The sequence below is a fragment of the Microbulbifer discodermiae genome, from assembly GCF_040742695.1.
Classification (GTDB): Bacteria; Pseudomonadota; Gammaproteobacteria; order Pseudomonadales; family Cellvibrionaceae; genus Microbulbifer.
This window is the reverse complement of the sequence record NZ_JBFLAB010000010.1, coordinates 1-97,209: the sequence shown is the minus strand read 5'-3', so window position 1 is coordinate 97,209 and position 97,209 is coordinate 1. Positions and strand designations below refer to the sequence as shown.

Sequence of the window (97,209 nt, the reverse complement as noted above, 5' to 3'; positions counted from 1 at the left end):
AGGTTGGCGTTAATACCGTGCCGGAGGGCAACGCTGGCGACGGAAGAGCCAGGTTCTAGGCACTCTTTGAGAATCTTGACCTTAAGCTCCGGGGAATGCCGGCGACGCTTCACGGGTTTCTTAGCAGGGATAATTTCACTCATACCGGCTCAGTGGCCGGTTTGGGTGGTTGGGTACTTGATACGAGGGTTTACGCCTCACTAGTTAAGTGCCATGCCTGGCACACACGCACATATAGGCTGCGACTATGGAGTAGCCGCCCTAAGAATACCCGAAGGGCCTAAGCCTTCTTGGTGTTCTTATTGAGTATCAGGTAAAGAACCATATTTATAGAACGCACCTTTCAGTAAAAGACCCTGTTTATGCACGATAATCGCGTCACCCGACTTCACCATTACATTCCTCGGTAGCGTAATATCCACTTCTTTACCTGAGGCTAAGTTTACCCGCACACTTGCATAAGACGCACTGTTCGTTGAACTATGGGTGAGCCCAACCTTTTCCACTATGCCTTGAATTTCTTCTGGCTCTCCAACGGGCACATTAAAGTTGAAGGAAAACACAAAAGCCAGCATAAACAACAGCAGGAAGAGTACACCAAAATTCCATCCCGAGAAGAAGAACTTGATTTCGTGAACTATGCGCATATCCAATAAAACTCCCCGTACAGGCGAACAATTTATTGCAAGTCCAGCACTAAAGATGCGTACTGCTGGGCCTTGTTGCGTAGTTTTATAGCTGCCAAATTAAAAGTGCCAAGAGCACCAGCGCTATGGTTCCAACGGCCTGTACTCCTCCACTAGAGACATACTTTATACCGTCGTGGGTATAGATCAGTCGACCACGATCCGAAAGCTTTCGCAGATATTCTTTCTTGATGGGAGCCGGTCGATACCGACCAAAGGAAAGAACAAAGATTAAAAGCGCCCCAACACCATAAAGAACGGTCTCGAATACGAAGCTTAGTATACTATCCATAAATTATTTCACGTAACGTAGCCATAACCGGCATCCACAACGCAGTGTACCCTTTCCAGAGCAGGCCGTGCTTTTTGCAGCCGGGGTGAACTTGAACAACTTGCTAAGATTCACTTTTTTCGGATAGTTCAAATTGAACACCGCCGGTAAATCTTGAGGTAAAATTATAGATGAGTGCTCCGACAGCAGTCATTACATAACCGAGCACTAAATACATAATAGGCAAGGCGAACATTAAGCCCATAGGCACAGAAGCATCAACTGGGTTGCCGTCAGGATCAGTCATCGGCGCGTTGAATAATACTAAACTCATAGGAATCAAAAATATAAGTGAACTTAAAGCCATCACGCAGGCAAGTTAATGAAGTTCTATGCACCGCAAACTTAGAAATCGCTTTCAATTGAATAACCCTTATTTAGACTTCTGGTATGTTCATATAGTGATCAATATTATCCTGATTCTTATCGCAGAAGCAATTCTGCGCCAGCTTTCTGGTGACTCTATTAAAGTTGATCGATTGAACAAATTTTATACCATCAATCCAGGTGCAAGGTGCGCTCGCCTGGGCTCTGTTCAAGGTCATCTACACGATTGCCCCTATATAGTGAGTCATTGGCCAAAACGGAAAGTATGGAACCAGAGCAAGGAGCATATAGCGAGAATAATGCCAGGGCGCCTCAGTAATCTGTTTGCGGAGGCTCGGGATGCTACCGGGCTCTTTTCAAACCTGGATGAAGTGAGACCGCCCTCTTTTCATGAGGTGCGTGGACTGGCATCAACACTTTATCGAATCGCTGGCTATAGGGTAGAAGACATCCAATATCTAATGGCACACGAGAACAAAGGAACGACTCTGGACTATCAGGATGAGGAAGCATTGCCGTATACGGCGATGGACTTTCAGCTGCCAGATGATGTGCTTGGAGGGGAGTTTTAGGGTTTTTGTGCACTTTTTTGTGCAGTCGAATCTTACGCCCTGCACTTTTCTGAAACTCTATATAAAACAATAAGTTAAATGGTCGGAGTGGCCGGATTTGAACCGACGACCACCACACCCCCAGAACCAATGATACAAAAATGTAACTTATTGATTTATATGCGAATTAGGCCACAAGCGGAGCTATAGAGCACCAGCCCCAAAAGTAAAGGCAAAACTGTATAAATAACCAGGATCTTCCGCCTCAATATAGGTGGTTGATCGAAATTTATCCAAATTCCATGCATTTGACTCTAAGTAATTGATTTTATTGAACTTTTTATTTCATTAAAGATCAGCAACACTTGGCTCATCAGAGTAACACTTTAATGCACAAAAAATGACCTATTTAGTTGAAAGAAAGGAATCAAAGAAATTGCTTCAAGGCTCATCAAAAAAACACCAGGCATTTCTTCCTTCTTTTATATAGCTTCGGCTGCGATGAGACTCACAGACAGGGCCAGGTTCTGGAAAGTATCCTTAACCCATGAGAACACTGATCCCAGCCCTCCTCTTCCTCCCTACTCTGGTCCTCGCTCGACCCGTAGAAGTAGTCTCCATCTATGACGGTGACTCCTTCACCGCCAATGTCCCAGGATGGCCCGATATAGTCGGCAAGCGCATCGGCGTCAGAGTCAAAGGGGTAGACACCCCGGAGTTGCGGGGCAAGTGCCAAGCTGAAAAGGAACTGGCACGAAAAGCCAAACAATTCGCTGTCACCCTGCTCCGTGATGCCCAGGAAGTTCGCCTTGAGGAGATAGAGCGGGACAAGTATTTCAGGTTATTAGCTGAAGTATGGGTAGATGGAAAGCGGCTAGATCAGCTACTCATAGGCGCTAACCTTGGGTATGAGTATCATGGGGGCAAGAGGCGGAATTGGTGCGCGGGCTGATCTCACTTTATCGAAATCAGCCACCCGCTTCTAATGGAAGAAATACATAAGACCACACGAAAAAAGTGTCAAAATCCTACTACGATCTGAATGGCATTTACTTAATACAGGCTCAGGAAAGTGCCAAGCGTCCGGCGAGCTGCCGGAGTGAGCAGCTTTCTCACTCCGGCCCTAATCTTTAGTTCTGTCGATATTTTTCATTTTCACCACAAAAAAAGCGAGGCTAACGATTACCCAAACCACCAATATCGCAATTGTCACCCAGCCAAACTTTCCCGTATCTACTCGAAAAAAGAAGACTGAGCCGGCTATCAACCCATAAAAACCACAAGTGAAATACGGATAAGAAAAAAGATTTTTTAAGTAAAAGAGCGCTAATTTCATAACTTTAAAACCCTGGCGGACCTTGTTTCCTACTCAATATAATTCCCCCGCTGTTAACTATAGTTTGCGTTATAATAATATTCGCAAGGCCGCTATCATTGTGAAATCCCGTTACAAGATCTGCACTAACCTCTTGGTAGATTGTATCTCCAATCTGTGGAGCATAATTCACCTGGGTATCCACAACTACTCCTTTGCCTGAAACACTTCCTGCTAAAATAATACCTAGTGAGCCATTTGCCTGGCTACCCAGCATACCCAGAAAGATACTTTTTATCTGAGTACGGATATTGTTTTGTGTCTGATAACTAGCGATTTGCTCTCTTGTACTGAATGTCTCTGAGCGCATTGCACATACGCCGGAATTACACGCTAATGGCTCGAAAAAGCCACCAACTGTATTCTTTTGTGCATTCGGATCACCACTAACTACCACTTCTTCATCATAAGGCGTCCCCGCGGGGGACACTTTACTATCCTCGGTATCCTCTTCACTTCCCGCGTCATCAGAAGACGAATTCGAACTACCCGAAGAGGAAGTTTGTGAGACGTAAAAGTAACCTCCACCTCCGCCTGACCGCCCACCACCTGTCAAAGTCCTGAGGTTTCTCCATGAAATTGATTTCCACCTACCACCACCTCGCGAAGTAAATGGACTTCTGAATTTCTTTGGCTTTTTCCCCCTGACGGGTACCGTAACTATTGGCCGCTTTTCTTCCGGTACAATTTGACCACCACCTTCACCGCCATCGCCACCGCCACCGCCACCGCCACCGCCACCGCCACCGCCATCGCCACCGCCACCGCCATCCATGTGTTTTTCATCATCATCTTCAGTTACAAAGCCCGTAGGATCTGTAAAACCCACCGGGTTGTTGAAAGCGTAACTGTAACGATTCCAGCTCTGACTGAAGGTCGGTGCCTGCACTAAGGGATCCGGACTCAGGAATCTCCCCAAGGTCGGATCATATATCCGCCCATTCATATGGATCAAGCCGGTCCTGTCCAGGTGCTCGTGGCCGGTGAAGCCCCGGTTGGTGACCAGGCTCTGGGAGGCCAGCAGAACTTCCAGACCTTGCGGGTCCATCTCCTGGCTCCAGTCGGCTTTTCTGCGTTTGCCGCTGGGGTCGAAAGCGGTGTCGAGAATCAGATTTCCACTTTCATCCGTGACTTTTTCAATGGAACCCAGGTGATCCCGGTGCAGGTACTGGAATTCGCCAGTGCTGCCCATGGTATCGGTAATACCGATATGCACCACATTGTTGTCCAGCTTGGTTCTTTCCACCTTGGTGATGGTTGCATCGCCGGGGATCAGCTCCTCGTAGCTGCCCACGTAGAAGGCCTTCTCCGTTTGCAGGTGGCCGTCCTCCATCCAGCTGGATTCCCGGTAGAAGCGCTGGCCGTTGGGGCCGTAGTGGAATTTGTCTCTGGCAGTGGGGGTTGCGGTGCTCTGACTGTCACCAACAGTGACTTCGGTGGCCATTTGCCGGGCATTCCAGCGAATCCACTTGTCTTCGCTGACCGCCGCATCGTAGTGGGTGATGGCCCCGTTTTGGTCGTAGTTCAGGCTATAGCTTTCCCCTCCGATGGTGACACTGCTCACCGCATTGGGACCGGCATTGCCAGACCCGCCGTACTGGTAGCCGGTGACATTGGTATCGGCCCCGTGGCTGCTGGTCTTGCTGGTGATATTGCCCAGCTTATTGTACAGCGTAGTGAGTGTGCGCTGGCTGCTGCCGCCGAGCAGGGTTTCTGCGCTGGTGAGGCGGTTGAGGCCATCGTAGGTGAATCGCTCTTGTTTCTCACTACTGCTACCAATATCCGCCAGGCGGCTTTCCAGGGTGCCGTTGGAGCGCCATTGGTACTGGCTGTTTTGGAACTGGCTGGAGCCAGCTGTTGAGAGGCTTTCCAACCGGCCCGTATCCGGGTTGTAAGTGCGGGTGGTGGTCACGTTGTTGCCATACAGCTCACCGTCCACCTGGCCAAAGGCGTTGACGCTGGTAAAGGTTTTGAGCGGGTTGCCGGAGCCGTCGGTAATGCCCGACAGGTAGCCACCGGTATATTGATATCTGGCTGTGATGCCGCTGGGATAGGTCATGCTGTCCAGGCGGCCGTCTCCGCTGCCCTTGTAGGCATAGCTATGGGCAAAGGCGCGTGTCTCACCGCCGGCGGTCAGGGCTGTATCGATGCGATCCAGCTTGCTCTCACCGTTGTAGACATAGGTTTCCTCAAAAACGGTGGTGCCGCCGGTGGTGTAGCTGCGCCTATCGATTCCACCGATGCCATTGACCGGGTCATAGAACCAGTGGCCCACCCCTTCCGCATCTGTCTGGACTTCCAGGCGGCCCAGCAGATCGTACTGGTAGTCGATACTTTGGTTTTTGTTGTCGGTTTGTTTCACCAACTGCCCCAGGGCGTTGTATTCAGCAGTCAGACTGCCGACGTTGGGGCCGGTCAGTGTGGTGCGGTAGCCGGCGTGGTCGTAGATAAACTGGGATTCCGTGGTGAGATCTTCCACGTAGATGGATTCGGGCAGACCGCTGCCATCGTAGTTGTAGTGGGTGGTGACACTCTCTCCGGTTTGATCGTCGATGGTTTTGACCAGGTCACCGGCCAGGCTGTAGTAGCTTTCCCTGACTTGGGTTTCCTGCAGGGTGCCGAGGGAATCCAGGACATCCTATTCCACCTGGACCAACACCTGGCGCTGTGCCAGTTGCGGCTGGTAGTTGATACGCAGGGTACCGCCACCGGGTTTAAAGGTGGTTTCCAGTCGATTGCGCAGGTCGTATTCGTAACTTGCACTGGCAAACACGGATTCGCTGCTAAAGTGCGGCACCGATTCTTCGACCAGCAGACCTTTGTTGTCGAAGAAACGGTCCTGTACCACCGTTGCGCCGGATTCGAAGGCCTCGTACCGGGTCTGGACCAGGCGGTTCAGTGCATCATAGTAGCGGTAACTGGTTGGCGTGATCGCGGAGCTGGTGGTAACCCGATAACTCACCAGCTGATTGCCGCGCAGGGGACAGGGATAGCTGTCGAAGATATTGTTGCAGTCTTCATAAACGGAGTTAATCGCTACATTGTCAGCATTGGTGCGCTGCAGCTCGCGGCCAAACGGGTCGTATTCAGTCAGGGTGGTGCGGCTGTTGGCGTCAGTGACTGACTCCGGCAAGCCAAATCGCTGGTCGTAGGCCACAGTCACCGACTGGGAGAGTGCATTGGTCAGTATTCCCGGGTAACGCTTGTCAAGGAAGTTACTGGCGGAGCTGCTGCGCTGATCTATCTCGGCGCCGGGCACCGCCGACGCGTGACCACTGACGGTTTCGCTGCTGAGATTGCCATCGCCGCTGTAGCCGTATTGGATATTCAGCTCGTAGCGGGTATCGCCCGGAAAGCGCGTCAGGCTACCGATACGATTCGTATTGCCAAAGGGCGATGCCATTGCGGTAACGGTGCGTTCGGCGGTGCCACCCGTATCCCCGTCAAAGTACTCTTCGCTTTCCCCTTCGACAAACCCGACCAACCAGGGATTGGTACGGTTTTGGAAGCTGGTAACGACTCTGCGGCTGCGCTCAACGGAGCCGTCCACACTGACGGCGGGTACCTGGCCCCAATAGGTTTCAGTACCCGGTGTGCTGGCATTTGTGACTACGCGTTGTATATGGGTGGCGCTGTCCAACAGCTCGCCATTCGTTCCATAACCGGCTTTGCCGTAGCTGTTCCAGTTGTAATTGAAGCCCAGTTCCTGACCGCCCTCCAGAATAGCATCGAGGCTGGCACGCAGGAATGGGAAATAGGTAGGGCTCCCGTTATGTGTCAGCACCAGCTTGTCATAGCGGTAGCGCTGTTTCGACAGCAGCTCACTGTGGGAACCAAAGATATGGTCGTACTGGTCGAGCCTGGCCACCCGGCCGAAGTGGGGGAAGTCCAGACGGAACTGGCGATAAGTCGTAATGCCCGTAGCGGCATCCTGTACGCCCTGGGCATAGTAACCGAGAAAGCCCCAGTGTTTTTTGCTGCGGAAGCCGGTGCCCTGATAGCGATAGTTGGTGATGTGATTGCCGCCGATACCATTGCTGCGGGAGACGGAGGTCACTATGTGCCTGTACTCACCGTTGACGGCCTGCAGGGGTTCCACTTCACTATTGGCAGGCAGAATACCTGCACCAAACGGTGCTTCCGGCATATCCCCTTCAAATCCGCCTTCGGTCATCAACTCGTGGGTGAAGGTAGTCGATCTGGTGCCATCATCGACGGTTTGTACTGCGGTGAGAAATTCATCCGGATTGGCACTTGCCGAAGTCATCCAGCCGAAGGACAGAGGCGCCAGGCACTTGTAGGTGGGATCCTGCGGCTGGCTGTTTTTTTCGTAGGCGCAGTGCTGGATTTTATCCAGGCGTTTCCAACCCTCTGGGGCGGTTTCCGGGATCAGGCGGTACTCCCGCAGAATATTGCCATCCAGCAACACATTGATATGGTGTAGCAGTACCAGTTGACCCTGCTGGAACCCGGTGTCGCCGATTGCCATGGGCGCTGCGTCGTCCCGTGTGGCATATTTAAACTCGATTCTGGCGTCGTTGTTGTTGCCGTAAAGGATACTCAACGGATAGTTAATGCCGCTGACCGAGTCGCGGTAATAGTTGTAAGTGATGGTGTTGCCGAAGGCATCGGTAACTTTGTTTAAGGTCCAGGCATAGTAAGGTGTCTTGCCTTCGTCGTTGTCGATCAGGATACGGCTGTCGTTGGTAGCGCCGAACTGCCGCACACTGCCACTGGGCTGCTTGACTTCGAACCAGGGCTCTTCGGCGGTGCCTTTGATCTCCACCAGTACGAAACGGTCCCGTAGCGTGCGATATACCGCCCCGGTCTGCCAGTGATTACCGCTGATCAGCACTAGCGGGCTGCCAGATAGGCAGATGGAATCGGTATCGTTCAACTGGAGTTTGTCTTCCATGGGACGGTTGGTGACACAGCGACGGATTTCCGGGATGCCGCTGAGATGCCAGCCGTAACCCAAAATATCTTCCGGCAGGTCATTGACCTTGTGGCGACGGTGGTGGCCGCTGGAGTAGCTGAGGTTGAGGCTGGGGGCCAGACCATTGACTCCGGGAGCGCTCTGAATGGGCACGGAGATGGTGGCGTCGCCGCGGAAATTGACATCGGTGCTGTAACGCATGGCGCCTGTGGCCATGTACTGTGGCTGCTGTTCGGCGGACACTACCGGCGCAATACCTTGCAGGTTGTGTACATCGATGGGATCGCTGTACACCCAGCTTTCCGTGCAGGACGCTTCAGTATTACAGGCCTTTAGTCGGAATTGGTAGACACCCTCCGTCTCGCCATTGGCTTCATAGGTGGTCTCAGTGCCCAGGCCCAAATCTATATCGTTGCCGGGATTGTCCACTGGCCAGGGCTGACTGTTGACCTTTTGCTGCAGGCGATAGTGGGTGATATTGCCACCATTGGCTTGCCAGTTGATTGCAAAATCACCGTAGTCACTGGATGTGGGGACGGAAGTAAATGCAGGGTCACCTGGGACTGGCGGCGCTACATTAACTGAAACCTGCTTGGGCGGTGAGGAGGCTTCCCCGCACTCTCCCAGAGTGTTACACGCGCGCACCTGGAAATAGTAGGTGCCATTTGCCAAATCCACATTGGGATTGCTGGGACTGGTATGGCCGGATGAGTATTCCGTGAAATCGACACCATTTGTGCCGTATTCCAGCTTATAAGTCACATCGCCGGGAACTGCATCCCAGGATACGGTGAAAGGTGTGGTGGTTACCGAACCGGATGGCTGGTTGATCTGCTCCGGTGCGCCCGGTACTTGCAGGACTTGTATGGGCGTCGAGTAAGTCGCATTACTCTCGCGGGTATAGTTGCCAACCGTAACAAAGGTGGTCGCGTGATAAGTGTAGTCACCATCGAGCAAACCTGGCGGACAGCTAACTGGGAAATTCGTGCAATTGTCCGGTCGTTCCGCTTCCTGAACCGACGTGTTGGTTGACTCGTAAACCTTGACCGGACTGGCGGTACCCTTTTGTTGATAGAGTCGGTAACCCGTGAAAGGGTTTCCGGACGCAGCGCCCCATGTGACTTTGAATATACCTTCTTTGTCATAAGTGGGCGTAGTGTTGTCGGCAAAACTCAAGGCACCAGTGGGAGGGGGCTCGAAAGCAACATCCACTACCGGGGATTCTTTCCAGGTGCCACAGCGGCTATAACTCCCCGCTTGGGCACAAGCCCTCACCCGATATTGATAGCTACCATTATTGAGGTCGACAGGATGGGTTCTGGCAGTGTTATCGTGAATATCACCGCTGTAACTACCACTGTTCTTTTTTTGATGAAGCTCGTAGCGGGATATGGTCCCAGTGGCTGCGCCCCACTTGACGGTAAATACGCCGTCGTCATCCTGACTGGGAAAGTTCTCGAAATTACCGGCAATGCCGGGCTTGCGGGCTACGTTTACTGTGGCTGAATCGCTATCGGTGTAAGTTTGGCAATCGAGGGCTTCACCCGGGGGTGTAAAGCAATAGGTTTTCTCCCAATAGATACTATACTTGTACACCCCGGTTGATCTGTTGGAATAGGTTTTGGTACGGTTCGTGGAGTCAGAAATTACAAACGAATTGATAACAGTACCATTTTTCCGTTCAGAAAAAGTACCCGGGCCTCTGTACGATACGGTATAGGAACCGTCCGGGCTGTTGGATTCCGATACCGATACATTCACATCGACTTGTGCAACAGCAACGGGCAAAAGGCACCAAGTTGAAACAAAGAAAAGAAGGTATTTAGAAAGGTTGAACCTAACGGATGAACAGATAACACCCGCTAGTGCCTGATAATTGCGCAGACCCATCGAAGACCCCAAGAAGCTTTTATTTTATGGCGGGAGATTCTCCACAGACAAAGCTAATGGTCAATTACACGCCATTACACCCAGAAATATTGCGGAATTCATCACACTTAAAGCCTGACCTAATTCACGCTTAGTACCATGAACGGCACCAATAATGATGGACAGCACCCGAAAATCGGAATGATCAACCTCTAAAAAGCGGCTTCGGTGCCCTGCGATGCCTTTGCTGATACCGCATTAATCCGCTTTTGAATCGCATCCAGTTTTAGCTGCTTGGCCTTACGTGGAATATCTTCGACTAAAATACGCTCGCGTCGCTTGCGTAATTCACTCAGGCGCTGGCTGGCTTGGTTCACTGGTCGGCTCCGGTTTCATTCTCCTGGACGCATTCCTGCCAGATTTAAGCTTGTGTCATGGGCCACTAGCAGAATCTGCTAGAGCGCACTTGATAAAATACATGCAAATCAGTTTTAAACTTTAGTCATAAAATGTGCAAAAGTCGCAAAGCCTACAAGTGCGTATTTCCCTACCCTTGCAACTAAGATACTGTTACTCCTCGTAATTATGCGACGTTTTTAGTATTAAAGATTATATTTTCTTAGAAAATTCAATAGATATCACTAAAATTTTTTATCTATGCTTTCTAATTGATGTACTTCGAGGTATATATGAGATTTAAAATTGTAAGTTTAATATTGCTCTTTTCTCTATCCACAGTTGGACTTGCAAAAGATTACTACGTTTCTGATTCTTTAACACTGCAGAATTCAATTACCAGCTTAGCTTGCGGTGATAATGTAATTTTGCAGAATGGGAATTATATTAACACCAAACTTAGTTTAGAAATGAACTGTAGCGCTAGCTTACCTATAGTAATTAAAGCAGAAAACCCTGGCATGGCTTTTTTCTCAGGTGATATGGCTATTGCAATTCCTGGAAAGTACTACACATTATCAGGCTTATCTTTCATTCGAAATCCAGGCGGTATTACTCGCACTGCGTCTAAAGCACATTTAATTACCGTCACTGGCCGATTCAATCGTATTACCAATACAAAATTCGATGATATAGATGATGTAGAAGGGGTTTGGGTCCTGCTAAATGGTAAAAACAATCGGGTGGACCACAGCTATTTTGCCAACAAAAGCAGTGTTCATAGCTATATCAATATGGATATTGATCCCGCAGTTATTTCATATCATCTCGTAGACCACAACTACTTTTCCAGACCACTGTTAGGGAGCAATGGAGGATCAGCTTCCCGTGTTGGGCATGGCTCCATGCACAACTATCGTGCACGCATTATATTTGAATATAATTTATTCGAAAATGAAGATGGTGAATCAGAAATTGTCTCCGTAAAAAGTAGTGAAAATATTTTTCGCTATAATACTTTTAAAAATTCACGGGGTCATTTAAGTTTACGTCAAGGTCAACGCAGTTTAGTATATGACAATTATTTTTTAGGCAATAGCGTGGCAAAAGAGCGCGGCATTTTTATTCGCGGAGAAGATCATGTGATCTTTAATAACTACTTTTCCGATTTGCGCCCCACTGCATCAGAAACTGATTACGGTAGCGTTTGCTTTGGCGCCTCAAGTACAACTCCAGACCCAGCGCGGGCAGCCATAGGCTTAAATCCATACCATTACCCCTTAACCAAAAATGTACTATTTGCCAATAATACTTTGATCAATGGCTACTACTCCAACATTTCTATTGGTTGTCAGTGGGATTTGACCGACCCGAAAAATCGCACTACGCTACCAGAATCATTGCGCTTTGCCAATAATTTAATTATTAACAATTCAAGACAGGTAGACGCCAGTGCAGTAGCGGTGAATCAACACTCTAGTGCTATTGATATTTTATGGTCGAATAATTATTTTGATACTGCCAATGCTGGCATTACTGACGGGGGATTAATGCGGACTACGCTGCCACTTTACAACGATGCTACTGCTAATATCCTAATGCCCTCTGTGCCTACCACTGCATCATCAACTGAGTTAAGTACTTGGATTGATAATATTCCGCTTGATACTCGCTGGGTAGAAAACAACAATTTAATCAGTCGTATTAAAAATACCACTGCAGTTGGTTTTGAAATACCTATCGACCCTCGCAGCATGCAAAGAGTTTTACCATTAAGCAGAACTGAGGTAGGCACTAATTTCTAGTGGTGTGGCGGTCTTGTCCTCACCCAATAGGGTGAGGACAAGAAAATCATTTGCCTTATATGTAAAACGTATTGCAGTTTCAATTAATAACTACAGATCCATTATGCAGCACACCTAATAGAAGGCCCCGGGGTATTTTGCGCCTCGTAAACCGGTGGTGTTCAGAATTCTGTGTCATTTCTTTATCATTAGCAAAAAGGAGATGACCCATGACCAAACCTACTTTCGATATGGATGTCGCTGTCACGGTACTGCGTGAGGGCAAAGACCTCAGCGGCAAAGACGGCATCCTCACCCCACTGATCAAACAGCTCACCGAAACTGCCATGAAGGCGGAGCTGGAGGAGCACCTCACGAGCGAGGACAAGCCCAATCGCAAGAATGGCACCACGCCCAAAACCGTGAAAAGTCCCGCTGGCAGCCTCGAGCTGCAGGCGCCGCGAGACCGCGCCGGCACCTTTGAGCCACAGATCGTCAAGAAGCATCAGACCCAGCTTACCGACGAACTCGAGCGCAAGGTCATTGTAGTGGCTTACTAAACCCAGGCACCATCGAAAGCCAAGCCCACTTCCCTTAACCATACCCCCCCAGAAGCGACCCTAAACCCCTGAACACAGGCCAGCCGCCCCGGCTCACCCGACAGCAAGATTCGCAAAGAAATGAACAGGGTACTTTAACCCACCCCATTGCCCATCCCTGCTCCTGTCCTTTTTAGCCTTCCTGGTTCTCACTGGGGCCGCCCTTTACATTTGGCAGCCCGCCAACTATGATTCGCGCCTGTCCTTATCCATCAATGGAAATTTTTTGCTAGATCATCAGGTATTCGCACGTTCCTAATCCTGCTCGGGATTAAGGAGCGCTCTTAACACTTAAGGCCCCTCACGCGAGATGCTGGGGAGACTTATGTCCGCGATTCCTGAAGATTGAGGCATTCCATTGAACATTTCAAAGCACGAGCAGCGCGTGCTGCACGTTCTCGCACTTGGCGGCGAGATTCACTACCTTCGTCACGAAAGTGGCAAAGTCCATGAAGTCATCTGCTACACACGGGATGGATACGTCCTTCCCAGTTGCACGCTTGACGTTTTCAAACGCCTGAAAAGTAAGAAGTTTGTCAGCTCGAAAAAGGGCCAGCCCTATCGCATCACGCAATTGGGGGCCAGCTCCGTTCGATCACAAATGAACCAGCGATAACTTTTTTTACAACTTGAAAGGAGGATATTTTCCTATGAAAACACCTTACCAAATACAATACGAAGCCTTCGCTGCCGCCGGCGGTCTCTACGATGAGCGGCACGCGAAGCTCTATGCGGACTTCGCAGACGCTTTGATTGAGGACGGTAGCTTCTCCATCGTGTATGAGGGCGTGGCACACGCATGCTACACCCCTATTACCGTGGACGCGGCACCACACCTCAAGTGTTACGTGTTGGCCCCTCTGGCAGTGCTGCCTGAGTACCAACGAAAAGGGTACGCCACCAGGCTGATGGAGGAGGCGGAAAAGCAGCTGGACGCCGACGTGATCTTTGTTATGGGTGAGCCGTTTCACTACGGCAAACGCTACTGTACCCCCCACAAGGTCCTGCCTCCCGTGAGAACCAAAGCCCCGCTAGAGTGTTGGTTCGCCCGCGAGCTGACCCCGGGGGCACTGGACGGCGTGGGTGAATCCACCTCCAGCTTGACCGGACCCTACGCCGATCCACGTATGTGGGGGCACCCGAGTGAACAAGTGTAAAACGTGGGCGCAAGGCAGCGCCCCTTTGGGGGTACGAATATCATGGAGACAACAGGCGGGGCTGGCACAGAGGCTACGCCCTGCTTTATTCAAATCAGTCCGCCCGCTTCTACTGGAAGCAATACCTGAGGCCGAAAGGGACATAACGTCCAAACTTTTTCTCCGACCCCATTGTTACAATCGTACCAGAATCAGACCACTGAGCGGGGGTATCTCTATCTTGCCACGCCGCTGGTCGAGAGTGTCTTTTTGACCATTCAGTACATCGATCCAGGTTGAGTCACCAAGTACCTCGGCCGAAATAGTGCTCGCCTGAGAGGCGTTGTTCAATATGACCAACACCTTGTTGTCCCCATACACCCGGTGATAGCCGTAAAGCCGGCGCTCATTGTCAATCAATACAGGTTGGAAATCGCCCAGTTGCAGTGCCGGGTTTTGGTTGCGGATATGAATCAGGTTGCGATAGTGTCTTAGCAGTTCCGTATTGACACCAACCTTGTCGGGGGAACGCTTGCCGCCATCGGGCAGGTAGACTTCATCTTCATATTCAATGTCCGGCCAGATCATCGGCTTGCGTGTATCCGGATCGTTTGCGCCCCACATGCCCACTTCATCCCCATAGTAGATCATCGGCGCGCCCACATAGGTCATCTGGAAGAGGGCGAAAAGTTTTTGCAGCTGAATTTCGTGCTCGTTGGGCTTCCTGACGGCATAGTCGGGGTTACTGGCAACCTGCGATCTATTGAAGTAGTTACCCCAATCCCGGAAGTTACCAACCCCCCGGTTCACTATATGTGAACCTATGCGGTTGGAATCGTGACTGCCAAACAGGTTTTGCACCACATAGGCGACGCCCTCAGGGTAGAGGTCCCTCAGGTCCGCCAGTTTGCGGTCAAATGCACTGACACTGATATTCATGCCCGGGGGGTTGAAAAAGAACTCTGCCGCGGTGAAGGCAAAGTTGTAGTTCATCTCACCATCGAATTCATCGCCCTGAAAATAGGGCTTTACCTTTTCCGGCACATCGACAATTTCGGCCGTCAGGTAGGCCTCGGGATTGATCGATTTGACATGGCCGCGCCACGCCTTCCAGAAATTGTGATGGACCTCGAATGCCACGTCCAGCCGCCAGCCATCGATGCCGTGTTCTATGCCTTTGCCTTTCGGGTTCATCCAGCGCTCGGTAGCGGCGAATACATAGTCTCTCGGGCCTTTGACCAGCCCCTGTTCATCCTCCCGGAATTCCGGGAGAGACTCCACTCCGAACCAGCCGGAATACTTGAATTCGCTCCCCTTTTTATCATCCCGGTAAGATTCGACGATAAACCAGTCCCTGTAGGGGGACGCCTGCTGGTGTTGCCGCAGGTGTTGAAATGCGAAACTGTTGACACCCATGTGGTTGAAAACGCCATCGAATATAATTCGGATGTCCCGTTTGTGCGCCTCATCAATCAGGTTCAATGCCAGCTCATCGGCGCTGGTCCAGACCCAGGTCGATGGGTCAAGAGGGTCTTCCGTGGCCATCAATTTGCGATCGCCCTCGGGGTCAGGGCCGAAAGTGGGGTCGATATGGTGGTAGCTGGCCCCGTCGTATTTGTGCAGGGACGGGGCGTCGAATACAGGGTTGAGGTAGATGGCGCTTATACCGAGCCCTTCCAGATAATCAAGTTTATCGATAACCCCCTGCAGGTCGCCCCCATAGCGACGCCGCAACAGGTGTTTCCACAATTCCGGCTCACCATTGGCTTTTTCGTAGGTCTGCAACTTGTACCAGTCACTGCCCCAGGGGTGAACCTGCCATTTTTTAGGCGCTTCCTGGGGATCTGCGCCGAGTATGTCCTTCATTTCGGGATCGTTGCTGCTGTCGCCATTGCGGAAGCGTTCCGGGAAAATCTGATACCAGACGACTTTTTTAGCCCATTGCGGGACGAATTCTTGACCCTCGCTGGCACTGGATGCCATTGGAATGGCGAGCATAAGCGAGATAAGGGTCCGCACCGCAAGCTGGATAGTGTTATTCATAAAAAATGTTATTTAATTCTCTGACGTCAATGTACCAAATGGAGAGTCTGCAATCGATTATCAAAATGGGCGGCTAGCAAATCAAGCATATAACTGCTTGATTTGTCGTGGAGGATTTACGGACATGCGCCGCAAACCCGGGTTGAGTAAAGCCAGGAAGGGCTTTTTCAACAACCTGCCAGTGCCCCTCCGTCCACTGCAATGGGCGTTGTGGCAGACTCAAGTTATACGTTAATCCATGCTGAAAATAGCGTCAAATATTATTCCTTCTCACACATGAAGAAGCCCGGAAACCCCTGATTAAATGGGTGCAATCTCAGGCTTTGCAGCCAGTTCGCCAGTACGACCTAGTCGCGCAGGGATGCTGGTTGCCTTTTGGCGGCGAGCGCACTCGGCGCAAAACCCCGGAGGGCCGGCTATGGCGCCACAGATTCTGCTGAGGCATTACTGAATTATCCAGAGGTTCCCCAGGTAATAAATAGCCGGTCCATACCCCCCAACTGTCATCAGCAACCGCTAACAGGCTCGCCTTCTATAGTGAACCAATCCGCCAATCATCTTGCTGCTTCAGCATATCAATAAATTTCCTGATCTTGGGCATATTGATCATATCCCGATGGACCAATGCCCAGACTGACAGTTGCCAGCTTTCCCCCACAGGAATTTCAACCAGGTCTTTGTCCACCGCTACGATAGCCTTTGGCATACCGCCAATACCAATGCCAGAAAAAAGCGCATGGCGCAATATCTGTATAGTAGAAGCTGTTAAAATGATGCGTTCTTCCTCTATGTTTTTGTAAATCCAGTCATTCCATTGCAAGTGAACTTGCTTCTCATTCAAAGCGACAAACCTATGCTTCTGCAGATTACTTTTTGTAGGTTGGCCGTACTTTTTTATATAGCTTTTGTGGGCGCATAACACTATCTCTGAAGTGACTAATGGCAAAACAACATTGTCCGGGGTTTCCGGCTTGGGGCCTCCCCGAATCGCAATGTCTGCCTCACCATATTCAAGCTTGAAGTTGCGCAAATCCCCAATAATGTCAATACGCATACCCGGATGTTGCGCCTGGTATTGATTGATGGTGGGCATCAATAAACTGGCCATTTCGTTGACCATGGTAATGGTCAATGTGCCCTGCAGGGGTTTGTCTTTGCTTTGCAGCCGGTCAGATAGATTGTTGAATTGGTTATCGGTCACCTCCCCCAGGCGCATAATCTCCAGGCCCGCTTCAGTTGGAATGTAACCCTTGTCGTTGCGTTGAAAAAGGACGATACCAAGGCTCTCTTCCAGGGCGTCAATATGGCGCATCACCGTTGACCTGTGCACACCGATTGCCTGGGCGGTAGCACTCAAGGTACCGAGTTTGGCCAGTTTGTAGGCCGTGCGCAATTCAGTCCACTTCTCCATATTCCACCTGGCTCGCCATTCCTTTAACACCCGTGCCGCCTGGCACTAACTGTGCATATATGCACACAACTGTCTTATATTTGCTCATTTACCACATTAATGCAACAACCTATTCTAGGGCCTCCAGAGAAAGATTGCAGGGGCAAGCGTAAACAATGACGATTCAAACCGATGTATTGATTGTGGGTGGTGGCTTTGCCGGGGTCTCTGTGGCCCAGGCATTGGAGAAACAGGGCATTCGCACCACCCTGGTGGACCAAAAAGAGTACTTTGAGGTGACCTTCGCCACCCTCAGGAATCTGGCTGATCCCGGTGCAACCGGTAATCGGGCCCGCAAGCATTACCAGGACTTCCTAAAGGGGCGTTTTATTCAGAGCCGCGTTCAAACCCTCGGTCCCCAGCGTGCGGTCTTGTCCGATGGCGCAGAAATCCAGTTTAAGCATGGCGTCATCGCCTCGGGCACCCGTTACCCCGGTTTGCCCATTGCCAAAACAGACAAATCCATGGGTTTTGAGGCGCGCAATAATGAACTGATGGCGGCCCATACCCAGCTTAAAAAAGCGCGAAAAGTGATGGTCATTGGCGGTGGCGTTGTGGGTGTCGAACTGGCCGGGGAAATTGCCCATGCGCACCCTCATATCCAACTCGTCCTGGCGCACAACAGCGATGTGTTGTTGAATGGCTTCAAACAAAAGGCACAAGCCAGGGCACAACAGCAACTGGAAAGCCTGGGGGTAGAGATAGAATTCAATCGCCGTTACCAGAAGCAGAATGACCGGTACCTTGACCAGAATACCGGTGACATCAGTGATGCCGACCTGGTGTATGAAGCAACCGGCGTATTACCCAATAATGAGTTCCTTAAAGGGGAACTTGCCCATATCCTGACTGCAAAAGGCTTTGTAAAAATAGACAAACAGCTACAGGTTGAAGGCACCAGTAATCTATATGCACTGGGTGATATTGCCGAGGTCGGCGAGGCCAGGCTGGGCTATCTTGCCGTAGAGCAGGGTAAATACCTGGCAGGGATGATCGCCAGCAAGCTCCAAGGCAAGGCCGTAAAAGCCTACAAGCGCAATCCGCTGATGGCGCTGATTCCCGTGGGCCAAAGGCAGGGGGTGGTACAGCTCCCCTTTGCTGTCACTACCGCAAGATTTTTGGTGGGGTTAAAGCAAAAAGACCTGTTTATCAACAAGATCTACAAGGGGTTTGGCACAACCCCCAATGCCGGCTAACAATCCGCTGCTGTTTAGGAGCAGTCGGCGGCCAAGCCGAATGCACTCTTGCGAAATCCTCGTCATCAAGCTCCGGGCCTTCCTAATTGTTGGCGGTTGGATTCCATCAGGAATGGTGGCGAAGCGGGCCAAGGGAACCTGCCCGTTTAAATGGGTACTCGCACTTTTTCTATGCATACCTACATAGAAATATTGGCGCCAAAATGCTCTTATCGAGTTGCATTCCGTTTTCTTTAGTGACCAAGCGGCGTAAGATTGGCCAGTATTTATCGGTACTTGGGCCGTGATTGTGCCGGTTTTTTCGAGCCAACCGCCCAAGAGGTCCAAAAAGCCCAGGTGTTTTCCAGCCCGGGCATTTTCTCAAAGAGCCATTCCTTCAACGGGAGAACGATAAGGTGCCCTAAGCGTAAGTAAAAGGCGCTGACCCAAGGTGCAGCAACACCAGGGGCCAGCTAACCAAATTGATAACAGCACTATCAAAATGGCTATATGGATAATACGCTAGATGTCCGCTCGTCTTCAATAAACCGGTACAAACGTAGTGGTTTGGAGCGATTTCCCAGGCTCTGGGAGCGTTGCGTCCGCCTTTTCTGCTTTATTGCCTACCGTTCCCGTGCACCGCCCCACAGTTCCCCGCAGCTCCCCCTAACCTTAATTTCCCAGCTCTCCCACCGCGGAAGCTCACCCCATGGTTTGCAGCCCACAAGGAAAGGTCTATGTTGATTTTAACCCGCCGGATTGGCGAGAATCTCAGAATCGGGACAAATGTTTCAGTGACGGTATTGGGTATTACGCGCAACCAGGTAAAGATGGGTGTGAATGCCCCCAAGTCCCTGCCCGTCCACCGCGAAGAAGTCTATCTGCGCATCCAAAAAGAAAAAGCATCGAGCATTGAAGAAACTTGAAAAATGGATTTTTTCACCAGGGAGGGTTTGCTGTATTTCGCAATTGCCCTATGGGGCAAAAGCCGTGATTTATTGTCTTCTCTGCCTTCGCTTTTTTCTTCTTTTAACGCGATGCTGTTCTCCTGGCACCCAAGCGCTTATTCGCCCAATCAATCCCTCCATCTGTTTTATCGCGGGTAATATTTTTGATAGCAGCGGTGCCCAGGCATTGCCGCATAGTTGCTCGTAGTTTCATAGTCAAAAGCGCGCAACCGGGTTCAACCTTTCGCAGTGCACAAAGTTGTACCTGGTCTGACTTCCGTCTCGTCGCATTTTTATCGCAAAAGCACCAAAGCTTGACGCCGGTTGCCCACCCCCCTGGCTAGGGTGGCTCCGGATGTAACACGATAGTTCCCATTGCAATAACACCTGAGAGGACATTATGACGCCGATCAAGAGAGCGAGCGCGCTGTGTGCGGTGTGTGTCAGCGGGGTAATGCTGGCGGGCGATGCACTGGCAGTCAATTATGGCGAAGCGCTGCAAAAGTCGATTTACTTTTACGAGGCACAACAGTCCGGGCCTATCCCTGCCTGGAACCGCAACGAGTGGCGCGGCGATTCCGGCATGACCGACGGAGCCGACAACAATGTCGATCTGCTCGGCGGCTGGTACGATGCCGGCGACCATGTGAAATTCGGTTTCCCTATGGCCGCGTCAACCACGCTGCTGGCCTGGGGCGCGATAGAAAACCGCGACGCCTATGTGCAAACCGGACAGCTGCAGCACCTGCAAAACAATTTGCGCTTTGTGGCGGATTACATGGTCAAGGCGCACACCGCCCCCAATGAATTCTGGGGGCAGGTGGGCAGCGGATCTGTGGACCACGCCTGGTGGGGTTCCGCCGAAGTTATGCCGATGGCGCGGCCGTCGTACAAGGTCGATGCCAGCTGCCCCGGTTCCGAGCTGGCCGGCGAGGCGGCCGCAGCACTGGCGGCGGTGTCGATGGTATTCGAGTCCAGCGACCCAGGTTACGCATCCAGCCTGCTGGACCACGCCGTGCAGCTGTACAACTTCGCCGATAATTACCGCGGTGTTTACAGTGACTGCATTACCGACGCGGCTGCTTTTTACCGCTCGTGGAGCGGCTACAACGATGAGCTGGTATGGGGTGCCGCCTGGCTCTACCGAGCCACCGGCGACCAGGCCTACCTAGACAAGGCCACAGCCTACTACGACAACCTGGGCACGGAGCAGGGGGAAACCGTCAAGGCCTATGGCTGGACCCACGCCTGGGACGACAAGGGCTACGGGAGTTATGTCTTGATGTCGCTGCTCACCGACAGTGCCGAATACCGCGCCGATGCGGAACGCTGGCTGGATTACTGGACCACCGGCTACCAGGGCAGGCGTGTGCGCTACACCCCCGGCGGCCTGGCGCACCTGGATCAGTGGGGCGCGGCCCGCTACACGTCCAACACCGCATTCCTGGCGCTGGTCTATTCCGACTACCTCAAGCAAGTGGACCCGGATAACAGCAGGGCGCAGATCTATTACGATTTTGCCGTGAGCCAAATGGAATACATTCTCGGCGACAACCCGATGAATATGAGCTACCAGATTGGTTACGGCAGCGTCTTCCCCACCTCTCCCCACCACCGTACCGCGCACGGTTCCTGGAATAACAGCCTCAGCGACCCGGTCGCCAACCGCCACATCTTAATAGGCGCATTGGTAGGCGGGCCCGATAGCAGTGACGGTTTCCAGAACGACCGCGGTGATTTCATCCTCAACGAGGTGGCCACCGACTATAACGCCGGGTTTACCTCAACCCTGGCGCGGCTGTGGCTCGACTTTGGCGGATCGCCAATTCCGGAAGCGCAGTTTCCCGCGCCGGAACAGCGCGACCTGGAATTGTTTGTGGAGGCAAAACTCAATTCCAGCGGCAACCGTTATACCGAGATCAGCGCCCTGGTGCACAACCGCACCGCCTGGCCGGCGCGCAGCACCGACAACCTGAGCCTGCGCTACTGGGTGGACCTGAGTGAACTGGTCGACGCCGGTTACGGCCCGGAGGATTTACAGCTGTCCTCTGCCTACAACCAGGGCTCCGGTTACACAGGTCCGCATCCCTGGGGCGACCCCGCCGACAATATTTACTATGTGGAAGTGTCGTTTGCGGGCGTGGATATTTATCCCGGCGGCCAGTCTGTGTCGAAAAAGGAATCCCAGTTCCGCGTGGCGGTTTCCGAGGGCGTGCCCTGGGACCCGACCAACGACCCCTCCTGGGATAATTACGGCCACAGCCGCGAGCCGGCAGAGCTGATCGCCCTGTACGACGATGGCGAACTGGTTTGGGGACAGGAGCCCGGCGGTGGTTGCGGTGGCGATACGGGTATCAACTGCGCACCGGTGGCCAATCCCCAGTCCCTTTCCACACCCTTTGAGACCATGCTCAATATCACTCTGAGCGGCAGCGACAGTGACGGCAGCCTGGTTGACTTTACTGTGGTCAGCGGTCCGTCCCATGGCTCCCTGAATGGCAGTGGCACGGCGAGAAACTATACCCCTGACAACGGCTTCTCCGGTAACGACAGCTTTACCTTCACTACCACCGATGACCAGGCTGCGGTCTCTTCACCGGCCACAGTTTCCATTACCGTCGAAGCGCCGCTGGTGCCGGCCGTGCAGATCAATCACCCCGGTGACGGTGAGCAGCTATTGCTGGGGCAGGACATTGTGGTGTCCTACACAACGCAGTTTGCCAACGGTGCCAACGTCTACCTGGACGGCGCGCTGGTGGGCAGCGACAGCGATAGCGTCGTGGTCCCGGCTCCGGCAGCGGAAGGTATCTACCGGATTGAAGTGATCGCCACCCAGGATGGCGAAGAGCTGGCGGCGAGTGACAGCGTCACCGTGGAGGTGTTGGAGCAGCTACCCGGCGGTGCGGACTGCGCACTGGGCACTACGGATGTATGGGACACCGGCTTTGTACTCAACAATATCTCGGTGACCAACAAGGGGGACACCCCGCTGGAAAGCTGGCAGGTAACACTTGGCTTCAACCAGCCGATCAGCCTGGTCAACGGCTGGAGTGGCGTGTTCACCCTGTCCTCGGATGGCCTCAGCATGACGGTATCCAATGTCGACTACAACGGCAACCTGCAGCCCGGCGCCAGCGCCAGCTTCGGTTTCCAGGGTGGTCACAACGGCAACTTTGCGCCGCCCACCTGCACGGTCAACTGAAGCGCGCGGGCGTTTTAAATCTGCCTGATTCCACTTTTCCATTCACCCGCGGGCGGCGGTCGCCGCCCGCACTTCTCAGGAGTGAATAGCATGAAACTGAATTCCAAGCTTTTACCCTACTTTGCGGCGGGGCTGATGGTCGCGGCCACCTGTTTAACAGCAGTGCAGGCCAATGACGCACTGCCGGACGACGACTGGCTGCATGTGGAGGGCAACCGGATTGTCGATAGGCTGGGCAATCCAGTGTGGCTCACCGGCGCCAACTGGTTCGGGTTCAATACCACCGAGCAGGTTTTTCACGGGCTGTGGTCCGCCAACCTGGCCGACCGTATGCGCGATTTGGCCGAACACGGTATCAATATTCTGCGCGTGCCCATTTCCACCGAATTGATCTGGGAGTGGCAAAACGGCATGGCTGCAATACCGGCGATCAATACCCACGCCAACCCCGAACTGGCAGGCATGAACGGGCTGCAGATTTTCGACGAGACCATTCGCCTGGCGAAGCAGTACGGCGTCAAGCTGATGATCGACGCGCACAGCGCCGAAGCGGACAACTCCGCCCACATTTACCCCATGTGGTACAAAGGCAGCCTCGACAGCGAGATTTTTTACCGCACCTGGGAGTGGCTGGCGGAGCGTTACAAGGACGACGACACTGTGATTGCGTTTGATATCGAGAACGAGCCCCACGGCAAGCCCTGGGCCGACAACCCCTACGCCAAGTGGGACAGTTCCACCGACGTCAACAACTGGAAGCACGCCTGCGAAACCGCGTCCAAACGGGTGCTAGCCATCAACCCCAATTTGCTGGTGTTGTGTGAGGGCATCGAGTCCTACCCCATCGACGGTGTCAGCTGGGGCGGGGGCGACGGAAACAGTTATCACAACTACTGGTGGGGCGGGAACCTGCGCGGTGTGGCGGACCATCCTATTGACCTGGGAGCCAACCAGGACCAGCTGGTGTACTCCCCGCATATCTACGGCCCGTCGGTTTTCCGGCAGCCTTGGTTCGAGCCGGACTTTACCTATCAATCGCTGATGGAGGACGCCTGGCGCGATAACTGGTTTTACCTGTACGAACAGGGAATCTCGCCGCTGTTGCTGGGCGAGTGGGGCGGCCTGCTCGACGGCGCGGAAAACGAAAAGTGGATGGGCTATGCCCGCGACCTGATTGTCGAGCACCAGCTGCACCACACCTTCTGGTGCCTCAACCCCAACTCCGGTGATACCGGCGGACTCTGGCTCAACGACTGGACCACCTGGGACGCCGCCAAGTACGCACTGTTAAAACCCGCGCTGTGGAGCGACGGCAGCGGTAAATTTGTCGGGCTCGACCACCGGGTGCACCTGGGTAACAGCAGTGTGGGAACACACCTGGGCGAATTCTATGGTTCCACTGAGCCCACCGTGCAGATCAGTAGCCCGGTTGACGGCGCCGAGTTTGTGGCCGGTTACCCGATCCCCCTGAGTTATTCCCTGCGCAACGCCACCGGCGTTAACGCCTATCTGGATGGTGTCTTCCAGGTCGGCGACAGGGATGGCAGTGTGACAGTCACCGCGCCGGACCAGCTGGGTGCACACGAGATCAGCCTGATCGCGCTGGACGATGCCAACCAGGAGCTTCCCGCCAGTGACACTGTCACTATCGAGGTGGTGGAAGAGCCGGTCGCAACGCCGAGTGTGGCAATCACCGCACCCGCCGAGGGCAGTAGTTTCGCACCGGGTGCCAGTTTCACGCTCGAATACACCCTTGAAAATGCCCACGGCGTAGAGGTAACGCTGGATGGCAATTCGGTAACGGCCACCGGTGGCGACAGCGTGGCGCTCACCGCGCCTGTCGTCGACGGCAGCTACACCGTGGACGTAGAGGCCCGGGACAGCAACGGTCAGCCACTGGCAGCCAGCGACAGCGTCACCATCGCAGTGGAGACACCCGCGCCCAGCGGCATTGTCTGTGCGCTCGATGTGGTAGATGTGTGGAGCGACGGTTTTGTACTGAACAATGTCAACGTAACCAACCAGGGCAGCGCCGTGAGCGGGTGGACGGTAACGCTGCAGTTCAGCGGACCTGTGACCTTTACCAATGGCTGGAACGGCGTGTTTTCCGTAGCTGCCAGCGGTCAGACCGTGACTGTCTCCAACCTGGAGTGGAACGGCAACCTGCAAACCGGGCAGAGCGCCAGCTTTGGATTCCAGGGCGGTCACGACGGCAGCTTCGTGCCACCTGGCTGTACCGCTAACTGAGTTTGAACGAAACAGCGGGCCCTCTGGGCCCGCCTCTTTGTCTGATTTTTCCCGGCTTTTCCCGCAGATCTCCCTGCCGGTTATCCCGCCTATTCCATAATTTATTTTATCGTTATATTTCCGGTAGCGTCGCCGGTTGCATCCTGGACTTCCGGAAATTGTGTACCCATTCATAGGTTTGTGTCCGTGAACGGGCCAGCCCATACCCGCCTCTCCGCCAATTCAACCGGACACCAACTGAATTGGCAGCAAGAGACTGTGTAATCGCGCGATTGATATATCCGCTGCTTAAAGCAGTTTACCGAAGCATTTTCCGGTTTTTCGAGGACGCACCTTGCTTCGGCTTCGCCGAATACTTCTCTCGATGGCACCAGACAATGAAAAAAATGCCAAAATTTTCAAGTAGGCCTTTTGTTCCAATTTTTTCGCCCGGCAGGATAAAATCCTGCCTCAGTGGAGTGGCCAATCCAACCTCAACAGAAAATAAAAATAACCTTCAGGGGACTGGGCGATGGACCTTTTGCTATTTAACTTACATGATGTCGTTCTCATCATGACAGCCTTTCAGTGCACACTGTTTGCATTCTTCCTACTGGTGGTCAGGGGCGAGCGGCGTATCAGCAATGCCCTGCTCGCACTGTTTCTGTTGAGCCAGGCCGCCATTCCCCTGGATATCCTTATCAGTTTTGGTGCGGGCTTTCGCGCGTGGGCTATCCAGGTCTCGCCCAATCTCTTCTATATATTCGGTTTCGCCTACTGGCTGGAAGGGCCACTGCTGCTCTGGTACACCCGCTCGCTGGTCTATAAAGACTACCTGCCGAAACACCGCGAACTGGTATACCTGTTGCCACTGCTTGGCTATGTCATTTACCAATACTTCGTTTACTTCCGCTTTGATTCCCTGGCAAAGGGAGAAATGTTGCAGGACTACGACCTGTTTGCCGAATCGCTGCTGACCCACGGCATCGGTACCTTGCGGGAGCTATTGCGCTGGGTATTTGGTATCGCCTGCCTGGTGGAACTCAGGCGTTATCATACGAGAATCCGCGATTCCTACTCCACTATCGAGATGATGGATCTCCGCTGGCTGTGGATTCTAGTGGCCGGCTTCCTGGTAATTCGCAGCTGGGCGGTGCTGGTTAATATCGCAATCATATCTTCCGCCCATCTGGATACGCTTCTCAATTACCGGGTCATGGGGCTCGCCAGTAATTACACCGTGTTGATACTGGTTAGCGCACTGATTTTCATGAGCCTGCATGGCGCGTCAGTATTTGACGGACTGGAACCCGAAGAGGAATCCGGTCCAGGCCCACTGGAAAAAAAACGTGGCGGCGTACAGAAAAGTGCCAACCCGGGTAAACCACCGATAGATCCGGAGCTGGTGGAAAAAGTGGAACGGAGTATGACCCGGGAGCATCTGTTCCTGAACCCAACCCTGACGCTGGCCGACCTCGCCCAACATCTGGGCACCGCCAAACGCACGGTATCCACCATCATCAACCGCCACTTTGGCTGCAATTTTTTCGAGTTCGTCAATCAGTACCGCATAGAAGAAGCCAAAGCCCGCCTGGCAGACCCCACCCGTGAAGAGCAGACAATTCTGGAAATAATGCTCGCTGTTGGGTTTAACACCAAGGGGACATTCAACACCCTGTTCAAAAACCGGGTGGGAATGACACCAACAGAATTCCGCTATCGCAGTCGCGCGCCGGCGCCCTTGCCGGAGAATGCGGTCTGATGGTATCGACCAACATCGCTCGGCATACCAGCCGCTGCGAGCGTGGCTTTTATGGGATTTAGTGCACTTCTGGCAAACCATGATTGGGAATAGCACTGGCAGGCTGGGGGAGGCGCCGAAATTCTTCAAATTTCAACAGCCTGCCAGTGATAAAAGCTATTCCCAGGAGCACAATCCAGTGGTTATTGGTTTTCGTTAGCCGGCCCCGGTTTACTTTCGCCTGTGAATGCCCCCAATGCCTCTCCATGGCGCCCGCCGGTTTTGGCAAACATGCTCTGCGGCGTGAAATCCCGATTTTCCGGATCGAAAAAGCGCGGATCATCAAACTCAGAAAACTGGTCCGGGTCAGCTCGCAAGTGTGCGTGAAGCGTGTCAGTGAAGGCACTCTTCCAGTCTCCAAAGCTGCTGAAACTCTGGGGGTTGGTGCCCCCAAGGTCCAGCAGCCACTCGGGGCCTGTTGCTGCACTGTAGTCTGTGTGCCAGAAGAGGTTGTAATCCATCTCACTTATGGCGGTTGAAACGTCAAGCTGTCTGGAAGGACGGGTAATCAGCAGGTCTCTTTCGATTTGGCTAAAAATATTATTGTAGATGTCGATCCCGACAATACCGGAGAGGTTTATTGCAACACGTTCGATATCATAAAAAGTATTGTTGACGATATCGAGACCTGCTGACTGCTCGCTCACATTTCCCATATCCAAATCAATAGCGCTGGCTGCCTCAAGGAATAAATTATCCCGGATTTGCAATTCGCCCAGCTTGCTGTCTGCGGGGGCGCTGCCATCCAGTGAATTGCTTGTTGCTACAATAGCCTTGTCGAGCAACTCAAATTGATTGCCCAGAATACTGACGTCCGATAAATATTTGTCATTTTGTACCTGGAGTCGAACACCAGTATCGGAATTGTAAAAATGGTTTTGGCTGATGGCGATCTCCGTGATTTCACCGCTATCTGCCGTGATGATGGGATAGCTGCCTTCCCTATCACTCTGATAAATATCGTGAATAGTATTGTTGCTGATATCCACCTGGCTGGTGCGCGACAGTCTTATGCCGCCGACATTTCTATAGCCATATACATGATGGATATAGGTATCGCTGACCTTGATGCCCCGGGATTCACAGTCGCCCAGCGAGGAAGATATACCGGCCGAATGTGTATTCCTGACTTCAATATTTTCAATCACAATATGACTGGCACACAAAAGGTAGATGCCAACGATGGTGTCTTCATCCTTGGTCTCTATACCCTGGTCAATGACCGGCTTAGGGGCGTCGTCACTTGTATCACCAGTGATACGGATCGGGGCCTCTGCTGTTCCACTGTTGGCCAGTGTGAATCCCCGTATGGTTTCACCGGGGAAGCGGTAATTGCTTGTATATTGGTGGCCGCCTTTGATAAGGATTGTATCGCCCGCCTGCACCGCATCCAGCGCATCCTGCAGTTCCTGGCTGCTTTCCACTTCGTAGGTTTTTGTGCTTGGGGGCGGTGGTGGTGTTGGCGGGTCATCTGAGGTCACAACGGAGACTTCCCCACCGGACCCGGATCCGCTGCAGGCAGTAATCCATATAGCTGTAAATGCTGCAATCGGCAGGTCGAACGAGAATTTTTTGGATTTTTCAGTGGCAAGGGGCATTTTGTCAGTGCTCAAATTAAAAGTTGTAAAATGTGACTGGTCATCATTCAAGGCAAAACAGCATTTACAGAGGTTTACCTGGTCACAGCCCTATGGCATGACTTAGCAGGCTGTTGAAATTCGCAGAATTTCGACGCCTGGTACCGGAATATGGATGTTCCGGCAAAATCGACGACGCCTAAGTCGTTGATTTTGGGAGAAAAGTGAAAATCACATTTTTCGCTTTTCGTGTTTTGAAACAGGCAGGATGCCTTTTTCAACAACCTGTTAGGTCCGTTAGCTTAGCCGCCAAAGCAGGCCCATCTATTTCGACGCGGCCGGACAACCTGTATTGCTGCACCCGTAATTGCATCACCTACACTGGCTTCTGCTGCATCTATCAGTCAGCACTCCTGTAGATACCCGAGTGGCGAACCCGGGCAATATAAGAGAGCCACCTCCTGCCTCTGGGTAATGAGAAATGCGTCACTCTTTGTTGCTCGTGCCTCGATTGGCACCTTTTCTGTGACAACAGTGCCAACTCAGTCAGCGTCAACAGACCCTAAGACTCTACCTGGCTGTGATCCCTGCCGAAATTCTTCGCAAGTCAATTAGATGCCGGTGTTTACATTTTCAATTAAATGTAACTCAACAAGGATGGCATCCGCTAAATGCTATGATATAGTATAACAGCTTTGGCACTTGGACAAACCTGCCAGCCTAGCCCCAGATTGTATCTGGCCAGTGTTGTCCGGGTAATCGTTTACGGCAATACGCTTTTTTTGCTGAAATAATTCATAAATTATCGAATAACTCATCAATAACAGATAAGGAGATCTTTCATGCAGACCATTTTGAAATGGATTGTCGCGGTTGCGCTGGGCGCCCTCGCAGTTCAGTCCCACGCGCAACACAGCGATGTTACGTTTGACATTGTCGCAGGCCAGATTGTTATCGAGGCTGACGGCCATATGCATAGAGCGGGTGCCCTTAGCGGAAACACACAGAAATTGGTGTTTGAAGCGGATTTCGGCGATTTCAACCAGGGGCCCTATGCCACAGACGATCCGGGCTACGTTTCCCACGAAGTTAGTGGCGTATTGACCCCTGGTGACATCATCGGCTTCTCCGGCGTCGGCACCTTGCAGTTCTGGGACGGCACTGCCTGGACGGCGATGACACTTGATCAGGTGACTTTGACAGACGCCCTTGGCGCGCAGTCCACCTTCAGTTCCGCAGGCACATTTGCTGGCAGCTCCAGTTTTATTGGTGCTGCGGATTCCATGGGTGGTTTCCATTCGCATATCGATTATGAGATCAATCCAGATGCAGCGGTTGGTGCTTACCTGATCGAAATGCAACTACTGGGCTTTGACAGCACGGGCAGCAGCCAAATCTACGTTGCATCTGAGAGCTACTACATTGCCATCAATTTTGGTTTGAGCGAGGCGGCCTTTGAAGCGAGTATCACCGCTTTGCCCTAGCGTTTTGATAATGATATCCGGGGACTTGGTGGGCCTGGACGCGGCTCTAAATAACCATCCCTCTGTTTCCCTCCGTGTTTGACACGCGCTTGGCCCGCTCTGCGGGCCCTTTTAACAATTCACACAACTAAAAATATGAGGTAGGGATGCCAACGCGACTTATGCAGCTAGCAGGTTGGTTCTTCGTCCTGGCTATCCCCCAGTCCGGGCTGGCAGAGGATTCCAGGGACAAAGGACACGAGGGGATCGAGGAGATCGTTGTTTCTGGCGAGAAAGAGGAGGGGAAGCATGACCAGTTTCGCACCGGCCAGTCTGGCGCCAGCTTGACTGGCGATAAGCTTCGCCTCGAAATCGGCAATACCCTTGGGGAGACACTGGCGGGCCAGGCGGGGGTTCACAACGCTACTTTTGGACCCAGCGTTGGTTTACCAGTATTGCGTGGTTTGTCCGGAGTACGTGTCAGAATCATAGAAGATAGCATTGGAAGTTGGGACGCCTCATCACTCAGTCCCGATCACGCTGTGGCCATAGAGCCAGTACTGGCAGAACGCATAGAGGTGCTTCAAGGTGCCTCCACCATAGAATTTGGCAATGCCGCAGTGGGCGGCGTTGTGCACGTCGATACACAGAGAATCCCCTCCACAAAAAAAGAACAACCCCATTCCGGGGTTATCGAGTGGAGAAACGAATTAATAAACGATCATGCCCAAATGACAACCGTAACAAAGCTCAATACCGAAAATGAGCGCTTCGGGTTTCATATTGATGCCTACGACCGAAGTCACGGCCATGTGGAAATCCCCGGCTGTGCCATTGATGTGGCAGGGGTCAACCGTCAGTTTGGTTTTGACGCGAGTCAGTCCAATACCTGTGGCTATATTGCCAACAGCGATGCTGAGGCGCAGGGCTATTCTATCGGTGCGGCTTTGACAGAGGAACAGTGGTATATCGGCGTCTCAGCCCGCAATATGGACTACAACTACGGGATACCACCGGGCAGTCACACAGAACCCCGGGATAGTGGCCACAGCCACGGCGGTGACGAAGACGGTGATCCGCTGATCCGTATTGACCTCGCGCAACAGCGTTACGACTTTAGGACGGAATACCGGTTTCGGCAAAGCGCTTTGCAGCAACTGGAGCTGCAGATAGCAACTGTAGACTATCAGCATCTTGAAGCCGAGAGAGGGGTGCCGGGTACCCATTTTGTCAATGATGTTACCGAGGCAAAACTGGGTCTCGTGCACAGCCTTGCGGCAAACCTGGAGGGTGTCATCGGCCTACAGGCCATTGACCGCTACTTTGCCGCCACAGGCAGTGAAAGCTTTGTGCCACCTTCGGATGTGACCAGTTTTGGTATTTACCTGGTGGAAAAATGGCAGCGCGGGGCCTGGAGCTTCCAGGCGGGTGGACGTCTCGATGCCACGGAGATTCGGCAGCTGGAACCGACAGCTCCCCTTCGCCCAAATAATCACCAACTCATGCACCAGCCCATTGAATATAAAACCAGTAATTTCCAACTGGGAGTTGCCTATGCGCCGGGGGATCATCAATGGTCCGCAGCACTGGGCAGGCACCAGCGCGTCCCGGATGCCCACGAATTCCTGTCACTGGGGCCACACCTGGCGACCCGCAGCTTCGACCTCGGACTACTGCTGCGGTCTGATGGTGTCATTCCAGACGCAGAGCTGTTTAACAGTGTGGAACTGGGCTGGAATTGGTCACACAGGCTGGGCAATACCAACCTCAGGATGTTCCGCAGTGAAGTGGACGGCTTTATCTATCAGGATAATATCGGCATCTTTTTCGACCTCGCCGAACAACTTTTTCGCGTCAACTGCGTCAGGCTCGCCGAGTGCCTGCCTGTTTATGAATACCGGCAGCGCGATACCGTGATACAGGGTGGCGAATTTGAATGGCTTTGGCCCGGGATTTCGATCGCCGCCGGGGCCCTGCAAATCAACTGGTTTGCAGACTACGTGGAAGGACGTCTGCAAGGTGCGGTTGACAACGGCACGGGCAATAGGGACATTCCCAGAATGCCACCCTGGCGACTTGGCGCAGGCGCTGAGTGGTCCTCGACGTCATGGCTGCTAGATGTCACAGCTACTTACGTGGCGGAGCAAAACAAGCCCGGCGCCTTCGAGACAAAAACCGACAGTTATCTCGAAGTGAACGCAAGTCTGCACTACAGATTAGCTGGATGGCTGGACAACGCCAGTGTATTTCTCAAAGGCCGCAATCTGGGTGACCAGGACATCCAAAATGCCACATCATTTATTCGAAATTTCGCCCCTGAGCCAGGCCGCTCCCTGGAGTTGGGGATACGGTGGGAATGGTAAGGTGGGAGCCTCGATGAAACACATGCTTTGTTGCTACGGGTATTTACGAAATTTAACAGCGGCGGTATTGCTGATTGCCACAAGCCTGGAAGCGAGAGCCCAGTACAGCAGCTGCAATAACTTTGGTCACTTCGATCTTTTCATTGATATCCTCCCGCCGGCTGCTGTGGGGGCTAAAATCCTGGTCGACTCCGCAGGCACTTTTCCTCTCAGTGTGGATACCGGCAACATCGTGGTTCCGGCAGATTTTGGTGACTTTGCCGGTGGACCACACAAAACGGATGACCCTGGATGGGTGGTGAATGCCGGCGACCTTACACCCGGCGAGAACCTTTGGTTTCGCGCTTTGGGTGCGCTTCGATACTGGGATCCAAAGCTCGAAGCATGGGGCAGCCCTGCCAACGGTGAGCGCGTAAGGTATTTCGGTGCCATTCCAATTGAAGTGCTATTGGGCAATGACCCGGATGAATTGGCATTCTATGAACAAGGAACTATCTGGTCCAACGCCGGTATCGAAGGCCCCATCGAATCACCAATCGACCAGGCTGCGCCGGATGGCAGCATTCATACGCATCTGGATTTCTGTGTCGAAGCCGCCGATGGCGATTGTTCACTCAGCGGGATTGGTCATACCGGCAACCCGTCAACAGGTGCTTACCTGATTGAGCTGCAACTATTTTCTGATGCAGGAGCAGGTGAAAAATACAGAAGCTCACGGCCTATACAGGTCTTACTGAACAACGGCTTGGCCGGGGGCCAGTGTGGGACAGCTATCAGTGCGTTGATTCAGCCCACCAATGTCGATTCCTCTAAAGCCCTGCCTGGAGCAGGAGTGCTTATTATGACGGGCTACTAGCAGGCGGTTGATTCTCTTCCAGTCTTGAACACATTGGTCGCCTGAATCTGCGATAAAATCAATAGCGTGCCAAAAAAATGCCAATTAGTTTGACCAACTAATTGGCACTATGGACTGGATCGCTCAATTTAGCAGATCCAATATTTTAGGTATTCCTATTGACGCAGGTTACCAATACATTTCCTGTATTCATGCATATATATTTTACCACCCATAGATGGGTTGGCATTAGCCTTATCCGCAGCAGCGTTCTGACAACCTTCTACCTGGCTCCGCGTCAATCCCATTTCACTGTGTGACATACCGCGGACAGACATGTCCCTCGGCTGCTCGTATCTACGAATTGCGGTAGGTGGCTGAACTTGGTAGAAATACCGGCCTTCTTCATTAAAACGATAGAAATTGCTACCAGTCTGATAGTAGGTCTTACCAAGAATCTGAACAGTGGTAGCATCAGACGGAAGCTGTGTAAGTCGCTCCTGCGCATAGGTAAAACCTGCAACAGAAAGCAACAGTACAAAAGAAAATAGATAACGCATGATATCTTCCTCTTCCACTAACCTGGCCATAATTCTATTCAGTTGGGAAGCGCCTCCCAACTTCCACTCTCCATAATATTTCCCGTTTTCAAATCCACTTTGATTCGCCTATATGAATAAGCAGCAAACTGAATTCTCAACTTTTACGGTGATAATTTATACTTCAATAAATCTAGCAATAATTTCTAAATATTTATTTGAATTAGCACATATACCTATAATGAAACATATTGACATCCTTTTTCCATTCCAATAAAACTGGCCGGTCATATTTGGAAAAATATATCAATCCCAAATTTTCCTACTAATGAATTGTTCAGTACACAACTGAATTACCGGACAACTTCTCTGACGGTCTGGGAGTAGAAAATTCCTAGGAGCAGATTAAAAGGAAAAAATCTTTATGGGTGAACTGGTTTTTCCACTTAAGATTTTTTCTGTATTTGAGATATTTGGACGGAATAGTTGGTCTCGATACCGACGTCCTAGAATTGACCTGTGCCACCAAATGAACTCTGCGCTCGTTTACTCGGCGCAATCAATCTCGTCCTTAGCAGTGTACCACTGAGGCGGTTCTGAGCTGATCTAAAGACTATCCGATAGGGAAACGGGTGGTCACATTTTTCCGTGGCCTGCCCCAATTTAGATGAAGGGGTTTTGGGGCTCCACTAAATGCGTCACGATAATTATTGAGTAGCCGACTCCAGCTATGGGAATCAGCTACTCGTTTCACAAGGAGAAACATCTTAACCCTTGTGGGGGAAGGAATTAAAATTTTCATACCATTCCAAATCAGTTTATTATTATAGAATACATCTCAGTCAAATGTCACATCTATACAGCTAAAAAATCTCTCAAAAGTCCATTCATTCCTACCCCACTCTGCGAATATAACGTGGCGACCGGAGCGAACGGGAATATTGCAATTCACACTGATGTGGTTAGCAATTAAATCCGCACTGATATTGGGATTGCTGCTAAAGTCTCCTGGAACCATCTGTTCATCACAAAAAGGCACTGCTTCAAAGTCATTCCAATCAAGATCCCGATTCGCGTCGAAGGTAAATTCAGGCCTGGTAATATAAAATACGAATTCTTCTGTATCAGAGAAGTGGGGTCCGTAAGTTATATCCCATACAAAGGTTTCCGGTCCTGAGGTTATAGATGTGGTCGGCCAATCAGCCGGCGTATCCCAAGGCGTAGGCAAAGGATCAGGCGTGGGCATGGGATTCCAGGTCTCACTATCGAAGCCACAGACATGTTTCGTAGTTTTTACAACTTTGCGCCCCTGATTATGGACAAGAACACTCATAAAGTTGTACCAGTGTGAGTTTTGGCCTCCGATAGTTAAATAGTTGGCAAAAGGCTCATTACATTTTGTACCGGATGGATTGTCAGGCTTTATATCCACGCCGCAATGCTGCTGCCGTGAAGGCGGGCTTTCTACATAGCCATGGCTAAATGCATGAGTTGCAAAAAATATGAAAACCAGACTAGTTACACTCTTATATAGATTTTTGGTGAGCATCCTATTCTCCCTTGGTAAAAACTGTAAGATATTTATAAAGTGAAACGCAAACAGCTGCTGTGGCGGAAGCTTATAAGAAGTCAAGAATTCCACGACATTTCCGTAGACACTACACAGCCTCCTGACAGCCCAGAAACCTTATTCGATATATTTTGAAAAAACAATGGGAGATACTGAACTGTAAACGAAACAAATGCCATACGCTGAATTTGATGTATAAGTAGACGTCAGCTCCCTCTATATTTTCCATGCCGTGGTGTTTTATTACAGTCAATCAATTTCGAGATTCGATTTCTGTAGAAATCTGTAATTTGCCACACCTGTAGATGTATTTGGTCTTTACACTATCCATTCAATTGCCTGCGGCTTATAATTTTTTATTGGAAAGCATACAACAGCGCTTAATGGCGGGGTAAGGTAGTGACCAGAGGCATATCTGATTGTTATCCTTGGTATAAGTCGATGAACAAGATTGGATCATAAAAGCAATACTACGGATGTTGAGAGACAAATGTCATCGAAGCATACACCAGGCCCAGTACAAAAGCTGAATTCACTTTACCGAATTCAGCCATTCGCTCCAAGAAGTTCTAGTTTAGTCGTGGATAAGATCAATCATTTCGGCGGTAAGTTTTTACTCCGAGAAAAGCTTCAACCCAAATCGTTATTTTTAGCAGTTGTTAATTGATCACGGGAGTGATGATAGCTGCAGCGGAGTCTAAGATATCATTACCTTCTGCATAAATTGTGCAGGCATCTCTCACCGAATAGTTTGCCCGCCGCTCTTCACAAGCCTTGAGAGCAAAGTTTTTTGCCTCAGCTTGACTGTAACTTTTCCCAACATACCCTACTGCATAGGCCCCGCTATAGTCTATAGCCAGGGCTAACGCCTTGTTTCCAGATAATTGATGATACTCTGCAAGCATCTCACCCAAGCCTCCTGCGGTCAACTCAGAAGTTACATTCAACTCTTGCTCCTGTTCCATCTCCCTGATCATGGATTTCAGATAGGCCCGCGACTTCTTATTGTATATCTGCATCAATAGTGGATGAGCAACATAAGGAAATAATTTCTTATCACGGCTGACATAAAGCTCGCGGACAAACCACCAGGCTATATTTATATCCCGTGGTGCACGCCAATAGGCTTGTTCAAGCATTTCCAGATACTGTTCTCGCGGATATCCTAGTAGTTGCATGGTAATCGCCAATTCATGCCAGTAAGCGGGTATATGTTCTTGAGTATTAACAAGATGAACATATTGGTCACGAAGAGAAGCGATTTCGTTAACATCTAGCTCTCCATTTTTCGCGAGTGCTTCAGTTAGAGAAATTTTCGCATCCGCCTCAAGGTACCAACTTTCCCGCCGGTATTTCTTCTCTACTTCCTTAAGGATCTCCTTTGCCAGGAAAAAATTACCTGCCTGTGATTCTGAGATCGCCAACGCTGCCTGCAGAGGTGGACTGACGACCCCTTTCTGTTTTGCACTTTTAAAAAAATCTTGAAGAACTGACGGCTTCTGCCTTGTAATAGCCATGAAGTGAGCGATCTCAGCAATAGCAGTTTCACGCATCATCGGCTTTATCAAAGCGGAGCTAATATTCCTACTTTCACTTATTTGCCCACTAAAATATACGAAGTCCGATTTGGAAAGAAGTTGGTATTGTGCTTCCAATTCATCAAATGTCATATCGAGGGCATTTGGGAGTGCCGTAACCGAATCAGCACCTGTCTGATACGCTTTGAGATATCGTTCCAAGGCAAGTTTTCGTTCTGGATCAAATAGCAACCAATGAGTAAGCATCCAACCAGAGGCATAGAGAGCTTCAGCCTCTTGCTCATCCAAGGAACCTCGCGTTGCCTCAAGAAGCCGTTTGAGGGGGAGTTGTTTGAGTTGGCTGAGACTAATCGCGCGATCCACCGGCATTCTTCCAACCTCAAATACATTTTTTCCGTTAAATCGGACTGTGGAAAAACTCTCGGCAAGTCCTTCACTATACCAGTAAGGATAATTATAAGAGCTGCGGGAATAAGTAAGAAAGTGAGTATATTCGTGAAAAAGAATCTTGCGAGCGGGATTATCAGGAAAATATCTATTCCCACGAATATTCACTAAAGCGAAACTTCCATATGAAGTATTTCTAAAGCTACCTATAACATTCCGCTCGTTTTTGCTACCATTAACTCTCGCAAAACTTAATTGATCTGCGAGGGCGTATATTGTTAATGACTGCTGGTCCGATTGAAATGCTATATATTTCTGAGAAAAAATCCGAAACTGCTCGAGATCTTCTGCTAGTTTCTGTACTTTTTTTGGATTACCATTTGTCACTATACGAAAATGTTGCGATTTTATTTCATACCAATCGGAGCTGACTAGTTTTTCTGTACTGGTACAAGCAGATAACAGAAATACGAAACCTAACCCGACGAGAATGCATTTTTTAACCCAATAACTTTCACGGTTTTTTTGATTATTCATCTCATACTTACTTAATACTAACAATTGCAATTTCTTACCATATTAATTTTGAGAGTAATGACACCACTATTAATTCTATCCAAATTCACCTCCTTTCGACTCCTATGTGGGCAAGCTCCGCTAATGGCACTAACGTAAAAGCAATCGAAAATAATCTGCCACAGCACTGATTGGAGTGACAATCAAAATAGCCAAACTTTACTTGTAGCCAAAGTCATCGCCCCAACAATACGAGACGGGCAAGATAACCCACCACTCTTCTGAAATTATTCATCTACCACCACGCCAATGCAGCTGGTGGTCTTTTAAACTACTAGAAATCCTTAATTTCGGAAGGCAATGTTATGCCTACATGGCACTTAAGTCTACATAATCTTTACGTGACATTGGTTTCTATGGTTATCTTTTCGCCAAATATATATTTTGTAATTAGTACAATTTTACCAAGACAAAGAAAGTCTTCACTTAGCAGCTGATATATCTATGAGCGTTTTCTGGTTGTCACAGAGTATAATGGGACATCCTCCTCCCACTGATTGCAGGTAAACATAAGAGTTTTATCTTGTAATGGAGAGCCTATTGTCGTTGATCAAGCGGTTATCGGAATTTAATTAGCCTGAAAATGTTAGCCTATTTTTTAACCAATGGTATCGCGAAAGCTCTATAGGAGCGCAGAGTCTCATTTAATGCCAAATTTTTGAGAAGTCCCGTTATCATTTCTTTAGACTTCTCGCGGATATTTGACAAGGCTTTCTCTCACATCAAAGTGAAGGGTTGGCTCAAACATATTGGATACTTGTGAAATACGTTAGAGAGATACGAAGCTGGCTGTGGATCTGGCAGCGGTGCGTAAATAATCACACAGCTCCCAGGGTGCGTTGCTCAGACAAGGAGAGTAAATTCGGCCCTCCCGAACATTAAAGCCCGGGAGGTCTACTACTGATTACACATCCATGGGGGTAGCCCATACAGGAGGCATAAGCACTTGTGCCCCCTTTACACTATGGTTTATCAAAGTCCGCGATAGAAGCTGCTCTGCTGCTGGGCACGCGTGGACTGGCCCGGAGTGAACTCGAACATACAGGCGTTATCGGTATAGTCCATATAGTTGTGAATCGGATCAAATCCAGGGAGAGTCGGACAGGAGTCGCGGCCCACCGGGCAATCCCGCGCCGGCGTAGCCTCCGCCGGGGTATCACTGACAAAGTCCCCACCAGTAGCGTTACAGCCGCCCTGGAAGGTGTGGAACAGCCCCACCCAGTGACCCACTTCATGAACCAATATATCCCCCTGGTTGTAAGGCACTAGGTTTCCCCCTGGCAGGGTTTCGGTGTATAGCACTACACCGTCGTTGATGGGATTGGAGGCATAGCTGCTGGGGAAGGCAGCCCAACCCAACAGACCGGCAGTAAGAATATTTGCCGTGTAAATATTCAGATCGGCGGCACCCCCTACCCGAAGCGCGGATTTCATCTGGGATTCTGCTAGGGTTCCCGGCGCCACTGTATACCAGCTGTTATTTGCTGTATTAGTTACCGAAACCAAATTAAAACTGAAACCCGTACCGGAAAAAGCTGAATTTAATACGCTCATCTGGTTATTAATTTCCAACAAGGTGAGCGAGCCATTGCCGGCAGTATCAGTGATCACGTGGAAATACACATTCACTGTGGCGAGAGCCCGATTTTGCTCCACATAGTTATCCAACGGGCTCAGCATGGTGCGAAGATAGCTTTCCTGCAGGGCAGCCTCTTGCTGGGTCGGATGTTCGGTGCCGCAGTAGGATAGGTGGTCATCAAATGCCGGGACAGCGAAAGCCCCGGAAGAAAAAACAAAGATGGGCGAAAGCAACAGCGCCATGGTACAATTTTTAAACCATAGTGTCTTACTTGTGAGTATTTGCATTGGAAAGTCCCTCATGTGTTATTTTTTAACGGGGCCTATCCACACTGAGTGAGCCGCACAGAAATGTACGGTTCCTTACCGGGCAAGAAACCACTTCCATAAGATCTAGCACATAAAATAATCGTGCGTATTAATCAGGAAAAATATTCTTATAGTTTCGGATCAGATTCACAAATCGTAACACCCTATTATTCATGACCGCTTACGGTGGAACCTACAGTTACACCTAGTTTTTTAAGGGATGACTACGCGATTATTGGATCCAGTGTGTACCAGCCCCAAGTCACTTCCATATAATTTTAGATTATACTGCACAGCCCTGGTTTATTGGCAAGACATTACGAGCAAAAATGTGGCTAACCAAAAAACAATTACAGAGCTGGAGGCAATATATAGTGACCACCCACGGCCACAATGTAATTTCAGAAATAAAATGTGAATCAGTTCACAACTGTGTTATTTCTGGTTAGCTCAGCCGTCAAAATGATAAATTTACGTCAGCTAAGTAGAGCAAAAAATTAAATTAATTTAATATCCATTCCAGTTCATAACTCCTCGTCTATCTGGCAGATAACTGTAAAGCCTTCCATGGCTCTCCTGCAGCCGGAACCAGGCGGGTCTTAAATACATTTTAAGTCCAAGTAAGTAGGCGCTTGATTAATGGCCCGAATATTACTGAGCTGTATTAATCCCCATTGATATTTTTTTGGCAGGCAATTCACTAACAATGACTTCTTTCCCCTCGCCCCATGTCATTCTCATACGGTTACCAAGCCTTAGAGTCCGCGGTAAAAACCGCTCTGCTGCTGCGCTCGAATTGCCTGGCCCAGGGTAAAACGAAACATACACTGATCGTCACCGACATTCATATAATTGTTAACCGGATCCAAGCCTTCAAATCCTGGGCCCTGACACGAATCCATTCCCACGGGACAGCCAAACGCCGGAGTTGTGTGTGCCGGAGTATCGTCGACATAATCTCCGGGATCACTACAGCCTCCCGAAAAAGTATGAAACAGGCCCAACCAATGACCGACTTCATGCACCAGGGTATCGCCTTCATTGTATGGCACCGCACTGCCGCCCGGCAGGGATTCTGTCAATAGCACCACACCGTCATTGATTGGGTTGGAACCATAGCTGCTGGGAAAAGTAGCCCAACCCAGCAATCCCCCCCCCAAGCCACCGGTATAAATATTCAGGTCAGCGGCACCACCGACCCTCAGGGTCGATTTCATTTGAAATTCGGCGATACTGCCGGGTGTCACACTGTACCACCTGTCATTTACAGTAGTTGTAATAGATGCCAGATTGAAGATAAATGAAGTCCCCAGATAAGCGTCATTCAATACACTTATTTGATTGCTAATCTCCGCAAATGTAAGGGAGCCATTGCCGTTGCTGTCGGTGATTACATGGAAATAGATATTCACATTTGCAGTACCCACCCTGGCTGGACTGTAGCTACTTAGTGCCGCGCTCATATCCCTTACATAGCTTTCCTGCAAACCGGCCACCCTAAAGGTTGGATGTTCAGTTCCGCAGCGTAAAGCAGAGGTTGGTTCTGCAGCTGAGTCAGCAGCAAAGACAGCCGTTGAAATAGCGATGAGTACAACAACCAGAAACAATAAAAACCAATATTTTTCTTTTATAGGGACTGCCAATGAAATAGTCATGGAAAATGCCTCTGTTATTTTAATAGGTGTTCATTTCCCTCTGTCAGGTTGCCAGTTTCCGACCGCGAAGGCCAAGCGCTTTTCGGCCAGGTACTGGCAATTTCCCGGACCTAATCCGTGCGCTATAAACAGATGAGTGCGTCAGGAAGCTTTGGTAAAGCCCGCCAACAGTTGCCATTTACAAAACTATCCGGATTATCCGCAGCCCTTCCCCTCGATTATCAACGTCGGTGTAACCGCATTTAGACCACCTAACGCCTTCCGACCAGCAGGCTCTTTCCCTCTCTCTCAAACCTGTACCGTGGATCGACATAGTTGCCCGCCCAAGACTTGAGCGGGCTATCAAGTGACAAGCAGTGACAACTATTATTTAGTTACAATCTCACCCTTTTTACCAGCGGCGATGGATACGACAGTCCTTTTACATCCTGTGCGTGGGTTGAATTCGATATTCCGTTGTTGAGCCGGGGCATCCGCTGCCGGTCAGCTGGCTTCGCGAACAAACACCCCCAGCGACGTTAATCCGGCAGCCTGTACGGCTGCCGAATTACTACCAACCAAGGGACAGTGTTGATATTGGTTCTATTTAGCCGGCAACTTATTGAGTTACCGGAATGATACCAGTCTGCCAATATCCGTTGGCCGAGATTCGTCCCCGGAAATGGAGCATTACAAGCCCCGATAGAAACTGCTCTGCTGCTGGGCGCGGGTTGACTGACCTGCGGTAAATTCAAACATACAGAAGTCGTCAACATAGTCCATATAGTTGCGGATCGGATCCAAGCCGGCCAGACCCGGGCAGGAATCACGGCCTACCGGGCAGCCGAATGCAGGAGAAGCTTCCGCCGGGGTATCACTGACAAAATCGCCGCCGGTGGCGTTACAGCCGCCCTGGAAGGTGTGGAACAGGCCCACCCAGTGACCAACTTCATGCACCAGAGTGTCGCCCTCGTTGTAGGGGGCCGCCGAACCACCCGGGCGGGACTCCGTCAAAATCACAACGCCATCATTGACGGGGTTGGAGGAATAGCTGCTGGGGAAAGTGGCCCAGCCCAGTAAACCGCCACCTGGATTGGCCGAATAGACATTCAGATCCGCAGCCCCTCCGACCCGCAGGGCCGATTTCATCTGGGACTCCGCAGAGCTGCCGGGGGACACTGTGTACCAGCTGTTGTTGTTGCTTCTGGTAATCCCTGCCAGATTGAAGCTGAAAGGCGTGCCGACGAAAGCGGCATTCAATACACTGATCTGGTTGGCGATATCCGCATCGGTTACATTCCCACTGCCCGCATTATTTCTGATAACATGGAAATAGACGTTTACGACCGACGCAACTGGCAGGATTGGTGCTGGCGCAGGTACAGCCTGCTGAAGGGTACTGCGCATGCTTTGAAAATAATTCTCCTGCAACACGGCTTCCTGCACCGTTGGGTGGTCGGTGCCACAACGCAGTAACTGACCATCCTCGGATGCCTCAAGGGCTGAAAGATTGAGTGACAAAGCAGCCAGCGGTAAAACCAACAACCCCAATAACCGACCTTTTAGTGAAGAATTACCTCTTGTTGGAAATCTCATTATAAAATCCTTCTGTTGTTAATTATTTTATTACAAACTCCTTATTACAAAAAAAACGTAAATCAACCCCTAGTTGCTTTCTTCAAGTTATAACGAAAAATCTTATATCAACGGAATAGGCATCGAAGGGCCAGTGCAATATATATTGTTCGATCTTTTCTGTAATTTTAATTCGGCGACTTTTTGTGAACCGGTGCACAAACACAATTTTACTGGTTCTCTTATCTGCCACTAACGGCAATTATTATTTCGGATGATAGATGGGGTAAAATAATTGTTAGGATATATCCTAACAATTATTTTATACTAGCTCTGTATATCGAAGTGGTTATTCTGGGCAGTGCTTTTCATACGTCGCCCAGACACTGCTGAAGTAAAGCAAAAAGCCCGCAACAGCTAATAATTTCCAGTCGCGGACATTCGGGCTCATACAGTGTTAGCGGTTAGGTGTTTCATGGGATGGGGATATAAACTCACGCATGAAAATCTGCCAAAAAGCCATAAAGAGAGCTGCCAGTAATGGGCCAATCGCAAAGCCACTAATGCCGAACATGAGCAAACCGCCAATTGTAGAAAACAGCACTATATAGTCTGGCAATTTGGTGTCACGCCCCACCAGAATCGGGCGCAGCAGATTGTCCACCAGGCTGATGACCAGCATACCGAACAGCATCAGTACCGAAGCCTTGACGATTTCACCAACGGCATAGAGGTAAACTGCAGCGGGAAACCAGATAAGTGCAGCACCAATCGCAGGCAGTAGTGACAGTAATGTCATTATCACACCCCACAACAGTGGAGCCGGCAGTCCCAGCGCCCAGAAAATCAACCCACCCAATGTACCCTGGGTAATTGCGACCACCAAGTTACCCTTGATGGTTGCGCGGGTAACCTCGGCGAATTTTGCCAGCAACAGGTATTCGCGCTCGTCGCCCAGCGGCAGGGCGCGAATCAGGAGATCAACCAGCCGCTCACCGTCCCGCAACAGGAAAAAGGTCAAATACAACATCAGGCCCAGCATCAGGAAAAAGTTGGCCGTATTCTGGCCCAGCGCCAGGGCATTTTTCGCCACGAAGCTACCGGCACCCACCAGCCCGCCCAGCAGGCGCTGTTTAAATTGGTCCAGATCCATACCAAATCGGTCGAATAAGGCACCGATTCCGGGAAAGGCCGACCGCACCTGTTCCACCGGCTTGGATAAATCGATTTCTCCACTCTGTACCCGCTGGATAAAATTCACCGCCTCGTCCACAAACGAAGTTGCGACCAAAAGCACGGGGATTACCACCAGTATCATGCACATCAACAGGGTGAGCAGGGCTGTCAGATTGGGCCAGTTGGGCATGCGCGTGAGCAGGCGGCGGTGCGCCGGAAAAAAAATCACCGCTATGGCACAGGCCCAGAAAATGGGGGTAAAAAAAGGTCTAAGCAGAAAGGCAAATGCCACCGTCACCAGAATCAGTGACAGAAGAAAGGAATTGCGCTCTAGTTTTTCGCTCACATTGCCCCCTTGAAATGCCGCCCGTTTCGGCATGCAAAAAAATCAGTTTCTCTCTGTTGCAGCCGGCCCCCGCAGCAGAGCCACAACTATATAAATGCCGGGTGCACAGCGATGACCCGCACACAAAGCCGGCGATACTCATTGTTAACCTGGCAATTTACTTTGTTGCCGGGTTAATAACACACAGCCCAACGTCTCGCCGCCGGGGCCCAGCTTAACCACAAAGCGGGCCCGCTTACCAGCGCCGATAACCACAGGTGTCGATATGAAAGCGCACACCCCTATAGAGCCCTATCCCCAGATCGCTGCCGGGACCCAGCCGCGCATGGAGGCTGCGCAGTTCATCCGCCAGTTCCGCGCGGCTGATGTTGGAGCGGGGTACGAGGTCCAGGCCGCAAAAGTTGCGGTGCTTACTGGCCGGCGCGCCGCCGGCCTTGCGGTTGTAGCTATCGGTACGATAGGCGGAGAGTACACCCACAGGACCCACCACCGGTACCAGTTCATCCCGCATGAGCACCAGTGTGGGGATGATGTTGCGCCACAGTTCCCGCGGAGGAAACGCGAACGCCGGCTCCCCCACTTCGAGCCAGTCGGAGCCCTGGCGAAGCAGGTTGGACACTTCGGTGACATCCGCCACCCCGTTGAGGCGCAGGAACTGTTCCATTTCCCGATACTGGGCGCGGTGGTCCCTGTTGCGCAAAAACTGATCGAAGCTGCTCTGGGTGGCAACGCGGTAACCCTGCAGTTCGTAGTAGGGTTTTTCGAGGGTACCGAGATACAGATACAGCCACAGGCCGGTGACTAGCAGCAGCAGGACCGCGGCAATTACGGCCACTACCACCCGGTTGATCCGCTGCCCCGGAGGCCGCTGGCCGCGGGGCGATGGAGGACTGCTTGCGAACATAACGGCGTTCAATCGCTATTGATCACACCCCCGGCGCCGCCATTGCCAGCGGCGTCTCTTTATGCACTATAGACTAGGGCCCAGCCTCAGACTGCGGGGCCCGCCGCCTTGACGGCATCGCTGACCTGGAATTTCTCGATATTGTCGGCGAACAGTCTAGCCAGTTTCTCCGCCTCTGCGTCGTAGGCCGCCTTGTCGGTCCAGGCCTCGCGCGGGTTGAGATAAGCCTTGTCCACGCCCGGTACCTGCATCGGAATATCCAGGTTGAGCCGTTCCAGCCGCTCGGTGGCGACGCCGTTCAGGGCTCCGCTCTGGATGGCGGCAACCACGGCGCGGGTGACCGGTATCGGAAAGCGCTTGCCCTTGTCACCGGAACCGCCGGTCCAGCCGGTGTTCACCAGGTAGACCCTGGAGCCGAAGTCGTCGATACGCTTCATCAGCAGATCGGCGTATTCCCGCGGGGCCCGGGGCATAAAGGGCGCACCGAAACAGGTGGAGAAAGTGGGGTGCACGCCCGCCTGGGCGCCCAGCTCGGTGGAGCCGACACGGGCGGTGTAGCCGGACAGGAAATGGTAGGCGGCGGCTTCCTTGGACAGGATGGACACCGGCGGCAACACGCCGGAAACGTCACAGGTGAGGAAGATGACATTCTTCGGTTCACCGGCGCGGTTTTCCATCTGGCGCATGGCCACATGCTCCAGCGGATAGGAGCAGCGGCCATTTTCGGTCAGGCTGGTATCGGCGTAATCGGGGATACCCGATTCGTCGGTGACCACATTCTCGACGATGGCACCAAAGCGGATGGCGTGCCAGATCACCGGCTCGTTGTCGCGGCTGAGATTAATGGTCTTGGCGTAGCAGCCACCCTCCATGTTGAATACGCCACCCTTGGCCCAACCGTGTTCGTCGTCGCCGATCAGATAGCGCTCGGGGTCCGCCGAAAGGGTGGTCTTGCCGGTGCCGGACAACCCGAAGAACAGACAGACATCGCCGCCACTGCCCACGTTGGCAGCGCAGTGCATGGGCATCACGTCTTTTTCCGGCAGCAGGAAATTCTGTACCGAGAACATGGCTTTCTTCATCTCACCGGCGTAGCGCATGCCCGCCAGCAGCACCTTGCGGGCGCCAAAGTTGATGATCACGCAGCCCTCGGAGTTGGTGCCGTCGCGCTCCGGGTCACAGACAAAGTGCGGCGCGTGCAGGATATGCCACTCTTCCTTGCCCTTGGGATTGTACTTGTCGGCGCGGATGAACATGTTGCGCCCAAACAGGTTGTGCCAGGCGGTCTGGGTGGTGACCACCAGCGGCAGATAGTGGTCCTCGTCCTGCCCCACATGCAGCTGCTGCACGAAGCGGTCGGAGGCCGCGATAAAGTCCTCCACCCGATCCCACAACTGATCGAACCTGTCCTCCGGGAAGGCACGGTTAACGCCACCCCAGTCAATGCTGTCACTGGTGGACGGCTCTTCCACTACAAAGCGATCCGCCGGGGAGCGGCCGGTGCGCGCCCCTGTCTCGGTCACCAGGGCGCCGGTATCGGACAGCTTGCCCTCACCGCGCTTGAGCGCTTCCTCAGCCAGTTGCGCCGACGATAGATTCCTGAGGATCTGAGCCGCGTCGTCGATGTGTGCCATGCGTCGAATACCCATAGATTAAGTGGAATAAAAAGTGTGACAGCCGCTGCAGGGGGCAGCCGGCGAAATTCGGGGGCGCATTATTGCAAACTTCAAATTGGCGGGACAGCAAGAATGACCACTTTTTAAGCAATGACAACGTTGTCAGTTAAATTTTTGCGTTAAATTATTTGACCTGCAAATGGCGTAATTTTACTACATAGATTTGATGAATTTTTATGGGAAAAGCACCCAGCCCATGGGGACCGGGGTGCCGCGGACACATGCCGGCGCACGGACGCGGGAAATCAATGCAGCGTGTGCGGGGGCGCGTTGAACAGGGCTTCGATCTGCTCCCGGTCGAACCGGTAGCGGGTGTTGCAGAACTGGCAGTCGGCCCGAATCTCGCCCTTCTGCTGCTCCAACAGTTGATACACCTCTTCGGACCCCAGGGCGACCAGGGCGCGGGCACTGCGCTGACGCGAGCAACTGCACTTGAAGCGGATATTGGCGGTGCCCAGCGGATCCGGGTGCAGCTGGTGGAACAACCGGTGCAACAACTGGCTGTGGGGCAGTTTGTGCAACTCCTCCGCGGTAACGGTCGAAGCCAGATGCTGGGCCGTCTCCCAGGCATCCCGGTTTTCCGCTTCGCTGGCGGCGTTGTTGCCGGGCAGCACCTGCAGCATGATGCCGCCCACAGCTTCGGGGCCGGACGCTATCCAGAAGCGGGTATCGAGTTGCTCGGACTGGGTGAAGTAATCCTCCAGACACTCCGCCAGGCTGTCTTTTTCCAGCGGCACTATGCCCTGGTAGCGTTCACCGCGCTCCGGCTCCACTGTGATGGCCAGCACTGCCCGGTCGCCCACCAGCTGGCGCAGGCTGGCCCCCTCCGGGATGGTGGCCCCTTCGGCGACGCGGGCGATACCCCGCAGGTCGCTGTGGTGGGTGCACTCGGCCATGATCAGCGGAACCTCCCCTTCACCCCGCGCCTGTAGGGCCAGCAGCCCCTCGAATTTAAGCGTGGTGGAAAGGAGGCAGGCGGCGGCGAGGAACTCGCCAAGCAACTGGGCCACCGGAGCGGGAAGCTGGTTGTTACTCAGCACATCCCGATAGGCTTGGGTCAGGGTAACCATCTGGCCGCGGATGTCGCGTCTGGAAAAAATAAAACGTTCCAATTGATCCGACATAAGATGTCTCAGGCAAAAACCGCGGGATTTTAGCCGGGAGTATAGGGTGATGGTAGCCGCCGCCGGCAAATTGCGTCAGCTGCACACCCGGGCAATCTCCCGCTGCAGCCGCTGCGCCTGCTGCTGGCGCTCCCTTTCCGTGATCACCACTTCGCGACCCTTTTCATCGATAAAGGCCACCCTCCCCTGCAGTATTCGCAGCCGCTCTCTGGCCTTGCGGCAGGCATTGGCCCGCCGGTGCCGTTCCTGCTGCCGCTGGGTCTGCTGGCGCGTCGCATACTCCTGCTGCAGCTGCGCCTGGCGCCGGGAAGCCGAAGTCCCCCGGGTGTCGGTGGCGTCGATACTGTTGATTGAGCGCAACTGCCCGGCGATATTGTCGGCGTCGACATTCTTTGGGGGGCGGTCGCTGAAGTGCACCCTGCCCTCCGAATCCACCCAGCGGTAGAGCTGGTCCGCAGCGGCTGTGCCGGCCCAGATCAATGCGGCCAGCAGCCCGACCCGGTAAAGTCGTTTCACGATTCCTCCCGGTAACGCTTATCTGGTTATTTTCTCCCTGGCGACGCCGGTGAAAGCCTAGCTATTCATCCAGCTCGGCCAGCGTACTGAACAATCCCTGGGAATGGCGGTGGGGGATATGGTAAGTCTGCAGAATCATCGGCTGCTGCTCCCTTGCCGCCGCAGCATCCAGCACCATACGGTAACCGGCCTGATCGCGGAGTTCGACAAAGGGCTGGCTATTGCTTTCCATCAACTGTGCAAACTCGGCGAAATCGGCTACCTGCTGACCATTCACCGAATCAATAATCCAGTTCTTCCAGTCGTGGTAGCCCAGGTTGACTCCGGCCGGCAGAACTTTGAGCGCCACCACCAGCTCCCGGCGATCCGGCTCGCTCCACTGGTTGCGCGCATAGAGGTATTCAATCGGCGCCTTGGAATGCCAGTTTTTGCCCCAGCGCTTGATCAGGTTCATATTCAGCGGCACGAATACCACCCCCCCATAAATGTAATAGCGGGGGCGCCGGTCGAACTGTTCGCTCACCACCAGGGTACGCGACGGAGGCGGCGCGGCCAGTGTGATCTCGGCCGTACGGACCTCGCCCTTGCGGGCGAAACGCAGTGGCAGCTTGTCACCCACATGATGCCGGTCCACTACGAAGTGATAGTTGGTGCGCTGGTTTTTACGCCACTCCACAGTGCGGTCGGCGGCCACGGCATAGCCGTCCACTTCCAGCAATACATCGCCGGGGCGCAGCACATCGGCGGCGGGGGCGTCGCTGAAGACCTTGACGATCAGGGCGCCCTCCTGGTCGTCGCGGAGGCCGGAGGCGCGCTTCATTGCCGGGCTCTCCAGGCCCTGGGTGACGATACCCAGTTCCGGGAATCCCTGGTGCACACTGTCCCGGGCATCCTTCAACACATGCTCGATCACACCGGGTGGGACGAAATAACCCAGGTTTTCCGCGCCCTGGTTGGTCTGCATGGCCACGCCCACGATGCGGCCTGCGGAAATCACCGGGCCCCCGCTGTTACCGGGGTTGATGGCGGCATCGATCTGACCGGCCATCAGGTAACTCTCGGCGTGTACATAGTATTGATGCTCAACCCGGGACAGCACCCCGCGGGTAATGGACAGGGACTTTCCGCCGATGGGGTAACCGTACACGGTTACCTCTTCCTGCAGGTCCGGCAGCTCCCCCAGTTCCAGGGCATCCGTATCGTCAAAAAAGCTGTCGTCGTCCACACTCAGCAGCGCAAGATCGGCCTCGTGGGAGACAAACTGTACCCGGGCGCGGAATTTCTGTGCGTCACCGTGGCGCTGGACCTGAATGAAGCTGCCGTTGGCCACCACATGGGCATTGGTGAGAATACGCTGGCCGCTGATCACCGCACCGGAGCCGGACAGCTGCTTGGCGTTGAGCAGTGCCCAGGGGTTGAAGTAGTCGGGCGCAGCGGCAGTGGTGTAGATCTTGATGATGGAGCGCTTGAGCCGCTCATGCTCGCGGCTATCGGCGCTCGCACCCTGGCCCGCAAGCAGAATCAGGAGCGCAAGGAAGGTAAAAAGCTTATTCATCATGGGGTGCGGAACTCGTTAACTTGGGCCCAGTTTAGCAGTTGACACGCAATTTTACGCTGTGCGGCCACTGTTGGAGCACCGGTTCCGGCAGAAATTAACGTTTCACTCTTGTTCGCGCTGGAAACGGTGGATCTGGCGGCGCTGCTTTTTATTGGGCTTTTCGCTGCGAATACCGGTGTTGCTGGCCTGGCGCTCGGCCCGCGCCTGTGCCCGCCGGGCCACGCTGGCCTCTGTTTCACGGTACAGGGTGCGGGCTACCTCCGCCCCCCGGCGCTGATCCGACAGCGCGACCACCTCCACTTCCACCTGATCCCAGCCCTGGCGCAGGATCAGGGTCACACCCGGCACTATCTCCCTGCTCGCCTTGACCCGCTGACCATCCGCCTGCACTTTGCCGCCGTCAATAGCCTGTTTGGCGATACTGCGGGTCTTATAAAAGCGAGCCGCCCACAGCCACTTGTCGATACGTACCTTGTCCATCAGAGCGCGAGTATCTCATCGAAGTGGTGAATGGCCGGGAATTCCGTGATGTCCCGCAGCGGCCCGCGACTGTCCGGCTGCCGGATGCAGAGCAGGTGGGCGATGCCGTAGGCCCGCGCCGCCGCCAGTACTTCCTGGTTATCGTCCACGAACAGGGTGCGGTCCGGGTCGAAGTGAATACGCTCGCGCAAGGCATTCCAGAACTCCAGGCTCTCCTTGGCATGCCCCAGATCGTGTGAGGAAATGATGTCGTGCATCCAGCGGTGGATGCCGGTAATTTCCAGCTTCTGCTCCAGGCCGTCGCGGTGCGCATTGGTCACCAGCATTAGCCGCTTGTCCAATGCGTTCAGGCGCTGCAGAAAGGGACGCGCCTGGGGGCGCAGAGCGATGCGATCCTCGATTTCGCGCAGTATGCCGACGATATCCAGCTTGAGCCTGCGGGACCAGAAGCTGAGGCAGTACCACTCCAGGGTGCCGCGGCGCGCCTCTATCTCATCGAGAAGCTGCACCTGTGCCTGCGCCAGGCTGACGCCGTGGGTTTCCGCATAGCGGCGCGGCAAGTGAGTGAGCCAGAAATGATTGTCGTAATGCAGGTCCAGCAGGGTGCCATCCATATCCAGCAGCACCGTATCGATCTGTTGCCAATCCAACATGGGGGATGGATACCTCTTCTTCACATTTTGCCCGCCGGCCACGGACCCAAATGCGATTATGCCCGTGCCCGGACTATGCCGTACAGCAGCATACACTGGGCACTGTAGTAGCTGAGCATCACCGCGACTCCGGCCAGGGGCAGCGGCAACAGAAACCTGTTCACCGCGATCAGCGTGTCTGACACCATGAATGTCAGGGCGCCGGCGAACAGCAGGCCCGACTTGCCGCGGTGGGCTGCGGCCCCCAGGGACATCAGCACAATCGCACTCAGATAGACCAAAACCGGCGTTGCCAGTTCACCCGCGGCCGGCAGCAGCAGCCATGCCAGCAGGGGGGTGACTACCAGTATCGGCAGGGCCCGCAGGGCAAAGCGCCGGCTGTGGAAATTCGCCCCGCGCAAAAAGTTCGCGGCATAGACCAACTGCGCCACCAGAAAGGCGCCGAGACCGAAAACAAAGTGATTGGGGAAATCCAGTGCCAACAGCACATCCCCCAGGGCCGAAAAGCCCAGTGCGGTCAGAGTCAGGGAACGGGTGAGTCCACGCAGCTCGCCCAGTGCCAGCAGGCCCAGCACCGCGATAGGCAGCGCCTTGGCCGCCGGCATCCAGGGGCCCTGGATATCCACCGCATCCAACAGCACATAGCTGGCGGCAGACGCAATAAATACCAGCAGCAGGCGCCCGCGCAGGGCGGTGGGATACTGGCTGTGGTCGGTGACGATCTCTGCACTCATGGTTGCTTTCCCTCGCTTATTGTCGATCTTGCCAGGGCCTGTTCACACTAACTGAGTTGGCCCTAGCTTCTTGGCGCCACTTCCGCCAGTATTCGCCAAAGGCTGCGGCGATTCAATGCACACCGCACAGCCGGTACCCAAAAAAATCCGGCACTGTCGCCACAGCCGCAGTGCGCATCAAACGGAGAGCATCGCCCATGAAAGCAGACAACATACTCGACACCATCGGCAATACGCCACACGTCCGCATCAACCGGCTTTTCCGCCCGGACCTGGAGGTGTGGATGAAAGTGGAGCGCTTCAATCCGGGCTCCAGCATCAAAGACCGCATAGCGCTGTCGATGATCGAGGACGCCGAGGCCAGCGGCGCGCTCAAACCCGCCGGGGTGATCATTGAACCCACCTCCGGCAACACCGGTATAGGGCTGGCCATGGTGGCGGCGGTACGCGGCTATCGACTGATCCTGGTAATGCCCGAGTCCATGTCGCTGGAAAGGCGCAAGGTCATGAAAGCACTGGGGGCCGAGCTGGTGCTGACCCCGAAGGAAGGCGGTATGCCCGCAGCCATAGAGAAGGCCGAACAACTGCTGTGTGAACACCCCGATGCCTGGATGCCGCAGCAGTTTATGAATCCAGCCAATACCCGGGTGCACCGCGAGACCACCGCGCGGGAAATCCTTGCCGATTTCCCCGACGGCATCGACTACCTGATTACCGGTGTGGGCACCGGCGGTCATATAACCGGTTGCAGTGAAGTGCTGAAGGAGCGGTTTCCCAATTTAAAGACCCTGGCCGTGGAGCCGGAAAAATCTCCGGTAATCAGCGGTGGCGAAAAGGGGCCCCACCGTTTGCAGGGTATCGGTGCCGGTTTTGTGCCGGAGATTCTCAACCCGGACACCCTGGACGGCACAGTCCAGGTCAGCGAAGAGGACAGCTTTGAAATGGCCCGCCAGTGTGCGCTGCAGGAAGGTATCTTTGTGGGTATCTCCTCCGGCGCCAGCCTGGCTGCGGTGAAAAAGCTCGAGGGGGAACTGCCCCCGGGCAGCCGGATCCTGGTATTCAGCTACGATACCGGCGAGCGGTACCTCTCCATCGAGGACCTGTTTGCGGCCTGAGAAGGAACGCGGGCCGGATTATCCGCCGGCCATGCCCAGGTCCGGCAGCGCCATCGCGTCACCCTGGCCCGTTTCATTTCGCACCGTATAATGCGGCCTGCATTCAACAGGGGACAGGCATGGCCAAAGCGCAAAACAGAAGGGAACTGATAGAACAGGTAATCGATATCTGCAGTACGGCGGGGCGGGCCATTCTCGACGTCTATCACAGCAGTGCCGACCTCGAAATAGATACCAAAAGCGACGACTCGCCGGTAACCGCCGCCGACCTGGCCGCCCACAACATACTCGCCCCGGCCCTGGCGCAACTGACCCCCGGTGTGCCAGTGCTCTCGGAAGAGCAGGCCATGCCCCCCTTCTCCGAACGCCGCCGCTGGCGTCGCTACTGGATTGTGGACCCACTGGATGGCACCAAGGAATTCATCCGTCGCAGCGGTGAATTTACGGTCAATGTGGCGCTGATAGAGGACGGCGTACCCGTACTGGGCGTGGTGCATGTGCCGGTGCTGGAAATCACCTACGCCGGCCATAGGGCCGCCCCGGGAACTGAGGCGCTGGCCTTTAAGCGCACCGCCGGGGGCGAAAACCCCATCCGTGTGCGTTCCGTGCAGTCGCGGTTGGATGTGCAGTCGCCGCTGGGGCTGGTGGCTAGCCGCAATCACGGCGCCGGGGCGGTAGACCGGCTGGTGGCGCGCATTGAACAACAGTTGGGTGCCACTGAGCTGAAAAATATGGGCAGTTCCCTAAAGCTGTGCTTGGTGGCGGAGGGTGCCGCCGATCTGTATCCGCGCCTGGCGCCCACCTGTGAGTGGGACACAGCGGCGGCCCAGGCAGTGGTCGAAGCCGCAGGCGGCCTAGTGGTCGACGATCAGTTTGCTCCGCTACGCTACAACACCAAGGACTCTGTACTTAACCCATCTTTCTACGTTATTGGCGACCCCTCCTTCGACTGGCGCGCTTTGCTCGCCGACTGCAGCTAATTCCCTGCACCACAGTGCCCCGCCATAGGGGCGCGGAACGAAGCCGCTGCCGGCAGACACGGCAAAGGGTTTTCTTAGCAGGCTGTTGAAATTCGAAGAATTTCGACGCCTGGTACCGGAATATGGATATTCCGGCAAGATCCGCGACGCTTAAGTCGTTGATTTTGTGAGAAAAGTGAAAATCCCATTTTTCGCTTTTCGTGTTTTGAAATAGGCAGGATACCTTTTTCAACAACCTGCTCGGGCAAACTGGCGCCGGCCAATTAACCAGTTGTTGAAAAAGCCCTCCCTGTTTTTCCTCAACCACGGTTTGTGGTGCATGTCCACAAAGCCCCCACTACAAATCAAGCAATTACATGCTGTATTTGCGGTCTGAAGATCCCTGTTCGAGACAGCAGGCTGCTGAAAAAATACTTTTCCAGCAGCCTGCTAAACTCATAGGAACGTCTGATTAATTCGGTGCAACTTCAGGCTTTGCTATGGCACCTGTAGAAACCGGCATTGCCGCGCACCGCAAACCTGCTGTCGTACTGGTGGAGGACAAACCATGGCCAAGTCTGCTCATGTGCATGTCAACATCAACGAGGCGGAAACCCGCCGGCTGCGGCATCAACTGGAAACCGAAATCGCCTGGCTGAATCGGCAGGTGGAGGAAATCCAGGGAGCGGAATCCGGTATCGATGTCTCGCTGCTACAAACCTACAGGGAAATGATCTTTTCGCGCCGCGCATTGCTCGGTCGTATTCCGCGCTGAGTAGATTTTCCGCGCGCCTACAACGGATGTCGACGAGCGGGAAAAAGTCCGCCGCGGCAATTTGCCAGTCAAAAGGATTACCGTCTACGCTTGGTGAGTTAATTCCATAAGAGTAACTGCCAATGCGCTACCCGGTTGTGGTTCACCACATAGAGAGCGCCGGCTTTGGCGCCATAGCGCCGGACCTTCCCCACTGTCACTGCCATGCCGAGACCCTCGATGACGCACTGCAAAAAATGGCGGAGACAATATTACAGCGTCTTGAAGAAGCGGACGCCATCGGGCAGCTGCCACCACCACCGGGCGATATGCGGAGCCTGAAAGCAAACCCCGCTTTTGCCGGAGGCATCTGGGCGATCATTGACGTGGCCCACTCGCCTGAATCCCGCAGTCCCATACCCCGAAGAAAGAACTGACCAGCGACTGGAGCAAGGAGCCCCGCCATGAAAAGGATTGTTTTCGTCTTTGCATTACTCGGCTCTGCGCCGGCCGCTGCGGTGGAGTGGAACAACCCCTTTGAGGGTATTCGCCTGGGGGAGTACCGGGTAATCAGCACTGTCGGTGTCGGCCAGGGAGAACTGCAGATCAACAGCGACCGGGATTTATTTTCCTATGCCAGTCTCGGCATCACGCCTGCGGTAGGTGTCTGGCAGGTGGAACTGCGCTACTCGAACTTTGAGGATGAAGGTGTGGATGTCGACCAATACGGCATCAACTTCAAAGTGGATTTCACCCTTTTCTGCGATGTGCAATGCCTCTACTGGATGGCTGGCTGGAATTACGCTGAGTTCGATGTGCACACGGTGCGGCGCGACAACCAGACAATCCGTGTGCGGGTGGACGACGACGGCGACGACAACTACTGGAACGCGGGTGTCGGCTACCGCTTTTTCTGGACCCAGGACCTGGACACTTCCATCGAGTACAACTACAACGACGCCGGCCGCGTCGCCGGGTTTGATCTCGGCCACCTGCGCTCGCTGACCCTGAATCTCAGTTACCGCTTTTAGTCCCCAGCGGTCGGTGCCGGCAATGGGGGCCACAAAAAGCGCCTCACTGGCGGTACATCCCTGTACCGCATTCACCCGGCAACTTGTTGAATTGCCGGGTGAACAGCAACTGCGTCAGAATGCGTAGCTGAGGCTCATGTTCAAACCGTCTTCGCGCGCCAGCTGATAGCCGTTATAGTCGGCGGACAGTGTGCTCAGCCACTCCAGCCCCAATCGCGTACCGGCAAACAGCCCCCGCTGCCCCACCAGATTAACGCCCAGTCCATAAGCGGAATAGTTGCCACCGTAATTGCTCTGCCGGTCGGGCGGACTGCTATGGTTGTGCGGACCTTCGTAGTGGCCATTGATATCGCCTTCCTTGGCATATTCCAGGCGCGCGGAAATACTCAACCAATCCGCCACACGGAATGCACTCCAGGCAGTGGCACCATAACGCTCACCAAAGGCAAAGCCGGAGTCGTTCTCCCCTTCCAGCGGCAGGCGGGCGGACAGCTGTGCGCCCCAGCTCAACCTCTCCAAACCGCTGGTATAGGTCAGCGAGGGCAACAGGTCCCAGGTACCGCTGCCCAATTGCATACCGTAGTGGGTCAGGTTGCCGTTTGGCCCCCTTTGCTTGACCGAGCCAGTGGGCGCGCTGAGCCCAAATGTCGCATGCAGCCGCAGGTTATGGGTATTCGCAAGGCGGAAAAGCCCTGCGATGACGGTATCACCGACACCGGAAGTGCTGTGCCTGTGGTCGCCGGTATGTTGACTGTGCCCCGCCCCATGGCCGCTGCCGATCATGACCATAGACATATCCATGCTCATGTATTGGGGCATCAACATGAGTGTCAGATCGTCGGAGACGGCGTACATAATATCCAACATGTACATCTCCATGGTCATGGAGACAGGCTTCATGGTGTATCCCGCCATCTGCAGTTCCATGGTCCCCGCTTCGCTGGAGCCACGATAAATATCCCGGTATGTCTCGCGTCCATAGCGATAGCCCAGCATCCATTCACCTTTTGCGTGCAAATGGTCAAACATCACCCCGGCTGGGGCATGGCTTTCGGGTGGATATTCCGGCAGCTCACTGTGCGCCAGTGCCCAGGGGGCAGCGCAGCTGGTCAAAAATAGGGTTGGCAATAACAGCCTGTATTTAAGTGTTCGCATAAATTTCTTTCCGTGCAGGGGCAATCGCGCTGACACAGCGATCGCCATAGATACCGCCCAGGGTGCTATCTGCGCACCACGAGCGCAAAAAATGGATTAAGAGTGAATCGTCAGGCGAGCGGCAATACAGGCGGGGCGCGGGAGGGCGGCAGCAGAAATGCCTGTGCCAAAGGGTAAAAGCGGCCCTCGAATGGAACCGCTTCCACTGTGCGGACCGCAAACGGCAAGAGTGCCCCAGGTTCGCCGGCGAGAGCCGCCAGGCCGGCGGCAAAACTGCAATGATTATCGGCAAACGTATGTGCGGTCAGCGCATCGTGTTGATGGCCGGATTCGTGCCCCCGGTGCGTGTGACGCTGTTCCGCAAGCCACTGCAGGAGCAGAGCGCTGCGGCTGTCGCCGTGGCAGAAGTCATAGGGGGCCCCGCCGGATACCGGCGCTGGCATAAAGCCCGCCGGCACCAGGCCCCGGGCGGAGAGAAATATCAGCAACAGCAGCACGGCTTGCGGTTGCCGCAGGCGGCAGAAGAATCCCGGTGACTGTGCTCTGTGCCGATACATGGTTTTTATTGGACGCGTCCCAGCTAAAGATGGCCACTGGAGCAATAGAGGCCGCCCAGGTCGAAAGGGCCTACCCCTGATTGATTCAGTACTGCCTCAGCGGGGCCCTAGAACCCCAGCCGCTGATGCTCAGATGACACCGCTGCGTTTTAACTGCCAGTATTGTGCCACTAATGCTGTGTGCAATCGCGCCGGTTCGGAATCCACCAGGAACACATTGCGCGACTGCAGTTGTTGCAGCAGGTATGCGCGGCGGGCCAGAAAATCCGCTGTGGCGGCAAATTTTACCGCGTCGTCGAAATTCTCTACCGTCCGGCCGCACAGTGCATCCAGCTCAGTCTCGCGCAAACTGGCCACCATTACCAGATGCCGGCGCGACAACAACTGTACGGCGGCGAGTAACTCTTCGCCGTTGTCATCGCGCAGGTTGGTGACCAGTATGATCAGTGCGCGTCGCTGTTGTCGGGCCAGCAGCCGCTGGGCTGCGCCGGAGAAATCCGCGCTGGCGGTGCCGGAGTGCAGATCGTAAACATGGTTCAACAGCAGGTTCATGGCGCTCTCCCCCTTGACCGGTGGCAGCGGCAAATCCCCACCCCTGTCGCTGTGGGCAAAGGCGTGTAGCCCCACCGCATCGCCCTGTTTGATGGCGATGTAAGCAGATAACAGCAGGGCGTTCAGGGCGTGATCGAAATGGCTGAGGTCGCCGTCTTTAGCGCGCATGCGCCGGCCGCAATCCAGCATATAAATAATCTGCTGGTCGCGTTCGTCCTGATATTCCCGGCTGATTAATTTGCGCACGCGGGCACTGGCCCGCCAGTCCACCTGGCGCTGGCTGTCACCCAGGCGGTATTCCCGCAGCTGGCGAAAATCGAGCCCTTCCCCCCGACGCTGCAGCTGGTGTACACCCATATGGCGCAGGCTCTGCTCGGTGCTCATCGCCTGCAGGGAGGAAATACCGAGGAAATTGGGGTAGACCTTCACTGTCTGCGACACCCCCAGGTACACCCGCTGCTGCCAGAGCCCCCAGGGCGAGTCGACCAGGGCTTCGATGGGACCAAATTCGGCCCGGCCGCGCCGGCGGGGGATCAGGGTATAACGCAATTCCGCCTGGGCGCCCGGTTGTAAAAGTGCCCGCTGGGGCATATCGCCGGTTTCCAGCTGTGGCGGCAAATGGTCGCAAACATCCACGGCCAGCGGCCGCGGGCCCTGATTCCGCAGCTGCAGAAGCGCAACGTTTTCCACACCCAGGGCCAGGTTGCCGGCCACCCGGCGGCGCCCGCGCAGGCCCCGCACCCGCCGGCCGGTAAAACCATCCAAGAGTGCGCCACCACACAGCAGCACTCCCGCCAGCCACCAGAGATTGCCGATTGCACCGACCAATTGCGGCCAGCCAATCCGCGCAGCGGCAATCGCCAGGGCCGCCAGGCACCAGCAGCCCAGCAGTGTCACCAGGCGGCGACTGGGACGCATGCCGGGCAGACGCGGCACTCCGACACTCACAGGCGCGGCGCTTCCACCGCCCCGATAATCTGCGCCAGGACCGTATCCGGGGTTTCTCCGTCGATTTCCATATCCGGCGACAGTCCGACCCGGTGCCGCATCACCGGCAGGGCCATAGACTTGACGTCGTCCGGCAGGACGAATTCCCGCCCCTGCAACAGCGCCTGGGCCCGGGCCGCCTGCAACAAACCGATACTGGCGCGGGGACCGGCACTGCGGCGCAGCAGCACACTTTCCCGGGTGGCGCGCACCAGTCGTACTGCATAGTTCAGCACCTGCTGATCCAGCGCCACCCGAGGCAGCTGCCGCTGCAGTGTGCGGAGCCGGGCCAGGCTCATGCGACCGCCCAGCGGCTGCTGCAGGCGCTGCTCGATACGGCCGCCGCTGGCGGCTGCAGCGAGTCTCTGCTCCGACTCCAGGCTGGGGTAGTCGATCAGGACCTTGAGCAGGAAGCGGTCCAGCTCCGCCTCCGGCAGCGGGTAGGTGCCCTCCTGCTCAATGGGATTCTGGGTAGCCAGTACCATAAACGGCTGTGGAGCCGGCAGCGACTCACCGTCAATCGTCACCTGCTGCTCCTGCATCACTTCCAGCAGGGCGGCCTGGGTCTTGGCCGGGGCGCGGTTGATTTCATCCGCCAGCAGCAGGTTGGTAAACACCGGCCCCCGGCGCACTTCGAAGCGGCCCTCGGCCATGTTGTACATGGCGTGCCCGGTTACATCCGCAGGCATCAGATCCGGGGTGAATTGAATACGGCGGAAATCACCGCCAAAACAACTGGCCAGAGCCCGCACCAGCAACGTCTTGCCCAGGCCCGGCACACCTTCCAGCAGCACATGACCCGAGGCCAGCAGGGCCACCAGCACCTGGTCCACTACAGATTCCTGGCCCATCACCAGGCCGTTGATGGACTCCCGCAAGCAGCTCAATCCTGTCGCGGCCGCCTGCCAGTCCACTTCTGCGCCAGCTGTATCAGCGGCTGGCGCGCCGCCTGTGTCAATGGTGTCGTTCATAGGGCTGCCTCGATTTGCTGCAGAGTGCGCATCTGCCGGGTAAAAGCCTCTTCGCCCTGGGGAGCTACTCCCCAAAGGGCGGCGGTTATGTTGGATTCGGTCAAATGCGTAAGTTGGTGGAGCCGGGAGATAATCCGGCGTTTCACATACTGGTCGCACTGCTCTCCACCGAGGCGGCGCAACAGCCGCGCGCGAATCCGCTGCGCCAGTTGACATCCCCTGTCCGCACGCCAGTAGTAGTGGCCGCTGGCCTCAAGGTGTTCGGTCAGTGAACGCCGCGCCTGCTGCTGCACCGCCACCACTGGCCCGAGACGGCGCGAGCGCCACAGCAGCCAGGCCATAAGCGCTAGTGCGCCGGCAAAAAAGAATTCCCCGGCGTAACGCCCGGCCAGCACCAACAGGGAATCAAAGCGTGGCCGGGTGACAAAAATAAATTCACCCCCGGAGGACAGCTGTGTCAAAAAGTAAGCGTGGTCGAAATGGCCTATGCGACCGGAGTGCCAGATGCCACCGTCGGCCACCAGTGTGACCAGCCCCCTGCCCCTTTCGAACTGCATAAACGGCACACCGGTATCGTCGCGCCGTATCCTGGCCCAGGATGTCGGCTCCGACTGCAGATCTTCCAGGCCCGGGTGTTCCAGCAGGTAAACCGGGTCGAAATAGAGGTGGTAGTCGCGCCCCTGGGCATCCGCCAGAGTCACCAGGTCGGCTGGATCTGCGGGCGGATCCCTGGGCGCTTCCTCCGCCGGCTCGCCGGGCTCTGTATCCCCGCCACTGGAGCGGTTGCGGCGATTGTGTTCGCGCAGAATTTCACTGGCGCTTTTACCGGCAAACGCCTCGGCGTCGTCCCCCAGGAATTGGCGCAGAGGGTTGTGGAAATCAAAAAGTTCCCGGCCGGGCTCCAGGGAGACCTCCATCCGCTCCAGCAACCAGTCCCGTTCTTCCGGTTTTGCCACCAGGACCAGGTGGCCGCCGCCCTCGACCCAGTTCAGCAACTGGTCAGCCCGCTGCCGGTTGTAGATATGCGTACTTCCATCCAGCAGCAAGGTATCGTTGTCATTGAGGCTAGCCAGCTCAGCCACATTGCCGACGTTGCGGGTGCGCACGCCGGAGACCTGCAGGAACTGCTCCGCTGCCAGGTAGGGATTGCGCCGCGCCTCCACGCCCCAGCCGTTATCCCGCTGCTCCGTGTAGCGCTCCATAAAGGTAAACAGCAAGCCGGTCACAATGGCACTCAACAGAAGCGCCGCGCCGATCAGCCAATGTCTAGGGCTCACGGACAAACACCTCCTCCCAGCGGCCGCACATTGCCCTCACCCGCTCCCCGTCCGGGACCCGGTGGGCATAGGCCAGCTGTTGCCAGGCCCGGGTAAGCTGCTGCACCAATTCGTTCAGTGAACTGTCCCCCGGTTGCTGCCGCTCCGCCACACGCCGTTGCACAAGGAGGGCGCACTCGTTTTCGGTGAGCTGCTGGCCAAACTCAAACCCGTAGCGCTCAATCAGGTACGCCAGCGTGGCCCTGTAAAGCAGTCCCAGGCCGGCCCGGTGCTGCCCGTCATACCAGAGCCGCAGCACTTCGGCACAGACATCCCGGGGCAGGCTTTGGGGTCGTACATCCAGCCCGAACAGCGTAGCCGGTGGCGAACCCTCCGACTCACCCCCGGGCCGGGGACGCAGACTGGCGAGAATCGGCGCTCTGTAGCGCCACAGCAGGTACGCCAACAGGAACACACCCACCATCCACAAAAAAACTTCTATGACCGTGGCCAGCAGCGGGCCCCAGTCACCGTCGCGCTGTTGCGGGTCGCTGTCTGAAAAGAGGTTCTCCAACCATTCCAGCAACTGGATAAGCCACTGGGGAAACTGCTCGGAGCGGGTCTCAGCAGTCTTGAAGCGCCAGCCGGAAACCTCCTCCATACGGTGGAAATCCTCGCCGGCAAGGACGGTGTCAATCTGTTCCCGCGCCTCCGCTGGCGATTCGGCCGCCCGCACCGTCGGCACTTCTGCCACCAGCCCCATTACCAGCAACAGTGGCAGCAACAGCTGCGCTACTGTCGCCCCGGAGGAGCGACGTCGCGCCCCCCTGTCCAGTACGCGGGCGCGCAACTGCCGAAACTGTATCTCCAGATCCCAGGCCTCCAGCTCGACGCGGCGGCCAATATACAGGCAGAAACCACTGGCGATATAAAAAGGCGCTACAGTCGCCATCGCCAGCAGCGACACAAAATTCAAACACCACCTCAGAAGCAGATGATCACTGGTCAGCAGGTACCACCACTGGACATCCAGCTCCTCGGGTACAAACTGGGCTTTCAACTCAGCGGGAATAAAAAGGAAAATCAATACCACCACAGCCAGGGACAGGAACTGTTCCACGTGAACACCAGCCAGGGTCAGCCAGCTGGCAGCACCTGCGTGTTTTCGATGCAGCAGGGCGAGACGCGCAGTCCGCGCACTGCCACTGCTCTGCTCCAACAGGGTAACCGGCATATCAAAGGAGCGGGTGCTGCTCAGGCGGCGCCAACTGAGCCAGGCAATCCAATCGCGACGGTTCTGCGCCCAAAACTGCCCCAGTGCCCCGCCGACCGAAGCAGATTCGCCAAACAGGGCGCGGCTGGTGATATACAGGGGCAGCCGGTCGAACACCGGTTTCAGCCACCACACCAGTAGCAGGCCCCAGGTTGGTGAATCCCACAGCAGCAGCGCGGCGCCGGCGAACACCACCGAAGCCGGCAGCAGCCACACCACGAACAGCGGCCACCAATGCTCCCGCGCCAGGGCGATACCGAGATCTACAGACTCCCAGGGCGAGCGCAGGCGCGCGCGAATCACCAGCCGCTCAAGTTGCACGGGAAACTTCTCCGTGCCCGGCAAACATAAAGTAGCCCAGTACCAACAGCCACAGGAAGCCACCCACGCCCAGCTTTATGGCGGTGGCAATACTTGTGGACGAGGACCAGTAGGCCTCCAGAAACGCTGCCGCCACCAGCATTAAAAAAGTGCCGTAGACAATCTGCATCGCCTCCACACTGGCACTGCGCAGGGCATCCAGGCGGGACTGGGCACCGGGGTCAATCAGCGACTGTCCCAGGCGCAGACCGGCGGCGCCGGCGAAAACGATAGCGGTGAGCTCAAAAGCGCCGTGACCGATCACAAAGGGGTAGAGGGTTACGCCAAAGCCAATTCGGCTGAGATGGCCGAACACAGCACCCAGATAAATACCGTTGAACACCAGAAAAAATATCGAACCCAGCCCCAACAGGATTCCGCCGGCAAAGGTCCGAAATGCAATACCGATATTGTTTTGGATATAGAAGCCGAACATCAGCAGGTCGGAATCCGAACCCCGCTCGCGCCCCAGCACGCGGTTGGCGGGGTCATACATGGCCTCAGTCCCCATCACCTGTGCGGGGGACATCACCGTATAGATCAATGTGTCACTGACGTAACTGCCCACTCCCATCACCAGGGACGGCAGCAGGAACAGCAGGGCGGCCAGCCAGACATAATTTATCTGCGCGCGAACTGCGCGCGGGAAACCCGCCAACAGATACCAGGCCCAGATGTTGCGGCGCAGCGTCTGCTGGCGGTAGAGGCGGTGATGCGCCGCCAGCACCAGTCTATCCAGCCGGTCCACCAGTTGGCTGGTGTAGTTGCGCTCCTTGGCCATGGCGAGCTGCTGGCACAGACCGCGATAAAGCGCCGGCAGATCCGGCTCCGGACCCTTGCCCAGCCGCAGCCACTCCTCCAGTGTCTCCCAGGTTGCACCGTGGCGATGTTCAAAGTCGCGCTGTTTCATACCCCTAGCGGGCCCCCAGCAACCAGTTACCCACGGCGCGCAAATAATCAAGTGCGGCGCGGTCCCTCTTTCCGGTTAGCGGTTGCAGCAGGTTGGCCAGTTCATACTGGCGCGCCTCACTCAGTTCCCGGTGCCGTTCCAGCAGGTCGATGATCGCGCGCTGATCCTGCTGTTGCAGTCCCCGCGGTGGTGCCAGGGGTACAACCTCCGGCAACGGCAGCGGGGCGGCATCCACCTGCCGGTAGACCACCAGGGTAGCGGCCGCCATGTCGCCGAGGCGTTGGAAATGATGGCTCAGGGTCATACTGACAATGCCGGCGACGTAGGCGAAGGGCACGAAATCCGCGAAGCGCAGCAGATTCCGCAGTATTGAAGCGCCCCAGGAGATCGGGGTCAGGTTGTCGTTGACCACCATTAGGCCGAAAGCTTTTTTACCCGGCGTCTGGCCGCCGCGCAACACTTCAAAGAAAACCGGGTAGAACCACTCCAACAGAAAGAAGCACAGCAACCAGATCCCCCAGCCGGCGCGACCCGCAAATGCCAGTGCGATCGACAGGGCCATCAGTATCAGGCTGCGGTACAAAAGGTCCACGGCGAAGGCCAGCATGCGCGGTACCGGCCCGGCGACCCGCGCACGCAAATCGATGCCCTCAGGAGTCTCGACCTCGCAGATGGTGTCCAGCAACACTGGCCCCCGGTTTGTTACGCCTGCTGTTCAGGACCGCCGAACACATTCCGGTAGACCACGCCGTAGGCGATGGCCAGCATCGGCAGCACCCAGATAAGGCCCAGCAGCAGCGGCAGCGCACCGGCGATATACAGCAGAATACTGACGATGATGTAACCGAGAAAGGCAAACCAGTGCTTGGTGACCGCCTTGCGGGAAGTCTCCAACGCCTGCCAGGGTCCCAGGCCTTTTTCCACGATTAATGGCAGAGTGAGTAAATAGGACACCGCCAGATAAATACCCGGCAGCACCAACAGGAGCATGCCCAGGGTAACCAGAATAGTCATCAGGATGCTGACCACCGCCAGGGGCAGCAGCTTGTCGAAATGGGCAAACACCTCCGTGGGTGCGGCGCTCTCGCCGCGCGCCACCTTGACCCCGATCATCATGAAACCAGCGGTCAACGGCGCCGTCACCACAGTGACCAGCAGGTTGTAGAGAAGCGCCCCGCCCACTAGGCCCGAAACAGGGCCATCGCCGGCTGTTTCTGGATTAAAGGCGCTGTAACCGGTGATGGCGCCCGCAACAAAACTCACTGCCACCAAAGCCACAATATATAAAAGCACCGCGAGTAAGATACGACCCTTGTGGCCCTTGGTGCGCTGCCAGGCCTCGCCAAAGACGGCACCGATTTCGATTGAATAGTCCCCCGCAAGCCCCTTTTCCAGTGAGCCAAAGCTGTCGCTTTCCTCGCCGGTAGTGAGATCAGACTCCGGCGCCTTATAAATATCTGTCATGACTCGATGTCCTATGCGCAAATTGTGATTGTTATCGATTCCCCAGCCGGGACTATGGCACACTCACTGACCGTGAACAATGGCGCGCCACTAGCCCGTGGCAATTGGGCCCTGCAGGCGCCCACGATAGAATTGCAAATCCTATTTTACGGAAATCGGAGTCCATGAAAAAACTGCTTGTCGGCCTGTTGCTGCTACTGGCCATCGCCACCGTGACTTATATGGCGATGCCCCGCTATGCCGCGGGCCAATTGGTGGAAGCAGCCAGGCTGCAGGATACACAGGGGGTTGAGCAATTGGTGGACTTCCCCCGCCTGCGTGAAAATCTCAAGCAGAGGCTGCAGGCTCAACTGCGCTCTTCCGTGGGCGACGCTTTCCCCCCGGAGTTTGGCGACTTGGTCACCGCCGGCTCCGGCCTGTTTATCACCCCCGTGTTGCGGGGCCTGATCACACCGGCGGGTATCGCCGATATTTTGTCCGGCGGTGACAGCCTGCACCAATTTGAGCGGGAGCTATACCCACCGCCAAGCGCAAACGACGACGCTGCTGAAGCTTCGGCGGACGAGACCCGGCACTGGCAACTGCAGCGCTGGCGCTACCTGGCCTTGGATAGGGTGGCGGTGGATTTTGGTCAGGCGGAGGACCCCCACCTGCGGCTGTTTTTTTCCCGTCGGGGTTGGCACTGGTTGCTGACGGATATGGCACTACTGGAGGGGGAAGGGCCCCAGTGACAAAGCGATGCAAAAAGACATTTCGGTAAATGTGTTTGGCGATCCACTGCTGGCCTGTTGCACCAGTCCGGTGACGGGTTTTTTTCGCGACGGCTGTTGCAATACCAGCCCCGAGGACCTCGGATCCCATACGGTGTGCGTGGCGGTCACAGAGAAATTTTTACAGTTCTCCCGCCAGCGCGGCAACGACCTCAGCACCCCGGTGCCGGAATCCGGTTTTCCCGGACTCAATCCCGGCGACCGCTGGTGCCTGTGCGCACCCCGCTGGCTGGAAGCCTACCAGCGGGACGCCGCACCCCGGGTTTACCTGCAGTGTACCCACATCAAAGCCCTGCAGGTAATACCCCTGGCTCTGCTGCGCGAATATGCGGTGGACCTCAACTGAGCCGCACCGCACCTCACTCCGAGCGGGGAGATTCGAGCCGCAAATCAAGTGTGCAACTACTTCATTGGTCGTGAAGGTCTTTGCAGCAACCTGCAAACAAATAGCATCGCAGCGCTAAAGCCCCGGAGGAAATCACCCCGTGGGATCAGGGAGCTCAAAACAGCTCCGCATCTATGTCCATCAGGCTGTCGCTGCCCGCATCGACACTGGCCGCCAGCGCCCGTGTCTGGGGAAGCAGGCGGGTAAAAAAGAACCGCGCTGTTTTCACCTGGGCGGCATAGAAGCCATCGCTTTCACTGCTCGGCATTGCCACTGCGACCACTTTCGCCCACATATAGGCATAGGCCACATAGCCGAACAGGTGCAGGTACTCGACCGAGGCGGCGCCCGGCGCATGGGGGTCCTCCGCGGCCGCAGTGACGACGCGTCCGGTCACATCCCGCAACCTCTGCAGCTCTGTCACCAGGGGCTGGATGAAATCCGCCAGGGACTCCCGATCCACATGCAGGTCGATAAACCCCTGCACTTCCTCGGCGAACACCTCAAACAGGGCGCCGCCGTTGGCGACCGTCTTGCGGCCGATCAGGTCCAGCGCCTGGATACCGTTGGTACCCTCGTATATCTGCGTGATACGCACATCGCGCACCAGCTGCTCCTGGCCCCACTCGCGGATATAGCCGTGGCCCCCCAGCACCTGCTGGCCAATGAGGGTACAGTCCAGGCCCTTGTCGGTAAAAAACGCCTTGGCCACCGGGGTGAGCAGCGCCACCAGCGCCTCGGCCCTGCGCTGCTCCTCCCCCTCCCCGTACTTGGCGATATCGAGCCATTGCGCCACATAAGTGGACAGTGCGCGGCCCCCGCCGATCAGCGCCTTCTGGGTAAGCAGCATGCGGCGCACATCCGGGTGCACGATAATCGGGTCGGCAATCTTGTCGCCGTGCCGGGGCCCGGCCGGCGAGCGGCTCTGCAGTCGCTCACGGGCATAGGCCAGCGCATTCTGATAGGAGCGCTCGGCGCCGCCGAGCCCCTGAATACCGACACCCAGGCGCTCGTAATTCATCATCGTAAACATGGCCGCCAGGCCCTTGTTCACCTCACCCACCAGCCAGCCCCTGGCTCCGTCGAAGTTCATGGCGCAGGTGGCGGAAGCCTTGATGCCCATCTTGTGCTCGATGGAGCCACAGTGCACGGCGTTGCGCTCACCGACGTTGCCCTGGTCGTCGGGCAGGAACTTGGGCACCAGGAACAGGGAGATACCCCTGGGCCCGGGGGGTGCGTCCGGCAGCTTGGCCAATACCAGGTGAACAATGTTTTCCGCCAGGTCCTGCTCGCCGCCGGTGATGAAAATCTTGTTGCCGGTGATTTTGTAGCTGCCGTCATCCCGAGGCTCCGCCCTGGTGCGGATGATTCCCAGGTCGGTGCCCGCATGGGGCTCGGTCAGGTCCATGGCCCCGGCCCAGGTGCCCTGGTACATTTTTGGCAGGTACTGCGCCTTCAGGGCTTCGCTGGCATGGGTATCGATGGCGAGACAGGCACCGTTGGTCAACACCGGGTAAAGGGCGAAGGAAATATTGGCCGCATTGATCATTTCCTCCACCTGGGCGCCCAACATTTTCGGCATGCCCATGCCGCCGTATTCAGGGTTGCCCAGCAGCGCTCCCCAGCCGCCCTCGCAAAAGGTGGCATAGGCTTCCCTGAAGCCCCCGGGTGTGGAAACCGCACCATCCTGCCACTGGCAACCCTCTTCGTCGCCGGAGCGATTGATGGGGTCCAGGGTATTGGCGGCGAGCTTGGCCATCTCCGCCAGAATTGCTTCGGCGGTGTCGCGGTCGACGGTATCCGCCAGTCCGGGCAGTCGTGCCCAGAGTTGATCCGCAGCAAAAACTTCGTGCAACAGGAAGTGCATCTCCCGCAACGGCGCCTTGTAGTCAGCCATGCCTCCGCCCCCTCATTCAAGCGTTTCAAACGGTCGTTTGAATTTAGGCGGGAAGCGATCCTGTGTCAACCACAGGGCGGGGGCTGGCGGGCAACCGATGTGGCTCCGGGCGCCTCCGGTTCACTGCCCAGTAGTGGAGCCAAATCCAGGCAGGCAGCGTTGGCGCGATAATCCCCAGTTTCATCATAGGGCAGAGTGCCCAGATACGGGGCCGCCAAGAGGCCCTTCAGGGTCTCGAGGTTTTCATCGGGGCGGGCCATACCCGGCCGGGCAAAGTTGGCCACCCAGCCCGCCAGCCGCAGGCTGTCGCAATGAATCGCCTCCGCGGTCAGCCGGGCGTGACTGATACAACCCAATTGCATGCCGATCACCAGAATGACTGGAATATCCAGCTCCCGCGGCAAATCGGACAGGAAAGCGCCCGCTCCCAGCGGGGTGCGCCAGCCGCCAGCACCCTCGATCAATACCAGGTCGGCACCGGTGTTCATCACCTCCTGGCAGGCCCCGGCCATCGGCGTCACACCCAGGGTGATGCCCGCCTCCCGGGCCGCTATGTGGGGCGCTATGGCGGGTTCCAGCGCCACAGGATTGACCTGCTGGTAGGGCAGTTCCAGTGTCATCGCCGCCTGCAGCAATTCGGCGTCGGCATTGCGCAGCCCCTCCCGGCTGGGCACACAGCCGGAGGCCACCGGCTTGACCGCCCCGGTGCTCAGCCCCCGCCTGGCGGCATTGTGCAGCAGGGCCCCGGTAACGAAGGTCTTGCCCACTTCGGTATCGGTCCCGGCCACAAAGAATGTTCTGGTCACAAACAACCCTCCCCCGGGTTCTTTTTTACTGTCGCCTCTTTCAACGCCACCAGTTTACTGATAAATTGCTCACTTAGATCAATTATTGATCAGCCGGAGCGCCCCTATAACCCGGGGTGCTGATAATGCGGCGCAGCTTACCCGGGCATAAACCCGGCCACCGATATCGGACAAAGCTGTCAGCCAAACCCTCCGGCGCGAAACTGGCCAATGCCGTACTATTTCAATCCGCGCTTTACCAAGACCATGCGATACCTTGCTTTTGTCTGCCTGATGCTAGCCCCGCTGCTGTCCTTCGCCACCGTCAAGCCGGTGGACGAAGTAGTGGTCTACAAATCCAAATCGCTGATGCAGCTGAAGCGCAATGGCCGTGTGGTCAAAAGCTATAAAGTTGTTTTTGGCGACAATCCTCGCGGACACAAGGTCCGCCAGGGGGATGAACGCACACCCGAGGGGCGCTACACGCTGGACTGGAAAAATCCCAAGAGCCGCTTTTACCGCTCCATCCATATCTCCTACCCCAACGCCGCCGACCGCGCCCGCGCCCGCCGGCTGGGAGTGGATCCCGGCGGCGACATCATGATCCACGGTCAGAAGCCACAGTGGGCGGGGATCGAAAAACAGCTTACACGGATGAACTGGACCGATGGCTGTATTGCGGTAACCAACCGCCAAATGGACGAGATCTGGTCGCTGGTGCGAACACCCACCCCCATCACCATCTACCCCTGAGGGGCAGCCTGCTCAATTCCCCCGCTCAAAGCGGAACCGACAGCTCCGGCGCTCTGGACACGCAAGCTCAGGTAGTAGATATCGTAACTGGCGGGCAGGCCGGCACCTGTTCTGAAATTTTCGTAAGCGTCCAGCACCCTTTGCAGCTTGGCGCGGCTGGTTAATCCCCGGCCGGCAGCGCGGTTTACATTGCCGGCGCCGATACTCTTCAGTTCACGCATCAACTGCAGCGCGCTGGCAAAGTGCAGAATCCGTTGCTCATTGTGGAGGCCACCCGCCAGCCCCGCCGCGGACGCCGCCCCAAGCCACTCCTCCCGGGAGGAAAAACGGTTGACGTGCACCCCGCCGTCCACCTGAGCCCAGCTGCGCTTGAGTTCGCGCAGGGTGCCCGGCCCCAGGGTCGACACCAGGCAGAGGCCTCCCGGCGCCATGACCCGCCGCAATTCCGCGAACAGTCGCTCCAGATTGCAGCACCACTGCAGGGCCATACTGGAAAAAACCAGATCGACACTGCCGTCTGCCAGTGGCAGCTGCTCCGCGTCCCCATTCACATGGAAGTCCGCCACCGGGCGCTGGGTTCGGGCCAGTCGCAACATATCCTCGGCGATATCCAGGGCAATGATTTCGGCCCGGGGGAACCGCTGGCGCAGTCCGGCGCTGCCGTAGCCGGTGCCACTGCCCAGATCCAGAATCCGCTCCGGCTGCCAACCGATACCGACGCCGGCCATCAACTGGCGACATACGGCCCGCTGCAGATGTGCAGCGGCATCGTATTTTTTTGCCGCGCGCCCAAAGGACCGCGCCACTGCCCCCTTGGCAAAGGGTGCCCTTTGCGGCACATGGCTATCCTCTGCGCCCGGCTGCCCGATACTGCCTAAAAACCCTTTGACCAGCGCCGCCACCTTCTCCGGCCGGGAAATATGCGGGGTGTGGCCACAGCCCGGCAACAGTTCCACCGCCGCGCCGTGGGACTGCAACTGTGTCGCAGCGGCAACCGGCACCAGCGCATCGCGCTCCCCGTAAATATGCAGCGCCGGCACCGGCAATCCCTTTGCTACCCGCAACAGCGGGCGATTGTCCCAGCGCCCCAGACTCTGCAGCGCACCGGCCCAGGCCGCACCCACTGCGGGCGGGCGCCACTGTCTCAACTGGCTCAACAGTTGGCGCGAAGCCCCATCGCCACGGGCCTGCAGGCCGCAAAAACGCCTCCAGGTCCCGGGGCCGTCGGTGGCCAGAGCGCAGCGGAATTCGTCGAAGGTGGTCGCCGCCATGCCCGGCCAGTCGTCCCGCTGCAAAAAGGTGGCGTTGGCGGCGATGGTAATCACACCGCGAATCCTGCTTTCACCGGCCGACGCAGCCAGGCGGGTGGCGAGCATACCGCCGAGGGAATGTCCCACCAGTACACAGTCTGCCGGCAGCTGCGCCAGAACCGACTCATCCAGCAGAGAGTCCTCGGGCCAGCTATCGGCCGAGCGGGCGCCAAAGCCGGGCAGCTCCAGACACATCACCGGTATCGCCAGGCCGGGCTGCAAAACCTCCAGCAGTCGCTGCCACAAGCGGCGGTCGCCGCCCCAGCCGTGCAGCAACACCAGAGACTGCACCGCGCTCACGGGGCCCCAGACTCCCCGGTGCGGGAGCCGGGCAGAAGCGCCCGCACCGCCTGCAGCAGTGCATCTATCTGCACCTCACTGTGACTGGCGCTGAGAGTGATACGCAGCCGTGCAGTGCCGGCGGGCACCGTCGGCGGGCGGATGGCGCCCACCAGGAAACCCTGTGCCCGCAGTCCCGCGGCCACGGACAGCACCTCTCTCTCGCAACCCAGCAGCAGCGGCTGAATGGCGGTCCCGGAGGGGCTCAATGGCAACTGCAGGGACTGCGCCCGGGTGCGGCAATAATGGATATTGCTGTGCAGCCGCCGCCGGCGCTGCGGTTCCCGCTCCATGACCGCAAGCGCCGCCAGTGACCCGGCCGCCACGGCCGGCGGCATACCAGTGGTGTATATGTAGGGTCGTGCGAACTGCACCAGGTAATCGATCAGCTCCCGGGAACCCGCCACAAAGGCGCCGGCGTTGCCCGCCGCCTTGCCCAGGGTGCCCATCAGCACCGGCACGGCATCCTGGCACAGACCGGCCCTGGAGGCGCTGCCCGCGCAGGGCAGCGATTGACTGCCCAGCACACCGAAACTGTGAGCCTCATCCACCATCAGCCAGGCGCCATAGGCACGGCACAACTGGGCGATTTCCGCCACCGGCGCGCAGTCCCCATCCATGGAGTAGACGCCATCCACCGCCACCAGGGTATTACCGACAGAAGCCGTCGCCCGCTGCAGCCGGCGCTCCAGCGCGCTCAGATCGTTGTGGGCAAAGCGCAGACTGTGGGCGCGACACAGGCGGGCACCGTCGATCAGGGAGGCGTGGTTGAGCTTGTCGGAAATGACACTGTCACCCCGCGCCACCAGCGCACAAATGGTACCCACATTGGCCATATAGCCACTGGAGAACACCAGCGCCGCCTCGCGCCCGGTGAGCCTGGCGATTTTTTCCTGCAGCGCCGTGTGAATGTGCAAATGGCCATTGACCAGGTGGGAAGCGGTGGCACCGGCCCCAAGAGTGGCCCCGGTTTGCTGTGCGGCAATCACTTCCGGGTGGTTGGCCAGGCCGAGATAATCGTTGCTGCTGAAGGTCACCAGAGGCTCACCATCCACCTCTGCCAGTGGCGTGGGTGACGCAGCGAGGGTTCTCAGCTCCCGGTAGAGGCCCTTTTCGCGGCGCTCAAGAAGGCGCCGACGCAGGGTTTCCCGCAGCGCCATAGCGGGCTTCATCGGGCGGCATCGTAGAAATAGGGGTCGTACTCCCGCTCGGCTATCTGCGCCGAGAGTTTTTCCTCCACCTGCGCCTCGTCGGCATACTGCCGGTACTCCTCCGGCTGAATACCAAGGCGGCCGAACAGCTGCATATCCCGGTTGGTTTGCGGGTTGGCGGTAGTCAGCAGCTTTTCGCCGTAGAAAATCGAATTGGCACCGGCGAGAAAGGCCAGGGCCTGCAGTTCATCACTCATCTGCTCCCGGCCGGCGGACAGGCGCACATGGGATCTAGGCATAGTGATACGGGCGACCGCAATACAGCGAATGAATTCCAATGGGTCCAGGTCCGCCTCATTCTGGAGCGGTGTACCGGCCACTTTGACCAGCATATTGATGGGTACCGATTCCGGATGCTGCGGCAGATTCGCCAGTTGCATCAGTAGCCCGGCGCGGTCCCCCACTTCCTCCCCCATGCCCACAATACCACCGGCGCAAACCTTCATCCCCGCCGCCCGCACACGCTCCAGTGTCTGTAAGCGGTCACTATATGTGCGGGTTGTGATGATCTCGCCATAGTATTCCGGCGAGGTATCCAGGTTGTGGTTGTAGTAGTCGAGGCCAGCGTCGGCCAGCGCACTGGCCTGGTCATCGTCCAGCATGCCGAGGGTCATACAGGTTTCCATTCCCAACGCCTTTACCTCGCGGACCATCCGCGTCACATAGGGCATGTCCTTTTTCTTTGGCGAGCGCCAGGCCGCGCCCATACAGAAACGGGTGGCACCCCCGGCCTTGGCCGCGCGGGCCTCCTGCAACACCTTGTCCACCTGCATCAACTTCTCCCGTTCCAGCCCGGTATCGTAGCGGGCACTCTGGGGGCAGTAGGCACAGTCTTCCGGGCAGGCACCGGTTTTAATGGAACAGAGGGTGCTCACCTGTACCCGATTGGCATCGAAGTGCACCCGGTGAACCCCCTGTGCGGTAAACATCAGGTCATTAAAAGGCAGCGCAAACAGGTCGAGTATCTCCCGACGGGTCCAGTCGTGGCGGGTGGCGGCTAGTTGCTGGGCGGCGGTCACGGACGCTAGTCTCCCTAATGCTGATGACACTTTGGCAAATCCGGGGTGGGGGTTTGTGAGGGGTCAAAAGGACCCGGGCGTCGTCAGTCTAGCGACCCTTGCCCTGCTGTCAACCAAGAGGCCTGAGAATGGTTTACCGAGCCATAGCACAGTTCTTGTCACAACAATTGAGCAACTGCCTGCTGTGCGGGGTTGCCCGTGCCGCGCGCAGTGGGCTCTGCGCCGACTGCCGGGACCAGCTGCCCACACTGGACCGAGGCTGTCGTGTCTGTGCGCTACCGCTGCCACCGGCGGCAGCCATTTGCCCTCAATGCATTCAGTACCCTCCGGCCTTCGCCAGCGCCCAGGCCGCCTGGCACTACGCCTATCCGGTGGCGCAGCTACTGCAACGTTTTAAATATCAGGGCGATCTGGCGGCCGGACGCACACTGTCATTTGTGGCCGCGGGGTGCCTGGAACCCAGGGGCGAATTGCGCCCACAACTGTTGTTGCCGATTCCCGTGCACTGGCGACGCCTGTGGCAGAGGGGTTTCAACCAGGCACAGCTGATCGCGGCAGAATTCAGCCGCCACTGGCGGATTCCCGTCGCACCGCGGCTGCTGGGCAAGTTAACGCCGGGCACAGCCCAGCAACAGCTGAGCCGAGCCCAGCGGCTGCGCAATCTGCGCCGCAGTTTTCGCGTGCAGCATCCCGTGGCCGGGCTGCACCTGGGGTTGGTGGACGATGTGATAACCACTGGCGCGACACTCAATGCCGCCGCAGATATGCTGCGGCGGGCCGGGGCGGCCCGGGTCAGTGCCTACGCCCTGGCCAGAACCCCTTGACTCAGCGTCTCGAGCACAAATAGACCGGCCGATAGATTACCCGCACAATTCTGCACCTATGTCAGTCCGCCAGCCGCATGGCAGTCGGAGCGACACGGACTGGAGCAGTATTTTCCCCACGAACCCGCCTGCTTGCGCCAGTATTTCAAGGACGGCAACTCAATAGTTCCGGTGCGGCGACCGCCGCGCCAACAGGTGAACTCAACTGAAAGACGCCCGCGCGCCGTCGGACGCGGGCCGGGAACACTGCAATGAGCCAAAATAAGTTGCCGCGGGCCGTGGCGATCAGTGCTACGGGGCTGTGGACGCCCCCTGAAACCATCAGTAACACAGAACTGGTGGAGGCGTACAACACTTATGCCGAGGCGTACAACCACACCCACTCGGCACAGATCCAGGCCGGCGCCCTAGCCGCGAAGCCGCCCTCTTCGGCGGAATTCATCGAGAAGGCATCCGGGATCAAAAGCCGTCATGTGGTGACCCGTGAGGGCATTCTGGATCCCACACGCATGCGCCCACACCTACCGGAAAGGCGCGACGACGAACTCTGTATGCAGGCGGAAATGGGTCTGAAGGCCGCGCGGCTGGCGCTGGAAAAAGCGGCCAAAACCCCGCGCGACATCGATATGGTGATTGTCGGCGCTTCCTATCTGCAGCGGGCCTACCCAGCCATCGCCATAGAAATCCAGGCTGCGCTGGGTATCGACGGCTTTGCCTTCGATATGGAAGTCGCCTGTTCTTCCGCCACCTTCTCGCTGCAGCGGGCGGTGGATGCCATCAGCTCCGGCGCCACCCGCACCGCCCTGGTGATCAACCCGGAACTGGCTTCGCCGCAGGTCGACTACACCGACCGCGACAGCCACTTCATTTTCGGTGACGTGGCGGTGGCCAGTGTGGTCGAGCGGTGCGACGACTGTCACACAGACACCGCCTGGAAAGTCCTGGGTACCAAAGCCAAGACAATGTTCTCCAACAACATCCGCTCCAACTTCGGCTATACTGCCCGCGCCGCCGACGTGGACCCCTTCGGCCCCGGCAAGCTGTTCCACCAGAACGGCCGCAAGGTGTTCAAGGAAGTCTGCCCCATCGCCGCGGCGCACATCGAATCCCATGTGCGCGAGCTGGGTGTGGAGCCGGCCGAGGTACAGCGCTACTGGCTGCACCAGGCCAATATCAATATGAACAACCTGATCGCAAAAAAACTCATGGGCAGTGGGGCGAGTATCGAACGGGCACCCATAGTGCTGGACCGCTACGCCAATACCGGCTGCGCCGGCTCGGTAATTGCGTTCAACCTCTATAGCGACGATCTGCCCCCCGGTGCCCGCGGGGTTCTCTGCTCCTTCGGTGCCGGCTATTCCGTGGGCAGTCTGGTGCTGGAAAAAATTGCCCTGTGACCGCCGGGGATGCCGGCGCTTGCCGGTTGCGGAAAAATATTTTTCAACAACCGAGTTAGGGGCCCTCTTCCAGCTGCCGCAAGAGCCGTTCGCCCCATCGCAGGCGGGTCTCCTCCACCTCTATGCCCAGTTGCAGCGTCTGGCCAGCCAGCCAGAAACGCTGCTGCAGCTCTATATCGCGACTCTGCACCCGTTGTTTTTGCTCGCGATAAGCCGCCAGCAGGGCTCGGTGCTGGTCCAGTTGCCGGCGGATGAGCGCGCGGGCCTGCTCCCGGTCCAGGTGGTGGCCTGCGAACAGTTGCACTAAAAAAGGCTCGCGGATTTTTTGTGCGGGCGCCGGTTGCTGTACCCAGTCCCGCAGGGCCTCTCTGCCGGCATCGGTGAGCTGGTACACTTTTTTATCCGGTTTGCCCACCTGGGGCTGTACACTGCAATCCAACAATCCATCCTGGTGCAGCTTGCGCAGCTCCCGGTACATCTGCTGATGGCTGGCGCTCCAGAAATGGGACACGCTGCGCTCAAACCGGCGCTTCAGGTCGTAGCCACTGCCCGGCTCCATATCCAGCAAGGTAAGAACAGCAAACCGCAGTGACATTGTTCCTCCGAATCAGGCGTGCGATAGAGTCCATGGTAACCCAGGGCAGGGGCGGGCACACGGCCACCAGAGCGTGAGCGGCTTGCCGCAGCAATGACCGTCGGAGCAGGCCATTCATTTATTCTGACGCCATAAAGTAATTCCTGGCGCCTTTTGAGCCCTGACTCGCGGAATCTGGATACATTCTCCTTGAGCGAAGAGGTCGATTGCAGTATCTATGACTGCAGAAATAACGCTGCCAACGGGGGGTAGCGGGAACTGCAGTTATTTCACCGGCCGGCTGTATGTCCGGAGACCGCACTGACCGGCAATGGATTCGCCAGCCGGGCCAGTCTCTCAGCGGAAACAATTGTTTGAGGCCGGTCGGGGCCTCCGCCCCAACAACGAGCATCGGGTCGCAGGATTTGGCCCAGGTTTTGATAAGTGGGCACAAGGATGACGATAGCCAGCCACTTTCCGGGCAGCTTTATTCCAGGGTTGCGGCTCTGGACCAAACTGGTCCCGCCCCTCGCCGGAGCCGTGTCTGCGCCGGCGATGGCACACTCACTGCCCCTGTCACTTAACGCCAACACCTGGGTGCCTATTTCATGGCTCTTCCTGGCCACCATTGGCATAGTGCTGGCCGCCAGCTATGCCGCCATGTTGCGGGTACAGCGATCCTGTGCCGACACTGAGCACAGCGAGGAAATAACGCGGCTCTCCCAGGAGCGGGATGATATCTACCGGCGCCTGTGCGCCCTGAACAGCAAATCGTCCTCCAGGGACAAAACGCTGGGGCAAGCCCAGGAAACCATAGAGCTGTTGCGCCAGGAAAACTCCGACCTGCGGGGCATCGCATTGCATCATCTCAGCAAACCGGTGGATTCTCTGCTGAACACGCTTGAAACGGCACTGCATGAACAGGGGTGGGCGAGCGGTGCGCAATTGCAGGATGCAGTGCGCCAGCTGCAAGGGCTCAAAGCATCCCTCAAGCAGGTACGGAATCTGGCTCAGTTGGACACTTTCCATCTGAATCGCGCAGAGGACACCGCAACCACGGCGACCACCGGAAAACATAGCCTGTCGATACTGCTGCTTGCGGATCAGGGAAGCGAGCCCATCGCCCGGGCACTGGAGCGCCGGGGCCACCAGGTGCAGAGGGAAAGCAGCGGCACCGGTGATTTCGCTACAGACGCGCAAAAGGCGTTCGATCTGGTACTGATCGACACTGAGCTGTCCCTGGCGAGCAGTGCCGATGCAGTGAAAACAATCCAGCGCGGCCACGGCGGTGACCTGCCTATCTTCGCGCTGGTATCGGCGCCGCGCCCCGGGGACAGGGAGGAATTTCTGGAGCGCGGGTTTACCGGCATACTGCCGCGACCCGTGCGGGAATCCAGCCTCGCCAAACTGCTGGACTGGGCAGCGAACAGGACGCGTCCCGAAGAGACGGCCGGCGGCCAGCGGCTGCGTTTTTTAAATACCGACAGGCTGCTACAAAAGCGCGACCGGCTGGGACACCAGGCATTTGCCAATTATTTGAACGCAGCTTCCGCCGCTCTGCCGAAACGCATGACGGAGCTGACCCGCCTGCTCACAGCGCGCCACTGGCCCGATGCGGAAGAGCTGACGAAATCCCTCAGCAGTTCGGCTGAGGAGGCCGGCCTGGAAGCCATCGCCGCCGCACTGAGGGATCTCGGTGCCCGCCTGGCCGCCAGCGAAGAGCGGGAGGCCTGTCGTCAACAGCGCACGGAAATGCTGAACCTGATGCGGACTTCTATGCGGGAACTCAACCGGTGGCGGGAGGAAAACGTCCACACCGAATGGTCCCTGCAATAGCAACACTCCACCGCAAGTCGCTTGCAAATCCCTCCGGTGACCCCACTATAGGTGCATTCCCTACCCGAGAGATAATAATATGTCTGAGCAGTTTCCCGATAATAGTCAAGAAACGCGCGAGCAGGCCGGCCGCGACCTGGCCACTCTGGTGTACGTCATCCAGGCCATCAGCCTATTTACTGCCATTCCTTTTTTTATTGGCGTACTGATCAATTACTTCAAGCGCGGCGACGTGCGCGGCACCATGGCCGAATCCCATTTTCGCTGGCAGATCCGCACCTTCTGGTTCAGCCTGCTGTGGATTGTGGTCGGCTGGGCAACCGTGTGGATTTTTGGCATTGGCTTTCTGATCCTGGGGATCAGCTGGGTGTGGGTGGTATACCGGGTGATTCGCGGCTGGCTGGTGCTGGCAGATCACCGCCCCGCCTATTGAGACGATGAGGAGCATTTAAAAGGTGAGGACATAGCTGCGCGGCTAGCGACCGGGTGCCTTATCGCCGGCTCAGCCCGGGCGGCCCAGCAGGGCTGCGAGCAGGGCCTCCGGCGGCAGCTGCTGCCCGTTGACCATGAGTTTCCCCCGGTTTACCTGCACCAGCATCTGCAGCTCATCACCGCTTGTCAGCAGCAGGCCATAGCGACGCAGCAGCATCGCCTGTGCCACCAGGGGTGACTGCAACAGGGCCTTTTCACTGGCGGAAAAGGTGACGCTGCCCACCAGCGGCGCCAGCCACTGATCCGCAGCGCTTGCCGCGGAGCGCCTGTTCCCAGCCGCGAACCCGGCCCAGTCGGCATCCAGGTCCATCAGTATGGGGCCATTGACCGACTCCACCACCAGTTGCTGCTGCAGCTTTAAGGGCCGCACCAGAATCTGCTGCCAATCCCGCCGGCCCGCCGGTGTCAGCGCCAGCGCGGAAATATAGTGCCCCAGATCCGCCATGGAGACATCCGCCAGTTTCAAGCGGTGCAACACGGAGGTCACCGGGGTGGCCGATTGTACCTGCGGCAGGCTCAGCTCACTGGACAGCTGCAGATTGCCGCCCGGTGACAGCTGGCCATCGACCTGCAGAACGAGATCCCGTAATTCCAGCGGACCGGATTCGGTTTCCGCGCGCAAACGGGGAAGATAAAGGGAAAGCTCCGTGTCTCCCTGCCTGGGCACCAGTCGGATGTCGCCGGTGACAGTGTCCGTCACCAGCTCCTCCCGTCCGCCGCGCTCGCGCCGCAGCTGCCCCACCTTCAGGAATCCCTGGATCACGGCGCCACTGTAATCCGTATCCAGCACCAGCTCGGCGCCGCCGAATGTCAGTTCTCCGCCCCTATCACTGCGGGTAAAAGGCTCCAGGCGCACTGTGTTGCGCACCCGGTTGTCCACGCCGACCAGAGATTCCAGTACCACCGGGCTGTGCTCCAGGCGGCCATAAAACTGTTCCAACTGAGTGCGCAGAGGCTTTGCCAAATGCTCGGTGGAGAGGCGGGTCCGGCTGTAGGCTACTCCGATACGCGGCCCTCCGGCGGTAAATAGCAGGGGACCATGCTGGATCTGGCTCAGCAGCTCGGTGGTGCCGTCACCACTGGCCACACGAGTGCGGGCACTGGCGCCAAACCAGCCGCGTTCATAGCCGGCCATTTCGCCACCGCGCAACCGGGCCAGCTGTTGCTGCCAGACTTCCGCAACTTTGGCGCCCACAAAACCAGGAGCAGTGAGGGTAATGGCGACGGCCAGGGCGACGACGATGATGGCAGTGAGACGCAGTAATTTCATCCGGGATAAACTTTTGCCGAATCTGCGCCGATGGTAGCAGATTCTCGTTACCTCAACCCAACACGACCCGTCCGCCAGCGGCAGTGCGCGGGTCTGTCAGTTGGTCATGGCGCGGGCGACCCGCGAATTGCTGGGGCGCCCCAGGGCCCCGGAGATAAAATTCCCGGCCTCCACCAGGCGCTTCAAATCCACTCCGGTTGTAATGCCGAGTCCGTTCAGCATATACAGCACATCCTCGCTGGCGACATTGCCGGAGGCACCGGGAGCGTATGGGCATCCGCCCAGCCCCGCCACAGCGGAATCCACCACGCCGACACCAGCCTGGAGGGCAGCGTAAATATTCGCCAGTGCCTGACCGTAGGTATCGTGGAAATGCACCGCCAGTTTTTCCACCGGCACCTTCGCAGCCACTTGATCAATCATGCGTCGGGCCGCCGCCGGCGTACCCACACCGATGGTGTCGCCGAGGGAAATCTCATAGCACCCCATCTCCAACAGGGCAGCGCTCACCTGTGCCACCCTGGCCGGGTCAATGTCGCCCTCGTAGGGACAGCCCAGGACACAGGATACGTAACCCCGCACCGGCACACCCTCCTCCAGCGCCCGCTCCAGCAAGGGCCGGAAACGCGCCAGGCTCTCGTCGATGCTGCAATTGGTATTCTTTTGCGCGAAGGACTCGGAGGCGGCCGCGAACACCGCCACTTCATCCGCCGACGCTTCAATAGCGCGCTCATAGCCCTTTAGGTTGGGGGTCAGGGCACTGTAAACGGTGCCGGGTCGACGCTCTATACCCTTAAACACCTCGCCGCTGGCCGCCATTTGCGGCACCCACTTGGGGCTGACGAAGCTGCCCGCCTCTACGACCGGCAGACCGCTGTCGGCGAGCCGGTCGATCAACTCTATACGCGTCGCAACCGCTATTTCCCGCTGCTCGTTTTGCAGGCCGTCGCGGGGGCCCACTTCCACCATCTTTACACGCCCGGGCAGGTTCACCATCACTCCTCCACCGCAAAGTCGATCAGCAGGCTGCCGCCATCCACCAGTTCCCCCTCGGCACAGAGGTAATCCCGCACCCGGCCCGCGCTGGGAGCGCGCAGGGTGTGCTCCATTTTCATCGCCTCCATAACCAACAGCGGCTGGTCCTTGTCCACGCTGCTTCCGGCCTCCACCAACAGGGCGATAATGGTGCCGTTCATGGGCGCCTCCAACCCCTGGGCCCTGTCTTCGCTGGCACCGAGATCCGGTGGCAGCACCCTGAAATCCACCTGCAGGTCATCGATGAAAACTGTTCCGCCCTCGTCGGTGTCGACACAGGAAAAACGCATTCTTCGGCCCGCCACCAGGACCAGCGCGCCTTCGCCAAAAAAACGGATCTCACCGCGCCCGGCGTCGGCCAAGTCCCGGCATTGCCATTCCACCGTATCGCCGCGCCAGGCAAAGTGAATTTGTGTATGCCGGCCGTGGTAATCAATCGTGTGCAGCCGCATAGCCGTCAGGTTGCCGCGCCAGTTATCGCCCAGGTGCCAGGGCGAGCCCCTATCCGCCGCCGGGGCGCTGGCAGACAGGTGGCGGCACTCACGCTGAGCCAGGCAGGCGGCGATGGCGGCACACTTCAGCGGTGTCAGCTGGCGCTCCTGCTGCAGAATTTCCGCCTCGTAATCGTCGATAAAGTGCGTGGACAGATTGGCCGCGACAAATGCCCGGTGGTTGACCACCCGGCGCAGAAATTCGAGATTGTGGCGCACCCCGGCAATCTGGTAGTCACTCAGTGCGCGGTCGAGCCTGGTGAGCGCTTCGCGGCGGTTGCGGCCGTGGCAGATCAGCTTGGCGATCATCGGGTCGTAGTAAACACTGATTTCATCACCGGTCTGCACGCCCGTATCCACCCGCACCGAGTCGGTTTCGCGGGGTGGGCGATGGCGCAACAGCCTGCCGGTGGCGGGCAGGAAATCCTTGTCCGGATCCTCCGCGTAAATGCGCACTTCCACCGCATGGCCGTCGATTTTCAGTTGGTCCTGTGTCAGCGGCAGCGGCTCCCCCGCCGCCACCGACAGCTGCCAGGCAACCAGGTCCCGGCCGCTGATCATTTCAGTGACCGGATGCTCCACCTGCAAGCGGGTGTTCATCTCCATAAAGTAGAAGGCGCCGTTGGCATCCAGCAGAAACTCCACCGTGCCGGCCCCCACATAGCCGATGGCGTGGGCCGCGCGCAGAGCGGCTTCGCCCATGCGCGCCCGCAACTCCTCATCCACTCCGGGGGCAGGTGCCTCTTCCACCACTTTTTGGTGGCGGCGCTGAACCGAACAATCCCGCTCAAACAGATAGACGCCGGCACCCAGCTGGTCGCAGAAGACCTGAATCTCCACATGGCGCGGACTCACCACATAGCGTTCCACCAGCATCTGATCGTCGCCAAACGCATTGACGGCTTCGCGTTTGGCCGCCTCCAGGGACGCGTGAAAATCCTTCGCACTGTCGACGCGGCGCATGCCCTTGCCACCGCCACCGGCAGCCGCCTTCAGCAGTACCGGATAACCGATGCGCTCGGCGTGGCCGGCGAGAAGATCCGCGTCCTGGTTGGCGCCGTGATAACCGGGCACCAGGGGGACTCCGGCATCCTCCATAATCCGCTTGGCGGCAGACTTGGACCCCATTGCCTCTATGGCGCCGGCGGGAGGGCCCACAAAGAGGATCCCCGCGGCGTCACAGGCGCGGCAGAACTCCGCATTCTCTGACAGGAAACCATAACCCGGGTGAATGGCATCCGCTCCGGTGCTGCGGGCGGCCCCGACAACCCTGTCGATATCCAGATAGGATTCCCTCGCTGGCGCCGGCCCCAGGTGAACCGCTTCGTCAGCCAGCTGCACATGCAGCGCATTGACATCGGCATCGGAATAGACGGCGACGGTGGCGACGCCCAGACGGCGCGCAGTCTTGATGATACGGCAGGCTATTTCGCCACGGTTGGCAATTAACAGTTTGCGAATCATGTTTGGCTCGTATATTAACTCGGCAATCCAACAGGTGAATTCTCACCGGCTGGATTATCGCCCTGGAAATTCCGCGTAATAAAGCGGGATAACTTGTATTTGAACAGCTTGCGCCGGTCCGCCATCGATGGCGGCACTCTCCTGCAACCCACCGGCCCTGCAACCTGTCCGGCTGTGGGGTTAACAGGCTTCTCAGTCCTCGGTGTCAGCCACCCAATTGGGACTGCGCTTTTGCAAAAATGCGCTCAGCCCCTCCTGCCCCTCCGGTGAAACCCGCACTGCGGCGATCAGTGCGCTGGTCTGCCCCTGTAACTCTTCATTGACCACCCGGTTGGCCATGGACATGGCCAGCTGCTTCGCCATGGCCACAGCCCGCGGCCCGTTGCCGCAGATGGCCTGTGCCAGACTGCGCACCTGCTGATCCAGCTCACCTTCCGCACAAACCTCCGATACCAGTCCGATCTCCCGCGCCCGCGCAGCGGAAAAACGCTCAGCGGTGACGAAATAGCGGCGCGCCTGGCGGGCGCCAATGGCGTTGATGACGTAGGGGCTGATGGTTGCCGGCAGCAGCCCTATCCGAACCTCCGACAGACTAAAACTGGCCCGTTCACTGGCCACAGCCAGGTCGCAACAGCTGACCAAACCCACGGCGCCGCCGAAGGCTGCACCCTGAACCCGCGCTATGGTCGGCACTGGAAAGGTGTCCAGCTTGTGCAGCATCGCCGCCAGTGTGGCGGCATCGCGGCGGTTGTCCTCTTCGGAGTATTCCGCCACCCGCTTCATCCAGCCGAGGTCGGCGCCAGCGGAAAAACTTCTGCCCGTGGAAGCCAGCACCAGTACCCGGATCGAAGAGTTGCGAGCCAGCTCGTCGAAGGTCTCCCCCAACTCACGGATCAGATCATCATCGAAGGCGTTGTGCACATCGGGACGGTTCAGGGTCACGGTGGCGATGCCTTGGCTGTCGACTTCGCACAACATCTTTTCGCTCATACGGCTGTCCTTGTGTTGGAATGGGCACTGGTCCGCCCCGCGACGGGCTCGAACACTGTTTTCGGTGTTACATGCGGAATACGCCGAAATGGGTTTCCCGGGGCTCTCGGTGACTGGCGGCCGCCAGGCAGAGGGCCAGCACCCGGCGCGTATCTGCCGGGTCGATCACGCCGTCGTCCCACAACCGGGCGGAGGCGTAATAGGGGTGACCCTGATGCTCATAGGTCTCAACGATCGGCTGTTTGAACTGCTGTTCTTCCGCTTCACTCCAGCGCTCGCCGCGCGCCTCCATCTGATCCCGCTTGACCTGGGCCAGGACACCGGCAGCTTGCTCACCGCCCATCACCGAGATACGGGCATTGGGCCACATAAACAAAAAATTGGGATCGTAAGCGCGGCCGCACATACCGTAATTACCGGCGCCGAAGGAACCGCCGATCAGGATGGTGATCTTCGGCACATTCGCTGTCGCCACAGCGGTCACCATCTTGGCACCGTGTTTGGCGATGCCTCCAGCTTCATATTGGCGACCCACCATAAAGCCGGTGATGTTCTGCAAAAAGACCAGCGGAATCCTGCGCTGCGCACACAGCTCAATAAAGTGGGCTCCCTTCTGTGCACTCTCTGCAAACAGAATGCCGTTGTTGGCCACTATGCCCACCGGATAGCCGTTGATGCGTGCAAAGCCGGTCACCAGAGTAGTGCCGTAGAGCGCCTTGAACTCGTCGAACTCCGAGGCGTCCACAATGCGCGCAATAATTTCCCGCACATCGTAGGGTCGGCGCGAATCCGCCGGCACCACACCGTAAATCTCCTCGGGTGGGTACAGCGGCTCCCGCGCCGGGCGAATTTCCAGCCCCGGCACCTTGACCCGGTTGAGACGGCTTACGGAGCGCCGTGCCAATTCCAGTGCGTGTACGTCGTTGTTGGCGTAGTGGTCGGCCACGCCGGAAGTGCGGCAATGCACCTCGGCGCCACCCAGTTCCTCCGCCGACACCACTTCGCCCGTGGCCGCCTTCACCAGCGGCGGCCCGGCGAGGAATATTGTGGCCTGCTCCTTGACCATGATGGACTCGTCTGCCATGGCCGGCACATAGGCGCCACCGGCAGTACAGCTGCCCATCACCACGGCGATCTGCGGAATATTTTGTGCAGACAGGTTGGCCTGGTTGTAAAAGATACGGCCGAAGTGCTCCCGGTCGGGGAAAACCTCGTCCTGGCGCGGCAGGTTGGCACCACCGGAATCCACCAGATAAATACACGGCAGGTTGTTCTGCTCGGCAATGGCCTGGGCGCGCAGGTGCTTTTTCACCGTAAGCGGATAGTAGGTACCGCCTTTCACCGTCGCATCATTGGCAACGATGACGCAGGGCTGGCCGGCAACAGTGCCGATCCCGGTAATAATCCCCGCCGCCGGCACCTCTTCTCCGTACACTTCGTGCGCCGCCAGCTGTGAGAATTCCAAAAAGGGACTGCCCGGGTCCAACAGTGTGTCGATGCGGTCCCGGGGCAGCAGCTTGCCTCGCGCCAGGTGTTTTTCACGGGCCCGCTCACCGCCACCCCGGGCGATTTTTTCGACCTTTTTACGCAGGTCCGCGACCAGCGCCTGCATCTGCTCCCGGTTGGTGCAGAAGTCCGCATCGCGGCAGTTTATCTTGCTCTGTATCTGGCTCATGGGTTCGATCAACGGGTTTCGTTAAACAGTTCGCGACCAATCAGCATCCGGCGCACTTCGGAAGTACCGGCGCCTATCTCATACAGCTTGGCGTCCCGCAGCAGACGACCGCTGGGATACTCGTTGATATAGCCATTGCCGCCCAGGGTCTGGATCGCCTGCAATGCCATCTGTGTGGCCCGCTCGGCGGTGAACAGAATCACCGCAGCGGCGTCCTTGCGTGAGTCCTCACCCCGGTCACAGGCTTTGGCCACCGAATAGAGGAAGGAGCGGCTGGCGCTGAGGTCTGCATACATATCCGCCAGCTTGCCCTGCATCAACTGGAATTCGCCGATGGCCCGGCCGAACTGCTTGCGCTCATGCACATAGGGCACCACCAGGTCCATACACGCCTGCATAATACCCACAGGTCCACCCGCGAGAATAGTGCGCTCGTAGTCCAGACCGCTCATCAGTACGCGCACACCGCCGTTCAATTCCCCCAGGATATTTTCCTGCGGTACTTCGCAATCCTCGAATACCAATTCGCAGGTGTTGGATCCACGCATACCCAGCTTGTCGAGCTTCTGCGCACGGGAAAACCCGGGAAAATCCCTTTCAACGATAAAAGCGGTGATGCCGCCGGAACTGATGCCCGGTTCGGTGCGCGCATAAATGACGAAGGTGTGGGCGTCGGGGCCATTGGTGATCCACATCTTGTTGCCGTTGAGAATATAGCGATCGCCTTTTTTCTCCGCCCGCAGCTGTAGACTGACCACATCCGAACCCGAGTTGGGTTCACTCATGGCCAGGGCGCCCACATGCTCTCCGGAGCAAAGTTTGGGCAGGTACTTTTCCTTCTGTACCTGGGTTCCGTTCTTGCGGATTTGATTCACGCACAGGTTGGAATGGGCACCGTAGGACAGGGCTACGGAAGCGGACGCGCGGGATATTTCCTCCATTGCCACAGCATGTGCCAGGTAACCCATGTCGGAACCACCGAATTCCTCTTCCACGGTGATGCCCAGCAGACCCAGTCCGCCCAGCTTTTGCCACAAATCCGCTGGAAACTGGTTGTCTTCGTCAATCTGCGCCGCCCGCGGCGCAACTTCCGCCTGACAAAATCTGTAGACCATGTCGCGCAGCATTTCGACCTCTTCGCCGAGGTCGAAATTCAGGGTGCGATAGGAGGTATTCATAGGGACTCTTTCACTCCGTCTTTTGTTCAGTTGTCGGTACTGTCCGCCAGCGCAGCGCGCGCTCGCACCGCCACTGCGTCCAGGTCACTCATCAGGCTGTGGATGTCGCGCAGCTGCTGCTGCAACTGCACGCGCTTTTGTTCTATGTGCGACAGCAACCGCTGCAGTTGCTCGACATTACCGTGCGCCGGATCGTACATGTCGATAATTTCCCGGCTCTCGTCCAGAGAGAAACCGAGACGCTTGCCCCGCAGGATCAGTTTTAGCCGCACCCGGTCCTCGGAACTGTATATCCGCGTCTGTCCCCGCCGCCGCGGGGACAGCAATCCCTTGTCCTCATAGAAACGAATGGTGCGGGTGGTGATGCCGAATTCCCGCGCCAGCTCGGATATGCCGTAGCTACGGGATTCGGCCCCGGATTGCTCGGGCTTCATGACTGCTTCCTCTTCTGGGCGACGAGCCTAGCAGAGATTTACGTTAACGTAAACGTAACCCTGGTAAACCTAACCTTAGCACCCAAAAGGGGGACGCGGCTTGGCAATGGATGTGAATTGGCGGGGCACAGCGCCCCATGGTCGCAAAGGTCGGGCGGGACCGTTGGGGATCAGGCGGTAGTCAGCTGGCGCAACTGATTGTCCAGTAATTGCTGATAACCCTGTGCCAGCCCCCGCACCTCCAGCCCCCAACCGGCGCTGTGCAATAACACCTTGCGGTCCAGGGACTCATCCTGTTCCAGCACCGGGTGCAGTGCCAGCCCCGTTGACTGACCCAGCAACTGCTCGCCGGCAAAATCGAATTCCGCAACCCCGGCCGGAGCCACCGCCAGTGCCAACTTCAGTCCGGTAGAGCGACTGGCGCGCTGCAGGGCGAACAGCAGTAACCCGCAGCAGACTGCGCGAAACGCCGCATCCTCGCCACCGAAGTCCAGCCCCTGCTGCGGGCCGGCGTCCCTCACAGGCCGCGCCTCATATATGCGGCACAACAACTGCAACCGCTCGTCCAGATCCCGCTGCAGTTTATCCAGCGCCGCACGGCTGAGCTGATTCGACAGCTGCGCCCAGTTCAGCGGCCGCAAATAGAGGCCCACGCGCTCTTCCCGCTCCGGTTCCGGCCGGAACGGGGAAGCTTTCGTCTCAACCACCGGCAGTGCGCGCCGAAACACCAGATTGCCGGCCGCGAGCGCGGCTGCGGCACTGAATGGCAGCGCGAATGCCAGGCTCAACAGCAGGCTGCCCCAGGGATAGCCGCTGTCGCTGCCAGGCTGCAAATTGACGCTGACGCTGCCCGCCAGGCTGTCGTGCAACACCACCGGCGCTGTGACCACCTCTCCGTGGTCCAGATCGCCCACCTGCGCCAGGGGCTTGCCCTCCACATCCTGCACAGTGACACCCGTCACCGCAGGCAATGCCAGCAATTGCTGTGCCAGCAGCTGCAAACTGATCGGATCGCGGGCGACGATGCCTTCCAGGCTCTGGCGGGCCATAAGCACAGCCGCCACTTCCGCTTCGGCGCGATCGCGGGCAATGGTGGCGGACTTTTGCTGGGTGTGGTGGTGGTTCAGGGCGATGGCGCAGAAAAATGCCAGTGCCAGCCAGATCACCGCTGCCAGCAACTGCTGGCGCAGCCTTAGGGGAATCCGGGTGGAAAGTTGAGCGAAATATTGTTTACCGGAGGACATAAGGCGGCCATTTTATAAATGATCGAATTAAAAGCTGCTGGGCGGATTTTAGCGAATTAGCGCCCGGAGGCTATAATGCGCGCCCATTTACCCCAACCGGCTTGAATCGATCCCATGTGTGCTGAGAGACCCACCGAAACCCTGAAACTGCCACTGGAGGACATCCTGCGCTCATCCGGCGACGCCCGTGTGTGCGCCCTGCAGGTCAGGGAGGGAATGGCCCATATCCAGCTGGAGCAAAGCGGCGGTGTGCAGCTGGCTAATGCCACGCGGACGCCGGAAGCCGGGGCCAATTCAATGCCCGCCGCGGTCACGGCTCCCTGGTGCGCAACCCTGCTAGACACGGAAGTCAATCTGCACCAGCTGCGGCGCCTGCTGGCGTTCTTCGCAACACAGGGCTGGGATGTCGGTGACGTCGACACCCTGGCGCAGCGCCAGGACCGCACAGTGCTGCGCTGGCAGATACAGTCGCGGGAGCCACTCCAGTTCGCCGCGGCAAAGCACGCCTGCCTGCATCAGGCAAAGGAGCTGAACGCAGATCTGGTGCTGCAACCGGGTCACAGCCAGCGCCCGCCCCGACTCGCAGGCTTCGATATGGACTCCACCCTGATCGATGCGGAGGTCATCGACGAGCTGGCAAAAATAACCGGGGTCGGCGCTGAAGTGGCGGCGATTACGGAGGCGGCCATGCGCGGCGAGCTGGATTTCCGCCAGAGCTTCAAAAAACGCATGGGCCTGCTGCGGGGATTCCCCGAAACAGAATTGGCACAGATAGCGCCCCAACTACCGCTGAAATCCGGGGCCGGTGAACTTCTGCGGGCACTGAAGACACTGGGATGTAAAACCGCCATTCTCTCCGGTGGTTTCAGCTATTTTGCCAACTTCCTGCAAGCCGAGCGGCTGCCGGTGGACCTGGTGCACGCCAACCAGTTGCAGTTTGCCGGGGGCAAACTTACCGGCGAAGTGGTGGAGCCCATTGTGGACGCTATGGGCAAAAGAGCTCTGCTGGAAGAGATGGCCGGCGAAATGGGGCTGGAACTGGACAGAGTGATCGCCGTGGGCGACGGTGCCAATGACATTCCCATGCTGTCGCTGGGGGCCCTGGGGATCGCCATTCACCCCAAGCCCAAGGTGCGCCTGGAGGCGCCGCAGGCGATCACCCGTTTCGGTCTGGATGCTGCGCTCTATCTGTTTGGCCTCAACGATCAGCAGATCCGGGCGCTGCTGCCCTGATCCGGACACCCGGGGCCAGTGGCGTCGGGGAAAGCCGAGCCGCCCCGGGCGGAAACTAGCAGGCCGGCATAGCTAGCGACCTACTTCCCGGATCGACTCGAGAAATACATCAGTTTATGAGGCTATTTGGCTGTGCAAAAGTTTCGACCGCTGCGCCCCACCCCTCGACTACTTACTGTATCTGCTTAACCACGCGCTCTATAGCGGCTCTATGGGAATAGAAAATCGCCAAGTAAATACCTTTGCTTGAAATATATAACTCTTGTTTAGACAAGGCACCTAAACTAAATGGCCATCTTGAGCGAATCGACAGCTTGGCTCCGACCTCAATATCCGCCCATGGAATCAAGAGAGAAGGCAGATAACGCTTATAAAAAGGAGAAAAAATTCCAACTCCCTCCTCTAAAATCTCAATATAAACATGATTAAACCAACTTCTAGAACCATCATCGCTCCAGATAGAAAGGGTTTCCACCTTGCGCCATCCGTGATGTTTCCCCTTTGTAGAATAATTCGATGCAAGGCTCCTCCACAATAGATTTCTGGACTCTATCCATGCAAAAATAAACATCACCAAAATTACCATCGCCGCAAAGGTCATAGGAAGTGGCTCACCCAAATTCACTAGTGAGTAATATCATAGATACCTCCACCTACCCAACATCTTATATCCACCAAAAATTTTGTATATCCTGCAACCTTAACCACTTCCTGCTGCCACAGGAAAGCCGGGACTTTCTATTTCAGATTCAAATACTAAAGAGCCAAATCAATTTCAACATAAAAACACCGGTGCGCTTGCGCGTTATGCGCGGGTGGTCGGGTATTGACCGTCGATCTGCCTGGACAGGAAAGCACCGAGAAGTGAGATTTCTAGAGCGATAAAGCCCCGGCTGATTACCCCTGCCAGAGCCTCATTGTGGGTGCCCAGAAAGCAACTTCAAAAAATCAACGAATATCCTTGTCAAAGGGATTCCTCGGCTTCTTGTTTTTTCTGCCTGAACGGCGCTCCCAAGCTCCCATAATAAGAAGACCTCCAACTACAACCCCTAACGACACAGAAAACCAAAAATGTATAGGGCTTTCTATAGGAGTGATTGAGCGGGTCAAACCAGATGCACCAGCTCCGACAACCTCACCCTTAAATGCAGAGGAAATAAAATAAACTAAAAGCCCTAGCCCTAATAAAAAGGTAGCCTTATTCTCTAAATTCACATTCTCTCTCCAACGCTAGAACACCTTCCCAATAGCACCGACAGCCTCACCATTTATGATCTGGGCTGCGGCTTGAGCACCCGCTTCTGTTGCGACCTACCCGGGAAGGTTCCCTATAAGATTTGGCTGAGTGAACTGTGGGAATTTATCCCTTAGCCCAATTGTATTTAGCGCTCCTGCAGCCGCAACTTCTCCGAAATTGAACCCGCTAAAGCATAGATTATTAGTCTGCTGCGCAAGGTTTGCTGCTGCACCGATCAGCACATTAACCAGTGGACCACCAGAAATTGCCCCGGATAGCCCTCCGGCCAAAGCACCGGCAGCAATATCTCCCTCAGTAGCAGCGGCAGAAACTCCGCCTATAATTGCACCAGTTACTCCACCAATAATATTGAGTATAAGTTTTCCGTCTGGGTCGAGATTATTTACAGGGTCACTTAAAACATACCCGTACAAGTTCGTATCGCCACCTGCAAATGAAATCGGGTCCTTGGCGGTCCATCTTCCCGCCTCCGTGTCGTAGCCCCGAGCACCAAACGGCGTCAGCTTTGTATCCTGGTCATAAAAAAAGAGGGTATCCCTAATCTGACATACTTCCGATACTACCAGGCTGAATCTTTATAGAGGCAAAGGGTAAATTACTGGACAGCTTTAGAAGCGACACAAAATACTTTTATCTCCAAAATGAGATGCAGGTCACATCTGAATTGGAGACAACCCCAATAGGTTTGCATAAACTGGGAGAGCTGGATATTGGTGCTGCCGGTGCCTCAGCTTAAGCGTTATTTAGCTAGCCCGATATACGCTGATCTATTGTGACGGCTAGTAAGAGCTTAACCGGGGGAAAACAAACCTTGCATCTTAATTTCGACGGATGGCATCCCAGCGCCAATTGACTCCCGAGCCACATAACAGTCGAGCATAACGAAAAATTCCGCACTGTCACCTTTAGCCAAAACAGATCAAACTGCGAATTACCGACTTAGCTGTCTTTCATTCTCTGTGTTTGTGCGACTCCTCGACCCGATAACAAAAGTTGTCATAGCGCCATTGAATTGTAGTTCGGATTCTTTTATAACTGTGCCGCGTCGGGCAATCCGGTTTGATTTTTATGACTGGGACTGCAGCCATATCATTGAACCTTCGCGGAGTGAGGCGGTAAGCCGTTTTTGGGGTTTTTTACAATTTCCAACAAAGTGGCAAAACCTGCTCAGCCCCTCTCTCTAATCCGCATAGTGTTATCTCTACCCGGCACACATAAAAAAAGGTATTTCAATGAAAAAAACGATCATTTCCACCATCCTGGCGGGGCTGCTGACTTCCGGCAGCAGCATCGCCGACTCGGTCTCAGACCAGGTCGCTCAAGGTTTAGAAAAACGTAAAAAAGTCTATATTGTGCAGCTGGATGGAGAACCCCTGTCCTCCTACCGCGGCAACATTCCCGGCGTATTGGCCACCAAGCCGGCGATGGGACGCAAACTGGACCGGCGCAGCAGTGCTTTCCGCCACTACGCCAACTTTTTGAAATCCCGTCGCGATAGGGTAATGTCGTCCCTTCCCAAATCTCGTATGGTTCACGAATACGAGAACGCCTTTAACGGCTTCGCCGCTACCATGAGCGAGAAAGAGGCCGAGGCGCTCCGTCACCACAAAGACGTAAAGGGTGTCTGGGAAGATCGCCTGCTCAAGCCCCACACCGATTCCACCGCCGACTTCCTCGGCCTGACCCGTTTTCCCAGCCCCTGGCTTTGGGGCATCACCGGTGAAAACGTGGTCGTTGGGGTAATCGACACCGGCATCCACCCGGAGCACCCGAGCGTTGCCGATATAGCCACTCCCCGCCGGGGCAACCGCGGCCACTCTATCCCCTACGGGTCTGTGCCGGAATCCTTTACTGGCGAAGGCTGTGACTTCGGTAACATCGATTTCAACCCGGAAGATGCCCCTTTCACCTGTAATAACAAGCTGATCAAAGCCAAGTCCTTCTCCGAAGCCTTCCGCTCCAGGACAGAACTGGCAGACCACGAATTCCTTTCCGCGCGGGATCCGGACGGCCACGGCACCCACACCGCCACCACCGCCGCAGGCAACTATGGTGTAACTACCCCGGATGGAGACATGATCACCGGCATGGCACCGCGCGCGCGGGTCGCCGTCTACAAGGTGTGCTGGGATGCCCAGGACCCCGACGACAACGGCTGTTCCTCAGCAGACTCCATGGCGGCGATTGACGAAGCCGTGGCGGATGGCGTGGACGTCATCAACTACTCGGTGGGCGGTTCTAGCACCATCTTTACCGGTGCCGACGATATCGCCTTCCTGCGCGCCGCCGATGCGGGCGTCTTCGTAGCCACTTCCGGCGGCAACGATGGACCCGACCCCCAGACTATCGGCACCCCCTCCGGTGTGCCCTGGATCACCACCGTAGCCGCAGCCGAAGATGACCAGAGCTTCAGCCAGGCGTTTGAAGTGACCTCACCGGCGACAGTTGCCAACAGCTACGAGGCCCTCGAAGGCAGTGGCCCCGCCACTCTCGAAGGCGCGGGTTCCCTGTCAGGCTCTGTGGTAGTCAGCGAGCCGCTGGAAGGCTGTTCTGCACTGACCAACAACGATGCCATAGCGGGGAATATCGCCCTGGTACGTCGCGGAGGCTGCTCCTTCACCGATAAGTACAACAATGCGGCAGATGCCGGCGCAGTAGCGATTGTCGTCTACAACGACGGCACCGCCAGCGACCGCATCAACCCGATTGTGATGTCCGCACCGGACACCACCATCCCTGGAGTGATGATCAGTCACACCGATGGTGATCTGATCGCCGGCAGCGAAGACGTGAGCGGCGTGCTGGACCCTGCCCTGCAGATATCCCGGGAGGACCGTATCGCCGGTTTCTCATCCCGCGGCCACAACGCTGGCGCGCCGGACATTATCAAGCCGGACGTGGCCGCGCCGGGTGTCGGCATTCTCGCCGGTATTTCACCGGTTACTAATGGCGGCAACCTGTTTGGTCTCCTGAGCGGCACCTCCATGGCCAGCCCCCATGTGGCCGGCGTTATGGCGCTGCTGAAACAGGCCCATCCGGATTGGTCGCCCGCCATGGCCAAGTCCGCGCTGATGAGTACAGCCCGCACCAACCTGCGCAAAACTTTTGGCCCGGAAGCCGCAGATCCGTTTGATATCGGCGCCGGTGCCATCAGGCCCGCCGCTGCCTTCCGCCCCGGGTTGGTCTACGATGCCGAAATGAACGACTATATGGCGTTCCTCTGCGGCGCCGAAAATCAGCCACAAATCATCAACAGTGAGACTTGTGACAACCTCGTCAGCGATGGTTATTCCCTGGACTCCAGTGACCTCAACCTGGCTTCAATCGGCATCGGTGAGCTGGTGGGTACCCAGACTGTCAAACGCCGTGTCACCAGCGTCGCTTTCGGCACCCGCTGGTACTGGGCTTCAGTCAATGCTCCGCAAGGAGTCGAGGTGAGCGTAAGCCCCAAATATTTGCGCTTGCGCAAAGGGGAAACGGCCGAGTTTGAAGTCACCTTCAAGGTTACTGAAGACGCGGTACTGAACGACTGGGCTTTCGGCGACCTGACCTGGAAATCCCTGGGTCTCAAAGCGCGCAGCCCCATAGCCGTGCGCCCTATGGCTGTATCCGTACAAGCAGAGGTCAATGGTGAAGGCACCGACGGTAGTGTCGACCTGCCGGTGACTTTTGGTTACGACGGCAACTACGAGGCAACTGTTAACGGCTTGGCTGAAGGCTTGGCGACTCCGGGCAGCGTGGCGGACGGAGACTCCGAGATAATCTTCTTCGAGATCCCGGCAGGCACCGACCTGGCTCGTGTGGCGCTGTTTGATGCCGACGTAGGCGATGGCAGTGGCAGTGATGACCTGGATCTGAGAGTGTTCGGACCGGCACCTGACTTCCCCCAGGTGGGCAGCAGCGGCAACGCCAGCTCCACGGAAAGCGTGACCCTGCGCAATCCGGCCCCCGGTCAATACGCTGTGGCTGTCGATGATTATGCTTCAGCGGCTGGGCCAACGCCTTTCACTCTGTTTAATTTCAACCTGACCGGCGACAACGGTAATACTCAGTTGAGCGCCCCGGCCCAGGTGGGAATCAACGAGCAGGGTAACGTCACCCTGGAATGGATGGGGCTGACTCCCGGCAGCCGCGCTCTTGGAGTGCTGAGCCACGGCGACGGGACCCAAGTGTTCGCTGAAACTGAAATCATGGTAAACACCCAGTAAAGGCTTGCCTCTCCACGCAATGTGGAGAGCTTGTCCCTAAACAAAACCGGTAAAGGCCCTGCGGCTTTTACCGGTTTTTTTGCTTTTAACTGTAGGCCACTTGGCTCCATATCGACCGATCGAGTTCTGTCTATAGCCGGAACCGAATTCCATACCGCCCTGCCTTGACGACTACCGACCATAGGGTTTCTTCGGTAATCCAGCCCCTAAATACCTAAGGCCTGGCGACACCTCACTAAGCATCTATCACTTAGCTGAACCCTGGATTAAAACGCTTCGGTTATAAATTAAAACAGATGTACTATTTATAGAGTTCTTATTGTGCTCCTTCCCTTGCAAATCTATACTCAGGCCACTTTATAAAACAAACTCAATTTGGAATGCTCACTCTTCGCCTTACTCCCAGGCATCATTCAAGGAGCGGAAATGGTACTTTTTAGAGGGTTTTCGCTGGTTTTATGTTTACTATTTGCCAGCCAAGCTGCATATGCTCTACCCGAATCCGACATTCCAGACTGGATCGAAGATATCGATCACTATCAACAGCAGCTGGAAGCCCGACATATCAATCTCTACCACACAATCCCCCAGAGGCAATTCGATGAAGCACTCACCAGGCTGAAAGCTTCTTTAGGGGAGATTGATGAGCCGCGGCTATTGGTCGAATTGATGAAAATCAGCCGCTTGGTCGGGGATGGGCACACACAAGTTGCTTATTGGGAGCAGGAAATAGATTTATACCCTTTTCGCTTTGTAAATATCGACGGAGCCCTTTTTCTGACAGGTAGTGGGCCTGCCCACAAGCATCTGCTCGGCTATAGATTGTCCGCTATAGATGGTATGCCGATAGAGAAAGTTATGGATAAGTTATCCCCGGTTGCTCAGGGCGTCGAAAACCCGCACTCACTCAAAGTCCGGCTCGCCTGGCATATCAATATTGCCCAGTTCTTGTATGCACTGGACATTACAGGTAGGCCAGATCTGGCGAATTATACTTTTGTTAATGATAATGGAGAAAAAGAAGTAGTACCCACTCAATCTGCCTCCATGTCCAGATACCACAGGCAGGTTACTGCCTCCCTGATCCCAAAAAAAATCCCCCTGGGGGCCAAGCGCGTCATTGAATCGGAAAATCTCTGGATGTCAGCAGACGACAGCCAACAAGTGGCATATATCTATTTTCGCAGATATCCCAGTTATTCGGATATGGAAGACTTCGCGGAGGATATAGCCGATTACCTGCAGGACAGAAAAATAAAGAATCTGATAATTGACTTGCGTGACAATGGCGGTGGCGACTTTTTTGTTGGACTGCTAATGGCAAGGAGCCTGGTGTTGGTGGATACGATAGACTGGGATCACGGTGTCTACACCCTGATAGGGAATAAAACCTTTTCGGCAGGCATGAGTAATGCGGCTCAGTATCGGCAGCTGTTGAATGCCAAATTGGTTGGGGAGCCTACCGGTGCCAATCCAGTGGGTTACCAGGATATGGATCAGTTCTCCCTGCCCAATTCCGACTGGACCATCACTTACTCGAAAAGAAACTATCGGTTTCAGGATGCCGACACGAAGGGGGTACAGCCGGATGTATTGATCAAGCAAAACTTACAGGACTATAAACAGGGCCTGGATCAACCCCTGGCCTGGGTTTTGCGTGATATCAATAAACGGCAAAATGGGGCGGCGGGTACAACCAGGTAAGCTAGTGGCCCATGCGGAAAATAAGGTTACGTGATTTGATTTCACGTATACTTGTCACATGGATACTCCTGACGTTTTTACAATTACCGCTCATGATGCAGCGACCCTGGAAAGCTGGATTCGCAGCACCTCGCTTCAGCAGGG

General features: G+C 56.0%; 78 protein-coding genes and 1 pseudogene. 29 read left to right on the top strand and 50 right to left on the bottom strand.

What is annotated here, in order from left to right:
- The 3 genes from AB1S50_RS05930 to AB1S50_RS05920 form a co-directional block, all read right to left on the bottom strand.
- A partial coding sequence (locus AB1S50_RS05930; RefSeq protein WP_367149586.1) for a transposase occupies positions 1-143 on the bottom strand: 143 nt, incomplete at its 3' end.
- Positions 144-299: 156 nt separating this feature from the next.
- Entirely contained in the window at positions 300-653 is a 354-nt protein-coding gene (locus AB1S50_RS05925; protein WP_367149582.1) for a hypothetical protein, read from the bottom strand.
- A gap of 428 nt (positions 654-1,081) precedes the next feature.
- A complete protein-coding gene (locus AB1S50_RS05920) occupies positions 1,082-1,291 on the bottom strand; it encodes a DUF3566 domain-containing protein (protein ID WP_367149580.1) in 210 nt (69 codons plus the stop codon).
- A 58-nt stretch (positions 1,292-1,349) separates the two neighbouring features.
- Here AB1S50_RS05920 and AB1S50_RS05915 point away from each other — a divergent pair, with 58 nt between their 5' ends.
- Together AB1S50_RS05915 and AB1S50_RS05910 are read left to right on the top strand one after the other, a co-directional pair.
- On the top strand, positions 1,350-1,916 hold the full coding sequence (locus AB1S50_RS05915) for a site-specific integrase (protein WP_367149578.1): 567 nt from the start codon (positions 1,350-1,352) through the stop codon (positions 1,914-1,916).
- A gap of 526 nt (positions 1,917-2,442) precedes the next feature.
- Positions 2,443-2,847 carry a thermonuclease family protein gene (locus AB1S50_RS05910; protein WP_367149576.1) on the top strand — a complete coding sequence of 135 codons (405 nt, stop codon included), beginning with the start codon at positions 2,443-2,445 and terminating at the stop codon, positions 2,845-2,847.
- A 388-nt stretch (positions 2,848-3,235) separates the two neighbouring features.
- On the opposite strand, the gene AB1S50_RS05905 is transcribed toward AB1S50_RS05910, so the two are convergent.
- From AB1S50_RS05905 to AB1S50_RS05895, 3 genes are all read right to left on the bottom strand, one after another.
- Positions 3,236-5,749, bottom strand: coding sequence for an RHS repeat domain-containing protein (locus AB1S50_RS05905; protein WP_367149575.1), 2,514 nt, complete (start codon positions 5,747-5,749; stop codon positions 3,236-3,238).
- Between the two features lie 159 nt (positions 5,750-5,908).
- A complete protein-coding gene (locus tag AB1S50_RS05900) occupies positions 5,909-9,802 on the bottom strand; it encodes a SpvB/TcaC N-terminal domain-containing protein (RefSeq protein WP_367149574.1) in 3,894 nt (1,297 codons plus the stop codon).
- A gap of 485 nt (positions 9,803-10,287) precedes the next feature.
- On the bottom strand, positions 10,288-10,452 hold the full coding sequence (locus AB1S50_RS05895; RefSeq protein ID WP_367149573.1) for a hypothetical protein: 165 nt from the start codon (positions 10,450-10,452) through the stop codon (positions 10,288-10,290).
- Positions 10,453-10,764: 312 nt separating this feature from the next.
- Here AB1S50_RS05895 and AB1S50_RS05890 point away from each other — a divergent pair, with 312 nt between their 5' ends.
- From AB1S50_RS05890 to AB1S50_RS05875, 4 genes and pseudogenes are all read left to right on the top strand, one after another.
- Positions 10,765-12,276 carry a polysaccharide lyase 6 family protein gene (locus tag AB1S50_RS05890; RefSeq protein ID WP_367149572.1) on the top strand — a complete coding sequence of 504 codons (1,512 nt, stop codon included), beginning with the start codon at positions 10,765-10,767 and terminating at the stop codon, positions 12,274-12,276.
- Between the two features lie 209 nt (positions 12,277-12,485).
- A pseudogene (locus AB1S50_RS05885) lies at positions 12,486-12,800 on the top strand (transposase); the annotation flags it as partial.
- 439 nt (positions 12,801-13,239) lie between these two features.
- The gene (locus AB1S50_RS05880; protein ID WP_455363737.1) at positions 13,240-13,470 is read left to right on the top strand and encodes a YjhX family toxin; all 231 of its coding nucleotides are present in this window, start codon (positions 13,240-13,242) and stop codon (positions 13,468-13,470) included.
- A gap of 34 nt (positions 13,471-13,504) precedes the next feature.
- Complete coding sequence (locus AB1S50_RS05875) at positions 13,505-14,011, top strand: GNAT family N-acetyltransferase (protein WP_367149570.1); 507 nt, start codon at positions 13,505-13,507, stop codon at positions 14,009-14,011.
- Positions 14,012-14,185: 174 nt separating this feature from the next.
- On the opposite strand, the gene AB1S50_RS05870 is transcribed toward AB1S50_RS05875, so the two are convergent.
- Positions 14,186-16,033, bottom strand: a complete 1,848-nt coding sequence (locus AB1S50_RS05870; RefSeq protein ID WP_367149569.1) for a glycoside hydrolase family 13 protein — start codon at positions 16,031-16,033, stop codon at positions 14,186-14,188.
- Between the two features lie 532 nt (positions 16,034-16,565).
- Entirely contained in the window at positions 16,566-17,444 is an 879-nt protein-coding gene (locus AB1S50_RS05865) for a LysR family transcriptional regulator (protein ID WP_367149568.1), read from the bottom strand.
- A gap of 155 nt (positions 17,445-17,599) precedes the next feature.
- Between AB1S50_RS05865 and AB1S50_RS05860 the strand changes: the two genes are divergently transcribed.
- The 5 genes from AB1S50_RS05860 to AB1S50_RS05840 all read left to right on the top strand — a co-directional run bounded on the left by AB1S50_RS05860 (position 17,600) and on the right by AB1S50_RS05840 (position 26,795).
- Positions 17,600-18,679: an FAD-dependent oxidoreductase gene (locus AB1S50_RS05860; RefSeq protein ID WP_367149567.1), complete on the top strand. Its 1,080-nt coding sequence runs from the start codon at positions 17,600-17,602 to the stop codon at positions 18,677-18,679.
- Positions 18,680-19,395: 716 nt separating this feature from the next.
- On the top strand, positions 19,396-19,584 hold the full coding sequence (gene csrA, locus AB1S50_RS05855) for a carbon storage regulator CsrA (RefSeq protein ID WP_367149566.1): 189 nt from the start codon (positions 19,396-19,398) through the stop codon (positions 19,582-19,584).
- Between the two features lie 421 nt (positions 19,585-20,005).
- Positions 20,006-22,807, top strand: a complete 2,802-nt coding sequence (locus AB1S50_RS05850) for a glycoside hydrolase family 9 protein (RefSeq protein ID WP_367149564.1) — start codon at positions 20,006-20,008, stop codon at positions 22,805-22,807.
- Positions 22,808-22,897: 90 nt separating this feature from the next.
- On the top strand, positions 22,898-25,054 hold the full coding sequence (locus AB1S50_RS05845; protein WP_367149563.1) for a cellulase family glycosylhydrolase: 2,157 nt from the start codon (positions 22,898-22,900) through the stop codon (positions 25,052-25,054).
- A 553-nt stretch (positions 25,055-25,607) separates the two neighbouring features.
- Positions 25,608-26,795 carry a helix-turn-helix domain-containing protein gene (locus AB1S50_RS05840; protein WP_367149562.1) on the top strand — a complete coding sequence of 396 codons (1,188 nt, stop codon included), beginning with the start codon at positions 25,608-25,610 and terminating at the stop codon, positions 26,793-26,795.
- 182 nt (positions 26,796-26,977) lie between these two features.
- Here AB1S50_RS05840 and AB1S50_RS05835 read toward each other — a convergent pair whose 3' ends face one another.
- Positions 26,978-28,483 (bottom strand): right-handed parallel beta-helix repeat-containing protein, encoded by a 1,506-nt coding sequence (locus AB1S50_RS05835; RefSeq protein ID WP_367149560.1) that lies wholly within the window; start codon positions 28,481-28,483, stop codon positions 26,978-26,980.
- A gap of 770 nt (positions 28,484-29,253) precedes the next feature.
- On the opposite strand from AB1S50_RS05835, the gene AB1S50_RS05830 reads away from it, so the two are divergent.
- The 3 genes from AB1S50_RS05830 to AB1S50_RS05820 all read left to right on the top strand — a co-directional run bounded on the left by AB1S50_RS05830 (position 29,254) and on the right by AB1S50_RS05820 (position 33,093).
- Complete coding sequence (locus tag AB1S50_RS05830; RefSeq protein ID WP_367149558.1) at positions 29,254-29,895, top strand: hypothetical protein; 642 nt, start codon at positions 29,254-29,256, stop codon at positions 29,893-29,895.
- 146 nt (positions 29,896-30,041) lie between these two features.
- Complete coding sequence (locus AB1S50_RS05825) at positions 30,042-32,237, top strand: TonB-dependent receptor (protein ID WP_367149556.1); 2,196 nt, start codon at positions 30,042-30,044, stop codon at positions 32,235-32,237.
- Between the two features lie 13 nt (positions 32,238-32,250).
- Complete coding sequence (locus AB1S50_RS05820; RefSeq protein WP_367149555.1) at positions 32,251-33,093, top strand: hypothetical protein; 843 nt, start codon at positions 32,251-32,253, stop codon at positions 33,091-33,093.
- A 155-nt stretch (positions 33,094-33,248) separates the two neighbouring features.
- On the opposite strand, the gene AB1S50_RS05815 is transcribed toward AB1S50_RS05820, so the two are convergent.
- The 15 genes from AB1S50_RS05815 to AB1S50_RS05745 form a co-directional block, all read right to left on the bottom strand.
- Positions 33,249-33,632 carry a hypothetical protein gene (locus tag AB1S50_RS05815; RefSeq protein WP_367149554.1) on the bottom strand — a complete coding sequence of 128 codons (384 nt, stop codon included), beginning with the start codon at positions 33,630-33,632 and terminating at the stop codon, positions 33,249-33,251.
- Between the two features lie 817 nt (positions 33,633-34,449).
- Positions 34,450-35,160 carry a lytic polysaccharide monooxygenase gene (locus AB1S50_RS05810; protein WP_367149553.1) on the bottom strand — a complete coding sequence of 237 codons (711 nt, stop codon included), beginning with the start codon at positions 35,158-35,160 and terminating at the stop codon, positions 34,450-34,452.
- 680 nt (positions 35,161-35,840) lie between these two features.
- Entirely contained in the window at positions 35,841-37,643 is a 1,803-nt protein-coding gene (locus AB1S50_RS05805; RefSeq protein WP_367149552.1) for a hypothetical protein, read from the bottom strand.
- A gap of 1,011 nt (positions 37,644-38,654) precedes the next feature.
- Positions 38,655-39,548, bottom strand: a complete 894-nt coding sequence (locus tag AB1S50_RS05800; RefSeq protein WP_367149551.1) for a zinc metalloprotease — start codon at positions 39,546-39,548, stop codon at positions 38,655-38,657.
- Between the two features lie 776 nt (positions 39,549-40,324).
- Positions 40,325-41,224, bottom strand: a complete 900-nt coding sequence (locus AB1S50_RS05795) for a zinc metalloprotease (RefSeq protein WP_367149550.1) — start codon at positions 41,222-41,224, stop codon at positions 40,325-40,327.
- Positions 41,225-41,893: 669 nt separating this feature from the next.
- Entirely contained in the window at positions 41,894-42,724 is an 831-nt protein-coding gene (locus AB1S50_RS05790; RefSeq protein WP_367149549.1) for a zinc metalloprotease, read from the bottom strand.
- A gap of 511 nt (positions 42,725-43,235) precedes the next feature.
- The gene (locus AB1S50_RS05785) at positions 43,236-44,300 is read right to left on the bottom strand and encodes an AI-2E family transporter (protein WP_367149548.1); all 1,065 of its coding nucleotides are present in this window, start codon (positions 44,298-44,300) and stop codon (positions 43,236-43,238) included.
- A 235-nt stretch (positions 44,301-44,535) separates the two neighbouring features.
- The gene (locus AB1S50_RS05780; protein WP_367149547.1) at positions 44,536-45,204 is read right to left on the bottom strand and encodes a D-Ala-D-Ala carboxypeptidase family metallohydrolase; all 669 of its coding nucleotides are present in this window, start codon (positions 45,202-45,204) and stop codon (positions 44,536-44,538) included.
- A gap of 86 nt (positions 45,205-45,290) precedes the next feature.
- Positions 45,291-46,838, bottom strand: coding sequence for a phosphoenolpyruvate carboxykinase (locus AB1S50_RS05775; protein ID WP_367149545.1), 1,548 nt, complete (start codon positions 46,836-46,838; stop codon positions 45,291-45,293).
- Between the two features lie 287 nt (positions 46,839-47,125).
- The gene (gene hslO, locus AB1S50_RS05770) at positions 47,126-48,004 is read right to left on the bottom strand and encodes an Hsp33 family molecular chaperone HslO (RefSeq protein WP_367149544.1); all 879 of its coding nucleotides are present in this window, start codon (positions 48,002-48,004) and stop codon (positions 47,126-47,128) included.
- A 75-nt stretch (positions 48,005-48,079) separates the two neighbouring features.
- On the bottom strand, positions 48,080-48,520 hold the full coding sequence (locus tag AB1S50_RS05765; protein ID WP_367149543.1) for a DUF4124 domain-containing protein: 441 nt from the start codon (positions 48,518-48,520) through the stop codon (positions 48,080-48,082).
- Positions 48,521-48,581: 61 nt separating this feature from the next.
- Positions 48,582-50,078, bottom strand: a complete 1,497-nt coding sequence (locus tag AB1S50_RS05760; protein ID WP_367149542.1) for a S1C family serine protease — start codon at positions 50,076-50,078, stop codon at positions 48,582-48,584.
- 102 nt (positions 50,079-50,180) lie between these two features.
- Positions 50,181-50,558 (bottom strand): RNA-binding S4 domain-containing protein, encoded by a 378-nt coding sequence (locus AB1S50_RS05755; RefSeq protein WP_367149541.1) that lies wholly within the window; start codon positions 50,556-50,558, stop codon positions 50,181-50,183.
- Entirely contained in the window at positions 50,558-51,211 is a 654-nt protein-coding gene (gene yrfG / locus AB1S50_RS05750; RefSeq protein ID WP_367149540.1) for a GMP/IMP nucleotidase, read from the bottom strand. The genes AB1S50_RS05755 and yrfG overlap by 1 nt, the downstream gene beginning before the upstream one ends.
- 56 nt (positions 51,212-51,267) lie before the next feature.
- Positions 51,268-51,945, bottom strand: a complete 678-nt coding sequence (locus AB1S50_RS05745; protein ID WP_367149539.1) for a lysoplasmalogenase — start codon at positions 51,943-51,945, stop codon at positions 51,268-51,270.
- A gap of 197 nt (positions 51,946-52,142) precedes the next feature.
- Between AB1S50_RS05745 and cysK the strand changes: the two genes are divergently transcribed.
- The 5 genes from cysK (at position 52,143) to AB1S50_RS05720 (ending at position 55,804) form a co-directional block, all read left to right on the top strand.
- Positions 52,143-53,060: a cysteine synthase A gene (gene cysK, locus AB1S50_RS05740; RefSeq protein ID WP_367149538.1), complete on the top strand. Its 918-nt coding sequence runs from the start codon at positions 52,143-52,145 to the stop codon at positions 53,058-53,060.
- Between the two features lie 119 nt (positions 53,061-53,179).
- Positions 53,180-54,040: a 3'(2'),5'-bisphosphate nucleotidase CysQ gene (cysQ, locus tag AB1S50_RS05735; protein WP_367149537.1), complete on the top strand. Its 861-nt coding sequence runs from the start codon at positions 53,180-53,182 to the stop codon at positions 54,038-54,040.
- A 547-nt stretch (positions 54,041-54,587) separates the two neighbouring features.
- The gene (locus AB1S50_RS05730; RefSeq protein WP_367149536.1) at positions 54,588-54,794 is read left to right on the top strand and encodes a hypothetical protein; all 207 of its coding nucleotides are present in this window, start codon (positions 54,588-54,590) and stop codon (positions 54,792-54,794) included.
- Positions 54,795-54,916: 122 nt separating this feature from the next.
- A complete protein-coding gene (locus AB1S50_RS05725; RefSeq protein WP_367149534.1) occupies positions 54,917-55,210 on the top strand; it encodes a type II toxin-antitoxin system HicB family antitoxin in 294 nt (97 codons plus the stop codon).
- Positions 55,211-55,237: 27 nt separating this feature from the next.
- Positions 55,238-55,804 carry an outer membrane beta-barrel protein gene (locus AB1S50_RS05720; protein ID WP_367149533.1) on the top strand — a complete coding sequence of 189 codons (567 nt, stop codon included), beginning with the start codon at positions 55,238-55,240 and terminating at the stop codon, positions 55,802-55,804.
- A 114-nt stretch (positions 55,805-55,918) separates the two neighbouring features.
- On the opposite strand, the gene AB1S50_RS05715 is transcribed toward AB1S50_RS05720, so the two are convergent.
- The 9 genes from AB1S50_RS05715 to AB1S50_RS05675 form a co-directional block, all read right to left on the bottom strand.
- Complete coding sequence (locus tag AB1S50_RS05715) at positions 55,919-56,959, bottom strand: hypothetical protein (protein WP_367149532.1); 1,041 nt, start codon at positions 56,957-56,959, stop codon at positions 55,919-55,921.
- A gap of 110 nt (positions 56,960-57,069) precedes the next feature.
- Positions 57,070-57,516 carry a hypothetical protein gene (locus AB1S50_RS05710; protein WP_367149531.1) on the bottom strand — a complete coding sequence of 149 codons (447 nt, stop codon included), beginning with the start codon at positions 57,514-57,516 and terminating at the stop codon, positions 57,070-57,072.
- A 129-nt stretch (positions 57,517-57,645) separates the two neighbouring features.
- On the bottom strand, positions 57,646-59,016 hold the full coding sequence (locus AB1S50_RS05705; RefSeq protein WP_367149530.1) for a DUF58 domain-containing protein: 1,371 nt from the start codon (positions 59,014-59,016) through the stop codon (positions 57,646-57,648).
- Positions 59,013-60,026 carry an AAA family ATPase gene (locus tag AB1S50_RS05700; protein ID WP_367149529.1) on the bottom strand — a complete coding sequence of 338 codons (1,014 nt, stop codon included), beginning with the start codon at positions 60,024-60,026 and terminating at the stop codon, positions 59,013-59,015. Before AB1S50_RS05700 ends, AB1S50_RS05705 begins: the two co-directional genes overlap by 4 nt.
- The gene (locus tag AB1S50_RS05695; RefSeq protein WP_367149528.1) at positions 60,023-61,303 is read right to left on the bottom strand and encodes a DUF4350 domain-containing protein; all 1,281 of its coding nucleotides are present in this window, start codon (positions 61,301-61,303) and stop codon (positions 60,023-60,025) included. The genes AB1S50_RS05700 and AB1S50_RS05695 overlap by 4 nt, the downstream gene beginning before the upstream one ends.
- Positions 61,293-62,876 (bottom strand): DUF4129 domain-containing protein, encoded by a 1,584-nt coding sequence (locus AB1S50_RS05690; protein ID WP_367149527.1) that lies wholly within the window; start codon positions 62,874-62,876, stop codon positions 61,293-61,295. The genes AB1S50_RS05695 and AB1S50_RS05690 overlap by 11 nt, the downstream gene beginning before the upstream one ends.
- On the bottom strand, positions 62,866-63,825 hold the full coding sequence (locus AB1S50_RS05685) for a stage II sporulation protein M (RefSeq protein WP_367149526.1): 960 nt from the start codon (positions 63,823-63,825) through the stop codon (positions 62,866-62,868). The genes AB1S50_RS05690 and AB1S50_RS05685 overlap by 11 nt, the downstream gene beginning before the upstream one ends.
- A gap of 4 nt (positions 63,826-63,829) precedes the next feature.
- The gene (locus tag AB1S50_RS05680) at positions 63,830-64,510 is read right to left on the bottom strand and encodes an RDD family protein (protein ID WP_367149525.1); all 681 of its coding nucleotides are present in this window, start codon (positions 64,508-64,510) and stop codon (positions 63,830-63,832) included.
- A gap of 17 nt (positions 64,511-64,527) precedes the next feature.
- A complete protein-coding gene (locus AB1S50_RS05675) occupies positions 64,528-65,289 on the bottom strand; it encodes a hypothetical protein (protein ID WP_367149524.1) in 762 nt (253 codons plus the stop codon).
- A 164-nt stretch (positions 65,290-65,453) separates the two neighbouring features.
- Between AB1S50_RS05675 and AB1S50_RS05670 the strand changes: the two genes are divergently transcribed.
- On the top strand, positions 65,454-66,020 hold the full coding sequence (locus tag AB1S50_RS05670) for a DUF2939 domain-containing protein (protein WP_367149523.1): 567 nt from the start codon (positions 65,454-65,456) through the stop codon (positions 66,018-66,020).
- Between the two features lie 7 nt (positions 66,021-66,027).
- Positions 66,028-66,405: a DUF2237 family protein gene (locus tag AB1S50_RS05665; RefSeq protein ID WP_367149522.1), complete on the top strand. Its 378-nt coding sequence runs from the start codon at positions 66,028-66,030 to the stop codon at positions 66,403-66,405.
- 154 nt (positions 66,406-66,559) lie between these two features.
- Here the strand turns inward: AB1S50_RS05665 and AB1S50_RS05660 are convergent, their stop codons facing one another.
- Together AB1S50_RS05660 and bioD are read right to left on the bottom strand one after the other, a co-directional pair.
- Positions 66,560-68,341 (bottom strand): acyl-CoA dehydrogenase C-terminal domain-containing protein, encoded by a 1,782-nt coding sequence (locus AB1S50_RS05660; RefSeq protein WP_367149521.1) that lies wholly within the window; start codon positions 68,339-68,341, stop codon positions 66,560-66,562.
- A gap of 65 nt (positions 68,342-68,406) precedes the next feature.
- A complete protein-coding gene (gene bioD, locus AB1S50_RS05655) occupies positions 68,407-69,147 on the bottom strand; it encodes a dethiobiotin synthase (RefSeq protein WP_367149520.1) in 741 nt (246 codons plus the stop codon).
- Positions 69,148-69,357: 210 nt separating this feature from the next.
- Between bioD and AB1S50_RS05650 the strand changes: the two genes are divergently transcribed.
- Positions 69,358-69,879, top strand: coding sequence for a L,D-transpeptidase family protein (locus AB1S50_RS05650; protein ID WP_367149519.1), 522 nt, complete (start codon positions 69,358-69,360; stop codon positions 69,877-69,879).
- Here the strand turns inward: AB1S50_RS05650 and bioC are convergent.
- The 3 genes from bioC to bioB are packed head-to-tail and all read right to left on the bottom strand — an operon-like array spanning position 69,870 to position 73,758.
- Positions 69,870-71,489, bottom strand: coding sequence for a malonyl-ACP O-methyltransferase BioC (bioC, locus tag AB1S50_RS05645; protein ID WP_367149518.1), 1,620 nt, complete (start codon positions 71,487-71,489; stop codon positions 69,870-69,872). The genes AB1S50_RS05650 and bioC overlap by 10 nt on opposite strands.
- A complete protein-coding gene (bioF, locus tag AB1S50_RS05640; RefSeq protein WP_367149517.1) occupies positions 71,486-72,700 on the bottom strand; it encodes an 8-amino-7-oxononanoate synthase in 1,215 nt (404 codons plus the stop codon). Before bioF ends, bioC begins: the two co-directional genes overlap by 4 nt.
- Complete coding sequence (bioB, locus tag AB1S50_RS05635; RefSeq protein ID WP_367149516.1) at positions 72,697-73,758, bottom strand: biotin synthase BioB; 1,062 nt, start codon at positions 73,756-73,758, stop codon at positions 72,697-72,699. Before bioB ends, bioF begins: the two co-directional genes overlap by 4 nt.
- A 128-nt stretch (positions 73,759-73,886) precedes the next feature.
- Here bioB and AB1S50_RS05630 point away from each other — a divergent pair, with 128 nt between their 5' ends.
- Complete coding sequence (locus tag AB1S50_RS05630) at positions 73,887-74,582, top strand: ComF family protein (protein WP_367149515.1); 696 nt, start codon at positions 73,887-73,889, stop codon at positions 74,580-74,582.
- Positions 74,583-74,833: 251 nt separating this feature from the next.
- Positions 74,834-75,979 (top strand): beta-ketoacyl-ACP synthase III, encoded by a 1,146-nt coding sequence (locus AB1S50_RS05625; protein ID WP_367149514.1) that lies wholly within the window; start codon positions 74,834-74,836, stop codon positions 75,977-75,979.
- 55 nt (positions 75,980-76,034) lie between these two features.
- Here AB1S50_RS05625 and AB1S50_RS05620 read toward each other — a convergent pair whose 3' ends face one another.
- Positions 76,035-76,574: a PadR family transcriptional regulator gene (locus AB1S50_RS05620; protein ID WP_367149513.1), complete on the bottom strand. Its 540-nt coding sequence runs from the start codon at positions 76,572-76,574 to the stop codon at positions 76,035-76,037.
- Positions 76,575-77,009: 435 nt separating this feature from the next.
- Between AB1S50_RS05620 and AB1S50_RS05615 the strand changes: the two genes are divergently transcribed.
- Both AB1S50_RS05615 and AB1S50_RS05610 read left to right on the top strand, forming a co-directional pair.
- A complete protein-coding gene (locus AB1S50_RS05615) occupies positions 77,010-78,389 on the top strand; it encodes a response regulator (protein ID WP_367149511.1) in 1,380 nt (459 codons plus the stop codon).
- Between the two features lie 79 nt (positions 78,390-78,468).
- Positions 78,469-78,822 (top strand): DUF4870 family protein, encoded by a 354-nt coding sequence (locus AB1S50_RS05610; RefSeq protein ID WP_367149509.1) that lies wholly within the window; start codon positions 78,469-78,471, stop codon positions 78,820-78,822.
- 69 nt (positions 78,823-78,891) lie between these two features.
- Here the strand turns inward: AB1S50_RS05610 and AB1S50_RS05605 are convergent, their stop codons facing one another.
- The 8 genes from AB1S50_RS05605 to AB1S50_RS05570 all read right to left on the bottom strand — a co-directional run bounded on the left by AB1S50_RS05605 (position 78,892) and on the right by AB1S50_RS05570 (position 88,662).
- The gene (locus AB1S50_RS05605) at positions 78,892-80,151 is read right to left on the bottom strand and encodes a DUF945 family protein (RefSeq protein ID WP_367149508.1); all 1,260 of its coding nucleotides are present in this window, start codon (positions 80,149-80,151) and stop codon (positions 78,892-78,894) included.
- Between the two features lie 96 nt (positions 80,152-80,247).
- Positions 80,248-81,144: a hydroxymethylglutaryl-CoA lyase gene (locus tag AB1S50_RS05600; RefSeq protein WP_367149585.1), complete on the bottom strand. Its 897-nt coding sequence runs from the start codon at positions 81,142-81,144 to the stop codon at positions 80,248-80,250.
- Between the two features lie 2 nt (positions 81,145-81,146).
- Positions 81,147-83,141 carry an acetyl/propionyl/methylcrotonyl-CoA carboxylase subunit alpha gene (locus AB1S50_RS05595; RefSeq protein ID WP_367149507.1) on the bottom strand — a complete coding sequence of 665 codons (1,995 nt, stop codon included), beginning with the start codon at positions 83,139-83,141 and terminating at the stop codon, positions 81,147-81,149.
- A gap of 192 nt (positions 83,142-83,333) precedes the next feature.
- The gene (locus tag AB1S50_RS05590; protein ID WP_367149505.1) at positions 83,334-84,131 is read right to left on the bottom strand and encodes an enoyl-CoA hydratase/isomerase family protein; all 798 of its coding nucleotides are present in this window, start codon (positions 84,129-84,131) and stop codon (positions 83,334-83,336) included.
- 67 nt (positions 84,132-84,198) lie between these two features.
- Entirely contained in the window at positions 84,199-85,806 is a 1,608-nt protein-coding gene (locus AB1S50_RS05585; RefSeq protein WP_367149503.1) for a carboxyl transferase domain-containing protein, read from the bottom strand.
- 8 nt (positions 85,807-85,814) lie between these two features.
- A complete protein-coding gene (locus AB1S50_RS05580; protein WP_367149501.1) occupies positions 85,815-86,984 on the bottom strand; it encodes an isovaleryl-CoA dehydrogenase in 1,170 nt (389 codons plus the stop codon).
- A gap of 26 nt (positions 86,985-87,010) precedes the next feature.
- On the bottom strand, positions 87,011-87,418 hold the full coding sequence (locus AB1S50_RS05575) for a MerR family transcriptional regulator (protein WP_367149500.1): 408 nt from the start codon (positions 87,416-87,418) through the stop codon (positions 87,011-87,013).
- Positions 87,419-87,588: 170 nt separating this feature from the next.
- A complete protein-coding gene (locus AB1S50_RS05570) occupies positions 87,589-88,662 on the bottom strand; it encodes a hypothetical protein (protein ID WP_367149499.1) in 1,074 nt (357 codons plus the stop codon).
- 114 nt (positions 88,663-88,776) lie between these two features.
- Between AB1S50_RS05570 and serB the strand changes: the two genes are divergently transcribed.
- Entirely contained in the window at positions 88,777-89,895 is a 1,119-nt protein-coding gene (gene serB / locus AB1S50_RS05565; protein WP_367149498.1) for a phosphoserine phosphatase SerB, read from the top strand.
- Between the two features lie 172 nt (positions 89,896-90,067).
- Here serB and AB1S50_RS05560 read toward each other — a convergent pair whose 3' ends face one another.
- The 3 genes from AB1S50_RS05560 to AB1S50_RS05550 form a co-directional block, all read right to left on the bottom strand.
- On the bottom strand, positions 90,068-90,496 hold the full coding sequence (locus AB1S50_RS05560) for a hypothetical protein (protein WP_367149497.1): 429 nt from the start codon (positions 90,494-90,496) through the stop codon (positions 90,068-90,070).
- A 347-nt stretch (positions 90,497-90,843) separates the two neighbouring features.
- The gene (locus tag AB1S50_RS05555) at positions 90,844-91,110 is read right to left on the bottom strand and encodes a hypothetical protein (protein WP_367149496.1); all 267 of its coding nucleotides are present in this window, start codon (positions 91,108-91,110) and stop codon (positions 90,844-90,846) included.
- 96 nt (positions 91,111-91,206) lie between these two features.
- Positions 91,207-91,695 (bottom strand): RHS repeat-associated core domain-containing protein, encoded by a 489-nt coding sequence (locus AB1S50_RS05550; protein ID WP_367149584.1) that lies wholly within the window; start codon positions 91,693-91,695, stop codon positions 91,207-91,209.
- Positions 91,696-92,385: 690 nt separating this feature from the next.
- Here AB1S50_RS05550 and AB1S50_RS05545 point away from each other — a divergent pair.
- Entirely contained in the window at positions 92,386-95,361 is a 2,976-nt protein-coding gene (locus AB1S50_RS05545) for a S8 family serine peptidase (RefSeq protein WP_367149495.1), read from the top strand.
- A gap of 426 nt (positions 95,362-95,787) precedes the next feature.
- Positions 95,788-97,065, top strand: coding sequence for a S41 family peptidase (locus AB1S50_RS05540; RefSeq protein WP_367149493.1), 1,278 nt, complete (start codon positions 95,788-95,790; stop codon positions 97,063-97,065).
- Positions 97,066-97,209: the final 144 nt, after the last annotated feature.

Coding starts and splice junctions, on each gene's coding strand:
- AB1S50_RS05920 (WP_367149580.1), bottom strand. CDS start 1,291: ATGAGTTTAGTATTATTCAACGCGCCGATGACTGATCCTGACGGCAAC.
- AB1S50_RS05915 (WP_367149578.1), top strand. CDS start 1,350: ATGCACCGCAAACTTAGAAATCGCTTTCAATTGAATAACCCTTATTTA.
- AB1S50_RS05910 (WP_367149576.1), top strand. CDS start 2,443: ATGAGAACACTGATCCCAGCCCTCCTCTTCCTCCCTACTCTGGTCCTC.
- AB1S50_RS05890 (WP_367149572.1), top strand. CDS start 10,765: ATGAGATTTAAAATTGTAAGTTTAATATTGCTCTTTTCTCTATCCACA.
- AB1S50_RS05875 (WP_367149570.1), top strand. CDS start 13,505: ATGAAAACACCTTACCAAATACAATACGAAGCCTTCGCTGCCGCCGGC.
- AB1S50_RS05870 (WP_367149569.1), bottom strand. CDS start 16,033: ATGAATAACACTATCCAGCTTGCGGTGCGGACCCTTATCTCGCTTATG.
- AB1S50_RS05865 (WP_367149568.1), bottom strand. CDS start 17,444: ATGGAGAAGTGGACTGAATTGCGCACGGCCTACAAACTGGCCAAACTC.
- AB1S50_RS05860 (WP_367149567.1), top strand. CDS start 17,600: ATGACGATTCAAACCGATGTATTGATTGTGGGTGGTGGCTTTGCCGGG.
- csrA (WP_367149566.1), top strand. CDS start 19,396: ATGTTGATTTTAACCCGCCGGATTGGCGAGAATCTCAGAATCGGGACA.
- AB1S50_RS05850 (WP_367149564.1), top strand. CDS start 20,006: ATGACGCCGATCAAGAGAGCGAGCGCGCTGTGTGCGGTGTGTGTCAGC.
- AB1S50_RS05845 (WP_367149563.1), top strand. CDS start 22,898: ATGAAACTGAATTCCAAGCTTTTACCCTACTTTGCGGCGGGGCTGATG.
- AB1S50_RS05840 (WP_367149562.1), top strand. CDS start 25,608: ATGACAGCCTTTCAGTGCACACTGTTTGCATTCTTCCTACTGGTGGTC.
- AB1S50_RS05830 (WP_367149558.1), top strand. CDS start 29,254: ATGCAGACCATTTTGAAATGGATTGTCGCGGTTGCGCTGGGCGCCCTC.
- AB1S50_RS05825 (WP_367149556.1), top strand. CDS start 30,042: ATGCCAACGCGACTTATGCAGCTAGCAGGTTGGTTCTTCGTCCTGGCT.
- AB1S50_RS05820 (WP_367149555.1), top strand. CDS start 32,251: ATGAAACACATGCTTTGTTGCTACGGGTATTTACGAAATTTAACAGCG.
- AB1S50_RS05815 (WP_367149554.1), bottom strand. CDS start 33,632: ATGCGTTATCTATTTTCTTTTGTACTGTTGCTTTCTGTTGCAGGTTTT.
- AB1S50_RS05810 (WP_367149553.1), bottom strand. CDS start 35,160: ATGCTCACCAAAAATCTATATAAGAGTGTAACTAGTCTGGTTTTCATA.
- AB1S50_RS05805 (WP_367149552.1), bottom strand. CDS start 37,643: ATGAATAATCAAAAAAACCGTGAAAGTTATTGGGTTAAAAAATGCATT.
- AB1S50_RS05800 (WP_367149551.1), bottom strand. CDS start 39,548: ATGCAAATACTCACAAGTAAGACACTATGGTTTAAAAATTGTACCATG.
- AB1S50_RS05795 (WP_367149550.1), bottom strand. CDS start 41,224: ATGACTATTTCATTGGCAGTCCCTATAAAAGAAAAATATTGGTTTTTA.
- AB1S50_RS05780 (WP_367149547.1), bottom strand. CDS start 45,204: ATGTTCGCAAGCAGTCCTCCATCGCCCCGCGGCCAGCGGCCTCCGGGG.
- AB1S50_RS05775 (WP_367149545.1), bottom strand. CDS start 46,838: ATGGCACACATCGACGACGCGGCTCAGATCCTCAGGAATCTATCGTCG.
- hslO (WP_367149544.1), bottom strand. CDS start 48,004: ATGTCGGATCAATTGGAACGTTTTATTTTTTCCAGACGCGACATCCGC.
- AB1S50_RS05760 (WP_367149542.1), bottom strand. CDS start 50,078: ATGATGAATAAGCTTTTTACCTTCCTTGCGCTCCTGATTCTGCTTGCG.
- AB1S50_RS05755 (WP_367149541.1), bottom strand. CDS start 50,558: ATGGACAAGGTACGTATCGACAAGTGGCTGTGGGCGGCTCGCTTTTAT.
- yrfG (WP_367149540.1), bottom strand. CDS start 51,211: ATGTTGGATTGGCAACAGATCGATACGGTGCTGCTGGATATGGATGGC.
- AB1S50_RS05745 (WP_367149539.1), bottom strand. CDS start 51,945: ATGAGTGCAGAGATCGTCACCGACCACAGCCAGTATCCCACCGCCCTG.
- cysK (WP_367149538.1), top strand. CDS start 52,143: ATGAAAGCAGACAACATACTCGACACCATCGGCAATACGCCACACGTC.
- cysQ (WP_367149537.1), top strand. CDS start 53,180: ATGGCCAAAGCGCAAAACAGAAGGGAACTGATAGAACAGGTAATCGAT.
- AB1S50_RS05730 (WP_367149536.1), top strand. CDS start 54,588: ATGGCCAAGTCTGCTCATGTGCATGTCAACATCAACGAGGCGGAAACC.
- AB1S50_RS05725 (WP_367149534.1), top strand. CDS start 54,917: ATGCGCTACCCGGTTGTGGTTCACCACATAGAGAGCGCCGGCTTTGGC.
- AB1S50_RS05720 (WP_367149533.1), top strand. CDS start 55,238: ATGAAAAGGATTGTTTTCGTCTTTGCATTACTCGGCTCTGCGCCGGCC.
- AB1S50_RS05715 (WP_367149532.1), bottom strand. CDS start 56,959: ATGCGAACACTTAAATACAGGCTGTTATTGCCAACCCTATTTTTGACC.
- AB1S50_RS05710 (WP_367149531.1), bottom strand. CDS start 57,516: ATGTATCGGCACAGAGCACAGTCACCGGGATTCTTCTGCCGCCTGCGG.
- AB1S50_RS05700 (WP_367149529.1), bottom strand. CDS start 60,026: ATGAACGACACCATTGACACAGGCGGCGCGCCAGCCGCTGATACAGCT.
- AB1S50_RS05685 (WP_367149526.1), bottom strand. CDS start 63,825: ATGAAACAGCGCGACTTTGAACATCGCCACGGTGCAACCTGGGAGACA.
- AB1S50_RS05675 (WP_367149524.1), bottom strand. CDS start 65,289: ATGACAGATATTTATAAGGCGCCGGAGTCTGATCTCACTACCGGCGAG.
- AB1S50_RS05670 (WP_367149523.1), top strand. CDS start 65,454: ATGAAAAAACTGCTTGTCGGCCTGTTGCTGCTACTGGCCATCGCCACC.
- AB1S50_RS05665 (WP_367149522.1), top strand. CDS start 66,028: ATGCAAAAAGACATTTCGGTAAATGTGTTTGGCGATCCACTGCTGGCC.
- AB1S50_RS05660 (WP_367149521.1), bottom strand. CDS start 68,341: ATGGCTGACTACAAGGCGCCGTTGCGGGAGATGCACTTCCTGTTGCAC.
- AB1S50_RS05650 (WP_367149519.1), top strand. CDS start 69,358: ATGCCGTACTATTTCAATCCGCGCTTTACCAAGACCATGCGATACCTT.
- bioF (WP_367149517.1), bottom strand. CDS start 72,700: ATGAAGCCCGCTATGGCGCTGCGGGAAACCCTGCGTCGGCGCCTTCTT.
- AB1S50_RS05630 (WP_367149515.1), top strand. CDS start 73,887: ATGGTTTACCGAGCCATAGCACAGTTCTTGTCACAACAATTGAGCAAC.
- AB1S50_RS05625 (WP_367149514.1), top strand. CDS start 74,834: ATGAGCCAAAATAAGTTGCCGCGGGCCGTGGCGATCAGTGCTACGGGG.
- AB1S50_RS05620 (WP_367149513.1), bottom strand. CDS start 76,574: ATGTCACTGCGGTTTGCTGTTCTTACCTTGCTGGATATGGAGCCGGGC.
- AB1S50_RS05615 (WP_367149511.1), top strand. CDS start 77,010: ATGACGATAGCCAGCCACTTTCCGGGCAGCTTTATTCCAGGGTTGCGG.
- AB1S50_RS05610 (WP_367149509.1), top strand. CDS start 78,469: ATGTCTGAGCAGTTTCCCGATAATAGTCAAGAAACGCGCGAGCAGGCC.
- AB1S50_RS05605 (WP_367149508.1), bottom strand. CDS start 80,151: ATGAAATTACTGCGTCTCACTGCCATCATCGTCGTCGCCCTGGCCGTC.
- AB1S50_RS05595 (WP_367149507.1), bottom strand. CDS start 83,141: ATGATTCGCAAACTGTTAATTGCCAACCGTGGCGAAATAGCCTGCCGT.
- AB1S50_RS05590 (WP_367149505.1), bottom strand. CDS start 84,131: ATGAGCGAAAAGATGTTGTGCGAAGTCGACAGCCAAGGCATCGCCACC.
- AB1S50_RS05585 (WP_367149503.1), bottom strand. CDS start 85,806: ATGAGCCAGATACAGAGCAAGATAAACTGCCGCGATGCGGACTTCTGC.
- AB1S50_RS05580 (WP_367149501.1), bottom strand. CDS start 86,984: ATGAATACCTCCTATCGCACCCTGAATTTCGACCTCGGCGAAGAGGTC.
- AB1S50_RS05575 (WP_367149500.1), bottom strand. CDS start 87,418: ATGAAGCCCGAGCAATCCGGGGCCGAATCCCGTAGCTACGGCATATCC.
- AB1S50_RS05570 (WP_367149499.1), bottom strand. CDS start 88,662: ATGTCCTCCGGTAAACAATATTTCGCTCAACTTTCCACCCGGATTCCC.
- serB (WP_367149498.1), top strand. CDS start 88,777: ATGTGTGCTGAGAGACCCACCGAAACCCTGAAACTGCCACTGGAGGAC.
- AB1S50_RS05560 (WP_367149497.1), bottom strand. CDS start 90,496: ATGACCTTTGCGGCGATGGTAATTTTGGTGATGTTTATTTTTGCATGG.
- AB1S50_RS05545 (WP_367149495.1), top strand. CDS start 92,386: ATGAAAAAAACGATCATTTCCACCATCCTGGCGGGGCTGCTGACTTCC.
- AB1S50_RS05540 (WP_367149493.1), top strand. CDS start 95,788: ATGGTACTTTTTAGAGGGTTTTCGCTGGTTTTATGTTTACTATTTGCC.